We start from the raw sequence: 114,439 nt of genomic DNA, 5'->3' as shown, positions 1-114,439 counted from the left end.
CGGCGGCAGCGAAGAGGCCCTGATGGCCGAGGTCGAAGCCCTGCTCGAAGCCGCCCTGGAGGCCGGCGAGGCCAGCGACGGCGCCATCGCCCAGAGCGGCGACCAGGCCCGCCAGCTGTGGGCTCTGCGCGAGAACATCTCGGAGGCCCAGAAGATCGACGGGATCAGCATCAAGCACGACATCTCGCTGCCGGTGTCGGCCATCCCGGGTTTTCTCGACGCCGCCGGCGAGGAACTGACCCGGACCTTTCCCGGGGTGCGCATCGTCGCCTTCGGCCACCTGGGCGACGGCAACCTGCACTACAACCTGTCCAAGCCCGAGGCCCAGGCCAATGCCGTGTTCATCGACAGCCAGCCCGAGGCCAACCGGCTGGTGCACGACCGGGTGGTGGCCCTGGAAGGCTCCATCTCCGCCGAGCACGGCCTGGGACAGTTGAAGCGGGAGGAAATTCGCCGCTACAAGTCCGCGGTGGAACTGGACCTGATGCGGGCAGTGAAGGCGGCCATCGACCCGACTGGGCTGATGAACCCGGGCAAGGTGCTGTAAGGCTGGCCGAGGCGGGGCGGAAGGCCCCTCAGTGCTCCCGCCCGTCGATGCGCGGGCGGAACAGCAGGGGCACGAAGCGCCAGGCCAGCACCGCGAAGGCCACTGCCCAGCACAGGGCGGCCAGGTGAATCCAGTGGCCGTAGGCGGCTGGGTAGAACTGGGGCGCCGCCACGCGTAGCACGAAGCCGGCGATCATCACCCACAGCACCGCCTTGTCGGCCCGGGTGAACACCACCTTGCGCCCGGTGTGGCCCTGGCAGATGCGCACCAGCATGGCCGGGATGATCAGCCCCATGGCGCCGAAGGTGAAGGTGTGCACCGACACCGTGCCCACCCAGGCCACCGGGTGGATCACCGCCAGGGCTTCGAGCAGCAACTGGGCGACGATGGCCAGATAGCCCAGATACATCACCCCCACGTCGATCCGGCTCAACCCCAACCGCGGCTGCCAGAGGACGAAGCGCGCCAGCAGCAGGGCCGCCAGGGCCAGGGCGACGGCCGCCACCAGTGGCGGCGGCAGCCAGCCGGCGGCCACCAGGACGAGGCCCAGGCCCTTGATCGGCATGTCCAGGGCGGCATGGCGGGGCAGGGTGACCTGGAAGGCACCCTTCATGAAGGCGGTCACGGTCCGCTCCAGCATCACCAGGAAGGCCATCCGGAACAGGCCCAGGGTCATGGTCACTCCCAGGGCGAAGGTGCCGGCGTCGAGCAGCAAGTTTTTGGCGATGAGGAAGAGGGGCAGCACCACCAGGAAGATGGCGTTGTCCTTGTAGGAGTCGGTTTTGCGGTGTACCACCAGGGTCGCCGCCAGCATGGCGACGATGGCCAGCAGGAACAGGTTGCCGGCCAGCAGGAAAAGGGGCCGGGGCCAATCCGCCCCCGCCCACAGGGCGTAGCGCTCCACCAGCCAGGCCGCCACCAGGGCGATCAGGGGGGCGCCGTGGTAGCCGCGCACATTGACCCAGTTCTTGGTCGAGGTGAGCAGAAAGCCCCCCATCACCGCCCAGCCGAAGCCGAAGAACATCTCGTGGGCGTGCCATTGCACCGGGGCCAGGGCCGGGGCGTGGTGCCACTCGCCGGTGAACAGAACGGCCCAGACCAGGGGCAGGACCACCCCGGCCAGGCAGGCGAGAGTGAAGAAGGGGCGAAAGCCGACGAGCCAGAGGGGGTGGTCAGCAAGCTTCATGGCGGTAGCGGTGCAAAAGTGACGTTGCGCACAGATGTATCACGCCCGGGGGCGGTGCTGCTTTGATCTGCCCGGGGTTTTTGCCGGGGCGGCGCTACGGCTGGCCGGGCTGCTTTGCCCTGTCCGGCGGAGCCGCTGGGTTCTCTCCCGGGGGGCGCAGATCTGCTTCATTGGCATATATCGGAAAACGCATTTTTATAAAGGTTTAATTTCGTTCGGCCATAAAGCGTCCCTCTCTACACTCGGTCGGGTCTTCATTCGGCCGGCACCGGCCAGGGCTGGGAGGCCCGAAACCGTCATGCGAGCGCTCATCGTTGGTGGTGACCACATCGAACCGACCCGTCGTGCCCTGGAGGCTCGGGGCTACGACGACATCGTGCACTGGACCGGACGCAAGACTTCGGACCTGACACGGCCGTTTCCCTCCCGGATCGACCACATGGTGATCGTGCTCGACTACATCAACCACAACCTGGCCAAGCGCATGAAGAAGCTGGCCCGGGAACACGCCATCCAGATCGACTACGTGCGGCGCAAGGGTGTGCTGACCAGTCATTGAGGTGGTGCCGCGTGGGGTGTGAGCGTCCATGGCCGAGCGGCCAGTAAAAGGGGGCGGCGCTCCGGCTCGCTCTGCGAGCGGTCGCCGGGTTGTCATGCCTGTGTAGCACGGGCGGGCCAGAGTAGGCGCGTATCGGTGGCCAGGGGGCTGCCGGCGGTTTCGGGGAGAGGGAACCATGACGGCGACCACCACATGCGCGGATCAGGGCTCGCGGGGGGAAGGCTGCGAGGAATGCGTCGAGAACTTCCTGACCCGGGTGGGGGCATCGCGCCTCGGCCTGGAAACGGGGCGGGCCTTCGACTGCATGTTCCGAGAGCTGGAAGAGATCGAGCGGGAAGCGGCCCGCTTCTACCGCCGCACCGGCTGGATGGCCGGTGGGATGCTGGTCATCCTGGTGGTGGGCCTGCTGGCGATCGGCGCCTAGGGGCAACGGCCGTGGGCCGCGTGAGCGGTCCCGCAAGAGCCATTGACGAAAGCGGTAAACGGCGGCGGGGCGGGGTGTTCGATGCCCCGCCCCGCTGCCGTTTGCATCAATGCCGGGTCTTGCCGGCGGTGTCGAACAAGGCCGCCACGTCCTCGGCGGTGAAGCGGTAGGTGTGGTTGCAGATGTCGTCGTGGATTTCCACCACGCCCTGGCTTTCCAGCACCGATTCCACCTCGCTGCGGCCCAGGCCGAGCAGCATGTCGGCCACTTTGCCCCGATTGTAGGGGCAGTAATAGGTGACCCCCCGGGATGGGTAGAGGCGCACCGTCTCCTCGGCGAACAGGCGGCCGAGCAGCACTTCCGGCGCCAGGCCGAGCAGCTCGTCGTCGCGCACCGTGGAGGCCAGGTGGGTCACCCGGTCCCAGCCATCTTCATCCACGCTTTCCCGGGCCACGCCGCCCTCGCTGGGCATGCGTTGCAGGAAGAGCAGGGCGCAGGACTCCTCGCTCACCGCCAGCCACAGCCGGGTGGGCTGCTGGTCGGACTGGGCGATGAAGTGCTCGAACACGGCGCCCATGGTGTCGCCTTCCAGGGGCACGTAGCTCTGGTAGGGCTGGCGGGCCGATTCCAGCTCCAGAGTGAGCAAAATCTGGCCATCGCCCAACTGGGCCGGCACCGGGCCGGCGGGAACGTTTTCCCCGGCCCGGGCCATGCCTTTCAGGCGCAGCTGGTCGTCGCAATCGACGATGAGCAGGGATACCGGCCCGTCGCCGCGCATCTGCAAGGTGAGCCGTCCCAGCTGCTTCAGCTGGGAACCGACCAGGGTGGTGGCCAGGGTGATCTCGCCGAGCAGGCGCGCCACCGGGGCGCTGTAGCCGCGCCCGGCCTGGAGGGCCTGCCACACCGGGCCGAGGCGCACCACGGCGCCGCGAATGTCCAGGTCGTCGAAGATGAAACGGGCGACGTAGTCGCTGTCCGGCTGGCCGACGCTGCCTTGGGGCGCGCTGGCGGAGGGGGAGGCGTGGGTCATGGGAGCGTCCTCGTCAAAAAGTCAGCGGGCGGCGAAGGTGCGGGCGAACGCCTCGGGGTCGAAGCCCACCACCAGCCGGTCGCCGACCTCGATCACCGGGCGCTTGATCATGCTCGGCTGTTCGGCCATAAGAGCCAGGGCGGCGGCCTCGTCCACGTCGGCGCGGCGCTCTTCCGGCAGCTTCTTCCAGGTCAGGCCCTTGCGGTTGAGCAGGGTTTCCCAACCGACCTGGGCCGCCCACTCGGGCAAGCGGCCCGCGGCCACGCCGGCTTTCTTGTAATCGACGAATTCGTAATCGACCCCATGGTCAGTCAGCCAGGTCATGGCCTTCTTCATGGTGTCGCAGTTCTTGATGCCGTAAACCTTGATCATGGTGGTGCTCGCAGTGCGGTGCCGGCGGGGCCGGGGAAGGAGGGCGATGATAGCAGGGCGGCCGTTCGCCGGCATGGGGCGAAGGCGCGGTGGGGGAGGGGTTACCCCTGGCTGTGCCCCAGGGGGAAGGGCGAGGCGTTTGGCGACCCTTGGTTGAGCAATGTATTAAAAATATTCATGTATTTTGCTGGCTGAAAATACAAGGTCGGCGCCAGTACTTGAGTTTGACGATTCGCTGATTTCAAAACATTAAAAAAATTCAAGTATTGGTGCTGGGTGGGCTTGGGCGTTACCTATCGGCCTTGCCGCGTGCCCGGTAAAAGCCAGGCGAACTACCCAGGCACCAAGGGGGCTCCGATGCTCTCCAAGGAAAAGCGATTTTGCCGAGTCGTTACGTGGCGCCCCTTGGGGGGCTTGGTGTCGGGGGGGGGCTTTGCCGCGTTTGTAGTGCCCATGAAAAAGCCCACGGGCTGGCGGGGCCAGGCCGTGGGCTGTGGGAGCGTCGCCGGGTCAGCGCTTGAGCTTGGCGAAGGCGGCGGCCATGGCGGAGCCGCCGAGGTCGCCTGAGCTGGAACTCCGCGCCCCTTGGGCGTTTCCGCGATGGCTGCCCTGAGAGCCGCGCGGATTCTGGCTTCCACGGGGGGCATCGCTGCGGGCCCCGTCCCGCTTGCCTTCCCGGGGCAGCTCGTCGTCCATGCGCATGGTCAGGGCGATGCGTTGGCGCTGGATGTCGACTTCGAGCACCTTCACCTTGACGATGTCGCCGGCCTTGACTACGTCCCGCGGGTCCTTGACGAACTTGTTGGAGAGGGCCGAGACGTGCACCAGGCCGTCCTGGTGCACGCCGATGTCCACGAAGGCGCCGAAGGCGGCCACGTTGGTCACCACGCCTTCCAGGATCATGCCCGGGCGAAGGTCCTTCAGGTCTTCCACGCCGTCGGCGAAGCTGGCGGTCTTGAACTCGGGGCGCGGGTCGCGGCCGGGTTTTTCCAGTTCCTTGAGGATGTCCTGGACCGTGGGCAGGCCGAATTTCTCATCGGTGTATTTGGTTGGGGAGAGGCCCTTCACCACCTGGGAATTGCCCACCACGTCCTTGATGCCGCGCTTGATGTCGGCCAGGATCTTTTCCACCACCGGGTAGGCTTCCGGGTGCACCGCCGAGGCATCCAGGGGGTTGGCGCCGTTCATGATGCGCAGGAAGCCAGCGGCCTGCTCGAAGGTCTTGTCGCCCAGGCGCGGTACCTCCAGTAGTGCCTTGCGGTCGCTGAAGGCGCCGTGGCTGTCCCGGTAGGAGACGATGTTGGCGGCCAGGGATGCGTTGAGGCCGGAGATGCGGGTGAGCAGGGGTACCGAGGCGGTGTTCACGTCCACGCCCACGGCGTTCACGCAGTCTTCCACCACCGCGTCCAGGCTCTTGGCCAGCTTGCTTTGCGACACGTCGTGCTGGTACTGGCCGACGCCGATGGACTTGGGCTCGATCTTGACCAGTTCGGCCAGGGGGTCTTGCAGGCGGCGGGCGATGGACACGGCGCCGCGCAGGGAGACGTCCAGATCGGGGAATTCCCGGGCGGCGAATTCGGAGGCGGAATACACCGAGGCGCCGGCTTCGGACACCACGATCTTGGTCAGCTTGAGTTCCGGGGCCAGCTTCATCAGATCGGCCACCAGCTTGTCGGTTTCGCGGCTGGCGGTGCCGTTGCCGATGGCCACCACCTCGATCTTGCAGCGCTGGCAGATGGCGCCCAGGGTGGCCAGGCTGCCGTTCCAGTCGCGGCGCGGCTCGTGGGGGTAGATGGTGGCGGTTTCGAGCAGCTTGCCGGTGGCGTCCACCGCGGCGACCTTGACCCCGGTGCGGATGCCCGGGTCCAGGCCCAGGGTGGCGCGGGGGCCGGCCGGGGCGGCGAGCAGCAGGTCCTTGAGGTTCTGGGCGAAGACGCGGATGGCTTCTTCCTCGGCCCGTTCGCGCAGCTCGTTCATCAGCTCCAGTTCCAGGTGCAGGAAGATCTTGATCTTCCAGGCCCAGCGCACCGTGTCGAGCAGCCACTTGTCGGCGGCGCGGCCCTGGTCCTTGACGTTGAAGCGCAGGGCGATGCGGCCCTCGCAGGGGTTGCCGGCGGCGGGCTTCTCGTCGTCCAGCTCGGTGTCGAGCTTGAGCACTACTTGCAGCACGCCCTCGTTGCGACCGCGGAACAGGGCCAGGGCCCGGTGCGAGGGCACGGCGGCGATGGGCTCGGAGTAGTCGAAGTAGTCGCGGAACTTGGCGCCCTCGTTCTCCTTGCCCTCCACTACGGTGGAGACGACCACGCCGTGGTCGTTCAGGTATTCGCGCAGCTGGCCGAGCAGGGCGGCGTCCTCGGCGAACTGCTCCATGAGGATCTGCCGGGCGCCATCGAGCGCCGCCTTGGTGTCGGCAACGCCGGCCTCGGCGTTGAGGTACTTGGCGGCTTCCTCGTCCGGGGTCAGGGTCGGGTCGGCCAGCAGGGCGTCGGCCAGGGGCTGGAGGCCCGCTTCCCGGGCGATCTGGGCCTTGGTGCGGCGCTTCGGCTTGTAGGGCAGGTAGAGGTCTTCGAGGCGCTGCTTGGTCTCGGCGGCGAGCACCTCGGCCTTCAGTTCCGGAGTCAGTTTCCCCTGCTCGTCGATGGAGGCGATGATCGCGGTGCGACGCTCTTCCAGCTCGCGCAGGTAGCCCAGGCGCTCTTCCAGCGTGCGCAGCTGGGTGTCGTCGAGCCCGCCGGTGACTTCCTTACGGTAGCGAGCTATGAAGGGCACGGTGGCGCCTTCGTCGAGCAGGTTGACGGCGGAGATGACCTGGGCGGCCTTGACGCCGAGTTCCTCGGCAATGCGGTGTTCGATGGCAGGCAGCATGTATGACGGAAACGAGTGGGGGACAAATGCAAAACGGAGGCGGCACTATGGCCAAAACTCGCCGCCGGGGCAAGTCGGCGACATAGGGGCGGGGTGTGGCGCGGTCCCGGAAACGGGGGGGCGGCGTGTAAAACGGCGGGAGGCCGACGGTGGAGATTCCTGCTGGCCCGGCCCCGGCTTCCAGGGAGCGCGCGGGCGGGCGGTGGGGTTCTGGATGCCGCCCTTGCCCCTGCTCCTATGCCGCCGCGATGGGCGGCATAGGAGCAGCGCGGGATCAGCGCCGGGCGGCGACCCAGGCGACGAACTCGTTCTCGGGCATGGGGCGACCGTAGAGGTAGCCCTGGGCCTCGTCGCAGCCCAGGTTTTGCAGGCAGGTCTGCTGTTCCGGGGTTTCCACCCCCTCGGCGATGACCGCCAGGGAAAGGGTATGGCCCAGGCGCACGATCATCTCGGCGATCGAGCTGCCGGCGCTTTCCTGCTGCTGCGGGGCGGCCAGGTCGCCCACGAAGGAACGGTCGATCTTGAGCCGGTCCAGGGGCAGGCGGTGCAGGTGGGCCAGGGACGAGAAGCCGGTGCCGAAATCGTCCAGGGCGATGCACAGGCCCCGGTTCTTGCAGCGGGCCAGGGCTTCCCGGGCCAGGTCCACTTCCTGCATGGCCACGCTCTCGGTGATTTCCAGCTCGATGCGCTGGGGGTCGATGCGGTAGTGGTCCAGGCAGTCCCGCAGGAAGGGCAGGAAATCCGGGTGGCGCAACTGGGGCAGGGAGATATTGATGGCCATGCGCGGCAGCAGGATGCCTTGCTCCTCCCAGCGGCGCAGCTGGGCCAGGGCCTGGTCCACCACCCAGTTGCCCAGGGGGATGATCAGGCCGGAGCGCTCGGCCAGGGAAATGAAGCGGTCCGGCGGGATGCGGCTGCCGTCGGTGCGCTGCCAGCGGATCAGGGCTTCGGCGCCGGTGAGGTGGCTGTCCACCATCGACAACTGGGGCTGGAAGTGCAGGGACAGCCCAAGACCCTGCTGGTCCAGGGCGGCCCGCAGGTCGGAGTGCAGCAGCAGCCGTTCCCGGGCGGCGTTGGACATGTCGCTGCAATAGAGGTGGTAGCCGCCGCGCCGTTCGACCTTGGCCCGGTTGAGGGCGATGTTGGTGTTCTTGATCGCTTCCAGGCCGCTACCGCCGGCTTCGGCCAGGTCGGCCACCCCCAGGGTGCACGACACCAGGAAGGGCGTCTCGCCGAGCTGGAAGGGCTGGGCGAACAGTTCAAGGGTCCGACCCGGTTCGAGCAGGGCGCTGGGGCCGAGCAGGGCGAATACGTCGCCGGAAACCCGGGCCACCGTCACCTGCTCGGGCAGGCTGGCCAGGCGCTGGGCCACCGCCAGCAGCAGCTGGTCGCCCTGCTGATGGCCCAGGGCGTCGTTGATCTCGGAAAAACCGTCGATGTCGAGCAGTACCACCGAACGGGACTGGCGGTCGTCGTGCTGCTCGCGCAGGGCGTCGTCGATGGCCTGGACGAAGGCCACCCGGTTGGGCAGCCGGGTCAGGGGGTCGGCGTAGGCGTAGAAGTTGAGGTCGTTGAACAGGCCGACATTTTCCAGGCCCACGGCGATGTTCACGCAGAACACTTCGAGCAGGGTGCGGTCGGTTTCCGACAGGGCCACGCCGGTTTCCAGGAACACCGCCGCGTCCCGGCCGTGGGGGCAGGGGAAGAACAGGGCGGTGTAGTCCTCGCCGAACTGGTGGCAGCGCTCGTTCAGGGCACGGCGGATCAGGGCGACGATGTGGCCGTCGTGGAGGCTGTCCAGAGGGGCGTCGATGCACGGCGCGTAGCGGCCGGCGGCGGCGACGATGATCAGTTCGTCGTCCGGCACGGCGGGGGCGGCGTTGCTTGCGCAGGGTTCGTGCTGGGCGCACAGCAGGCCCTCGGGGCGTAGGCCGAGGAGGGCGGCGATCTGGGTCAGCACGCCTTCGGCGAAGCCCTTGAGCACCCGCCGGGCGAACAGGTCGGCGGCGGAGCGGACGATCAGGTCCAGGCCGCGGCGGCTGGCGCTGATGGTGCGGATCTGCTCGTAGGAGCGCAGCGCCGTGGTCAGGGTGGTGACCAGCCGGGTGCGGGTGAGCTCGGACTTGGTCTTGTAGTCGTTGATGTCGTAGTCGCGGATCACCGACAGTTCCGGGGCGTAGCCCGGCTGGCCGGTGCGCAGCACGATGCGCACGTCGTGGAGCCCCAGGTCCTGGCGGATCAGGCGAACCAGGTTGAGGCCGGCCTGTTCATTTTCCATCACCACGTCGAGCAGGATCACCGCCACGTCGGGTTCGGTGCGCAGCAGAGCTTCGGTTTCTTCCGCCGAGTAGGCGTGGCGGAAGGCCAGGGGGCGGCCGAGCAGCTGGGTGTCTTCCAGGGCGAAGAGGGTGGCGTGGTGGACTTCCGGGTCGTCGTCCACCACCAGGATCTTCCAGGCCTCCTGCCGGCCGGTTTCCTGTCCCGCTACGGGTGTTTCGTCTTCGATGATGTCCAGCGTATCGTCCTGTGCATCCATGGCGTGGTGCACCTCTCCCTGTCGGTTTTCTTGTCGTTCCGTCGGAGCTGCCGGCTGCTTCTCGTATGGCATGGTCATTGGCCTGCGGTCATGTCGGCAGCGCCAACGGGCGCGTGGTTATTGGTTGATATTCGCATCGGCATTTTAATCACGAAGGTCGTGCCGCTGCCAAGCGGATCGCCAATAAGGGCGCCTTTCTCGGCGTGGCGGCTCTCCACCGCGATGCGCCCGCCAAGGACCTGGGTGACGATGTTGTGCACGATGTGCAGCCCCAGGCCGCTGCCCCCCTTGCCCAGCTTAGTGGTGAAGAAGGGGTCGAAGATGCGCGCGCATTCGTGGGCCGGAATGCCGATGCCGTCGTCGGCGACCCGGATTTCCACCTCGTTCGCCCCGGTCTGGCTGGCGCCGACCCGCAGGGTGCCCCGTTCCCGGCCGTCGAAGGCGTGGGTCAGGGCGTTGGTGGTGAAGTTGGTCAGCACCTGGCCGAGGGGGCCGGGGAAGCTGTCGAGCTGGAGATCGGCCGGGACGTCGATCACCACTTGGCAGCTGGTGTTCTTGAGCATGGGGTGGAGGGTGGCGAAGACCTCGTCCACCACGTGGCGCAGGTTGAACTGGCGGCGCTGGCTGCTGGTCTGGTCCACCGCCACCTGCTTGAAGCTGGACACCAGCTCCCGGGCCTGGACCAGGTTCTTCATCAGCAGGTTGCAGGCGGTGCGCGAGGTGTCCAGGTAGGCGTTGAGGGAAGAGCGCTTGAGGGCGCCTGCCTCCACCTGGCCGAAGAATTCCCGGGTGCGTTCGTCCAGGGTGCTGGCCACGGTGACGCTGTTGCCGATGGGGGTGTTGAGTTCATGGGCGACCCCGGCCACCAGGGAACCCAGGGCGGCGAGCTTTTCCGAGCGCACCAGTTCGGTCTGGGCCTGTTGCAGGGTAACCAGGGCTTCGCCCAGTTCGTGGTTGGCCTGCTCCAGCTCGGCGGTGCGCACCCGCACCCGGGCTTCCAGGCTTTCGTTGAGTTCCTCGATGCGGCGCTGGAAGGCGCGCTGCTCGGTCACGTCCACCGTGCTCCAGACAATGCACGGGGTGTCACCGACCCGGATCAGGTGGCCCGAGAGCAGGGTGTCGAGGTCGTCGCCCCGGGCGTTGTGCAGCGGTACCGGGTGGTTTTCCGCCTGGCCGTGGCGGGCCAGGGCCTCCAGGACCGGGCGCAGGGTTTCCGGCCCGGGCACCAGGCCCATCTCCTGGGGCGTGCGCCCCATCACCTGGTCCAGGGTAAAGCCGTGGAGCCGTTCCCAGGCGGTGTTCACGTCCAGGTAGGCGCCGTTGTCGGCCCGGGTCAGGGCCAAGGACAGGGGGGAGACGCGGAACAGGTTGGCGAACTTGGCTTCGCTGTCGGCCAGGGCCTGGCGCTGCTGTTCCTGCTCGGTCACGTCCCGGGCCACCATCAGCAGGTAGCGTTCGCCGTGCAGTTCGATCCGGCTCGACGACAGTTCGGCGAGGAAGGGGGTGCCGTCCTTGCGGCGCAGGTGGACCCGCTGGTTGCGCACCGAGATGTTTTTGGCCAGTTTGTCGAGCAGCTCGCGGCGCTCCTCGGTGTGGATCCAGATGCCCAGGTCGTAGGTGCTCTTGCCCAGGGCTTCTTCCCGGGTGTAGCCGAACAGGGCTTCCCAACTGCCGTTCATGTCGAGGAAGCGGCCGTCCTCGACGCTGCTGATGGTCACCACGTCGGGCAGCAGGTAGAACATGCGGTAGAAGCGCTCTTCGCTTTCCTGCAACGCCAGTTGGACCTGCTTGCGGGCGGTGACGTCTTCCACGGTGCCGACGAAGCCGGCCAGGGCGCCGTCTTCCCGGATCGGCACCGAGTGGATCTGGACCCAGCGGCTCGATCCGTCGGGCATCTGGAGTTCGCGTTCGCCGGCGAATTCCTCGCCCTTGGCGAGGGCTGCCTGCCACTGGGCCTCCACCGCCACCCGCTCCAGGGGAGCGATGCGGTGGCGCCAGCCGCCCTTGAGGGCTTCGGCCTGGCTGAGCTGCATGATTTCCAGGTAACGCTCGTTGAAGAAAACGGGGCGCATTTCCCGGTTGGTGACGAACACCCCCAGGGTCGAGCCCTGGGCCAGGGCGTTGAAGCGGCTGTGGGAGGCGGCCAGTTCGGCCTCCAGCCGGCGCAGGGACGAAAGGTCCAGGTCGATGCAGTAGATTTCGGGCTCACCGCCGGGGCCGGCGATGAGCACCTGGGTCGAGTAGATGGCGCGGATGCTGCCATCCTTGCAGCGGGCTTCGAACTCGCCCGGGGGCGGCGGGTGGCCGCTCGCCAGGGCGGTTTCGCAGGTGGCGGCGAAGGCGGCGTGTTCGCCGGGCTGGAGGATCAGTTCTTCGATGCGCTGGCCCAAGGCTTCATCCGCCCCGTAGCCGTAGAAGGCCGTGCTGGCCCGGTTCCAGTAGACCACCTGCCGGTTCCGGTCGAAACCCTGCACGGCGATGTTGTCCACCGCTTCGAAGATGCGCCGGAAGCGGCTCTCGCTCTCGTGCAGGGCCGATTCCGCTTCGCTGCGGCGCAGGGACTCGGCGTGGAGCCGGGCGGCGTTGTGGGCAGCCTGCTGGCGTTGTTCCTGCTCGGCGAGCAGGATCAGGACGATGCCGATGCAGAACGTCAGGGCCGCAGTGAGCAGGTAGCCGTAGGGCGCCAGGTCCGGCTGGAGGCGCGCGTAAGGGGCGTCCATGACATGCAGGCCGTAGAGGACGAACAGCCCGCCGGCCAGTCGGGCCAGCCGGTCATCGTGCCGCCGGGCGCTGCGCCAGAACAGGCGGCCGATTTCGATCAGGATGCCGCCGGCGAGGAGGACGAGGGGCAGGGTTCGGGCGACGAAGCCCAGGTCGAGCTGTTCGCCCAGCACGGCCCAGACCACCGTCAGGCAGGGTAGGGCCGCCATGGGGAGAGGGCGGAGCGGGCGGTTGGCGTACTGGCGGGAGCCGATCCAGAAAAAGGTGGTGGCCAGGGCGAAGGCCAGGGAAACCAGCCCGTTGCTCAGGCCGTCATGGCGCTGCGCGGTGTCCTGCACGAACTGGATGGCCAGGCGCAGCATGTTGACCAGGAAGGCCGTTCCCCACCAGGCCAGGTAGCGCCGCTGCCGGTTCCGGGACCAGAGGTAGAAGAAGCAGCTGGCCAGGATGGACGTGTTGATGATTGTTGCGGCGATGGCCGTGGGCAGGGAGAACGCCATGGGCGGAGGTCCGGTGGAATGCGGTGAGGGGCATGGAGTCGTGGGCATTTTCGGCAGCTTTGATGCAAAATGAAAGCATTGCCGCGCCGCCCGCGGGCGCGCCGTCCCCTCTTTCACCTTCGCTTCAGGAGAGTTTCATGCAGGTAGCCACCCATCTGTTCGGCACCGTGGAGATCAATCCCAACACCGTCCTCGACTTTCCCCAGGGCATGTTGGGGTTCGAGGGCAGTCGCCGCTACCAGCTGATCCACGAAGAGTCGGCCGGCACGCCGCCGGTCACCTACACCCTGCAATCCCTGGACGATCCGGGCGTGGCCTTCCAGATCATCGATCCCACCGCCCTGGGCTTCGAATACGAAGTCGAGTTGAGCGACGACGAGGCGTCGGCCCTGCAACTGGCCTCGCCGGACGACGTGGCGGTGATGGTGGTGCTGTTCAAGGAAGAGGGCAAACTGGGGGTCAGCGCCCGCTCGCCCCTCCTGATCAACGTGCGCGAGCGCGTGGGCCTGCAAAAGGTGCTGCCGCGCATCGAACCCAAGGTGACCCTGAGCAACCTCAGCACCCGGGTTTAAATAGCTGGGCTGGGGGCATGGCGCCCCCGGCAAACGAAACGGGCACCCTCGGGTGCCCGTTTCGTTTTTTACGACCGGCTGCGTCAGTTGGCCGCGGTCAGGCCGGTGGCATAGCGTTTGGCGTTGTCCACATAGTGGGCGGCGCTCTGGGCCAGGCGGGCGATTTCCTCCGGTTCGAGTTGGCGCACCACCTTGCCCGGGCTGCCCAGGATGAGCACGCCGTCCGGGTAGGTCTTGCCTTCCGGGATCAGGGTGTTGGCGCCGACGATGCTGTTGCGGCCGATCACCGCCCGGTTGAGGATCACCGTGCCGATGCCGATCAGGGAATTGTCGCCCACGGTGCAGCCGTGGAGCATCACCATGTGGCCGACGGTGACGTTCTCGCCCAGGGTCAGGGGCACGCCCTCGTCGGTGTGCAGCACCGAGCCGTCCTGGATGTTGGTGTTGGCGCCGATGCTGATCGGGTCGTTGTCGCCGCGCAATACGGCGTTCCACCACACGCTGGCCCCGGCGGCCAGGCGCACGTCGCCGATCACCGTGGCGTTGGGGGCGACCCAGGCTGCTGGGTCGAGGCGGGGCGTCTTGCCGGGCAGGGTATAGATCGGCATGGCGGGTTCTCCGGCGGCGGTTGCAGGCTACAGGTTGAGGTTACAGGCTGGCCCGGTAGGTGGCGGCGTCCATCAGGGTGGCGAATTCCGCCGGGTCGTTGGGGCGCAGCTTGAACAGCCAGGTGCCGTACGGGTCGCTGTTGACCGATTCGGGGGCGTCGGCGGCCGCCGCGTTGACCTCGATCACCGTGCCGGCGACCGGTGCGTGGGCGTCGGCGGCGGACTTGACCGATTCCACCACGGCCACCGGATCGCCGGCGGCCACGGCCTTGCCTACTTCGGGAAGGCCAACGAAGACCATGTCGCCAAGCAGGTCCTGGCCATGGTCGGACACCCCTACCGTCAGGGTGCCATCGGTTTCGAGACGGGCCCATTCGTGGCCGGGGGCGTAGCGCAGATCGTCGGGGACGTGGGGCATGGAATTCTCCTTGGCGGGCCGTAGTCGGGCCGGTGGTCGTGGATCATGGATTGGGCTGGGACTATACCGGAGCGCTCCCGTTCCCGGAACGGCCGCCGGGCTCGGTGGAGTGGGGCGATGGCCGATCCGGGCGGGTGCGGACACCCGGACAGCGCTTACGACAGCACTTACAATTCTTGGATAAGAATTACTTGCATTTACGGATTGGTTTGATAATAATTCTCAAAACGGATCTGCCCCCGGTCCGCCAATTCTTGAAAGCAGTGCCGCCATGTACGTTTGCGTTTGCCATGCCGTGACCAGCCGTGACATCTCCCGGGAAATCGCCCAGGGGGCCACGACCTATCGCGAACTGCGCGAGAACCTGTGCGTGGGCACCTGCTGCGGCAAGTGCTGCAAGGACGTGAAGGCCCAACTGCGCGAGGAAACCGGCGGCAGTGCCGGCTTCGCCCTCGCCGGCCTGCTGCAACCCGCCTGAGGGCATCGCTCCTTTATTCTTCATTGTGCCCACATCGTTCCCGCACGATGGGCGGGGGCTGACAACCGCGGCTTTTTCCGCGGGTGCCCTGTGCTACCCTTGAGGAAATCCGATCACTCAGGAGCACCGGGCCATGAAGGGCGACAAGAAGGTCATCCAGCACCTCAATAAAATCCTCACCAGCGAACTGACCGCCATCAACCAGTATTTCCTGCACGCCCGCATGTTCAAGAACTGGGGGCTGAAGCGTCTCAACGACCGGGAATACCACTCGTCCATCGACGAGATGAAGTTCGCCGACAAGATCATCGAACGGGTCCTGTTCCTCGAAGGGCTGCCCAACCTGCAGCAACTCGGCAAGCTCTACATCGGCGAGGCGCCCCAGGAAATGCTGGAGTGCGACCTCAAGCTCCAGCACCAGATGCTGCCGCTGCTGCGCGACGCCATCGCCTACTGCGAAAGCGTGGGCGACTACGTGACCCGGGAGATGCTCGAAGACATCCTGGAAGAAGAGGAAGAGCGGGTGGACTGGCTGGAAACCCAATTCACCCTGATCGAGCAGGTTGGGCTGGAAAATTATCTCCAGGCCCAGATGCACGACGAATAAGGCGTGGCTGGGCGTCCCAGTGCGCCCGGCGCGGCGGGCCGTAAGGCCCGCTGTGGTATGATCGCAGTCTGATTTCCCTTGCCCGCCGGGCTCCGGCGGGCAGTGCCGTGTAGGTGGAGCGTGAGTAGGCCGCTTCACCCCGATCCGCGTCCTGTCGTTCCTGCCGCTTGCCCCCGGATTTTTTATTCCGGCCATGCCGGCATTTCGCACGGACGTTTTTCGCTTTCCGCACTCTAATTCTCGACTGCGCCCGCGGCGGGCTCCATAGTGGCGGCCCGTTGTCCGTTGCCATTGCGCCTGGCTTGCGTCCATCACCTGCGCCATGAACTGTGATTTCCACTGCCATTCCACCTGTTCCGACGGATTGCTTTCGCCCGCGGAAGTGGTGCGTCGTGCCCATGGCAACGGCGTCACCTGGCTGGCTCTGACCGACCACGACGAGTTGGCCGGCATCGCCGAGGCTACGGCGACGGCGGACGAGGTGGGGCTGCGCTTTTCCCCCGGGGTGGAAATTTCCATCGAATGGGCCGAAACGCCGATCCACATGGTGGGCCTGGGCGTCGATCCGGCCAATCCTGCCCTGGTGGCGGGTTTGGGCGGCATCCGCAACGGCCGCGAGGAACGGGCGCGGCGCATGGCCGCCGAGCTGGAGCGCATCGGCATCCGTGGCACCTTCGCCGGGGCGATGACCTACTGCGAGAACCCGACCCTGATTTCCCGGGCTCACTTCGCCCGCTACCTGGTGGAGATTGGTATCGCCAAGGACGTAAAGAGCGTTTTCGACGATTACCTGGTGCCGGGCAAGCCGGGCTACGTGCCGCACCGCTGGGTTTCCCTGGAGGAAGCGGTGGGCTGGGTCCATGGCGCCGGCGGCTTGGCCGTGGTGGCCCATCCGGGCCGCTACCGGCTGTCCAACAAGGACCTGGGGCTGCTGTTCGAAGCCTTCAAGGACTGCGGCGGCGATGCCATCGAGGTGGTGTCCGGCAGTCACGGCCCGGACCAGACGGACAAATTCGCCCACGTGGCGCGCAAATTCGGCTTTCTCGCCTCCCGCGGCTCGGACTTCCACGGCCCCGGCGAGAGCTATTCCGACCTGGGGCGCATCGCCCCCCTGCCGAACAATCTGACTCCGGTATGGGAGCGGATGTGATCCGCCCCCGCGCTTGAACCGGCAACCTGCTCTCCACTCTTTATCTCCATGGCCCAGTACTTCGCCATCCACCCCCAGAACCCCCAGCCGCGCCTGCTCGCCAAGGCCGCCGAGATCGTGCGCGAAGGCGGCATAGTCGTCTTTCCCACCGATTCCTGCTACGCCATCGGCTGCCACCTGGGGGACAAGACGCCGATCGAGCGCATTCGCGCCATCCGCGGCGTGGACGACCGCCACCACTTCACCCTGATGTGTCGCGACCTGTCCGAGATCGCCCACTACGCCCGGGTGGACAACGCCCAGTACCGGCTGCTCAAGAACACCACGCCGGGCAGCTACACCTTCATCCTCGAAGGCACCAAGGAGTTGCCGCGCCGGGTGCTGCACCCCAAGCGCAAGACCATCGGCCTGCGGGTGCCGGACAACGTGATCGCCCAGTCGCTGCTGGTGGAACTGGGGGAGCCCCTGCTCACGTCGACCCTGCTTCTGCCCGGCGAGGAATTGCCTCTCAACGACGGCGAGGAGATCCTGGAACGCCTCGATGCCCAGGTGGATCTGGTACTCGACGGCGGCGCCTGCGGTATCGAGCCGACCACGGTGGTGGACCTGACCGGCGGCGCGCCGGCCCTGGTGCGCGCCGGCCGTGGCGATCCGGCCCCTTTCGGGCTCGAGCGCCCTTGAGGGCGATGCCTGGGGGTTTGTTAGAATCCCGGGCCGTACCCACACATCTGACATGGATATCAACAGCCTGATCCAGACCATCGCCATCGTCGCCCTGCCGGTGATCTTCGCCATCACCCTGCACGAGGCGGCCCATGGCTACGTGGCGCGCTACTTCGGCGATCCCACCGCCTGGCAGGCCGGGCGGATCAGCCTCAACCCGCTGCGTCACATCGACCCGGTGGGCACCCTGCTGGTGCCGGGGCTGATCCTGGTGAGCAGCTACATGCTCGGCGGCGATGCCATCCTGTTCGGCTGGGCCAAGCCGGTGCCGGTGGATTTTGGCCGTCTGCGCCATCCCAAGAAGGACATGCTGTGGGTGGCGGCGGCCGGCCCGGCGGCCAACGTGGTGATGGCCTGCATCTGGGCCCTGCTGCTCAAGCTGGCCTGGGAAATGCCCATGAACGCCTACAGCCTGCCCCTGGCCGAAATGAGCAAGGCCGGCATCAACATCAACCTGGTGCTGATGGCCCTCAACCTGCTGCCCCTGCCGCCCCTGGACGGCGGGCGCATCGCCGTCAGCCTGCTGCCCACCCGGGCCGCCTGGAAGTTCGCCCAGCTCGAACGCTGGGGCTTCCCCATCCTGCTGCTGCTGTTGTTCACCGGGGTGTTGAGCGCGGTGCTGGTGCCCATCGTCGGCCTGGCCCTGCGCCTGCTGGCGGCGGTGTTCCAGCTGCCCGTGTAGCCTTCAGCCTACATCCACCGCTTTCCTTTTACCGGAACCACCATGTACGTCGAACGCATCCTTTCCGGCATGCGCCCCACCGGGGCGCTCCACCTTGGCCACTACCATGGTGTGCTCAAGAACTGGGTCAAGCTCCAGCACGAGTACCCCTGCCTGTTCTTCGTGGCCGACTGGCATGCGCTCACCACCAATTACGACAATCCCCAGGTGATCGAGGATTCGGTGTGGGACATGGTGATCGACTGGCTGGCCGCCGGGGTGGACCCGTCCCAGGCCTCGATCTTCATCCAGTCCAAGGTGCCCGAGCACGCGGAACTCAACCTGCTGCTGTCGATGATGACACCCCTGGGCTGGCTGGAGCGGGTGCCGACCTACAAGGACCAGCAGGAAAAGCTCTCCCACAAGGACCTGTCCACCTACGGCTTCCTCGGCTACCCGCTGCTGATGAGTGCCGACATCCTCATCTACCGCGCCAAGTACGTGCCGGTGGGCGAGGACCAGATTCCCCACATCGAGTTTTCCCGGGAGCTGGTGCGCCGCTTCAACCACCTCTACGGCCGCGAGCCGGGGTTTGCCGAAAAGGCCCAGGAGGCGGTGAAGAAGTTGGGCAGCAAGAAGGCCAAGCTCTACGAGGAGCTGCGCACCCGCTACCAGCAGGAAGGCGACGCCGAGGCCATCGGCCAGGCCCAGGCCCTGCTCGACGAGGTGCAGCACCTGTCCAACGTGGACCGGGAGCGCCTGTTCGGCTACCTGGAAGGCACCGGCAAGATGATCTTGCAGGAGCCCGAGGCCATGCTCACCGAGGCTTCCAAAATGCCCGGCCTGGACGGGGCCAAAATGTCCAAGTCCTACGGCAACACCATCACCCTGCGCGAGGACGAAGAGTCCGTGCGCACCAAGATCAAGCGCATGCCCACCGACCCGCAGCGGGTGCGCCGCACCGATCCGGGCGATCCCGAGAAGTGCCCGGTGTGGCAGTTGCACCAGGTCTATTCCGGCGGCGAGGTCAAGGAATGGGTGCAGAAGGGCTGCAAGAGCGCCGGCATCGGCTGCCTGGAGTGCAAGCAACCGGTGATCGACGGCATCCTCAAGGAGCAGGCCCCGATGCGCGAGCGCGCCCAGATGTACCTGGACGACCCGCAACTGGTGCGCAACATCGTTGCCGACGGCAACGAGAAGGCGCGCAAGCTCGCCCAGGAAACCATGCGAGACGTGCGCGAGGCCATGGGCCTCGGCTACAACTGATTTCCGGTTCCACACGTTGACTGCCCAGGCCCCCGCCACGCCGCCCCGTCCGGACGCCCCCGAGGAACCGGACATCCTCGACACCGCCCCGGAGGGGCTGGTGGAGGCGGCTGCCGAGCAGGCGGCCCAGGCCATCGAGACCATCGACGCGGTGGCGCGCATCTACGGCGCGCCCCTCACCGAGGTGCCTCAGGATTTGTACATCCCCCCGGATGCCCTGGAGGTCTTCCTCGATGCTTTCGAAGGCCCCCTCGACCTGCTGCTCTACCTGATCCGCAAGGCCAACATCAACATCCTCGACATCCCCATGGCGCCGCTCACGGTCCAGTACCTGGAGTACGTGGAGGCGATGCGCACCACCAACCTGGAACTGGCGGCGGATTACCTGGTGATGGCGGCGATGCTGATCGAGATCAAGAGCCGCATGCTGCTGCCTCGGCCCAAGACCGAGGACAGCGACGAGGCGGAGGACCCCCGGGCCGAGCTGGTGCGCCGCCTGATCGAGTACGAGCAGATGAAGCGCGCCGCCTTCGCCCTGGACGAACTGCCCCAGGCCAACCGGGACTTTCTCTGGGCCGAGGTCTGGGTGGACAAGAGCGACGCCCTGCGCTATCCGGACGTGAGTCCGGCGGACCTGAAGCGCGCCTGGCAGGTCATCCTGCGCCAGGCCAAACTGACCAAGGCCCACACCATCCGCCGCGAAGAGCTGTCGGTGCGCGAGCACATGGGCATCATCCTGCGCGAACTGCGCGACCGGGGCGGTTTTGTCGAATTCACCCGGTTGTTCGACACGGCCCTTGGCGTGCCGGTCCTGGTGGTGCATTTCCTCGCCATGCTCGAACTGGCGCGGGAAAAGCTCATCGCCCTGACCCAGACCGAGGCGTTCCAGCCCATCTACGTGAGGTTGTCCGATGGCCAATCCAACGACGAAGTCGTCGAGCAAGCGGACGAGTAAGAACGGGCCGAGCAACACGGCCGAGCTCAAGCGCATCCTGGAGGCAGCATTGCTCAGCACCCAGGAGCCCTTGACGCTGAATGAACTCAAGCGCATGTTTGACGAGGACTACGGCAACGACCTGTTGCGCAAACTCCTTGACGACCTGCGCGTCGAATGGGAAGGCCGCTCCGTGGAGCTGGTCCAGCTTGCCTCCGGCTGGCGCTTCCGCACCAAGGCCGAATACCTGCCCTACGTGGAGCGCATCCACCCGGAAAAACCGCCGCGCTACTCGCGGGCGGTGATGGAAACCCTGGCGATCATCGCCTACCGCCAGCCGGTGACCCGGGGCGACATCGAAGAAATCCGCGGAGTGGCGGTGGCCACCCAGGTGATCAAAGCCCTGGAAGAACGGGGCTGGGTCGACGTGGTGGGCTACCGAGAAACCCCGGGGCGTCCCGGCCTTTACGCCACCACCAAGAAATTCCTCGACGACCTGGGGCTGCGCAGCCTGACCGAGCTGCCGCCCCTCGAAGACATCAACCCGAATCTGGATTTAGCCGATGCCTTACAACAAATCTAAAGGCCCGAAGAACGGCGCACCCCGCGAAGGCCAGGATGGCACCGCTGGTGGCCGTCCCGAAGGGCGCAAGGGTCCCCGCCGGCCCTTCCGCAACCGTCCGCCCAAGCCGGGCGCAGTGGCCGAAGGGCAATCCAGCCCCGGCTTCGAAGGCCGTCCGGCCGGCGCCGGCACCGGCGGCCCGGACAACCGTCCGCCCCGCCCCGAAGGCAAGGGGCGGCCATTTGGCCGCAACGGCCGCCGGCACAAGGATGGTGAGGGGCGTGAAGGTCGCGAGGGTCGTGAAGTTAACGGCAACGTGGCCGAGTCCCGGGAGGGGCGAAGCCCCGGTTCCGGCGGGCGCAAGGATGGCCGTCCCGAGTGGCGCACCGAGGGTGACGGCCCCCAGGCCAAGCGCGGTCCGGTGCGCCGGGCCAAGCGTATCAGCGCCCCGGGCGAGGAAAAGCGCGGCTCTCCCCAGGCCAACGCCGCCCGCAACAAGGCCAAGATGGCCATGGAGCCGGCCAAGCCCGAGCGGCTGCACAAGGTGCTGGCCCAGGCCGGTGTCGGTTCGCGCCGCGAGATGGAAGAGTGGATTCTGTCCGGCCGGGTCAGCGTGAACGGCCTGCCCGCCGAGGTCGGCCAGCTGGTGGGGCCCACCGACCGGGTCAAGGTGAACGGCAAGCTGCTCAACCTCAAGTTCGCCAACCGGGTGCCGCGAGTCATCATGTATCACAAGCCCGAGGGCCAGATCGTCTCCCGGGACGACCCGGACGGCCGTGAAACCGTTTTCGAGGCCCTGCCGGTGCTGCGCGGCGGCCGCTGGATCGCCGTCGGCCGCCTGGACTTCAACACCAGCGGCCTGCTGCTGTTCACCACCTCGGGCGAGCTGGCCAACCGGCTGATGCACCCGCGCTACAACATCATCCGCGAGTACGCAGTACGCGTTCTCGGCGACCTGTCGGACGAAGCCCAGGATCAACTGGTGGACGGCATCGAGCTCGAAGATGGCCCGGCCCGCTTCTCCACTCTGGTGGATGCGGGTGGGGAGGGGGCCAACCGCTGGTATCACGTAACCTTGTCCGAAGGGCGCAATCGGGAGGTGCGGCGCATGTTCGAGGCGGTCGGCGTCACCGTCAGCCGCCTGATGCGGGTGCGCTATGGCCCCTTGATCATGCCCAGCCGGCTCAAGCGCGGCCAGTGGATGGAGCTGACCGAGCACGACGTGGCGGCGCTCTTCCAGTCCGTGGGCATGTCGGTGCCGGGCGCCAACAACAATGCTTTCCGGCGCGGCATGACCGGTGTCTATACCGGCCATGACCAGCCCGACCGTGGGCGTCCGTCCCGCCGGCCGCGCTGACCGCGTTTTGCCCCGTTCGATGGGTTGCAACGTCCTGCGGTGCCGTTTTGCGGCACCGCAGCGATTGATGGTCAGGGGCTTTCCGGATATAATTCAAAGGCTTTGTACGTAGGCTGGAATATGCAGTGGGCGCGGCGTTGCCGAATGACGCTGCCCCGGCCGGCTAAATCATCTTTTTTTGGATGGGCGTTTCGCCCATTTTTTATTTGTAGCGCATGGATCTGCGACAACTGCTGGATACCACCGTCACGGGCCTTGGATACGAGCTCGTGCTACTCGAGCTGTCCCCCAAGGGGCGACTGCTGCGAGTGTTCATCGACAAGCCGGAAAAGGATGGCGGCGTCAATGTGGACGACTGCGTCACCGTCAGCAACCAGCTGACCCGGGTGCTGATGGTCGAAAACATCGACTACGACCGCCTCGAGGTGTCGTCCCCTGGTCTTGACCGTCCCCTGGTCAAGGAGGGCGACTACACCCGTTTCGCCGGCCAGGAAGTTCAGATCCGTTTGCGCGTGGCGAAGGAAAATCGTCGAAATTTCAACGGCATCCTGCTCGGCCTGCAGGATGGCAAGGTAAGCCTGCGAACGGAAACCGGCGATGTGGAGCTGGAGTATGCCCACATCGAAAAAGCCCGGCTGGTTCCCAAGTTCGACTGACCGGCGAATAGAGGAGGTGAAAGAATGAGCCGCGAAATGTTGCTGCTGGTGGATGCGCTGGCACGCGAGAAGAACGTCACCAAGGAAATCGTGTTCGGAGCCCTGGAGCTGGCGCTGGCTTCCGCCACGAAGAAGAAGATCGCCGAAGAGTCGGACGTGCGGGTGACCATCGACCGTGCCACCGGTAATTTCGACTCCTTCCGTCGCTGGGAAGTGGTGGACGAAGAGGCCCTGGAAAATCCGGATCTGCAGATTTCCCTGGAAGATGCCAAGGAGATCGATCCTGCCATCGAGCTGGGCGGCTTCATCGAAGAGCCCCTGGAGCCGGTGGACTTCGGCCGCATCGGCGCTCAGGCCGCTAAGCAGGTGATCCTGCAGAAGATCCGCGACGCCGAGCGCGAGCAGGTGCTGACCGATTTCCTGGCCCGCAAGGAACACCTGGTTACCGGCACCATCAAGCGCATCGAGCGCGGCAACGCCATCATCGAATCCGGCAAGATCGAGGCCCTGCTGCCCCGCGACCAGATGATCCCCAAGGAAAACCTGCGGGTCGGCGACCGGGTCAAGGCTTATTTGCTGCGCATCGACCGCAACGCCCGCGGTCCCCAGATCATCCTGTCGCGCACCGCCCCTGAATTCATCATCAAACTGTTCGAGATCGAGGTGCCCGAGATCGACGACGGCCTCATGGAAATCAAGGCCGCCGCCCGGGATTCCGGCGTGCGCGCCAAGATCGCCGTCAAGTCCAACGACCAGCGCATCGACCCGATCGGCACCTGCATCGGCATGCGCGGTGCCCGCGTCAATGCCGTGACCAACGAACTCGGTGGCGAGCGGGTGGACATCATCAACTGGTCCGCCGACCCGGCCCAGTTCGTCGTCGGCGCCCTGGCACCGGCGGAAGTCCTGTCCATCGTGGTCGACGAGGACCGGCACACCATGGATGTGGTGGTCAATGAGGAAAACCTGGCGATCGCCATCGGCCGCGGCGGGCAGAACGTCCGCCTGGCCTCCGAGCTCACCGGGTGGAACATCAACCTCATGACCGAGGAAGAATCCGAGAAGAAAGCCGAGGCCGAACAGGCCGCCACCCGGCTGCTCTTCATGGAAAAGCTGGATGTGGACGAGGACGTGGCCAACGTGCTGATCGAGGAAGGGTTCTCCTCCCTCGAAGAGGTGGCCTATGTTCCCCTGGCCGAAATGCTCGAGATCGAAGCCTTTGACGAGGCGTCGGTGCACGAGCTGCGTGAGCGTGCCCGCAACATCCTGCTCACCGAGGCCATCGTCACCGAAGAACAGCTCGAGCAGGTCTCCGACGACCTCCTGTCCCTCGATGGCATGGACAAGCAACTGGCGGCCAAACTCGCCCAGAACGGTGTTAAGTCCCGCGATGACCTGGCAGACCTGGCCATCGACGAACTCACCGACATGACCGGCATCGACCCGGAACGGGCCAAGGCCCTCATCACTACGGCCCGGGCCCACTGGTTCGAGTAAGCACGGAGGACAGTAAAGAATGGCGCAAACGAGCGTAGACCAGTTTGCCAGCGAGCTAAAAATGCCCGCGGCGGCGCTGCTCGAACAGTTGAAGAAGGCCGGTGTGGACAAGCACGCGGCGAGTGACCTGCTTTCCGAGCAGGACAAGACCCGCCTGCTCGATTACCTGCGCCGCTCCCACGGGGACGGCGACAAGACCAAGATCACCCTGACTCGCAAGCAGACTTCGGAAATCAAGGCCCAGGACTCCCACGGCAAGACCCGTACGGTCCAGGTGGAAGTGCGCAAGAAGCGCGTGCTGATCAAGCGCGACGCCGGCGATGTCGCCACCGAGCTGCCGGCTGCTGGCGAAGCCGCTGCGCCCGCCGCTGAAGCGCCTGTGGCCATGGAGGCCCCGGTGGCCGCGGTTCAGGAAGCTCCCGCTCCGGCGCCGCAGGCTATCGAGCCTGCTCCCGCCCCCGAGGCGGTCGAAATTCCCGTGGCGGTTGAACCTGCTCCCGCCCAGGCTGCTCCCGCCCAGGCCGTCGAGCCTGAGCCCGGGCCGGTGGCTGCCGTGGCGGAAGCCGAACCCACGGCCCCCGTTGCCGAAGCCAAGCCCGAGGTTGCACCCGAGCCTGTGCCCCAGGCTCCGGCGGCTCCGGTCGAGTCCAAGGACGCCAAGGCTGCCGAGGCTCCGGCCGCACAGCCCGCTAAAGCTACCAAACCCACGGTGATGGTGCGCAAGAAGCCGATCCTCGATGCAGCGGAAGTGCGCCTGCGCGAGGAAGAGGCCCGCCGTGCCGCTACCCTGGCCGAGATCCAGGCCCGCGAATTCCGCGAAAAGCAGGAGCGCGAAGTCGAGCTGGCGCGCATGCGCAAGCAGGCCGAGGAAAAGGCTGCCGCCCTGAAGGTGGCCGAGGCCGCCAAGCAGGCTGCCGCCGCCGCCCAGGCCAAGACCGCTCCGGAAGAAGCCAAGGGCCGCGACGATAAGCCCGCCGCCAAGGGCGCGCCGCGTCCCGGCGACAACCGCGACCGTCGCGGCGAAGCGCCCGGCAAGGGCCGTCCCGGGGTCAAGACCCGCGGCACCGGCGGCGCCAACTCCGGCTGGAAGGACCCCCGTGGGGGCCGCCAGGGTCGGGGCGGTCGGCATTCCTCCGAGGATTCCCATTCGTTCCAGGCGCCCACCGAGCCGGTGGTGCGCGAGGTCCATGTGCCCGAGACCATCAGCGTGGCCGATCTGGCCCACAAGATGTCGGTGAAGGCCACCGAAGTGATCAAGGTCCTGATGAAGATGGGCTCCATGGTCACCATCAACCAGGTGCTGGACCAGGAAACGGCGATGATCATCGTCGAGGAAATGGGTCACAAGGCTCTTGCTGCCAAGCTCGATGATCCGGAAGCCTTCCTCGAAGGCACCGAGGCCCCCGAGGCTCCCGAAATGCCCCGTCCTCCGGTGGTGACCGTGATGGGCCACGTGGACCACGGCAAGACCTCGCTGCTCGACTACATCCGTCGCGCCAAGGTGGCGGCAGGCGAAGCCGGCGGCATCACCCAGCACATCGGCGCCTACCACGTGGAAACCGAGCGCGGCGTGATCACCTTCCTCGACACCCCGGGTCACGAGGCCTTCACGGCCATGCGTGCCCGCGGCGCCAAGGCCACCGACATCGTCATCCTGGTGGTGGCCGCCGACGACGGCGTGATGCCCCAGACCAAGGAAGCGATCCACCACGCCAAGGCCGCCAACGTGCCCATCGTGGTGGCGATCAACAAGATCGACAAACCCGATGCCAACCCGGAGCGGGTGACCCAGGAACTGATCGCCGAGGGCGTGGTGCCCGAAAGTTACGGTGGCGATTCGCCCTTCATCCCGGTTTCGGCCAAGAAGGGCACCGGCATCGACGAACTGCTGGAGCAGGTGCTGCTGCAGGCCGAAGTGCTGGAACTGACCGCCCAGAAGGACACCCACGCTAAGGGCCTGATCATCGAAGCCCGCCTGGACAAGGGCAAGGGCCCGGTGGCCACCATGCTGGTGATGTCCGGCACCTTGAAGCGTGGTGACGTGCTGCTGGCCGGCCAGACCTTCGGCCGCATCCGCGCCATGCTCGACGAGAACGGCAAGCCGATCCAGGAAGCCGGCCCGTCAATCCCGGTGGAAATCCAAGGTCTGTCCGACGTGCCGTCGGCCGGCGACGAGGCCATGGTCATCAGCGACGAGAAGAAGGCCCGCGAAATCGCCCTGTTCCGCCAGGGCAAGTTCCGCGAGGTCAAGCTGGCCAAGCAGCAGGCCGCCAAGCTGGAGTCCATGTTCGAGCAGATGGCCGAGGGCGAGGTCAAGACCCTGCCGCTGATCATCAAGGCCGACGTTCAAGGTTCCCAGGAAGCTCTGGTGCAGTCGCTCAACAAGCTGTCCACCGACGAGGTGAAGGTGCAGGTGATCCACGCCGCCGTGGGCGCCATCTCCGAAACCGACGTCAACCTGGCTTCCGCCTCCAAGGCGGTGATCATCGGCTTTAACACCCGCGCCGATGCCAACGCCCGCAAGGCCGCCGAGAACTTCGGCGTGGATATCCGCTACTACACCATCATCTACGAGGCTGTGGATGAGGTGAAGGCCGCCCTTTCCGGCATGTTGTCGCCGGAGAAGAAGGAGCAGATCATCGGCCAGGTGGAAGTCCGCCAGGTGTTCGTGGCCTCCAAGATCGGCACCATCGCCGGCTGCTATGTGCTCGAAGGTGTGGTGCGGCGCAATTCCCGCGTCCGCGTGCTGCGCAACAACGTGGTGGTCCACGATGGCGAGCTGGAGTCCCTGAAGCGCTTCAAGGACGACGTCAAGGAAGTGAAGTCGAACTACGAGTGCGGTATCCAGTTCAAGAGCTTCAACGACGTCAAGGAAGGCGACCAGCTGGAAGTCTACGAAATCCTCGAGGTCGCCCGGACGCTGTAACCGGACCACGACCGCGAGGCGCGGGGAGGGGGGGGCAACCCTCCGCCCCGCGCCTTTTTCATTGGCGTAGGCCGAAAAGCCGCGCCGGAACGGAAGGAAACGCCATGAAAAGTTTTAGCCGGGCGGACCGTGTCGTCGAACAGATCCGCCGCGAACTCGCCGAGCTGCTGCACAGCGAGGTCAAGGACCCGCGCATCGGCATGATCACCCTCACCGCCGTGGAGATTTCCCCGGACTACGCCCACGCCAAGGTGTTCTTCACCACCTTGCTGGGGGTCGAGCGGGTGCCGGAAATCCAGGCCGGCCTGAAGAAAGCCTCGGGCTTCCTGCGCCGTGAGATCGGCCGCCGAGTGCGCATCCACACCACGCCGGAACTGCATTTCGTCTACGACGATTCCATCGACCGGGGCGCCAACCTTTCCAAGCTGATCGACGAAGCCGTGGCGGTGACCCGGGAGTCGGAAGCCCGGGACGGCAAATCCGGCGACGAAGGGCAGGGCTAAGTGCAGAAGAAGCGCTGGCAGCGGGTCGACGGTGTCCTGCTGCTCGACAAGCCCCAGGGGCTGTCGTCGAACACCACCCTACAGCAGGCCCGCCGTCTTTTTTCCGCGGCCAAGGCCGGCCATACCGGCACTCTGGACCCGATGGCCACCGGGCTCTTGCCCCTATGTTTCGGCGAGGCCACCAAGTTTTCCGCCGACCTGTTGGATGCAGATAAAACCTATGAGGCCGAGGTGTGCTTCGGCGTCACCACCGACACCGGCGATGCCGAGGGCGAGGTGCGTGAGCGCCGGCCGGTGATGGCCACGCCGGCGGATCTACTCGCCCTGGTGCCCCGCTTCACCGGCCCCATCACCCAGGTGCCACCCATGTACTCGGCCCTGAAGCGCGACGGCAAGCCTCTCTACGAGTTGGCCCGCCAGGGGGTGGAGGTCGAGCGTCAGCCCCGCCAGATCACCATCCATGCCCTGGACGTGCTCGACACGGCCTGCGATGAAGCGGGGCACCTTGTTCGGGCCCGCCTGGCGGTCAGCTGCAGCAAGGGAACCTACATCCGGGTGCTGGCCGAGGACATCGGTGCCGCCCTGGGTTGCGGTGCCCACCTGACGGCTTTGCGCCGCACCCGGGTTGGAACCTTGACCCTGGATGGGGCGGCGACCCTGGCGCAGCTGGACGGCCTGGATGAGGCGGCCCGCGCCGCCTGTCTGGCCCCGGTGGATGCCTTGCTTTCCACCCTGCCACGAGTGGATGTGACGCCGGCCCAGCACGGTCCCCTGTCCCACGGTAACCCGGTACCCCGGGAAGCAGCCGGCGATATCGGCAAGGTGCGCATCTACGCCAATGGCGTGCTGCTGGGCATGGGCGAGCAGGGGAGCGACGGCTGGCTGCGCCCCAAGCGCATGGTCCAGGCTGCCGAGGGCAATGCCTGAGGGCGCGCGTTCTCGTTGCCAGTGGCGACGAACCCTCGTATAATCGCGCGCTCTTCTGCCCTGGGCGGAAGATCGATCGGGGCGCCGGCTCTCTCAAACCGGGGTGGCGCCAGCATCCGAAATAAAATGGTTTGACGTTTGAAAGGTAACAAGATGGCTATCACCACCGAACAAAAGGCCAAGATCGTTGGCGACTTCCAGCGCGTCTCCGGCGACACCGGTTCTTCCGAAGTGCAGATCGCTCTGCTGACCGCCCGGATCAACGACCTGACCGGCCACTTCAAGGCGAACGCCAAGGATCACCACTCCCGCCGCGGCCTGCTGCGCATGGTGTCCCGCCGCCGCAAGCTGCTGGACTACCTGAAGCGCACCGACGTGGAAAAGTATCGTTCCGTGATCGAACGCCTGGGTCTGCGCAAGTAATCCGGTCTGGACGACTTGTGCACCAACGAAAAAAGCGGTCGGCCCGTGGGCCGGGCCGCTTTTTTCGCTTTTAGCCCGTTGTTTTCATGAGCTTTGGCCGCCGGCGGCCGAATGCTTCGCGGTAGAATTTGACCCGCACCACGACGAATAACTGCTGAAAAAACTGTAAAAGCGAGAAAGGAAAGTTTCGTGTTCAACGTTGCCAAGCAAACTTTTGCCTACGGTACCCACCAGGTCACCATCGAGACCGGCGAAGTCGCCCGTCAGGCCACCGGTGCCGTCATGGTGTCCATGGACGACACCGTCGTCCTCGTTTCCGTCGTCGCCGCCAAGGATGCCAAGCCCGGCCAGGATTTCTTCCCCCTGACCGTCGATTATCAAGAGAAGACCTACGCCGCCGGCAAGATTCCCGGTGGCTTCTTCAAGCGCGAGGGCCGTCCTTCCGAGAAGGAAATCCTCACCTCCCGCCTGATCGACCGCCCGATCCGCCCGCTCTTCCCCGAAGGCTTCTACAACGAAGTCCAGGTGGTGGCCACGGTCATGTCCCTGAACCCGGAAGTGGACGCCGACATTCCTGCCATGATCGGTGCCTCCGCTGCCCTGGCGATCGCCGGCATTCCTTTCCAAGGCCCGATCGGCGCCGCCCGCGTGGGTTACATCAACGGCCAGTACGTGCTGTGCCCCGATGCTTCCACCATGAAGGATTCCAAGCTGGATCTGGTGGTGGCCGGTACCGAAACCGCCGTGCTGATGGTGGAATCCGAAGCCCAGGAACTGTCCGAGGACGTGATGCTGGGCGCCGTGGTGTTCGGCCATGAGCAGATGCAAGCCGCCATCAACGCCATCAACGCCCTGGTGGAAGAAGCCGGCAAGCCCGAGTGGAACTGGCAGGCCCCCGCCCGTGACGAAGCCCTGGTGGCCAAGCTCGAAGGCGTGATCAAGGCCAAGCTGGAAGAGGCCTACAGCATCACCAGCAAGCAGACTCGCAGCCAGCGCGTCAAGGAACTGAAGGCCGAAGCCATCGCCGCCCTGTGCGAAGGCGAGGGTGCTGCTGACGAGGGCATCGTCGCCGACCTGTTCTTCGCCCTGGAAGCCTCTATCGTGCGTGGCCGCATCCTGGCCGGCCAGCCCCGTATCGACGGCCGCGACACCCGCACCGTGCGTCCGATCTCCGTGCGCAACAGCGTGCTGCCCCGCACCCACGGTTCCGCCCTGTTCACCCGTGGCGAAACCCAGGCCCTGGTGGTGGCGACCCTGGGTACCGGCCGCGACGAGCAGATCATCGACGCCCTGGCCGGCGAGTACCGCGACCGCTTCATGATGCACTACAACATGCCCCCGTACGCCACCGGCGAATGCGGCCGGGTGGGTTCGCCCAAGCGCCGCGAGATCGGCCACGGCCGTCTGGCCAAGCGCGCCCTGCTGGCGGTCCTGCCGGCGGCCGACGAGTTCGGCTACTCCATGCGCGTGGTGTCCGAGATCACCGAGTCCAACGGCTCCTCCTCCATGGCCTCCGTCTGTGGCGGCTGCCTGGCGCTGATGGATGCCGGCGTGCCCCTCAAGGCTCACGTGGCCGGCATCGCCATGGGCCTGATCAAGGAAGGCAACCGCTTCGCCGTGCTGTCCGACATCCTGGGTGACGAAGACCACCTGGGCGACATGGACTTCAAGGTGGCCGGTACCGACAACGGTGTGACCGCCCTGCAGATGGACATCAAGATCACCGGCATCACCAAGGAGATCATGCAGGTCGCCCTGGCCCAGGCCAAGGAAGGCCGGATGCACATCCTCGGCATCATGAAGGACGCCGTGGGCGGCCACCGCACCGAGATGTCCGAGTTCGCCCCGCGCCTCTACACCATGAAGATCAATCCGGAGAAGATCCGCGACGTGATCGGCAAGGGCGGCGCCGTGATCCGCGCCATCACCGAGGAAACCGGCACCACCATCGACATCCAGGACGACGGCACTATCACCATCGCTTCCGTCAATGGCGAGGCTGCCCAGGCTGCCAAGAAGCGCATCGAAGACATCACCGCTGAAGTGGAAGTGGGCGCTATCTACGAAGGCACCGTGCTGAAGATTCTCGACTTCGGCGCCATCGTCAGCGTGCTGCCCGGCAAGGATGGTCTGCTGCACATCTCCCAGATCGCCAACGAGCGCGTCAACGCCGTGACCGACTACCTCAAGGAAGGCCAGGTCGTGCGCGTCAAGGTGCTCGAGACCGACGAGAAGGGGCGCATCCGCCTGTCCATGAAGGCCGTGGCTGCGGACGAGGCTTCTGCTCAGCAACAACAGCAGTAAGGCGGTCTCGCCCAAGAAAAAAGGCACCTTCGGGTGCCTTTTTTCATTGGTTGGTGCGTTTCGTGGGTCGGTCGGAGCGATTTGCAACCGGGTTCCTCGGCGGTTCCCATCCCTGGGCCACCAAAACAAACGGGCAGCCCGCAGGCCGCCCGTTGTCGGGAAAGAAAGAGGGGACGCCTTATTTGGCGACCTGCTTCTCCTTGATTTCCTCAAGGGTCTTGCAGTCGATGCACAAGGTGGCCGTCGGGCGGGCCTCTAGGCGCTTCAGGCCGATTTCCACGCCACAGTTGTCGCAATAGCCGTAATCGCCATTGTTGATGCGGTTCAGCGTCTCGTCGATCTTCTTGATCAGCTTGCGCTCCCGGTCCCGGTTGCGCAACTCCAGAGCCATGTCGGTTTCCTGGCTGGCGCGGTCGTTGGGATCGGCGAAGACCGTGGCTTCATCCTGCATGGTATGCACGGTGCGCTCGATGTCTTCCACCAGTTCCTGCTTGAGCGTCTCGAGCATCGTACGGAAATGCTCAAGCTGCTTGGCGTTCATGTACTCCTCACCCTTCTTCGGCACGTAGGGCGGGAATTGCTTGTGGAGCAGATCTTGGGCCATGTCGGAGACCGTAGTTCGTAAAAAGTACGCTTTAATAGCATATTGCTGAGTATGTCGCAAGTTCGTCGGGGGAATGCAACTTTTCGTTTCCGCCAGTTGGCTCCTTCGGCTAACAAATATTGCAAAAATCTATTGACCGACCCAGGGTGCCTCTCTATAATTCGCGGCTCTCGGGGTGTAGCGCAGCCTGGTAGCGCATCTGCTTTGGGAGCAGAGGGTCGCGAGTTCGAATCCCGCCGCCCCGACCAGGTATACCCCGTGCCCTGCAAGGCGCCTGTAGCTCAACTGGATAGAGCAACGGCCTTCTAAGCCGTAGGTTGTGAGTTCGAGCCTCGCCGGGCGCGCCAAGTTTCAATGGCGGCATTAGCTCAGTTGGTAGAGCACTGGATTGTGATTCCAGGTGTCACCGGTTCGATCCCGGTATGTCGCCCCAAGACAAAACCCCGCATAATCGTTCGATTATGCGGGGTTTTTGCTTTTCTACTGCCTGTGCCCGAAATGCGACGGTTTTCTAGTGTTTGGCGATGGAGGACGTGAAGGGGGCGACCATTCCTTCCGCAGGACGGTAGGGCTTCATAGGGGGCTGATAGTTCGATGATGCATCACTGGAGCCTGGAGTTCGGGTCGTTGGCGTGTCTCTTGGGCAGGGTTTGAGGCCATGATCTCCTGTGAGCGCCTCACTTTGGATACGGGTTTGTAATCATGGTGTTTTGCTGGATTAAACGGGAATTTTCCGATTCGACAGAAAAACTCGTAGTTTCGATGTCCGCCAACGCCGCATTTACCTCCCCGGGGCTTTTCCCTGACTTACACGTTCTCAGCGTGTCACCGGTACCCCGAAAAAGGCGTGCAGGCTGATCTCCAGAGCCACGAAGCTGAGGATCAGACCGCAGATGACGCCGATGATCCAAATGGAGAACGGATCGTGGAGCAGTTCTTGTACCGTGCTTCGCACTGTGTAAATGGGCGGGAGAGGCGCCATGTCCGCGGTCGTCGCTGTACCTTGCTCTTCCTGGAGATGGGGATGGGGCTCCAAGAGGATGCAGTCGGTAGCCGTGTCGGCTGCGGGGCCTTGACCGGGCCTCTCCCATAGACGGGGTATGTCGGAAGGCTGGATCCACATCAGGTCGTCCTTCAACAGCAGGGCTTCCATCGGCCGTCCGGCCAAGGACGAGTGGGGAGGACGTGTGGCGGTGCCTGTAGTCGCGTGGTGCGGGGAATCGTTCCGTGGTGGCATGCCCATTAATTCCCTCCTTTTTCCAGGCATAGCTGGGTGAGCTTGACCAGGTTGATAAAGCGGTGCTTTCCCAGAACGATCGACGGGATGTAGTCCTTTTCGCACATGCCGCGCAGGACACCTTCGTCCAGCCCCACCACTTCGGCGAACTTGCGCCAGTGCATGATGGGGATAGGCGGCAGCTGAATGATCTGGATGTCTGTCATAATCTCGCCGTTGGACCACTTTGGACCACAATGCGCCACAGAGTCTATATTTGCGAATAAGCAAAATATTTACTTGTGACTCTAGGACAATGGCTTAGATCAGTCAAGCAATATAGTTGCTAATGAGAGAAAGAATCCTGGCCGTCGTTGCGGCGAAAACCGAGCCGCATCGTAAGTTCAAGCAGCTGGAAGAGCTGACGGGCGTCAAGGCTGCATCCTGGAAGGCCGTGTGCGAAGGCCGGCAGCGCGCCAACGAAGAGCACCTTACCGCCATCGCGTCGCGCTGGCCGGAGTATTCCCTTTGGCTGTTGACCGGGCGCGTTGCTCCCGAGGATGGCCAGATCAGCCCGGAAGTGGAACAGTTTCAGGTGTTGGAAAAGCGCCTGCGCTCCTAGGAGGACATGCCACTGCACCCTGTCGCTTTTCCCCGGCTGGAAGAGTTCTTCCGTTGTGCCCGCCGCTCTTTCTCCGGCGCTGGCGGCACTCCGCGCCATATCGAATCCACTCGCCATTGACATCACCCCACGGGCTGTCAGTACGTCTGCATATAAACATGTGGGTAATTTAATGTCAACGCATGGGGATGGTTCGGCCGTCAACGCGCGTAGGCACAGCTCCTTGGGGAAAAGGGACGCAGCGTGCGTGCCGCGATCATCGGCACGATGAGGGAGCGTGGACTGGCGTACGTCGGCCAACCACAAGATGTGCGGCGGCTAGGAGGGGCCTACTTGTTGCCGGCTTGTTTTGCCGCCGTCTTACGCGGTGCGCCGCAGGACTTGGCCGCGACGCTGGCATTGCCGGATTTGCGTGACGAATGCGGGGTGCCGTCTTGCGCCTCGGCCAGATCGAGCAGGGCGTCGATGGCGCTGATCAGCTTGGCGCCTTGAGGCGTCCGGCCGTCGATCTTTTGCAGCCGTGCTACCAGACGCTCCGTGTCTGCGGAGCCGGTGACATAGGTCGCCCGGGGCTGGGCGGCGCTATGGGCGGATGAGGTGCCGTCGCCATCCTTGCCATAGACCAGCCACAGCACGGAAACCCCAAGGGCAGCGGCAATCGCTTCGTCCCATTCCGACCGTTTGCTGTCGCGCTTGATCAGGTTGGAAAGGGCCTGGGGCGTCAGGTCCGGAACCCGCTCCAACAGGTTGCGGCGTTCCCGGTGCAATTCCCGAAGGCGGTGTTGGATGCGGCTGCCAATGTTCATCCCGACAGCCTACAACACTTGTTGATAGGGTTTGACACCATGTGTTGATGTTCTGTCAACACCTGTTTCTGTCGCCTGTCTGGGTGCCGTGCCAGGAGGGCTGTGGGTATGTATGTGCCCGCAGGTTGGTACGCTAGGCGGGGAGAAGGGGGCTGCCAGAAGCGGTGGCAGCCCGTTTCCCATCGGCACATGCCAAGCCCGGCAGTGCCCAGGGGCACCGCCGCCGGGTCAGCGGTTCTCCAGTCGGTTGTAGTCGAGCAGGCCGGCCTCGATCGGCTCGCGGCGGGCCAACTCGGCGTGCAGGGCGTCGCTCACCGGCCAGAACTTCGGGTTGCTGCGGCGCACGCCGAAACGATCGACCAGGGCCCGGTAGTCCTCTTCCGAGCCAAGGGCCGCTACGGCCAAGGCAAAGGCCGGCAGGTCGGCCCGGCGCACCCGGTAGATGGCGTTGGGGTAGGCGCCCACCAGGCCGGGCAGCACGTCCAGGCTGTGTTCCCCAGGGACGATGGTCTTGCTTTCCATGAGCAGCTGGGAGACGTTGAGGTGGCCGGTGTTGCGCACCAGACTGACGTATTCGACGCTGTTCCCCGGGCCGTCGATGCGCAGGAAGGCCAGCTCCGGCATCCAGGCCAGGGGCACGCCGCTAACCCGCTTGAGGGCGGCCAGATCGGGGGCCAGCCGGGAGTCCAGCGGGGCGGCCGGGCCGTTGCTGTCGGTGCGGCTCAAGGCTTGGCCCAGGCGGTCGCGCAGCAGGCCGAATAGTTCGGCCTTGGCGTCCTTAGGGTCGGCGCTGGCGTAGGGGATGCCGGTTTCGCCGTCGAAGAAGGCGTAGCGGCCGTAGACATAGTCCTTGGTGTCTTCCGAAGCGCCCCGGTACCAGTAGTCGCGCAGGGCCATGCGGCTCTCCTTGGGTAGGAGGATGAGGAAATTGAATTCCCCCTCCATGCGCAGGAAATCCATGTACAGGCGGGTGTTGAGCTGGTGGCCGATGTTGCCATACACGTCGTAGCCCGCCACCAGCAGGTAGTGGATGCGCTCGATCAGGGGGTAGGTGAGCACCCAGGCGGTCTTGGGCGGCTCGCCCACCATGCCCTTGAGCACCGTGGCGCTGTCGAAGTGGCGATAGACGGTGAGGGCGGCGTTGGGATTGCGGTCGTCGCCGTTCCAGACCAGGGCCTGGGTCAGCTTGTCCGGTCGGTCGAGGCGCTGGGCCAGGTAGCGGGACTTGGCATCCAGGTAGTTGGCTTCGAGGCGCGAATACTTGAGCCAGGGGCCGAGCACCGGCGCATTGCTCTGCCACTCGGCGGGCATGCTCAGGTTGCGGCTTTCCCGCTCCAGGAAATCGGCGTCGCTTTCCTGGTAGGCGGCCGGGTCGTTGAAGAACACCCAGAAGTGGTCCTCGATCACGTTCAGCGCCGTCTGGCCCCGACACACCGGCCCCTTGATGAAGCCCATGATGGTGAATTCGGCCTCGTCGAGCATGAAGCGGTAGCGGGCTTCCACCGGCAGGTCGCGGAAGGTGAGGAAGGGGTTGGTGGCTGCCTCGGGGGAGTAGGAGGGCAGCTCATCGACCGGGTAGTCCGGGGCCAGGAACAGCTGGCGCCAGCGGGCCATGCGCGCGTCGCTGAGGGCATAGGGCATGTGGGTCTTCACCGAGATGCTCTCGCGCTCGGGCACCAGGCGGTAATAGACCCGCTCCACCCCGGGGGCGTCGAAGGGGCGTCGGGTGGCGATCAGCTGTACCGGTTCCCCGGGCGGGGTGGCCGAACGCACCAGGCGGAAGAAGTGCCGCTGCTCGGCCTTGGGGCCGTCAGCGAAGTAGAGATGGCCGAGGAACAGGTGCTCGTACAGGTAGCGCGCCGTCAGCCGTTCCTTGAGGGAATCGCCGTTGAAGAAGGCTTCCCAGGCGGCCACCTGGCGGGTGAGGCCGGCGGGCAGGGGCGGGGCCCCCTCGTAGGGGGCGCCCAGTTGCAGCCAGCGCTCGATCTTGGCGGTTTCACCGGCGCTCAGGCCGGGTAGGCCGAAGGGCATGCCCCACAGGGGGTGGTCGGCCTCGAAGCCGTCGAATTCCTCGATGCGCGGGCACTGTTGCTCTCGGTCCATGGCGAAATCGAAGGAATCCGGTAGCACCGTGTTTTCCGGCAGGGGGTGGCGGGCCTTGAGGCGCAGCATGCGCGCCAGGGGGCTGGCGTCCAGCTCGGCGGCCGGGTTGCCGGAACGCTCGTTGAGCACCGGGTGGAAATCCTTCTGTCGCCATTCCGAGGGACGCTCGGCGTCGATGAAGAGGCGGGTCAGAGGCGCTTCGAGCAGCCGGGTGCCGTCATAGACCTGGGCCTTGGAGGCGCCCCGGGCGACGCCGTCCCAGGCGCTCAATTTGAGCTGGCAGGGACCGTCGTAGCAGGCGTGGCAGACCACGCAGCGGTTGTCGAGAATCGGCTGGATGTCGCGCCGGTACGAGATCGGCCCCTGGCCGGGCAGGGCGTGGTCGAAGCGGTCCGGCTGTTCCGGGCCGTAGGCCTGGTCCAAGTTGTGGCGGGCCAGGGTCATGCAGCCGGCGAGCAGGGCGGCGACGAGCAGCAGGGCGGAGGATTTTTTCATCGGCCGGGGCGGTCGGGAAAATGACGAATGGTACGTCAGGCCGCCGGAATTACCGCAGGTTCCGGCGCAGAAAATGAAGCGGCCGGCCCATGGGGCCGGCCGAAGGTGCGAGCGTGTGGAGCAGCGGTGCTGGGGATCAGTTGCCCGGCAGATCGGCGGCGTTGAGCAGGAATACGAATTGGTTGCCGCCTTCGGTCTCCAGCCAGGTGAACGGAGTGTTCGGGTAGGCGGCTTCCAGGTCATCCCGGTTGTGGCCGATCTCCACCACCAGGAGGCCGTTTTCCGTGAGGAAGCGGGGCGCCTCGCGCAGGATGGTGTGCACCAGGTCCAGCCCGTCCTCGCCGCCGGCCAGGGCCATTTCCGGCTCGCGCCGGTATTCCTCCGGCAGGGTGGCCATGGAGGGGGCGTTCACGTAGGGCGGATTGGACAGGATCAGGTCGTAGCGCTTTTGCGGCAGGGCCTGGTAGAGGTCCGAGTGGTACAGGGTGACCGTGTCTTCCAGGCCGTAGTCGGCCACGTTGAGGCGGGCCACCTCAAGGGCGTCGGTGGACAGGTCCACCGCATCGACCTTGGCGTTGGGGAAGGTGTGGGCGGCAACGATGGCTAGGCAGCCGGAACCGGTGCACAGCTCCAGCACGTTCTCGACGGTCTCGGGATCGTCGATCCAGGGGGCCAGGTCGCCGTCGATCATCAGCTCGCCGATGAAAGAGCGGGGCACGATCACCCGCTCGTCCACCCGGAAGCGGTAGGGGCCGAGAAAGGCCTCGCCGGTCAGGTAGGCGGCCGGCACCCGTTCTTCCACCCGGCGGCGCAGCATGTTGAGCACGGTGCCCCGCTCGGCGGCGGTGAGGCGGGCGTCGAGAAAAGCCTCGATGCGCTCCAGGGGCAGGTGCAGGGCGTGGTGCACCAGGTAGGCAGCCTCGTCCCAGGCGTTGTCGCTGCCGTGGCCGTAGAACAGGTCGGCGGCTTCGAAGCGGGTCACGGCAAAGCGCAGCAGGTCGCGCACGGTGCGCAGCTGGGCGCGGGCGTCGTCGTAGTGGTCAATCATGGGCAAGGAGCTTTTCCAGCATGGAGCGGTAGATGGCGGCCAGTTGGGGCAGGGCGGCCAGGTCGATGTGTTCGTCGATCTTGTGGCTGGTGGCGTTCACCGGGCCCACCTCCACCACCTGGGGGCAGATCGGGGCGATGAAGCGGCCGTCGGAGGTGCCGCCGGTGGTGGACACCTCGGTGTCGATGCCGGTGACTTCGCGGATGGCGCTCACCGCTGCATCCACCAGGGGGCCGCGGCCGGTGAGGAAGGGCTTGGCGCCCAGGGTCCAGTCCAGGTCGTAGTCGGCGGGGGCCAGGCCGTGCTTGGCGAGCACGGCCACCAGGCGCTCTTGCAGCCCTTCCGGGGTGCTGGCGGTGGAGAAGCGGAAGTTGAATTTCACCTCCACGGTGCCCGGGATGACGTTGGTGGCGCCGGTACCGCCGTGGATGTTGGAAATCTGCCAAGTGGTAGGGGGGAAGTATTCGTTGCCCGCGTCCCACTCCACGCCGGCCAGTTCGGCCAGGGCTGGGGCCACCATGTGCACCGGGTTCTTGGCCAGGTGGGGGTAGGCGATGTGGCCCTGGATGCCCTTGACGGTGAGCTTGCCGGAGAGGGAGCCGCGCCGGCCGTTCTTGATCATGTCGCCCAGGGTGCCGACCGAGGTGGGCTCGCCGATGATGCAGCAGTCGAGCTGTTCGCCGCGCCGGGTGAGGGCCTCGACCACGGCCACGGTGCCGTCGGTGGCGTCCCCTTCTTCATCGGAGGTGAGCAGGAAGGCGATGGAGCCGGGATGGTCGGGGTAGGCGGCGACAAACTGCTCCACGGCCACGACGAAGGCGGCCAGGGACGATTTCATGTCGGCGGTGCCCCGGGCGTAGAGCTTGCCGTCGCGGCGGCTGGGGGAGAAGGGCGGGGTGGTCCAGCGCTCCACCGGGCCGGTGGGCACCACGTCGGTGTGGCCGGCCAGCACCACCAGGGGCCGTGCGGTGCCGCGCCGGGCCCACAGGTTTCGGGTGTTACCGCGGTCGATGAATTCGATGGCAAAGCCCAGGGGCGCCAGGCGCGCGGCGATCAGGTCCATGCAGCCGGCGTCGTCCGGGGTGACCGAGGGCCGGGCGAATAGAGCTTCGGCCAGCAGGGTGGTCGGATCGTTGGGATCGAGGTCGGCGGGGAAGGTGCTGGAAGTGCTCATGGATAAAGGGTCTTGAAGCAGCGTCCCCGGAATGCGGCCAGGGGCGCGGAGTTTCGCGGGGCGCGGACGAAGGTCCGCGCCAGTCCTCATTCTTCGGCCAGGGTGATCTTGAATTCCTGGAACGAGGGGATGGATTGGGTGAACTCGGTGGCCGTCGGCGTGAGGTCGGTGGCGTCCGCCGCGGCGGGCACGCCCAGGTCCGAGTTGTTGATCAGCCACGACAGGTTGGTGGGCGAATCGGCGTTGGCCAGGGCTTCGTCCAGGGTGATGGTGTTCTCGCGGTAGAGGCGGAACAGGTCCTGCTCGAAGGTCTGGGAGCCGGGGGCCAGGCTCTGTTCCATGGCCTCCTTGATGGCGGTGACTTCGCCGCGCTCGATCAGTTCCTGGATGTGGCGGGTGTTGAGCAGGATCTCCACCGCCGGGAAGCGCTTGCCGTCGGGCTTCTTCACCAGGCGCTGGGAGACGATGGCCTTGAGGGTCACCGACAGGTCCAGGTACAGGGCCGGCCGGTTTTCCAGGGGGAAGAAGTTGATGATGCGGTTGAGCGCGTGGTAGCTGTTGTTGGCGTGCAGGGTAGCCAGGCACAGGTGGCCGGTTTGGGCGTAGGCCAGGGCCGCCTGCATGGTGGCCTTGTCGCGGATCTCGCCGATCAGGATGCAGTCCGGCGCCTGGCGCATGGCGTTCTTCAGGGCCGATTCCCAGTCGGCGGTGTCCATGCCGATCTCGCGCTGGTTGACGATCGACTTCTTGTGCTTGAAGAGAAACTCGATCGGGTCTTCCACCGTCAGGATGTGACCGGAACGGTGGGTGTTGCGGTAGTCCAGCATCGAGGCGATGGTGGTGGACTTGCCCGAGCCGGTGGCGCCGACGAGGAGGATCAGGCCGCGCTTGGCCATGATCAGTTCCGAGAGCACCGGCGGTAGGCCCAACTGGTCCAGGGGCGGGATGTTGCCCTGGATGTAGCGGATGACGATGGAGACCGAGCCGCGCTGGCGGAACAGATTGATGCGGAAGTTGCCCACGTGGGGAATGCCGAAAGAGAGGTTCATCTCCTTGGTTTCGGCGAAGGCGTGGGCCTGCTCGGCGTTCATCAGCTCGGCGGCGATGCGCTCGATGGTGGCCGGGTCCATGATCTGCTGGTTGACCGGGACCGTGTTGCCTTGAATCTTGATGTGGATCGGCGTGCCGGCGGAAATGAACACGTCCGAGGCCTGTTTCTCGGCCATCAGCTGGAACAGCTTGTCGAGGATCATGCGGGGCTCCGCCAGGGGGTGGGGGCTGGGGTTGAGACGATGCGGGCCGCCCGCAGGCGGCCCGGCAAGGGCGGGATTAGTCGCCGCGCAGCAGGTCGTTGATGCTGGTCTTGGCCCGGGTCTGGGCGTCCACCTTCTTCACGATCACGGCGCAGTAGAGACTGTAGGAACCGTCCTTGGAAGGCAGGTTGCCGGACACCACCACCGAGCCCGGGGGCACGCGGCCGTACATGATTTCGCCGGTTTCCCGGTCGTAAATCTTGGTGGACTGGCCGATGTAGACGCCCATGGAGATCACCGAGCCTTCGCCGACGATCACACCTTCGACCACTTCGGAACGGGCGCCGATGAAGCAGTTGTCCTCGATGATGGTCGGGTTGGCTTGCAGGGGCTCCAGCACGCCGCCGATGCCGACGCCACCGGAGAGGTGCACGTTCTTGCCGATCTGGGCGCAGGAGCCGACGGTGGCCCAGGTGTCCACCATGGTGCCTTCATCGACGTAGGCGCCGATGTTCACGTAGGAGGGCATCAACACCACGTTCTTGGCCAGGAAGGAGCCGCGCCGGGCGGTGGCCGGCGGCACCACGCGGAAGCCGCCTTGCTGGAAGCGGTGGGTGTCGTAGCTGGCGAACTTGGTCTGCACCTTGTCGAAGAAGCGCAGGTCGCCGGCTTCCTGCACCTTGTTGTCTTCCAGGCGGAAGGACAGCAGCACGGCCTTCTTGATCCACTGGTGGGTGACCCAGTCGCCGTCGATCTTCTCGGCGACGCGCAGCTTGCCGGAGTCGAGCTGCTCGATCACGGCGGAGACGGCTTCGCCGATCTTGGCCGGAGCGGTGCCGGGTTGCAGGCTGGCACGGTTTTCCCAGGCGTCTTCGATGATGTTTTGGTAATCCTGCATGGTGTGCTCTCTGAAAAGGGGAGATGGAAAAAATGGAAATCCGGCGCGCGAAATCGGGGCGACTGCCGGTCAAAAATACCCAGGCCCGCCGCACGGGGCAGGCCTGGGCCGGGATCGGTCGTGCCGGGCCGTGGCGGTCTTGCAGGTCGCCGTTTACAGGCTGCGGGCGAACTGGCGCAGGCGTTCGGCCGCTTCCAGGCACTGCTCCTCGGGAGCCACCAGGGCGATGCGGACGAAATTGGCGCCGGGATTGACCCCGTTCGCCTCCCGGGCCAGGTAGCTGCCGGGCAGCACCACCACATTATATTCAGCATAAAGACGCCGGGCGAAGTCCGTATCGGCGATAGGCGTGCGGGCCCACAGATAGAAGCCGGCGTCCGGCAGGGCGGTGTCGAGCACGTCGGCCACCAGGGGCGTCACCGCATCGAACTTGGCCCGGTACAGGCTGCGGTTCTCGGCCACGTGGGCCTCGTCCTCCCAGGCCACCACCGAGGCGGCCTGGACGGCGGGCCCCATGGCGCTGCCGTGGTAGGTGCGGTAGAGCAGGTAGTTCTTCATCACCTGGGCGTCGCCGGCGACGAAGCCCGAGCGCATGCCCGGCACGTTGGAGCGCTTGGACAGACTGGAGAACACCACCAGCCGCTCGAAATTGGCGCGGCCCAGCTTCTGGGCGGCGGTCAGGGCGCCCAGGGGCGGGGCGCCCTCGTCGAAGTAGATTTCCGAATAGCACTCATCGGCGGCGATGACGAAATCGTAGCGGTCGGCGTAGTCGAACAGGCGCTTCCAGTCGTCCAGGGACAGCACCTTGCCGGTGGGGTTGCCCGGGGAGCAGATGTAAAGCAGCTGCACCCGCTGCCACTCGTCGTCGGACAGGGCATCCAGGTCGAAGGTGAAGCCGTTTTCCGGCAGGGTGTTGAGAAAGCGCGGCTCGGCGCCGGCCAGGTAGGCCGCCCCTTCGTAGATTTGATAGAAGGGGTTGGGGCTCACTACCAGGGGAACGTAGCCCCGGCTCGGGTCCACCACCGTCTGGGCGAAGGAGAAGAGGGCCTCCCGGGAGCCGTTGACCGGCAGGATCTGGGTGTCCGGGTTGAGGTCCACGCCGAAACGGCGCTCGATCCAGGCGGCGATGGCGCGGCGCAGGGGGGGGGTGCCCTGGGTCGAGGGATAGTTGGCCAGGCCCCCCAGGTTGGCCGCCAGCGCTTCCTTGATGAACGCCGGGGTCGGGTGCTGGGGTTCGCCGATGGAGAGCTTGATTTCCCGCAGGCTTTGGTTGGGAGTCACCCCGGCGAACAGCTGACGCAGCTTTTCGAAAGGGTAGGGGTGCAGCTTGGCGAGATGGGGATTCACGTTGGGGCGCCTCGATGGTTTCCTGGGGCTGGCCGGGGCCGCTGTGCGCCGGTCCGCATGGGGACCGGCCGACGGCGTCCGACGAAACATTCCATTATACGAGAGCCGCCGTTCGGTGGCGGTCCCGCGCTGCGCCCCGGCCCGGCAAGGGCCGGTCGGAAGGGCGGAGGGGCCTCGCCGGGCCGCTCCCGGCGCGGGAAAGTACGGGAAAATTGAGGGGAAGGGGCCTTTTCGGCTATCATTCCTTTTTCCCGCAGCACGTTCTCCCATGACCAAGTACGTCTTCGTTACCGGCGGTGTCGTGTCCTCCCTGGGCAAAGGCATCGCTGCCGCCTCGCTGGGGGCGATCCTCGAATCCCGAGGCATCACCGTCACCCATCTCAAGCTCGATCCCTACATCAACGTCGATCCCGGCACCATGAGCCCCTTCCAGCACGGAGAGGTGTTCGTGACCGAGGATGGCGCCGAAACCGACCTGGATCTTGGCCATTACGAGCGCTTCACCAGCGCCAAGATGGGCAAGCGCAACAACTTCACCACCGGCCAGATTTACGAGTCCGTGCTCAAGAAAGAGCGCCGCGGCGAGTACCTGGGCAAGACGGTGCAGGTCATTCCCCACATCACCGACGAGATCAAGGCCCACATCAAGCGTGGCGCCGAGGGGGCCGAAGTGGCCATCGTCGAAGTGGGCGGCACCGTGGGCGACATCGAATCCCTGCCGTTCCTCGAAGCCATCCGCCAGATGGGCATCGAGGAAGGCCGCACCAACACCTGTTTCCTGCACCTCACCTTGCTGCCGTACATTCCCACGGCGGGCGAGCTGAAGACCAAGCCGACCCAGCACTCGGTCAAGGAGCTGCGCGAGATCGGCATCCAGCCCGACGTGCTGCTGTGCCGCGCCGATCGCAAGATTCCCGAGGACGAAAAGCGCAAGATCGCCCTGTTCTGCAACGTGCAGCAGGAAGGCGTGATCGAGGTGCTCGACGCCGATTCGATCTACAAGATTCCGGCCATGCTGCACGACCAGATGCTGGACGAAATCGTCTGCCACAAGCTGGGCATCCTGGCCAAGGCCGCCGATCTGTCCGTGTGGGACCGCCTGGTGGAAGCCATGGAGCATCCCGACCACGAGGTGGACATCGCCTTTGTCGGCAAGTACGTGGATCTGACCGAGTCCTACAAGTCCCTCATCGAGGCCTTGAAGCACGCCGGCATTCACAACCGGGCCAAGGTCAACATCCACTACCTGGATTCCGAGGACATCGAGAAGAGCGGCTGTGGCGCGCTCAAAGGCATGGATGCGATCCTGGTCCCCGGCGGCTTCGGCAAGCGCGGCACCGAGGGCAAGATCGCGGCGATCCGCTACGCCCGCGAGAACAAGATTCCCTACCTGGGCATCTGCCTGGGCATGCAGCTCGCCGTGGTCGAATTCGCCCGCGACGTGGCCGGCATGGCCGGCGCCCACTCCACCGAGTTCGACAAGTCTTCCCCCTTCCCGGTGATCGGCCTGATCACCGAATGGCAGGACCGCTCGGGCAAGATGGAAAAGCGCAGCGAGGACTCCGACCTGGGCGGCACCATGCGCCTGGGCGGTCAGGCCTGCCACCTCAAGGACGGCTCCCTGGCGCGCAAGATCTACGGCAAGGCCGACATCACTGAGCGCCACCGCCACCGCTACGAGGTGAACAACACCCTCCTGGCCGAACTCGAAGCCAAGGGCCTGGTGGTTTCCGGCCGGGCGCCGGGCACCGACCTGTGCGAGATGGTGGAACTCCCCGACGATCAGCACCCCTGGTTCGTCGGCTGCCAGTTCCACCCCGAGTTCACCTCCAACCCCCGCCAGGGCCATCCGCTCTTCTCCGCTTACGTGCAGGCCGCCATGGCCCAGCGCAAGGCGGGCAAGTAAAGCCCGGCCCGCCGTTTCCGGAGGCAGCCCATGAAGCTCTGCGGCGTCGAAGTCGGCCTGGACAAGCCCCTGTTCGTCATCGCCGGACCGTGCACGGCCGAATCCCTCGACCTCTGCGTCGAGGTGGCCGGCACCATGAAGGCAGTGTGCGATCGTCTCGGCATCCCCTACATCTTCAAGGCCTCCTACGACAAGGCCAACCGCAGCTCCGGCAAGTCCCCCCGGGGGCCCGGGCTGCAGGCCGGCCTGAAGATGCTCGACGAGGTGCGCCGCCAGGTCGGCGTGCCCATCCTCACCGACGTGCACACCGAGGACGAGGTGTCCGAGGTGGCCGCCGTGGTGGATGTGCTCCAGACCCCGGCCTTCCTCTGCCGCCAGACCGACTTCATCCACGCCGTGGCCGCTTCCGGCAAGCCGGTGAACATCAAGAAGGGCCAGTTCCTGGCCCCGGCGGACATGAAGCAGGTAGTGCTCAAGGCCAAGGAAGCCAACGGCGGCGCGGACACCATCATGGTCTGCGAGCGCGGCGCTTCCTTCGGCTACAACAATCTGGTGTCGGACATGCGCAGCCTGGCGATCATGCGCGACACCGGTTGTCCGGTGGTGTTCGACGCCACCCACAGCGTGCAGCTTCCCGGCGGTCAGGGCACCAGCTCCGGCGGCCAGCGCGAGTTCGTGCCGGTGCTGGCCCGGGCGGCGGTGGCCACCGGCGTGGCCGGGGTGTTCATGGAAACCCACCCGTGCCCGGAAAAGGCCTTCTCCGACGGCCCCAACGCCTGGCCCCTGGACCGGGCCGAGTCCCTGCTCACCACCCTGGCGGCCATCGACCGCCTGGTGAAGTCCGGCCCCTTCGACGAAACCGCCCTGCTGCAAGGAGCCTGAGATGGCCGCTTACCTGATGGCCGAAGCCAAGGTTACCGACCCGGGGGCCTACGAGACCTACAAGCGCCTGGCCCAGGTGGCCATCGCCCAGTACGGCGGCCGCTACCTGGTGCGCGGCGGCGCGGTGGACGTGCTCGAAGGTCAGTGGACGCCGCCCCAGCGCCTGGTGCTGGTGGAGTTCCCCTCCGTGGAGCAGGCCAAGAAGTTCTACGATTCCCCCGAATACCGGGCGGCACGCGACGCCCGCGCCACGGCCGCCGACATGAACATGCTGGTGGTGGCCGGGGTCTGACGCCCGGTGCCGCCGCTGCCGTTTTTATCTTAAGAAAGGGAGTGCAATGAGCGCTGTTGTTGATGTCGTCGCCCGCGAGATTCTCGATTCCCGCGGCAACCCCACCGTTGAAGCCGATGTGCTGCTCGAATCCGGCGTGATGGGCCGTGCCGCTGTGCCGTCCGGCGCTTCCACCGGCTCCCGCGAGGCCATCGAGCTGCGCGACGGCGAAGCCGGCCGCTACCTCGGCAAGGGCGTGCTGCGCGCCGTCGAGAACGTGAACACCGAGATCTCCGAGGCCATCATCGGCCTGGACGCTCAGGAACAGGCTTTCATCGACAAGACCCTGATCGACCTGGACGGCACCGAGAACAAGTCCCGCCTGGGCGCCAACGCCATGCTCGCCGTGTCCATGGCCGTGGCCAAGGCCGCCGCCGAGGAATCCGGCCTGCCCCTGTACCGCTACTTCGGCGGCATGGGCCCGATGCAGATGCCGGTGCCGATGATGAACATCATCAACGGCGGCGCCCACGCCAACAACAGCCTGGACATCCAGGAATTCATGATCATGCCCGTGGGCGCTTCCAGCTTCCGCGAGGCCCTGCGTTGCGGCGCCGAAATCTTCCACGCCCTGAAGAAGCTGCTCGACAAGAAGGGCTTCCCCACCGCTGTGGGCGACGAGGGCGGTTTCGCCCCCAACCTGGGCAGCCACGCCGAGGCCATCCAGCTGTGCATGCAGGCCATCGAGAACGCCGGCTACACTCCGGGCCAGGACGTGCTGATCGCCCTGGACTGCGCCGCCTCCGAGTTCTACAAGGACGGCAAGTACCACCTCTCCGGTGAGGGCTTGCAACTGACCTCCGCCCAGTTCGTGGACTACCTGGCCAACCTGGCCGACCAGTTCCCCATCGTTTCCATCGAGGACGGCATGGCCGAAGGCGACTGGGAAGGCTGGAAGCTGCTGACCGACCGCCTGGGCCAGAAGGTGCAGATCGTCGGCGACGACCTGTTCGTCACCAACACCAAGATCCTCAAGGAAGGCATCGAGAAGGGCGTCGCCAACTCGATCCTGATCAAGATCAACCAGATCGGCACCCTGACCGAGACCTTCGCCGCCATCGAGATGGCCAAGCGCGCCGGCTACACCGCCGTCATCTCCCACCGTTCCGGTGAGACCGAAGACAGCACCATCGCCGACATCGCCGTGGGTCTCAACGCCGGCCAGATCAAGACCGGTTCCCTGTCCCGCTCCGACCGCATCGCCAAGTACAACCAGCTGCTGCGGATTGAGGAAGACCTGGGCGACACCGCGACCTACCCGGGCCGCGAGACCTTCTACAACCTCAAGTAAGCGGTTGCCGGCATGACGAAGGGAGCGCGAGGACATTAAGCCCTCGCGCTCTTTTTTGATCCGCCGCCTCCCACCACAGCCTCCCACGCTCCACACCCCATGCGCTGGCTATCCGTCGCCCTCCTGGCCGTCCTGGCCTTGCTCCAGTACCCCTTGTGGCTGGGCAAGGGCGGCTGGCTGCGGGTATGGGAGGTGGACCGGCAGCTGGAACAGCAGCGCGAGGCCAATACGCTGTTGCAATCCCGCAACGCCGGCCTGGATGCAGAAGTGCGCGACCTCAAGCAGGGCTTCGACGCCATAGAGGAGCGGGCCCGCTTCGAGCTGGGCATGATCCGCAACGACGAAACCTTCGTCCAGGTGCCGGAGCAGGCCGACGACGACTCCCCGGCAGCGGCCAAACCCGCTGAGGCTCCGCCGGCCAAGCCCTTGCCGCCGGCATCCCCCGCCAAGGCCGCCATAAAAAAAGCCGGACGCTAGTCCGGCTTTTTTTATGGGCGGTGCCCGTCTGGCAGGCTACTTGTCCAGTTCGATCTGGCCCGACACGGTCACCGTCACCTGGCTCTGGCCGGCTTCCACCGGCATCGGCGCCGAGGCCACGTCGGCCGCCATCGGCGCAGCCATGCGGAACATGGGGCCGGGCATGCGGTTGTGGCTGCTCACCGACAACTGCTTGATCTTGTAGGGCTGGCCCAGGGTGGCCGAGATGCGCTTGGCCCGTTCCTTGAAGGCGGCGATGGCCTCCTCGGTGGCCGCATCTTCGGCCTTGGCCCGGGTGGACGGGGAGGGCACGAAGGACAGGGCGCCCAGGCCCAGGTTGGCGCCTTGCAGCTTGCCGAGCAATTCGGACATGGCGGCGGGGTCGGCGGATTCCAGCTGTAGCTCGGAACGCACGCGCCAGCCTTCGACCTTGCCGTTCTTGCCATAGGTCGGGTAGGTCTGGGTGCCGCCGCTCTGCACCTGCACGGCGCCGTAGCTCTTGGCCAGGCGCAGCGCCTCGGCCAGCTTGGCATTGACCTGCTTGCCCGGCTCGCCCGGGGTGGCGCCGCTGGCTTCGGTGAACACGCTGGCCCGGGCCAGGTCATTGGGGGCGGTGCGGCTGGCTTCGGCGGAGAGCTCCACGGTGGTGTCCGCCTGGGCCGCCGTGGCGCCGAGGAGGGCGGTGCCGGCGACGATCAGGGGCAGCAGGACGCGGGCGCCGTGGCGGCGAGGAGTGGCGGGAACGAGGGGGAACGTGCGGTCAGGACTCATGGCATCTCCTGTGACAAATGAATGGCTATTCTAGGCACGGGCGCCGTTTTCGTCTGTGGCCGGAATGTGCGCCGGGTGTGACGGACGGTAAATGGATCGGGCGTGGCGGGTAACCAGATTGCAACGGGAGCGGTGGCGGCGCTTGGGGGGCTCCGCTAGAATCCCTCCATTGCCCCTTTCACATTGCCAAAGCGGGGCGGGACGGGATGTACCCGCCCCAGCCCGCCGCCCGGCAGCCTTCCGGAGTTTTGCATGACCCAGACCATTCTCAAGAACACCGTCGTCACCCTGGACTACAGCGTGACCGACCCGGACGGCAACGTGGTGGACCCGGGCGAAAAGCCCATGGTGTACCTGCACGGCGGCTACGGCGACATCTTCGACAAGATCGAGGAAGTCCTCCAGGGCAAGAACGTGGGCGAAACCATCAAGGTCAAGCTCCAGCCCGAGGAAGCATTCGGCGAGTACGACCCGGAGCTGGTCCAGATCGAGCCGCGCAACCGCTTCCCCAAGGAACTGGAAATCGGCATGCAGTTCGAGGGCGCGCCCGAAGAGTCCGACGAGGACGATTTCATCCTCTACCGGGTCACCGACATCGCCGACGACAAGGTGGTGCTCGACGGCAACCACCCCCTGGCCGGCACCGCCCTGGTGTTCACCGGCACGGTCATGGAAGTGCGCCCCGCAAGCGAGGAAGAGATCGCCCACGGCCACGTCCATGAAGACGATGACGACGAGGACGATCTGACCCTGAGCATTGGCACCAGCCACTGACTTGCGGCCCGCCAGCGCCCCGCCCAGCGGCGGGGTGCCGTCCGAACGCCACCGCGCTGCGGTGGCGTTTGCGTTTATGCAGGGCCTGGGTGCGCTGGGGAATCGATATGAAAAAGGCCGCCCGGAGCGGGGCGGCCTGGATAGCGGCGGGGGCGGGCGTGGCGATCAGCGCAGTAGCCGGCCGTCCTGGTTGAGAATGGTGATGTCCACGTAGCGGGAACCGGCGTGGTTGTTGGGGGAGAAGCTCAGGACCAGCCCCCCCAGGTCGAAGTCGCGGATGGTTTCCAGGGCGTCGCGCACCTTCTTGGGCGTCGGGTTCGGGCCGGCCCGCTTGAGGGCTTCCACCAGCACCTTGGCGCCGACGTAGCCCTCGGCCACGGTGTGGTTGAGTTCGATGTCCTTGGGCGGGAAACGATGGAAGGCCTCCGCCAGTTCCCGGGCCAGGGGCGTGGTGCGGGCCAGGGGGTCGGGCACTACCTGGACCACCGACAGGCCCCGGGCGGTGCCGTTGCCGATCAGCTTGGCCACCTGGGGGCCGTCGGTGACCGACAGGGCCACCAGCTGGGCCATGTTGCCGGCGGCGCGCAGCTGCTTCATGAACTCGGCCGAGGCGGCGGTGTTGGACACCATGATCACCGCCTGGGGATCGGCGGCGGCGATGGCCTTGACCGCCGTTTCCACCTTGGTGGTGTTCTTCTCGTAGCCGCCCTTGGCCACCAGGGTGGCACCGGCCGCCTTCAGGTAGGACTCGGCAGCGGCCAGGCCGTCCTGGCCGAAGGGGTCGTCCTGGTAGAACACGGCGATGCGCTTGAAGCCGATGGGCACGAACTGGTCCACCACCTTCTTCACCTCGTCGGCGTAGGTGGCCCGGGTGACGAACAGCCAGGGGTAGGGCGGCTTGACCAGGGCCTGGCCGCCGGAGCGTACCGTGACCAGGGGTATGCCCAGCTCGGCCAGCACCTTCTCCTTGATCAGGGCTTCGCCGTTGCCGGTGCCGACCACGCCGAAGAAGGCCACGGGCTGGGCCTCCTTGGCCAGTTCGCGCACCATCCGCACGGTTTCCGGAGCCTTGTAGCCGTCGTCCCGGGACACCAGGCGCAGCTTGGCGCCGTGGACGCCGCCGGCGGCGTTGACCGCGTCGAAGTAGATCTGGGCACCGGCGCGCAGGCCCTTGCCGGTGGGGGCCAGGGGGCCGGAGAAGGGGGCAGACTGGGCGATCACCAGTTCCCCGCCGCCCGATGGGGCGGCAGGCGGCGCGGCCTGGGCGGCAAAACCGAGGCCCAGGGCCAGCAGGGGAAGGCGGCGCAGGAGGCGCAGGGAGCGTTTGGCAGGTTCGCCGAGCGGGCGGAGGAAGATGCGGTGCATGGTATCCCCTGAAAAATTATATTTATTCCGAATTCTATTGCAGAACCGTTACCGCCGGCAGCCCAGGATGCCTCAGCGGGGCGGCCAGGGGCGGCTCTCGAAGCGGAACAGCTCCGGGCTGGCCGGATCGATGATGCCCTTGACCCAGCCCATGATCGGATAGCCGTAGGTTTCCACCCGGGTGAAGCGCAGCAGGGGCTGGCGGGTCACCGGGTCCCGCAGCGGGTGGTCGATGCGGTGCCAGTGGGTGTCGCCGTGCACCACCACTACCGGGCCGTCGAAGGCCAGCACCTGGGTCTTGAGCAGGTCGAGGAATTCCCGGTAGCCCTGGTGAGCGAGGCCGCCTTCGTAATGCTTCCAGCCCGGGTTGGCCTGCATCACCACCACCACGCCCCGGGATTTTTCGTTGCTGGCCAGGGCGAAGGATTCCTCCAGCCAGGCCAGGTTGGCGGCGTTGCGCCGGACGAACTCGGGGTTGGGCAGGGGGCCGGGGCCGTAGTTGTTCTCGCTGCCGGTGACGTTGACCGTGACGAAGCGCACCGGCCCCAGGGTCCAGCGGGCGTTTTCGCGCAGCTCGGCCTGCTGCTCGTAGGGCAGGCGCTTTTTGCCCAGGGACTGGCCGTCGGCGAAGAACAGCCGGCGCAGGAAGCCGAGCCGTTCCTCGGGCCGGAAATGGCCGGCGGCCAGGCGGTCGCAATCGGTCCACTCGTTGTCGCCGGGGGTGTAGAAAAGGGGTGCCGGCGAGGCGTCGAGCAGGGCGTGGCGCTCGCGCAGCAGGGTGTCGGCGCAGGATTCCCGGCCGCCCTTGATGTCGCCGTCGTGGACCGCAAAGGCCACGTTTTCGGCGCCGATGGCGGCGAGCATCCGGGGCAGCTCGGCCCGCTCGTGGGCCGAATAGGGCACGTCGCCGATCAGGGCAAAGGTGTAGCGCTCCTGGGCGGCGGCGGAGGTGCACGCCAGCGCCACTGCCAGGGCGGCGAGGAGTCTTGCGCCCATGGGGGCGGTCCGTGTGCGGAGCGCCCGGACGGTCATTGGGCCAGGGCTTTCAGTTCGTAAAGGGCAGCCAGGGCTTCCCGGGGGGTCAGGGCGTCCGGGTCGATGCCGGCCAGGCGATTGGCCACGGCCTTGGCCTGGACATCTTCCGGGGATATGGCAAACCCCGCGTCCCTATTAGCTTCCCAAGGTACATCGTCGAACTCCGCGTCTGGCGCGGAGTTCGGGGCGGGGGCGGCGAACAGGTCCGGCTGGAGCGGGTCCAGAGTGGTGCGGGCTTCCAGCTCCCGCAGCTCGCGCCGGGCCGACTTGAGCACCCCCGTGGGCATGCCGGCCAGGGCAGCGACGTGGATGCCGTAGCTCTGGCTGGCCGGGCCGTCCTCCACTGCGTGGAGGAAGACGATCTTCTCGCCGTGCTCCACCGCCGAGACGTGCACGTTGGCCAGCATCGGGTATTCGTGGGAGAGCCGGGTCAGTTCGAAATAGTGGGTGGCGAACAGGGTCAGGCTGCGGTTCTTTTCCACCAGGTGGCGCAGGATGGCGATGGCGATGGCCATGCCGTCGAAGGTGGAGGTGCCACGCCCCACCTCGTCCATCAGCACCAGGCTGTGCTCGCCGGCCTGGTGCAGGATGGCGGCGGCCTCGGTCATTTCCACCATGAAGGTGGAGCGGCCCGAGGCCAGGTCGTCGGCGGCGCCGATGCGGGTGAAGATGGCATCGAGCGGCCCGAGCACGGCGCGCTTGGCCGGCACAAAGCTGCCCACGTGGGCGAGCAGGGCGATCAGAGCCGTCTGGCGCATGTAGGTCGATTTACCGCCCATGTTCGGGCCGGTGACCAGCAGCAGGCGGCGTTCCGGCGACAGGTCCACGTCGTTGGCGATGAAGGCCTCGCCCTTGGCCGAAAGCTCGCCTTCCACCACCGGGTGGCGGCCGGAATCGATCAGCAGCCCCGGGGTGTCGGCAAATTCCGGGGCACACCAGTTGCGGTTGGCGGCGGTGTCGGCCAGGGCCGCCAGCAGGTCCAGCTCGGCCAGGGAGCGGGCCAGGGCTTGCAGGCCGGGCACCGCCGGTTGCAGGGCGTCGAGCACCTGCTCGTAGAGCCATTTTTCCCGGGCCAGGGCCCGATCCTGGGCGGACAGGGCCTTGTCCTCGAAGGCCTTAAGCTCCGGGGTGATGTAGCGCTCGGCGTTCTTCAGGGTCTGGCGGCGCCGGTAGTCGTCGGGGATCTTGGCGGTGTGGGCGTGGGTGACCTCGATGTAGAAGCCATGCACCCGGTTGTACTCGACCTTGAGGCTAGGGATGCCGGTGCGTTCCCGCTCCCGGGCCTCCAGCTCGATGAGGAAGGCGCCGCAGTTGTCGTGGATAGCCTTCAGCTCGTCCAGTTCCGGGTCGAAGCCCGGGGCGATCACCCCGCCGTCGCGGATCAGGGCCGCCGGCTCGGGCAGGATCGCCCGGGCGAGCAGGTCGGTCACGCCTTGCGGGGCGTCCAGGCCGGCGAGCAATTCGCCCAGATGGGGGGCCACCGGGCCGGCGGCGCCGAGCACGGCCTGCAATTCCGGCAGCCGGTGCAGAGTGTCGCGCAGGCTGGAGAGATCCCGGGGCCGGGCGTTGCGCAGGGCCACCCGGCCGGTGATGCGCTCCACGTCGGCGACGCCCTTCAGGCGCTCGCGCACCTGGCGGGCCAGTCGCAGGTTCTCGTCCAGCAGCTCGGCGATGGCCTGGTGGCGGGCCACCGGCAGGGCGCGGTCGCGCAGCGGGTGGTGCAGGGCGTGGCGCAGCCGGCGCGAGCCCATGGCGCTGACACAGGTGTCGAGCAGGGAGAACAGGGTGGGGGAGGGCTCGCCGCGCAGGGTCTCGGTCAGTTCCAGGTTGCGCCGGGTGGCCGGGTCCAGGCCCAGGTAGGCGGATTCCCGCTCCACGGTGAGGCCGCGCACGTGGGGCAGGGCCCGGGCCTGGGTGGCCTGGGCGTATTGCAGCAGGGCGCCGGCGGCTGCCAGGGCGGGCTTCACCCCCTCGGCGCCGAAACCGCTCAGGTCCTGGGTGGCGAAGTGGGCGGTGAGCAGGCGCTTGGCCGCGTCCAGGTCGAAGTGCCAGTCGGGGCGGCGGGTCAGGGGCACGTCCACCGCCAGGGCCAGGGTGCCGAGCTGGGCGCTGTCCGGCACCAGCACCTCGGCCGGGCGGATGCGCTCCAGCACGGTGGCGATGCGTTCCGGCGCCACGTCGGAGACGCGCAACTCGCCGCTCGCCAGGTTGAGCCAGGCCAGGCCGTGGGCGCCCTTGGCGCCGGCACCGGGCAGCCAGGCGAGCAGCAGCAGGTCGCGCTTCTCGTCGAGCAGAGCCGCGTCGGTGATGGTGCCCGGGGTGACGATGCGCGACACGGCCCGTTCCACCGGCCCCTTGCTGGTGGCCGGGTCGCCGACCTGCTCGCAGATCACCACCGATTCGCCCAGCTTGACCAGCTTGGCCAGGTATTGCTCGACGGCGTGGTGTGGCACCCCGGCCATCTTGATCGGCATCCCCGCCGACTGGCCCCGGGTGGTGAGGGTGATGTCGAGCAGTCGGGCGGCCTTCTCGGCATCCTCGAAGAACAGCTCGTAGAAGTCGCCCATGCGGTAGAACAGCAGGGTGCCCGGGTGCTGGGCCTTCAAGCCCAGGTATTGCACCATCATTGGGGTATGGGCTGGCGTCGTGGCCACGGCGGGTTGCTCGGCTTTTTTATTCAATTTCAAAACGTCGGTGCCATCAGGGCAAAAAGAGGAATCTGGAAGGAGAGGCGGGCGGAGCCATTTTAAGTGGTGGCAAGCTTAGCGCGCCTCGCACCCGTCGCCCATCGGCCAAAAGCACGAACAAAGCCGTCCGTAGAGCGATTGGGGTGACGCCAACCGGGGCGCCAAGCAGCCCGCCGGCTGGAAGACGGATAGCACCCAAGGCCCGGGCAATATCGCCGCCGGCCAGGCTGTCGCTATGCGACGAGCCAACGACTGGCATGCGGAGGGTACCTGGCCCAGTTACCGGAAAGCCCCCCATGTCGGCTACGCCGGCGACGAAAGTCAGGAAACGTTCCAGGCACCGGTGGGTATTGTCCGTACGCTGGCGTCCCTTGGGACGATGAAGGTGATTGATCGGCACGCGACTGGTCCTGTGCGGGGCTGTCGGGGCGGAGGGCACCCCAAGGGCAAGCACGGGAGTTTACCCGAGGCGCGCGCCACTGGCGCCTAGATGCAAATCGCTGCGCTGCTAGTAGGGGAGATCTGGTTGCGTGGGTGTTGTCCCCGCATGGCCCTGTGGGGATGCTACCGACGGGTGTGGTAACGAAGGGAGCGGAAGTGTCGGGGCACGGAATGTGTATAGGAAGGCTTTACTAAAAGCAATTCAGATAATGCTGATTTTTTCAGAAGGATTGCCTTCATGCATCCGCATCAATTGGATGCGACTCTTGCGTATAAAGATATTTTTTGGTTGGATTGTAAGATGCGAAATAATAAATAACAGTGCTGACAAATCTTGATGCCAATGCTTGATCTTTCCATGCGGTGTTGGAAAAATCATCGATTTTATTTTCCTTGGTTTGATCGGCGATCGTGTTCGTCAGTGTACGGTTTTGTGTCCGCTCGTGTTGAATGTTGTCGTTGATATGGCTCGGTGCTCCACTATATTCAACCTTGACCGAGTAGCTAATCCAAAGATGCTGCTTGTATGTAGGTTTGCTGCGTAGAACCCATCCATCCTTTTGGTCACGTTTCTTTCTCTTTGCTTTTGAATCATCGGCAGGTGGTGGTTGTAGTTTTTGAATACCATCACTTGCTGCGTCGCCATTTTCTTTCGCTATGAAAACTTCGTCGAGCGAACTATCGGGAACGGCGTCGGCATGAGGTTTGTTGCCTTGCCAGTATGTTATTAGATTGTTGCTGTTGTCTTTGTCAGGGGCGAGAATTGATTTTTCTATTTCGGTTTCGTAAATAGTGTTTTTTTGCGATGCAAGGCCAAGCGCCCTAAGTACCACATTCTCTACTTGATGAAGATGCTTTGGATTGTTTGCTTTTTGGGTTCCAAGAAATATATTAGACGCCACTCCTTGTGTATTACTGGAGTCTTCGAAACGATGATTTATCAAGTGAAGCCGTGTGGAAGCTTGAGTGAGGGACTTGTCTTTAACGAGGCCGCCTGTCCTACTAAAATTGTCTCGATACCTATCCATATCTTTTGGCGATCCAGGATTTGAATCGCCATCGTTTTTATGCTCACCGGCGGTAATGATCTCGTTTTCCGTCCCGCAGCCAGTGCTTGCTTTCGGGCTTTCAGCATTGGAGAAGTTATGGCCAGGATATTCAATGTCGACGGTGTTGGTACTATCGAGTAGCCGCGGGCCCTGGAATTTCCCTTGAACAATAGCTGTAGTACGGTTCATGCGCTGCCTGATCTCGGTGCGAGGAGATGGCACCGTACAGGACAGCGCTTGTGCACCCATCACATCCGCTTCTTGCTCCAATCCCAGGTTGTCATTGACCGGCACTCCCCCTTTCATTTGCTTCGTCGGCTTGACCCGTCCTTGGGCTTGCTGCACCACGTGCCAGGCTTCATGGGGCAAATGCCGCTCCTGGCCCGGGGCCACGTGGATGTCGGTGCCTTGGGCGTAGGCCAGGGCATTGAGTTGGGCGGGCTGGGAGGAGTTGTAGTGCACCCGTACCGAATCCATGGAAAGCCCTGAGAGGGATTCGATTCCGGCCTTCAGGCTATCCGGCAGGCCCGTTTCATTCTTGGTTGCCGCAGCACCGGAGTACCGTTGAGCAGGAGCCTGGGAGGAAATGGCGGCTTGCATCTGCAGTTCATCTTCGTTCCCCTGCTGACGCTGTGTGGTGTGGGCGGCAGCGAGAGATGCCAATTGGATCGCTTTTGCTACACCTGGGCTAGCATCAGCCTTGGCCTGAAGGGCTTGCTGCCTGTCCACCTGGTCCTTGTTTTGGGTTGGTAATTGGAGCTTCGCTTGGTTTTGTGTTTGTGGGCAGTACTGAACAAACTGTTTTGGGTTGCCATGAAAACACGGGGCTTCTATAGGTTTTTTTTCTGTGTTTGGTTTTTTTGTATAGATATTCATTATTGATTTTAAATGATTGTTTTATGGCTAGAGCTTTGTGGCTTGGATTTCGGTCAATATTCGAGTTCCCCCCCAAGCTTAAGCTTGGGGAGCTCTGTTGCCCATCTTGAGCAATTTCCGCATGCACATTTTCGTGTGTGTGCCCCACCTCTTTCCCCGGCTAGGAATTTTTTCCCGGATAATCCCTGCCCATTGGATAAGGCATTGTGCGCTGCGGCTGCTTCTCCACAATGCCAGGGCATCCATTCCTCCGCGGTTGGCATTGCATTGGTTAGTTTTGTTGCTAGTTCAGGATGCCCGCTGCCAACAGAAACAACTTTGTTGTTGCTGCTTTTGTAGCCGCTTGCCAATTCGCCGCTGTGGCCTTTGCTATGTATTTCTAAAGAATCAGGGTCGACCATTACTGCTGCTATGCGGTCCGTATTTTTTCTCGCGTATTTTTTTAGGTCGTTGACTAGGCTTCTTTCCTTACTTCTGCTTTCCCATTCGATGATTGCCGTTTCTGTGGCTAGCTTTTTTCTTTCTTCTTTTAATCTCTCCTTGTATTCTGTGTCTGCGATTTGCTCTAGCTCGTCCCCGCGCTCTTGGGATAGTTTTTCTATTTTTTCAGTATTTCCTTTTGCTGCTTTAATTTTTCCACGAGCCGCTTCGTCAAAAGCGTACGCCCATGATGGGAAAACATATTTTTTATTCTTTGATGCCCATCGAATTAAAGTGTCGGTTATGCGTTTTTCAGAGACGTTGTATCTGCTTGCAGCTTGAGGGAGGGCTGGGTTTTCCCTTCCTGGGATTGTTTTCTTTTCGAAATTCTCTATGTATATTTTTCTTTGGGTTGTACCTTGCTTGCTATTTTGGAGTGGTTGTTCTTTTACCGTTGAGTTTGGTGGGTTATAAACCGTATCCGGACTGCACTTCATTTGGGCTGCTTTTGCTCCCATCGCATCCGCTTCCCGTTCCAACCCCTGATCGTCGTTGACCGGCACTCCCCCCTTCATTCGCGTTGTTGGTTTGACCCGCCCCTGGGCCTGCTGCACCACGTGCCAGGCTTCATGGGGGAGATGCCGTTCCTGGCCTGGGGCCACGTGGATATCGGTGCCTTGGGCGTAGGCCAGGGCATTGAGCTGGGCGGGTTGGGATGAGTTGTAGTGCACCCGTACCGAATCCATGGAAAAGCCTGAGAGGGATTCGATTCCGGCCTTCAAGTTGTCGGGCAGGCCGGTTTCGTTCTTGGTAGCCGTAGCGTCGGAGTGCCGTTGGATTGATGATGCGGAGGAATCGGCCGCCTTCATCTGCACTTCATCCTCATCTGCCTGCTGCCGTTGAACGGGAGCGAAGCGCCCCTGGAGCGGTTCCTCCTCCTCGTCGCTGCTCCGCTGAATCGTGGCGAACTTGCCTTGCAGCGGCTCTTCTTCTTCGTTGGATTGCCGTTGCAGGGCAGAAAAACGGCCCTGAACGGGTTCTTCTTGATCTTCTGCCTGGCGCAGGGCGGCTGTGGAAGAGGCGAGGGCGGCCAACTGGATCGCCTTGGTCACGCCTGGGCTGGCATCAGCCTTGGCCTGGAGCGTCCGCAGACTATCCGCCTGGGGACCGTTTAGCGCCTGGCCCTGGAGCAGGTCTGGTCCCTCCGCTGCCAGGCGACGGCCAGCAAACTGCCAGGAGGTGTTGGCGGGGTGCGAAGCGGTGGATCGGGCCTGGGCAATCCGGCCTTTTTCGGCTTGGCTGTACATGGTGCACTCTTCCTGAAAATGGGAAGGGCTCCGCTTGCGGACGCCCTTGGCGCATCGGATGGTGTGGGCACGGGTTGTCGCCGACGAGCGATCCGACGGGCCGCTGCTTTTCTACCAGTGCTCTCATATGGCATAGGCGATGATGCCGAGTAGCGCCAGGAGGTGCAAGCCGGTGCCTGTAGCCAAGCACTTATGTCAGGAAGAACAGCGTCCCACCCCGTGAGTTTTCACCCACTCAAGCCACCTAAAGCCGCTTCGGTGCGCTGCGGCCAGGGACGGGGTGCCGCCAGCGTGTCTGACGGCCAGCCGGTGCTAAGGCGGTTGCCTCCGCCGATCAAGACAGCGCGAGGTGCGGGGTGGCTCAGTCGGCCGCCTGCCAGCCGCCGCCCAGGGCCTTGAGCAGGCTGACGGTGGAGACGAACTGGCCGCCGCGGATCTGGGACTGGGTGCGCTGGGCCGCCAGCTGGTTCTGTTGCACCGTGGCCAGGGTCAGGGCGTTGTCCAGGCCTTCCTTGTAGCGCACCAGGGTGATCTCGTAGGCCTTGTTCTGCTGGCGCACCGCCTCGTCCTGGCGTTGGCGGGCGTTCTCCAGGCCGGTGAGGGTGCCCAGGGCGTCTTGGGCTTCCTGGACGGCCACTAGCACCGCCTGACGGTAGTTGGCGACCGTGGCGGCGTAGCCGGCCTGGGCGAAATCGACGCCGGCGCGGATGCGTCCACCGTCGAAGAGGGGCTGGACGGCCTGTACGCCGAGGGACCAGACCAGGGACGGGGTGGTCAGCAGGGTGGGCAGGCTGTTCGATTCGAAGCCGGCCAGGGCCGGCGCCAGGGTGAGGGAGGGGAAGAAGGCGGCCTTGGCCACGCCGATCTGGGCGTTGGCGGCGGCCATGGCCCGTTCCGCCGAGGCGATGTCGGGGCGGCGTTCGAGCAGGCTGGCGGGCAGGCCGGCGGGCACCGCCGGGGCCAGGGCGGGCAGGTTGCCCGGGGCCAGGGCGAAGGCGGGGGCCGGGGTGCCGGTGAGGGTGGCGAGCTGGTCCTCGGCCAGCTTGCGCTGGTTCTTCAACAGCTCCAGCTGGGCCTTGCTCGATTCGGCCAGGGCGGTCTGCACCGCCACGTCGCCTTCGCCGGCGGCGCCCAACTGGCGGCGGATGCGGATCAGCTCCAGCACCTTGTCCTGAAGGTCCGCCGACGTGGCGACGGCGCGGATTTCCTCATCCAGTTGGCGCAACTGGAAGTAGGCCGAGGCGACCTGGGCGGTGAGCACCAGGCGCACGTTCTCCCGGTCGGAGGCGGCCTGCTCGGCGCTGGCCCGGGCGCTTTCCACGTCGCGCCGCACCCGGCCCAGCCAGTCCAGCTCGTAGCTGACCGTGAGGTTGGGCTTGAGATCGTTCTGGATCGTGGAGCTGTTGGGGCTGTTGTAGTTGGTCAGGGGCCGGTTGGCCGAGATGCGACTGCGCGAGGCACCGGCGTTGAGCGCCACGGCGGGGTACAGGGCGGCGGCGTGGGCCCGGCTCTGGGCCTGGGCCTGGTCGAGGCGGGCGAGGGCCGCCTGGAGGCTGGGGTTGCCCTCCAGGCAGCGGGCTTCCAGTTCGTCGAGCTGGGGATCGCCGAACACCTGCCACCAGGCCGCCTTGGGCGCGGCGTCGGCGGGGCGGGCGGGCTGCCAGCCGGGATCGGCTTTCCAGGCGGCGGGCAGGTCCACCGCCGGACGGGCGTAGTCCGGGCCGATGGAGGCGCAGGCGGCGCAGACCAGCGCCAGGCAGGCGGTGGAGGCGAGGCGGAAGGGAACGGCGGGGCGGCCCATGGCGGTCAGCTGTCCTTCTTGTCGGTAGCCAGGGCCACCTTCTGGCCCTCGGCGATCGAATCCGGTGGGTTCACGATCACCTTGTCGTCGGGGCCGACACCGGACTTGATCTCCACTTCCTTGCCGTAGTCGGTGCCCAGGGCCACCGCTTGCAGATGCACTGTGCCGTCGGGGCGGACCACCGCCACCCGGGTGCCGGCGGCGCCGAACAGCAAGGTGGTGGTGGGCAGGGTCAGGCCGCCGTCGGCTTGCAGGGCCAGGGCCACGTCCACGTAGGCCCCGGGCAGCAGGCGGCGGTCGGCGTTGGGCACCTGGACTTCGATCTGCAAGGTGCGGCTGGCGGGGTCGATGGCGCCGGCGCTGCGCGCGATGCGCCCCTTGATCGGTTCACCCGGGGCCTCGGGGCGCAGGATGTCCACGCTGTCGCCGACCTTGATCCGGCTCGCCCGGTCCTGGGGCACATAAACGTAGAGGCGCAGGGTGTCGATCTGGGCGGTGGCGAACAGGGCCTGGCCGGCGCCGCCGTTGCCGGCGTTGACCAGGGCGCCGTTGTCCACGTTGCGGCGGGTGACGATGCCGTCGAAGGGCGCCACCACCCTGCCGAAGCCCTGTTGCTCTTCCAGGCGCTTCAACACGGCCAGGGTCTGCTGGTAAGCGGCGGCCTTCTCGTCGTATTCCTGCTGGGAGACGGCATCCCGTTCGCGCAGCTTGCTCCAACGCTCGAAGGCGGTGCGGGCCAGGTTGAAGTTGGCCCGGGCCTCGTCCACCTGCTTGTTCACCTCGGGGATTTCCAGGAGCGCCAGCAGCTCGCCCTTCTTCACCGGCTGGCCGATGTCCTTGAACCACTGCTGCACGTAGCCGTTGGCCCGGGCATAGACCTGGGCCTCGTAAATGCCCTGGAGGGTGCCGGGTAGCCGCAGGCGGGCGGCGTGGCCGCCGCTCTTGGGCTGCACCGTCCGTACTTGCAGTACGGCGCTTTCCGCCGCCCGGGCGGCGAGGGCCTGGGCGTTGGCCCAGCGCACGAACAGGGTCCGGCCCAGGCCAAGCAGGAGCAGGACGACGATGGCCACGGCGGCCAGCCGGGCGAAGCGGACCACGCGGCCACGGCCGCGGCTGCCGGGGGCTTTGTGCAGGTGAAAGTCGGGAAGGCCCTGGTGGGAATGGCGCTGGCTCGTCATGGCAGGTCCTAGGCGGAGGCCGGGGCGGCGTCGCCGCCGGCGTCCGGTGCGTTGCGGGCGGCAAGCCGCCGGTGGAAGGTGGCGAAGACGACGGGCACGAACAGCAGGGTGGACACCGTCGCGAAGAGCAGGCCGCCGATCACGGCGCGGCCCAGGGGGGCGTTCTGTTCGGAGCCGTCGCCGATGCCGATGGCCATCGGGATCATGCCGATGATCATGGCCAGGGCCGTCATCAGCACCGGACGCAGTCGGGTGGCGCCGGCCTCCAGGGCCGCGGACAGGGGCGGCAGGCCCTCGCCCAGGCGTTGTCGGGCGAAGGAGACCACCAGGATGCTGTTGGCGGTGGCCACCCCCATGGTCATGATCGCCCCGGTGAGGGCCGGCACGCTCAGGTCGGTGCCGGTGACCACCAGCATCCAGGCGATGCCGGCCAGGGCGGCGGGCAGGGCGGAAATGATGATGAAGGGGTCGAGCCAGGACTGGAAGTTGACCACGATCAGCAGGTAGACCAGCACGATGGCGCCGAGGATGCCGACGCCCAGGCCGATGTAGGAGGACTGCATGGTCTGCACTTGGCCGCGCAGAACGACCTTGCTGCCCCGGGGCAGGTCGGCGCTGGCGTCGTCGATGACCTTCTGGATTTCCTTGGCTACCGAGCCCAGGTCGCGGCCGCGCACGTTGGCGTAGATGTCGATGGAAGGCAGCAGGTTGTAGCGGGTGACGATGGCCGGCTCCCGGGCCGGCGACACCTTGACCAGGTTGGCAAGGGTCTGGGGCGGCTTGTCCTTGGCGCCCGGCGGGTTCACCGGCAGGTGCAGCAGGTCGTCCAGATCGTCGATCCGGTACTGGGGCGCCTGGGACTGCATGGTGTAGACGATGTGGTTCTTCGGGTTGAGCCAGAAGGCCGGCTGGGTCTGCTGGCTGCCCGACAGGGGCAGCAGGATGTTCTGGGCCACGTCGATGGGGTTGATGCCCATGGACTGGAGGCGTGGCCGGTCCATCTCCAACGCGATGGTGGGTGCGTCGAGGCGCTGGTGGATGTGCACGTCGGCGGTGCCGCCGATGGCCTTGATGCGTTCCGTCAGCTTGCCGGCGAAGGCGTTGTTGCCGGCGTAGTCGTTGCCGAAGACCTGCACGTCGATGGCCGCCGGGGTACCGAAGTTGAGGATCTGGGTGATGATGTCCGCCGGCTGGAAGAAGAACTCGACGCCGGGGAAGCGCTTGGCGAAGTCGGCAGAGATTTTCTCGATGTACTCCTGGCTCGGCCGGTGGCCCGGGTTGAGCGAGATCAGGATGTCCGCGTCCAGGGTGCCGATGGTGCCCGAGTTGCTGTAGGAGAGGTTGATGCCGCTGTAGGGCAGGCCGATGTTGTCGATGATCGAGGCCAGGTCCCCGGCCGGGATGATCTCGCGGAGGGCGTTGTCCACCTGCTCGGCGAGCAGGGCGGTGTTCTCGATGCGGGTGCCGGTGGGCGCGCGCATGTGCAGCTTGATCTGGCCCGTGTCCACCGTGGGGAAGAGGTCGCGTCCGAGCATCGTGAACAGCCCGCAGGAGAGCAGGCAGAAACCGAGGAAGCCGGCGATGAAGCGGCGGCGGTGGGTGAGCAGGTGCGACAGCAGCAGGATGTAGCCGTTGCGCAGGCGCTCGAAGTGCCGGTTGAAGCCCGCGTGCAGCCGATGGACCCACAGGGTGACGAGGCCGGCGCGGCTCTGGTGACCCATCAGCAGCAGGGCCAGGGTCGGCACCAGGGTGCGCGATAGCACGTAGGAGGCGAGCATGGCGAACACCACCGCCTCGGCCATGGGCACGAACAGGTAGCGGGCCACCCCTTCGAGGAAGAACATCGGCACGAACACGATGCAGATGCACAGGGTCGAGACGAAGGCCGGAATGGCAATCTCGCCCGCCCCTTCGAGAATCGCCGTGTGCAGGTCCGAGCCCATGTGCAGGTGGCGCTCGATGTTCTCGATGGTCACCGTGGCGTCGTCCACCAGGATGCCCACCGCCAGGGCCAGGCCTCCCAAGGTCATGACGTTGATGGTCTCGCCGATCATGTGCAGCAGCACGAGGGAGGAAAAGATCGACAGGGGGATCGAGATGGCGATGATCGAGGTGGTGCGCAGGTTGCCGAGGAAGAGCAGCAGCATCACCGCCGTCAGGGCCGCGGCGATCAGGGCCTCGTGGGTGACCCCGGCCACCGCCGTCTTGACGAACACCGACTGGTCGGCGAGCAGCGCCACGTCCACGCTCTTGGGCAGGAGCGGCAGCACCGACGGCAGCTTGTCCTTGAGGTTGTTCACCACGTCCAGGGTCGAGGCGCCACCGTTCTTGTAGGCCGACAGCAGCAAGCCGCGCTGGCCGTTCTGGCGAACGATGTTGGTCTGGGGTGAGAAGCCGTCGCGCACGTGGGCTACCTCGCGCAGGAAGGTGGTGGCGCCGTTCACGGTGCGCACCGGGATGTCGTTCAGCCCGGCGATGGTGTCGGGAGAGGCGTTCAGCCCCACGTTGTATTCGGTGTCGCCGATCTTGGCGGTGCCCGCCGGCAGCGCCAGGTTCTGGCTGTTGATGGCGTTGACCACGTCCGCCGAGGTCAGCCCCTTGGCGTGGATCGCCTGCATGTCCAGGTCCACCGACACCAGGCGGATCTTGCCTCCGTAGGGATAGGTGATGGCGATGCCCGGGATGGTCACCAGCTGGGGACGCAGGGTGTTGACCGCCACGTCGAAGACGTCCTGCTCCGACAGTTCCTTGCTCGACAGCCCCACCTGGATCACCGGCACGCTGGAGGCGGTGTACTTGATGACCAGGGGCGGGGTGGTGCCCGGCGGCATCTGCCGCACCACCGACTGGGAGACCGACACCGTCTGGGCGATGGCGGTCTGGATGTTCACGTTGGGCTGGAAGTAGATCTTGATGATGGCGATGCCGTTGAGCGACTGGGACTCGATGTGCTCGATGTCGTTGACCGTGGTGGTCAGGGTCCGCTCGTGGATCTGGGTGAGCCGGTCGGCCATCTGCTGGGGCGACAGGCCGTTGTAGTTCCAGATGACGCTGATGACCGGGATGTCGATTTCCGGCAGCACGTCTACCGGGGTGCGGAAGATGGCGAGGGGCGTGGCGAGCAGGATGATGATCGCCATCACGATGAAGGTATAGGGTCGGCGCAGGGCCGTTTCAACAATCCACATTGGGAAAGGTCACTTTCCTGCGCGGGCCGGACAGTGGACGCCGGGCCTGCGGGGGCGGGGCACAGGCGATCTGCTGGGGGCCATCGACACGGATACGGTTCAAGAGGGGGCGCGAAAGAGGGCGATTCTAGCCCGCTTCCCCACGAGCCTCCATCGCCGTCAAGAGAGGGCTGGTGGCAGGGGGCGGCGGCTATGTCCTGCCGGAAAAGCAGCTGCGCAGGGTACGCCGTGGAACCATGCCGCCATATCCTGCCGCGCCAAGGCATCGGCCATTGTTTTGCGCCGCCAAGGATAAGCCAGGCGAGCCTTGCCGGTTATTCCTGTTTCTTATGTTTATTGCGCGATTTTCGTCGTTGCCGGGGCTGTGGCCGATTTTTTTACGTTTGGTAACAGATCGCTTCCGGGTTTTAGCGGCGTTTCATTTTCGATACGTGGGGGGAAACCAAGTGTTACATCTTGGATATGGTTGGGAAAAACTTGATTTCTACAATGCAATCAAGAAAACCAGAACCACCACCACAAGGAGTGTCGAAATGAAAATGTTCCACCCCGCCCGCACCGCCATCGTCGCCATCGCCCTGACCGCTCTTCTGGCCGCTCCCGGGCTTTCGTTCGCCGACGAGCATAGCCCCGCTCCGGGACATGCTTACGCCGGCGGCGGGTTCCCCGGCCACTATCGCCAGATCACGCCGGAAGAACGGACCCAGTGGGTCAAGAAGCATCTGGATCGGGAGGCATCCATGCTTGAAATCAAGGCTTCCCAGGAAAGCGCTTGGGAAGCCTACGCCGCCGCCACCCTGGATCTGGTGAGTGCCGGCGGCGAGCAAAAGCCTTTGCCGGCTAACCTGGACGCCGCTGCCATGATGCGCCTCCATGCGGAGCACGCCAGCGCATTCGCCCAGCGCCTGTCCGCCCTGGCCGATGCCACGTCCAGGCTCCAGGCAACGCTCAACGACGACCAGCGCAAGGTGCTCGACCGACTGGTGCGCCTCCATTCCCAGTTCCACGGCTGGCATCACCACTGGCGGGGGCATTGGCAAGGCAACGAGCGCCGCGACGGCGACATGGCTCCGTCCGCGCCGGCCAAGGGAGCGCCGAAGGCCGCACCGGCCAAGCCGAAGAACTGAGGACGCGAATCGTTGACCGCCCCATCTTCCACCGCACGGTGCGGCGGAATTCCGGCGGGAACATCTCTCAGGATGACGATCATGAAACAACTGGCAATCAAATCACTGGCCGTCCTGCTCGCCCTGGGCCTGCTCGGGACGGTCGGCATCGGCGATGCCCAGGCGGCCCACGGCCGCGTACGCATCGGCATCGGTGTGGGGATCGGCCCGGGTTGGGGCCCCTGGGGGCCCTGGTACTACCCGCCGGCCTATTACTACCCGCCCTATTACCCGCCGGTGGTGGTGACCCCCGCTGCGCCCCCGGTATATGTGGAGCAGCCCGCGGCCGCGCCGGCGGACCCGGGGGCCGCTGGCAACTACTGGTACTACTGCGCCGCAGCCAAGGGTTACTACCCCTACGTCAAGGATTGCCCGGGCGGCTGGCAACGCGTGACGCCCCAGCCTCCCGCGCAATAGCGGGTTGCGGCTCGTGATCCACTTTTTTCCAGGGAGTTAGCGACATGAAACTACGTGCATCCCTACTGGCCGTCGCGGTGCCCTCCGTGCTGCTCCTGGCCGGTTGCGCCTCGGCGCCGACCGGGCCCAGCGTGATGGCCCTGCCCGGCGGCGGCAAGAGCTTCGACCAGTTCCGCGCCGACGACATGGACTGCCGCCAGTACGCCCAGTACCAGATCGGCGGCAGCAGCGCCAACCAGTCCAGCATCGAGTCCGGGGTCGGCAGCGCCGCCATCGGCACTGCCGTCGGCGCGGCTGCCGGCGCCCTGATCGGTGGGCACAGCGGTGCCGGTGTCGGTGCCGGTGCCGGCCTGCTGGTGGGGAGCGCCGCCGGCACCGGTGCCGCCCAGACCTCCGCCAATGCGACCCAGCGCAACTACGACAACGCCTACGTCCAGTGCATGTACGCCAAGGGCAACCAGATCCCCGTGGCCACTTCCCAGGTGCGCAGCCGGCATATGGCGCCGCCGCCCAGCTCCGGCGGTTACTACCCGCCTCCGCCGCCGGGATCGCCGCCCCCGCCTCCTCCGAGCGCACCGGGCTATTGATCCAGGCGACCTGACCGGGCCGAGTGCCCGGTTATGACGCCTCCATTGGGAGCCGCTTGCAGTGGCGAGCGGCCCCACAGCATCCCGCCGCCTCCGGTGGCGCATCCATCAGCTTGCGCGGCGCGAGTGGCGTGCTACGGGCTTATCCGGAGGCTGAACCGTGCATATCGACCTTTCCGCCAAAACCGCCCTGGTCACCGCATCCACCGCCGGGATCGGCCTGTCCATCGCCGAAGGGTTGGCCCGGGCCGGGGCCACGGTGATCGTCAACAGCCGCTACCAGGACCGGGTGGAACGGGCCTTGGCGGTCATCGCCGCCCGGGTGCCGGGGGCGCACCTGCGCGGCGTGGCCGCCGACGTATCCAGTGCCGCCGGCTGTGCCGCCCTGGTGGCAGCCGAAGGCCGGGCGGACATCCTGGTGAACAATGCCGGTATCTACGGGATGCAGGATTTCTTCGTCACCAACGATGCAGAGTGGCAGCGCTACTTCGATACCAACGTGATGTCCGGGGTACGGTTGTCCCGGGCCTACCTGCCGGCCATGCAGGCCCGGGGTTGGGGGCGGGTGGTGTTCATCTCGTCGGAGTCGGCCTTCAGCATTCCCGCCGACATGATCCACTACGGCTTTTCCAAGACCGCCCAACTGGCCGTGGCCCGGGGGCTGGCCAAACGGGTCGGGGGGAGCGGGGTCACCGTCAATGCGGTCCTGCCTGGGCCGACCTTGTCCGAGGGATTGCGCGCCATGCTCGAACCCCGTGCCGCCGAGCAGGGAAGGAGTGTCGAGGAGGTGGCCCGGGATTTCGTCCGTGCGCACCGTCCCAGTTCGATCATTGGCCGTGCGGCGACCACCGACGAGGTGGCCAACATGGTGGTCTATGTCTGTTCGCCCCAGGCCTCGGCCACCACCGGCGCGGTCCTGCGGGTGGATGGTGGCGTGGTGGATTCCCTCTGACGTCCCGCCGGCCGGGCCGCTTTCCGCTACCATGGCCGGCCCGCTTCCGGCGGCGCTGCCATCTCCGGTGGCACGCGGAAGCGGTCAAAAGGAGAGGATGGAAGGCGGATGGCCCCCGTAGTGGACCCCCATGAGCCCCGGCGCTTGGCAGCAGCTCGGCGCTTTTTCTCGCCCGGGCCCCGCACCTTGGCCTTCGAGCCCCGGGACTATCCGGAATGGCACCGGGGCCGTGACCGCTACGCGGTGTGGCTGATCGATGCCGACCTCGCCCCCCTGCGCGATCGGGTGGCCCAGGCCCGGGCGCACCTGGGCGGGCTGCTCGCCGATGCCCAACGCCAGCCCCACGTCACCGTGTTCGTCTGCGGCTTTCTCGCCGAGGCGGCGACCTGGAACGACGATTTCACCCCGGCCATGCTGGCGCGGCAGCGCCAGGCCCTGGCCCGGGCTGGCGTCGGGCCCTTCGAACTGGAGGTGGGCGGCCTGGCCAGTTTCGACTCGGCGGCCTTTCTCGACGTGCGGGACCCGGACGGTTGCCTGGCGCCCTTGCGTGCCGCCCTGGCTGCCGGGCGCGACGAGGTGTGCCGGGAAGAGGCCTATGTTCCCCACCTGACCGTGGGCCTGTACCGGGACGCCTTCGTCAAGGACGAAGTGGCCCGGCGCCTGGCGGGCTTTGCCGACGATGCCCCCGTGCGCTTGCCGGTACGGCGCATCGACCTGGCGGTTTATCCGGCCCGGGACCATGGCGGACTGCTGGAACGGCGCGAATCCTTCGTTCTGGGGGCCGGCGGCTGATCGTTCGCGTCTGGCCCCTCGTGTCTTTCCACGGTATGCAACGAAAAAACCCCGCCTTCGAGGCGGGGTTTTTCATGGCTGGTGCCTGGCGGCGCCGGCGGGCAGGAGGCGTGGCCCTTACTGCTTGATCGCTTCGAGGGCGATGCTGATGGTCACGTCGTCGCCCACGTGGGGAGCGTACTTGCCGGCGTTGAATTCGGAACGCTTGACCACGGTGGTGGCGTTGGCGCCGATGGCGTCCTTCTTGAGCATCGGGTGCGGCATGGCCTGGAAGGAGGTGATGGTCAGGGTCACCGGCTTGGTCACGCCCTTGATGGTCAGGTTGCCGTCCACGGACACCGGCTTGTCGCCGTCAAACTTCACCGCGGTGGATTTGAAGGTGGCGGTGGGGTACTTGGCGGTGTCGAGGAAGTCCGGGCCCTGGATGTGCTCGTTGAACAGGGGCATGCCGGTGCTCACCGACTTCATGTCGATGGTCACGTCCACCGCGCCGGTACGGGCCTGCTTGTCGAACACCACGGTGCCGCTGGTCTTGTCGAAGCGGGACAGCTGGGTGGAGTAGCCGAAGTGGCTGTAGGAGAAGCGGGAGAAGGTGTGGCTGGTGTCGAGGACGTAGGTCTCGGGGGCGGCGAAGGCGGAAGCGCTCAGGGTGGCACCGAGGGCCAGGGCGATCAGGCTGCGTTTCATCGTGGTCTATCTCCGTTGTGTTGTAAGGCAGGGGAGGGGGATTACGGCTTTTTAGGGGACTGCGGCTTACTTCTTGGCGCCACCGGCGGTGGCGTAGAACTTGAATTTGACCTGCACGTCGTCGGCCACCACCGAGGTGTCGGACCAGGAGCCCTCGCCGATCTTGTAGGGCAGGCGTTGCAGGGTGAAGCCACCGTCGAACCAGGCGCCGGCGCCCTCGTTGCGTACGGCGAACACGGCCACCACGTCGCGGCTGATGCCCTTGATGGACAGGGGGCCCCGGGCTTCGAAGCGGCCGTCGGCGAGTTTCTTGACGCTGCTGGCGGTGAACACGGCCTTGGGGAAGGCGGAGGTGTTGAACCAGGACTTGCCCTTCACCTCGCCGTCGGCTTCGCTGTTGCCGGTGTCGATGCTGGCCAGATCCACCTCGATGCGGGCCTGGCCGGCTTCGGGCTTGGCCGGGTCGAACTTGACCTGGGCGGCGAAGTGCTTGAAGCGGCCGTCCACCGGCACGTTCATCTGCTTGCTGACGAAGGTGATCTGGCTCTTGTCGCTGGCCACCTGGGTGAATTCGGCGGCCTGGGCGCTGCCCAGGGCTGCCAAGGCGATGAGGCCAGTAAAGGCGAGGCGGGCGGGGATGCGGCGTTGTTTCATGAGGTTCTCCTGGGGTAGGGGAGGGGGGGCGTGGCGGGACGAGGGGGCGTGGTGGCAGGTTACGCCCGCTTGAAGCTCATGCGGCTGAGCAGGCCATCCTTGTCGATGAAGTGGTGCTTGAGGGCGGCGCCGATGTGGACGGCCACCAGGGCCAGCAGGGTGAAGTTGAGCAGCTTGTGCACGGTTTGCAGCAGGTCGCCCAGGGCCTTGTCCTTGGCCACCAAGTCAGGCAGGGGCAGCACGCCGAACCAGACGGTCTGGAAGCCCTTGGCCGAGCTCATCAGCCAGCCGGTCAGGGGCACGGCCACCATCAGCACATAGAGCAGATGGTGCGTGGCGGCGGCCGCCGCCTGCTGCCAGCGGGGGGCGGGAGCGGCCGCCGGGGCGGCGTGGGTGGCCCGCCAGGCCAGGCGCACGGCCACCAGCAGCAACACGGTGATGCCGATCCACTTGTGGTACGAGTAAAGCTGTAGCTTGGTCGGCGAGAAGGGCAGATCGGCCATGTACACGCCCAGGGGGAAGGCGGCGAAGATCAGCAGGGCGACGAGCCAGTGGAGCAGGACGGCGGTGCGGGTGTAGCGGTCTGGGGTCATTGTTGTTACTCGGTGGGGGCGGGGTCGGTTGCGGCCTGGTTGGCCGTCTGGTGGTCGGTGAAGGCACGGCGCAGGGCGTCCAGGCCCGCGTCGAGTTGGGCACGTTCGGCCGGAGAAAGACGCTCGAAGGCCGGACGGCAATAGTCCATGTGGGCGGGGAAGATGCGCTGGAACAGGGCATGGCCTTCCGGCGTCAGTTCGACCCGGGTGCACCGGCGGTCCGATTCCAAGCCTACTCGGCGCACCAGGCAGCGCTCTTCGAGGCGGTCCACCACCCCGGTCAGGGTGCCCTTGGTGATCAGGGTCCGTTCCCCCAGCTCGCGGAAGGTCATGCCCTGGGTGTTGCCCAGGGTGGCGATGATGTCGAACTGGGGCGGGGTCAGCCCCAGGGCGCGTACGTGGCTGCCGGAAAAGGCCTCGAAGGCCTGGTAGCAGCGCACCAGGGCGGCAAGGGTGGTCAGATAGGCTTCGCGGGGCATAAAGATGAGGCAGTGGATCGGCTAATTAGTTCTAACTAGAACCAATATTGTTCGAGTTAGAACTAATTGTCAACCGCCGCCGTAGAACATGCGAGCGTCGGGCGGATGGGGGGGCACCCACGAAAAAGCGGCCTCCGCAGGGGAGGCCGTCAAGGCGCCGGATGGGATTCCGGCGCGGGGGTAGGGGGGCGCCGGCGTTGCTCAGGCCGTGACGCTGAGGCTGCTCGCCAGGGTGTCGGCCAGGCTGCCGCTGTTGCTGCGGTATTGCTGCAGCAGGGCGGTGAGGAAGGCGTTGAGCTGATCCGAGCTGGAGGCACTGGACGACGACGTGCTGCTGTCGCTGGAGGACGCTGACGCGGCCGAGGTGCCGGACGAGCCGCCGCCCGCGCCACCGGGAGGCGGAGGCGGCGGGTTGCCGGCGCCGGCCGGACCGCCCTGGCTGCCTTGGCCTTTTTCCAGGGCCGAGGTGAACTCGTTCAGGCTGATCGAGCCGCTGTTGTCGCTGTCGTCCCGGCTGAGGATGTCGTCCACCAGGGACGAGACGTCGCTGCCATCGCCGGACTGGCTCTGGAGCAGGCTGGTCAGCTCGCTCTTGCTGATCGAGCCATCGCCGTCGCTGTCGGCGTTCGAGAACATCTGGGACGGATCGCCGCCGCCCGGGCCTCCGGGACCGCCAGGCCCTCCGGGGCCGCCGCCCATGCCAGCGGCGAACTGGCTCTGCAACTGCTCCAGGACCTTGCTGATGGCGGTCGAGGTTTCGTCTTTGGAAACGCTGCCGCTGCCGTCGCTGTCCAGGGCTGAAAACAGGGAATCGATGTCGCTGCTCGGGCTGCCGGACGACGAATCGCTCTGCAACAGGGACGACAGCTCGGTCTTGTCGATGCTGCCGTCGCCGTTGGTGTCGGCCTTGGCGAACAGCTTTTCTTGCAGCTTCGCCGCCTCCTGAGCGCTCCGCCCGCTGCTGCCGGAGAGCGCGTAGGAAGCGTAACTGCCGCTACTGACTCCGCTAATCATGGCTTCACTCCTTGCAAATGGGATGATGTCCGCCATGCGGACGCACGGCGGGCGTTGCCAGTCTTCCAGCCCCCTGTATCGCCCCCGTGTGCGCTTGGTACTAAAACCGATACATGGGGTCGGGCGTAGCGGCGCAATTCATCGCGGGGCATGGCGGGCTTGCCGCGGCCCCCTGCCGCCGCTGCCGGTCAGCTTTTGCGGTTAGGCTATGCTGATTGGGACGGCCTGCCGGTCGGCGCAGCGGAGCGGAGTGGGGCGGTTGCGGACGGGGAGGAAATCCCCCGGGGCAGAGGAATTTCCGCACAGGCGCCGGTCCGGGGCGGCCGCATAATTAGAACATCGTGCCAAGGGAGTGCGCCGTGACGCTCAATGTGGTGATCGTCGATGATTCGGAAATCAATCTGACCCTGTTCCGGGCGCTGGTAGGACGCATCGAAGGGGCCGTGCCGCGGCCTTTCCTCGCCTCCGCCGAGGCCCTGGAGTGGTGCAGCCGGGAGCCGGTCGACGTGGTGGTGGTCGATTACATGATGCCGGCCCCCGACGGGCTGGAATTCATCCGCCAGTTCCGCGCCATTCCGGACATGGCCGAGGTGCCGGTAATCATGGTCACCGCCAACGAGCAGAAGGACGTGCGCTACCGGGCCCTGGATGAGGGGGCCACCGACTTCCTCACCAAGCCCATCGACAAGCACGAATTCCTCGCCCGGGTGCGCAACATGTGCACCCTGCGGCGCGGCCAGCGCTACATGGCCGACCGGGCCGCCTGGCTGGCCGACGAGGTGGCCAAGGCTACCGCCGTCCTGGTGGAGCGGGAGCGGGAAACCATCCTCTGCCTGGCCCAGGCGGCGGAATACCGGGACCCGGAAACCGGCGCCCACATCCTGCGCATGGCCCACTACTCGCAACTGATCGCCCGCAACCTGGGGCTGCCCGAAGAGGAGCAGCACCTGATCCTGGAGGCGGCGCCGATGCACGACATGGGCAAGGTGGGCACTCCCGACTACATCCTGCTCAAGCCCGGGCGCCTGGATGCGGCCGAGTTCGACGTGATGAAGCAGCATGCCCTGAAGGGCTACGAAATCCTCTCCCGCAGCAACTCGCCGATCCTCAAGGCGGCGGCCAGCATCGCCCTGACCCACCACGAGAAATTCGACGGCAGTGGCTATCCGCGCGGGCTGGCCGGAGCGGACATTCCCCTCTACGGGCGCATCGTCGCCGTGGCCGACGTATTCGACGCCCTGACCTCGGCGCGGCCCTACAAGACGGCCTGGTCCCTGGAGCGGGCCAGCGACTACCTGAAGGAATCGGCCGGCCGGCATTTCGATCCGGACTGCGTTGCCGCCTTTTTTGCCGACTGGCCCGCGGTGCTGGCCATTCATGCGCGCTTCCAGGACGAGGACGCGAACCCGGCCGCCTGAATGGGGTCACTGCTTTTTTTCGGGACTATCAGCCATGGACATTCGCCAGTGGGTTTTTCAGGACGGTGATTCGCTCGATGCCGGACTCGCCGCGTTGCAGGCCATCCAGCCCGATCTGGTGCTGGCCTTCGGCGCGCCAGGATTCATCGCCCAGCCCGGGCTCCGCGACCGGCTCGCCCAGGCCTTTCCCAAGGCCAGCCTGGCCGGTTGCAGTACCGCCGGCGAGATCGTCGGTGATCGGCTGGTGGTGGAAAACAGCGGCGTCCTGACCGCCCTGCATTTCGGCAAAGGCCGGGTGCGCCAGTCCGCCACCCACCTGGCCGACATGGCCGATTCGTTCGCCGCCGGTCAGCGGGTGGGCCAATCGTTGGCCGACCCTGAACTGCGCGGCGTCCTCTTGTTCGGCCCCGGCGTGGCGGTCAACGGCAGCTCCCTGGTGGCGGGCCTGGCTTCGGCGGTCGGCGACCAGGTGCCGATCAGCGGCGGCCTGGCCGGCGATGGCGGCGCCTTCCGCCAGACCTGGGTCCTGTCCTCGGCGGGCTGCGATTCCAGCGGCGTGGTCGCCATCGGCCTGTATGGCGAGGCCGTCCGGCTCTGCCACGGTTCGGCGGGGGGCTGGGAGTCTTTCGGCCCGGCCCGCCGGGTGACCCGCTGCGAGGGCAACATCCTCTATGAACTGGACGGCGAGCCGGCCTTGGCCATCTACAAACGCTACCTGGGCGAGTACGCCCGGGACCTGCCGGCCTCGGGCCTGCTCTTTCCGTTCTCCATGGCCCGCAACGACCAGACCGACCTGGGGCTGATCCGGACCATCCTGGGGGTGGACGAGGCCGCCGGCAGCCTGATCCTGGCTGGCGAGATCGACTCCCAGGGCTATCTCAAACTCATGCATGCCAAGACCGACGCCCTGGTGGACGGGGCCGAGCAGGCGGCCGGCCAGGCCCGGGAACAACTGCCCGACGGCACCGCTCCCCGCTTCGCCCTGCTGGTCAGCTGCGTCGGGCGCAAGCTGGTGATGGGAGGGCGGGTGGACGAAGAGGTGGAGGCGGTGGCCGACGTCCTCGGCCCCGGCACGGTCCTCGGCGGTTTCTATTCCTACGGCGAGATCAGCCCGAGCGAGCCCGGGGGCTGCTGCCAACTGCACAACCAGACCATGACCGTTACCCTGATCGGCGAAGCATGACCCACCGCCTGCTGTCCCGCCAGCTCAAGCGCTTTCTCGGCATCGACAGCCCGGAGCAGCTTGCCGCCATCCAGGAAGAATTGCTCAAGGTGGCGGCCCGGCCCGATGTGGAGGCCGGCAGCGCGGTGGCACTGGCGGGCCTTTCCAGCCTGTTCGAGGCGGTGGAGCAGGCCTACGAACAAAGCGACCGGGACTTGGCGCTGCGCACCCGCAGCCTGGAGATCAGCTCGGCCGAGCTGACCGCGGCCAACGCCCGCCTGGCTCAAGATCTGGCGGCGCGTCAGGAGACCATCGATTCCCTGCGCGAAATCGCCAACCACATGCTGCGCCAGACCGGGCTGCCCGCTATCAGCGCCCTGGACGGCAGCCTGGAGGCGCTGACCCAGCTGCTTTCCGACTTGGTGATGGAGCGGGAGGCCAACCAGAAGCAATTGCGCGACGCGCTTTCCAGTCTGGAGCAGCAGAAGTCGGCCCTGGACCAGCACGCCATCGTCAGCATCACCGACGTGGATGGCACCATCCTCTATGCCAACGACAGGTTCGTGGAAATCAGCGGCTACAGCCGGGCCGAAATGCTCGGCCAGAATCACCGCATCCTCAATTCCGGCCGCCATCCCAGAAAGTTCTTCACCGAATTGTGGAAGACGATTTCGTCCGGCCGGGTGTGGCGCGGCGACATCTGCAACCGGGCCAAGGATGGTAGCCGCTATTGGGTGACCGCCACCATCGTGCCCTTTCTCGACGGCATGGGCCGGCCTTACCAGTACGTGGCGATTCGCAACGACATCACTTCCCGCATCGCGGTTGAGGAAAAGCTCGATGCCCAGCTCCACTTCACTCAGGAGCTGGTCGAAAATATCCCGGTGCCGATCTACTTCAAGGACACGGAAGGGCGCTATCTCGGCTTCAACAAGGCGTTCGAGGAATTCTTCGGCCTCGAACGCAGCGAATGGATCGGCCGCCACGTGTACGACCTGTTGCCCCCCGAACTGGCCGAGTTCCACGCCAGCCGCGATCTGGAGCTGATGCGCACCCGCCAGCACCAGAGCTACGAAACCGAGGTGGTCACCCGCCAGGGTACGAAGCGCCACGCCTTTTACAGCAAGGCGCCCCTGACCAACCCGGACGGCAGTTCCCGGGGCATGGTCGGGACCATCATCGACATTTCCGAGCGCAAGCGCTGGGAGAGCGAAATCCTCCAGGCCAAGGAGGCGGCGGAGGCCGCCAACCGGATCAAGAGCGACTTCCTGGCTAACATGAGCCACGAAATCCGCACGCCGATGAATGGCATCATCGGCATGACCGAACTGACCCTGGATACGGAGCTGGATGCCGAGCAGCGCGAATACCTGGAGGCGGTGAAGCGTTCCGCCGATTCCCTGCTCACGGTGATCAACGACATCCTCGATTTTTCCAAGATCGAGGCCGGCAAGCTGGACGTGGAGTCCATTCCCTTCGACCTGGACCCGGTGGTGGCCGACGCCCTGCGCACCGTGGCCCTGCGCGCCGAGCAGAAGGGGCTGGAGCTGCTGGTGGACGTGGCTCCCGACGTGCCCGCCCGCCTGCTCGGGGACCCGGGGCGGCTGCGCCAGATCCTGCTCAATCTGCTCAGCAACGCCGTCAAGTTCACCGAGCGGGGTGAGGTGGTCCTGACGGTGACGACGGAGTGCCGTGAAGGCGATGCCGTACGGCTGCATTTCGCCGTGCGCGATTCGGGGGTCGGCATTGCCGCAGAGAAATGCCAGCTGATTTTCGAACCCTTCGCCCAGGAAGATTCCTCCACCACCCGCAACTATGGTGGCACCGGCCTGGGGCTGACGATCTGTAGCCGCCTCGTGGAGCTGATGGGGGGCCGCATCTGGGTGGAGAGCCAGGTGGGCAACGGCAGCACCTTCCGGTTCACCGTCCAGGCCCATTGCCTGCCTGGCACCCTCGAAACGCCGGATCTGCCGGATGGGTTGCGCGCCCTGGTAGCGGTGCACCACCCCGATCAGGCCCGCATTCTCCAGGGGCATCTCGCCCGCTGGGGAGCGGAGAGCCTGTGGGCCGGCAGCGATGCCGATCTCCTGCGCCTGGCCACCCGCGGGGAGGGGGGCGGCGGCGCCCTGCCTTTCGATCTATGCGTGCTGGACGTGGACCTGCCCCTGGCCCTGGGCCAGCCCCTGGCCGCCACCCTCACGGCGGCGGGCGTGGCGCCCGAGGCGGTGATCCTGCTCAGTCGGCCTTCCGCGCCGTCGGGGGGCGAACTGCGCGAGTGGGGCGCGCCCCTGGCCCTGGCCCGTCCGGCTACCGCGGGTGAACTCGGCCGGGCGCTGGTCCGCTGGATCGGCGGCGAGGAGTCCGGAACCCGGCCCGTCCGGGCATTGCACGTCCTGGTGGCTGAGGACCATCCCGTCAACCAACGCCTCATCACCAATTTGCTCGAACGGCTGGGGCATCGGGTGACCCTGGCCGAGAACGGCGAAGAGGCGGTGAACAAGACCCTGGCCGCCTGGGCTGCGGACGAGGCGCCGGACCTGGTGCTGATGGACGTGCAGATGCCCTGCCTGGGCGGGCTTGAGGCCACGGCCCGCATCCGGGCGGCCGAAGCCGAGGCTGGCAGGGGGCGGGTGCCCGTCTATGCCCTGTCTGCGGCGGCGGAGGATATTGATCGGGAGGCCGGCAATGCGGCCGGGCTGGATGGCTACCTGGGCAAGCCCCTCACCCGGGACGACCTGCTGGCCGTGCTGGCGGGCATTGCGGGTGAGGAGGTCGGGAGGGGGGGCATACCCATTCAGGGTGCGCGGCCCGAGAATTACGCCCGCCTGCTCGGCCAGATGGATGCGGACATCCTTTCCATCATCGGCGACGTGTTCCTCGACCAGGCACCCAGGGATACGGCGGCCTTGAAGGCGGCCCTGGCCGCCAGCGATTGGAAGACCCTGTCCCGGGTGGCCCACACCATCAAGGGTAGTGTGGCCAATTTCGGCAACGGGGCGGTGGTGCGCCAAGCGGCAGCCCTGGAGGAGGCGGCGGCGGCAGGGATGGCCGATCCGGCCCGGGTCGAGGAACTGGCGGCCGAACTGGAACGCTTCTGCTCGGCCCTGAGGGAATTTCTGGCGGTTTCGTCCGCCTGAGGCGGATCAGTCGATGCCCAGGGCGCGAATCAGGGCGTCCCGGGTGATTGGCTTGATCAGGAGTTCGCTGAAGCCGGCTTCCATGATCTGGACCTTTTCGCCGGGGAAGGCGTGGGCGGTGTAAGCGACGATGTGCAGGCCCTCGCCGTCCCGTTCCTTGCGCAGGGTCTGGCAGACCTCGGTGCCGCTCATGTCCGGCATGCTCACGTCGAGCAGCACGTGCCGGATGTCCGGGTTCTGGCGCATCTTGTCCAAGGCCTCCTGGCCGCAGGAGGCCTCTTCCACGTCCACGCCCAGCTTGCGCAGGATGGCGCTGGGCAGCATGCGGTTGACGTCTTGGTCGTCGACTACCAGTACTTTCATGATGAAGAATCCTTCCCGGCGGGCAGGTCGCCGAGGGTGAAATAGAACTCGCTGCCCTGGCCCAGGGCCGAGTGCAGTTCGAGGCGGCCGCCCATCAGTTCGACCAGCTGGCGCGACAGGGACAGGCCGAGGCCGGTCCCGCCGTGCTTGCGGGTGATGAAGGTTTCGGCCTGGCGGAATTTCTCGAAGATGATGCCGTGATGCTCCGGCGCGATCCCCGGCCCGGTGTCGATGACCGAGAAGCGGATGCCTCCGGGGGCGCGCCGTGCGCGCAGTTCGACCCGACCCTGGTCGGTGAACTTGAGGGCGTTGTGCACCAGGTTGTTGAGTACCTGCATCAGGCGGGAATTGTCGCAGCGCAGGGTGGGCGGCGCGTCGTCGTCCACCGCCAACTCGAACTCCAGCCCCTTCTGCTGGGCAGTGGGCAGGTGGGCCAGGTAGATCTGTTGCAGCAGGGCCCGGCAGTCCACGTCGCTGGGAAAGAGTTCGAGCCGTCCGGCTTCGATCTTGGATTGATCGAGGATCGAATTGACCAGCCCGAGCAGGTGGTTGCCGCTGTCCAGGATGGTGCCGGCAAAACCTTGCAGCGATTGGTCGTCCACCGAATCCTGCAGCAGTTCGGCATAGCCGATGATGCCGTTGAGCGGCGTGCGCAGCTCGTGGGACATGGAGGCGAGGAACTCGGACTTGAGCCGGTTGGCCTCTTCGGCCTCTTCCCGGCTTCGGTTGAGCTGGTTGAGCAGGCGAGAGGAAGAGATGGCGAAGGCCAGGATGAGCAGAGTCATCACGATGGCGAAGGCGATATAGGACTGACGACGGGCGTAAAAATCGCCCAGGGCTTCGTCGGCGCTGACGCCGACGATCACCACCAGCGGATAGTCGGGCAGGCGGCGAAAGGCGAGAAAGCGGTTGATGTGGTCGATCTTGCTGGCACGCTCGTAGATACCCTGGTTGGCATCGGCCAGTAGCTTGAATACGGCGGAATCGCCGATGTTCTGGCCCACGTCGGCGTTTTCGCCGGACTTGCGGGCGCGCACCACGCCGTCCAGGCCCACCAGGGCGATCACGCCGTCCTTGCCCAGATTCACGTCGCCGTAGAGGCCGGTGAAGTAGTAGGGGTCCACCGATACCACCACCACACCACCGAAGCTGCCGTCGGGCTTGTTGATGCGCCGGGTCATCTGGATCGACCACTTGCCCGAGGCACGGCCCAGGACGGGCTTGCTGATGAACAGCTGGTTGGTGTCCGCTTTCTTGTGCACCAGGAAGTGCTCCCGGTCCGACAGGTCCATGACCTTGTGGTTGGGGATGTTGGACAGGATGTACATGCCGTGCTCGTCGATCACCCCCAGCTGGTTGAACAGGGTGGTGATGATCATCCCTTCATGGGCATAGTCCTGAATGTCCACCTTGCCGTGATTGCGCTCGTACTGAAACTTGAGGAACAGCACCGCCTGGTCCACGCTCTTCAGGGTGCGCAGGGTGTGCTCTTCGAGGGAACGGGCCAGGTTGATGTTGGTCTGGTTGATGTCCGCGATTTCCAGCTGCTTCTCGCTGGTGACTTTGTAGAGGATGGCCGTCCACAGCAGCACCAGCAGCAGGATGGCGAAGCCCCAGATCAGGCGCGGGATGCGCGTCCGGTTCTGGCGGGCGGTCGGGGCGGCGAGGTGGGTGGTGGACATGCGCCGGTGGGGGCGGAATCAGCGGGCGGTCAGATAGAGGGCGATAGGATGCGGGCACTAGAAGCAAGGCATGCCATGTTGCGCTATGGTAATGAAAAATGCCGCCAAAATGCCGTGAGGAATTCGGCATTTTCCTGCCGGGCGCACCGATTGCTGTGCTGCCTGTCCGCCCCCTGACTTTTTGATCGTCATGTCCGCTTTGCCCCGTCTTGCCATCGACCGGCTCCAGCCCGGTGTCTTCATTTCCCTGGGGGATCTGGGCTGGATTCACCATCCCTTCCTGCTCAACGCCTTTCGCATCGTCAGCGACAAGCAAATCCAGGTATTGCACGGCCTGGGCCTGACCGAGGTCACCTGGGACCCGGCCCGCAGCACCGCCGAACCCCTGCCGGTCACGGCCAGGGGGGAAAACGGCGCGGGTGAGGGGGCGGGCGAGGAGGACATGGATTTTGCTGCCGCCGCCCTGGCCGGCATGCTCGACGAGAAACAACGCCGCATCGAGCGGGTGCGCGCCCAGCGGGACGTGTTCGCCCGGCGGGAGCGGGAATACGAGAGCGAGGCGGCGTCCATCGCCGACATCCTGCGCACCTTCGCCGCCCGGCCGGCGGATGCCCACGGCGACGCCTCGGCCCTGGTGGGGCGAGTGGTGGATGGGCTGATGGATGCCCCCAGCGTGGCCATCCACCTGGTCAACCAGAAAAGCCGGGACAGTGGCCTGGCCTTCCATTCCCTCAACGTCATGGTGCTGACCCTGCTGCTTGGCAAGGCCGTGGGGCTGACCGCCGAGGAAATGCGCCAGGCCGGCCTGGGGGCGCTGCTCCACGACGCGGGCAAGGGCGAGATTCCGCCGCGCATCCTGCGCACTCCCCAGCGCACGCCGCCGGAGGAGGAGTTCTACCGGGCCCACATCGGCTACGGCATCAAGGCCGTGGCCGGGGCGCGCAACCTGTCGGTAGCGGCCAAGAACGTGATTGCCTGCCACCACGAGCGCTGGGACGGCACGGGTTTTCCCAACAAGCTGGCCGGCGAGCGCATCCCCCGCCTGGCCCGGGTGGTGGCCATCGCCAACCGCTACGACAACCTGTGCAACCCCTACGACGTCAAGCGCGCCCTGACCCCGGCGGAGGCCCTGGCCCAGCTGTTCAAGAAAGAGGCGGCCCACTTCGACCCGGACCTGTTGCAGCGCTTCATCAAGACCATGGGAGTCTATCCGCCGGGCAGCTTCGTGGCCCTGTCCAACGGCGCCACCGGTCTGGTGATCGAGACCGATCCGGCCCGGCTGCTGTCGCCCACGGTGATGCTCCACGACGCCGAAATTCCGCGCAGCGAGGCCCTGGTGATGGACCTGAAGGAGGCCGAACTGGCGATCGAAGCGGTGGTCAGCCCGGCCAGCCTGCCCCTGGCGGTGGTGGAATACTTGGCGCCCCGGGGACGGGTCGATTACTACGTGGAAGGTTCGGCCTGATCCGAGTCGGGGCGGCGTCGCCACGCCGTTAGTACCGCAGCCCGGAACGCCGCGCCAGTCGCGGCGTTCGAGCATGGTGGCCTGGAGATCCGCGCCTGGCTTGGCGTTTGAAGGGGGCTGCCCGGAGATGCCCTACTGGCGCGGGGTTTGCATCAGGTGGCCGTCGCAGCCTTCCCGACATCCTTGCGGTTGCCCCATGAAAAAAGCCCCGCCGGGTTGGCGGGGCTTTTTCGTTGCGCTTGCGCTCAGTTGGCTGGCTTGCCCGGCGCGGTGGCGTTGGCCGCCACCGGTGCCGGGGGCTGGGCCTCCGGATTGCGCGGGGTGCCGTCCTGCCAGCCGCCGCCGAGAGCCTTGAACAGGTCCACCGTGGCGCTCAGGCGCGCCTGGCGGGCCGAGATCAGGTCCACCTGGGCGTCATTGGAAGTGCGCTGGGCGTCGAGCACTTCCAGGAAGGGCGAGTAGCCCGACTTGTAGCGCAGCTGGGCCAGGTCCAGGGACTTCTTCGCGGCGTCGTAGCGGGTCTGCTGGGCGGACTCGTTCTCGCCGGCTTCGCGCAGGTTGATCAGGGCGTCGTTGACCTCCTTGAAGGCGCTCTGCACCGCCTTCTGGTAAGTCGCCACCGCCTGCTTCTGCCGCGCCGTGGCCTGGTCGAGCCGGGCCATGTACTTGCCGGCGGCGAAGATCGGCATGTTCACCCCGGCGCCGTAGGACCAGATGCGGCCCGGCGAGGTGAACAGGTTGGACAGGGTCTCGCTTTCGCTGCCGAAGAGGCCGGTGAGCGAAATGGTGGGGAACAGGGCGGCCTTGGCCACGCCGATCTGGGCGTTGGCCGACACCAGCAGTTCCTCCGCCTGGCGCAGGTCGGGGCGCGCCTCCAGCAGGGTGGAGGGCAACCCGGCGGGGGGCACCGGCGGCTGGGGCAGGACGCGCAGGTCACCCTCGCCAATCGCCAGGTCGCCCACGCCGGTGAGCAGGGCGAGCAGGTGCAGGGACAGGGCGCGCTGGCGGCGCAGGGTGGACATCTGGGCCTGGATGGCGGCCCGGTTGGTTTCCGCCTGCTGCACGTCCAGAGCCGAGGCCAGGCCGCCGCGCTGGCGGCTGCGGGCGATGTCCAGGGCCTCTTCGCGGCTCTTCAGGGTTTCCCGGGCGGCGACCAGCTGGGCGTCGTAGGTGCGCAGGCTGAGGTAGGCCTGGGCCACCTGGCCGGCCAGGGTGAGTTGCACCGTGTCGCGGTTGTAGCGGTTGGCCAGGGCCTGGGCCCGGGCCGCCTCGCTGGCGCGGCGCAGCTTGCCCCACACGTCGAGCTCGAAGGAGGTGTTGAGCACCGCCTTGTGGTCGGTGTAGACCGGGTCCATGCCCGCGGGGATGGGGGAGTAGGTGACCCCGCTGGCCCGGGTGCGGACGCTGTTGGCCTGGGCACCGATTTCCGGGAAGAAGGCGGCGCGGGCCTCGCGCACCAGGCCCTCGCTCTCTTCCAGCCGCGCCACCGCCAGCAGCAGGTCGGTGTTGTACTGGAAGGCCTTGTCCATCAGGCCGTCGAGGGTCGGGTCCTGGAACAGCTTCCACCATTCCTGCTGCACGGCGGCGGAGCGCGCCAGCGGCACCGCGTCGGATTCGCTGAAGCGGTCCGGCAGGGTGCTGTCGGGACGCCGGTAGTCGGGGCCCACCGCGCACCCCGCCAGCAGCAGGGCGGCGGAGAGGGTGGCGGCCAGGGTTTTCAGTTCAGGGCGTTGCATTACTGGCCCTCCTTGTCGGAGGCCTCGGTCGGCTTGGCCTCGTCGGCTTCCAGTTGATGATGGGGGTGGTGGCCGGCGGGGCGGCGCATCTTGCCTCGGGACAGCCAGCTGAAGAACATGGGGATGAAGATGGTGGCGATGAAGGTCGCCGCCAGCATCCCGCCGAACACGCCGGTACCCATGGACTTGCGGGCTGCGGCGCCGGCGCCGGTAGCCTTGACCAGGGGGAACACGCCCAGGATGAAGGCCATGGAGGTCATGACGATGGGGCGGAAGCGCAGGCGGGCGCCTTCTTCGGCGGCCTCCAGCACGCCCATGCCCTCGGCCCGTTTCTGGGCGGCGAATTCGACGATCAGGATCGCGTTCTTCGCCGCCAGGCCGATCAGCACCACCAGGCCGATCTGGAAGTAGATGTCGTTGGGCATGCCGCGGATCATCACCGCCGCCAGAGCGCCGAACAGAGCGAAGGGCACGGCCATGATCACCGCCAGGGGCAGGGTCCACTTTTCGTACTGGGCCGCCAGGATCAGGAACACCATGATGATGCCGAAGCCGAAAGCCACGGCGGAGGTGGTGCCGGTGCGCTTTTCCTGGAAGGCCTGGCCGGTCCAGGCCAGTTCGTAGCCCGCGGGCAGGGTTTCCTTGGCCACTTCCTCGACGATGCGGATGGCGTCGCCGGTACTGATGTTGGGCTGGGAGTTGCCCATCACCTTGGCGGCGAGGAAGCCGTTGAAGCGTTCCAGCTGCTCCGGACCCACTACCGACTTGACCTTGATCAGGGCCGAGATGGGCACCGCGGCGCCGCTGTTGGCGCGCACATAGACCTTGCCCAGATCCTCCGGCTTGGCGCGGTAGGCGGCGTCGGACTGGAGCTGGACCCGGTAGGTGCGGCCGTTCAGGTTGAAGTCGTTCACGTACAGGGTGCCGATGGCGGCTTGCAGCGTCTGGTAGACGTCGCTCACCGAAATACCCATCGAGATGGCCTTGGACTCGTTGACCTCAACGTAGATCTGCGGCGAGGTGGGGCGGAAGAAGGTGTTGATGCCGGTCAGCTCGGGGCGCTTCTTCAGGGCGTCCATGAACTGCTGGATCACGCCGGCCAGCTTTTGCGGGCTGGAATCGCCCCGGGCCTGGATATAGGCCTCGAAGCCGCCGGCGGAACCCAGGCCGCGGATGGCGGGCGGGTTGAACACGATGCCCAGGCCGTCCGGCAGCATCATGCCCATGCCGGTGAACTTCTTGGCCAGGTCGTCGGCCACCTCGGTCCGTTCCTTCCAATCCTTGAGCGGGATGAACACGGTACCGGCGTTGGACTTCATGCCGCCGCCGATGATGTCGTTACCGGCGATGACGAAGACCTTATCGACCGAGTCGTCCTGCTTGATCATGGTCTGGAACTGCTCGCCGGTGGTGCGGGTGCGCTGCAGGCTGGCGCCGTCGGGCAGCATCAGGGCGCTGATCAGGTAGCCCTGGTCTTCCGCCGGCACGAAGCCGCCGGGAACGGCGCGGAACATGAAGACGCTGCCGCCGACGATGATCACGCAGGCCACGGTGCCGATGATGCGGTGGTGCAGGGTTTTGTTGACCGTGGTGGTGTAGCTCTTGGTGAGCCGCTCGAAAGCCCGGTTGAAGGGCTTGAAGAAGGGCACTTCCTCGTGCTTTTCCTTGAGCAGCAGGGCGCACAGGGCCGGGGTCAGGGTCAGGGCCACGACGCCGGAGATGGTCACCGAGATGGCCACGGTCACGGCGAACTGCTGGTACAGCTTGCCGGCGATGCCGCCGAGGAAGGCCACCGGGATGAACACCGCGCACAGCACCAGGACGATGGCCACCACGGCGCTGGAGACCTCGCGCATGGCTTCGATGGCCGCCTCCTTGGGCTTCATCTTCTCTTCCCAGATGAGGCGCTCGACGTTTTCCAGCACCACGATGGCGTCGTCCACCACGATACCGATGGCCAGCACCATGGCGAACAGGGTCAGGGTGTTGATGGAGAAGCCGAACAGCCACAGGCCGGCGAAGGTACCGATCAGGGAGACGGGCACGGCCACCAGGGGAATCAGGGTGGCGCGCCAGTTCTGCAGGAAGACGAACACCACCACGGCCACCAGGACCAGGGCTTCGATCAGGGTGTGGACCACCTCATTGATCGAGGCCTGGACGAACTTGGTGGTGTCGAAGGGGATCACGTAGTCCATGCCGCTGGGGAACTTTTCCTTCAGTTCCTCCATGCGCTTCTTCACCTTCTCGGCCACGTCCAGGGCGTTGGCGCCGGATTGCAGGAAGATGCTGACGCCGATCACCGGCTTGCCGAGCAGGGTGGTGGAGGCGTCGTAGTTCTGGGCGCCCAGTTCCACGCGCGCCACGTCCTTCAGGTACAGGGCGCCCTTGGGGCCGTCGGCGCGGACAACGATGTTGCCGAACTCTTCCGGGGTGGTCAGGCGTCCCTTGGCGGTCACCGTATAGACCAGCTGCTGGCCGGTGGGGGCGGGTTCCTGGCCGATCTTGCCGGCGGCGTTCTGCTTGTTCTGCGCGGCGATGGCATTGGCGATCTCGGTGGTGGTCACCCCCAGTTGGGCCATCCGGTCGGGCAGCAGCCAGATCCGCATCGAGTAGTCCAGGGCGCCGAAGATTTGCGCGTCGCCCACGCCGGGGATGCGCTTCAGGTCATCGAGAATGTTGACCAGGGCGTAGTTGGACAGAAAGAGCAGGGTGCGGCTGTTGTCCGGCGAGGTGACGGTGGCCACCAGCAGGATGTCGTTGGAGCGCTTGGCCACGGTCACGCCGAACTGGCGCACCACGTCCGGCAGGCGCGGCTCGGCGATCTTGACCCGGTTGTTGACGTTCACCGTGGCCATGTCGATGTCGGTGCCGACCTCGAAGTTGGCGGTGATGGTCAGGGTGCCGTTGGCCGAGGCGGTGGAATTGAAGTACATCAGGTTTTCAATCCCCGACAGCTGCTCCTCGATGGGGCCGGCCACGGTCTTGGTCAGGGTCTCGGCGGAAGCGCCGGGATAGGAGGCGGAAATGATCACCGTCGGCGGCGCGATTTCCGGGTACTGGGCAATCGGCAACCCGCGGGCGGCCATGATGCCCGCGATGACGATGATGATCGAGATGACCGAGGCGAAGATCGGCCTATTGATGAAAAAGCGTGACATGAGGGTCGATTCCCTTTCTCGCGCTGCTTACTGCTTGCCTTGGGCGGCAGGCTGGGCAGGCGTCTTGGCCTCGTCGGCGGCGGGAGCCTTGGCGGCTGGCGCCGCGGCGCCCTTGCCCGCGGCGGGGCCTTGCTCGGCCTGGGGACCGTGGGGGGCCACCGGGGTGCCTGGGCGGGCCTTCATCAGGTTATCCACGATCACCTTGTCGCCGGCCTTCAGGCCGCCGGTGATGACCCAGTCCTTGCCGCGCCATTCGGCGGTCTGTACCGGACGCGGGGCGACCTTGCTCTCGGCGTCCACCACCATCACCAGGCGGGCTTGCTCGGTTTGCAGGACGGCGGCCTGGGGCACCAGGAAGACGCCTTCCCGGTTGCCGGTGAGCAGGCGCACTCGGACGAACTGGCCGGGCAGCAGCTTGCCGTCGGCGTTGTCGAATTCGGCGCGTAGCTGTTGGGTGCCCAGGGTGGTGTCGATATTGGAGGCGAGGAAGTTGATCTTGCCCTGCTTCTCGTAGACGGTGCCGTCGGGCAGGATCAGCTGGACGCCGGTGACCGTGCCGGGCTTGACCTGGCCGCCGGGCAGGGCGGCGACGTCGGACTCGGAGAGGCCGAAGCGCACCCACATCGGGTTGGTCTGGAAGATGGAGGTGAGCAGGCTGGCGTCGCTGGTGTTGATCAGGTTGCCGTCCGACTTCACCGCCCGGCCGGAAACGCCGGCGACAGGGGCGGTGACGGTGGTCCACGACAGGTTCAGCTGGGCCTGGCGCAGGTTGGCCTGGGCGATGGCGTGGTTGGACGCGGCATCGTCGTATTCCTTCTGGCTCACTGCCTGCTGGCCGATCAGGCCCTTGAGGCGGGCTTCTTCCCGGGCGGCCTGGTCGGCCTTGGCCTTGGCGTCGGCCAGGGCGATTTCATAGGGGGCCGGGTCGATCTGGAAGAGGGGCTGGCCGGCCTTGACCGGGGCACCTTCCTGGTAGAGCCGCTTGAGCAGGATGCCGCCCACCCGGGCGCGCACTTCGGTTTCCTTGGCGCCTTCGGTCTGGGCGGTGACTTCGACGGACACCGGGAGGTTCTGGGGTTGGACTTCGAGCACTGTCACCGGCAGTCCGCCCGGGGGCATGCCGCCCCCGGCGCCGGCCTCGGTTCCTGATTTGGAACAGGCGACGGCCAAGGCCGCGGTAACGGCCAGTACCCCAACCCGCAGGGTTTGGCGGGCGATCCACGAGTTCTTATGGTCTTGCATGGAATTCTCCGTTGGAGGCGTAACGGTGCTATTATATACAGCCATGGTTGTATGTAAATTGCACCCAGCATCCGTTTTGTAAATTTTTACAGGTAGCCATGGCCCGCAAAACCAAAGCCGAAGCCGAACGGACGCGCCAGCAGATCATCGATGCTGCACGGCAGGTGTTCCACGCCCACGGCGTGATCCGGTCTTCCCTCGAAAAAGTCGCCCAAGCCGCTGGCGTGACGCGTGGGGCAGTATATTGGCATTTTGCCAACAAGGCCGAGCTGTTCACGGCCATGCGCGAGCATTCCCACACCCTGATCGAACCGGCCGACCGGCTCGTTCTATCCGAGGATTTCGCCGATCCCCTCGACGCCGTGGAACAGTCCATGCTGGCCTTCTTCCGCGTTCTCGAAGAGTCGGAGGAACTGCGCCAGATCTTCGAGATCATGTCCCTGCGCTGCGAGTACGTGGACGAATTCGCCCCCGTACTGCATGAAGTGAACGGCCCCTGCCTGGAGTTCCTTGGCAAGCTCGAGATCGCTTATGCCCGTGCCCGGGAAAAGGGCACCCTGCGCGAAGGCATGAGCCCCGAGGCCCTGGCGCTCGATACCATTTCCTTCACCTCCGGCGTGTTCAACAACTGGCTCTCCAGCCAGCCCGGCGACCGGCTGCGCACCGAAGTGCCGGCCATGATCCGCACCCACATCGCGTTGCGCCGCCGGTAAAGCGGCCAGACTCGACAAAAGGCTTTGACTAATCCGGGAAGTTTGCTACTATGCGCGCCTTCCACACGGAGAGGTGGATGAGTGGTTTAAGTCGCACGCCTGGAAAGCGTGTTTAGGGTAATACCCTAACGCGGGTTCGAATCCCGCCCTCTCCGCCAAGATTAAAAGGCCCGTAAGTTGCAAAACAACTTACGGGCCTTTTGCTTTTCGGGCGTTTGACTCACCCGGGCCCGGTTACTGGATTGGTTGTCCCGGTGATGCCGGTGACCCAGAATGGATTGGGTATTTCTGGATCGGCGTGTCCTCCCAGCCGATTCTTGGCGATGACCGCCGGCTTGCCGTAGTGGCTCTGACGCCGACGATGGCCCAATGGTCCGGCTAAGGGCATAGCCCATCAATCTGCATCGGCCGATAGGCCCGGTACCTGCCACGGCCCCCCTCAGGTCACGCAAGTCCATGGCGATCTTGCGTCAGCCATCAAACCCATCGCTTTCCCACCACGACTGTCTGATCAGTCCCAAGAGCCATTGGTTGCCTTTGCCCCGGGTGGAAACGGCTCGGCGTGCCAAGCGCAGTAACCGCCCGGACGCGCTGCCGTCATCATCTGGCACCGCCGCCGCACGGGATGCCGCTCTTCCCCGGCTTGATGAAGGTCTGCCTTACCGGGGCTCCTTGGCAGAGTAGGTGGTGCCTTTTGCAGGATGTTCATATGGTGGTGCAGGCCACCCCACCATCGCCTGCGGCTCTCGACGGTGCGCGGGTTATGTTTCGGCAATCCACACTGATTAATTACGCCGATGTCGTTTAATATGCCGCCCGTATTGCCGCTTCCAGGCCGATTGCCGGCATTCGATGGCCCCCGCAGGGCAGTGCCCGCCCATCGCCTCGGAAACCCTTTGCCAACCCATTCTTATTGCCATGATGACGCACGCCCTCCTGCGCCAGACCGCCCATGCCGTATGCACCACCGCCATTCTGTTGTGCACGCTGAACACCTCGAATGCCCGGGCCGCAGCTTGCCCCACCTCTTGGAACACCCGCGACTACATTGACGCCTCCTGCACCGCCGACACTTCCATCGACTGGACCGGCGGCACCATGTGGGTCGGCTACAACGGGCCTGGCGTCAACGTCGGCGGTAGTGCCGATCCCACCCTTGTCGTCCGGGAGGGGCAGACTGTCAGTTCCATAATCCTGGCCAATCGCGTCACCTGGAACTCACTGACTAATTACGGCGAAATGAGCAGCGTCAACGTTGCCGGATCGAGCCGGATGGAAACCTTCATCAACCTGGGCCACATGCGTACCGGGGTGCAGGTATCCGGCTTCGCCAGCATCGGCACCGTCGTCAATCTGGGGACCATGGCTTCCTCTGTCCTACACCCGGACCTCAATATCATTACGGGCGGCAACGGTGGCGGCACCATTGAAAACCTCATCAATGCCCAATCCGGCCTGACCCTTGGCGGCTACTACGATGGCATCTATCTGGAAGCCGGCACCATTCCCACCCGGTACTTCACCTACTTCAGCACCCCCGGCAGTTTCGGCACCATCCAGTTCAAATACCTCGGTGCCTATAACCTGAATACCTACGGCTTGCGTATCGCCCCCAACACCAGCTACGTCACCGGCACCTACGCGGGAGTGATCACCGCCGATCAGCGGCTGAACATCACCAACCTGGAAGCCATCAGCGGCATCAAGTACAAGTTGGTGGACCGCAATGGGGATGGCCGCACCTGGGACCTGGTATTGCAGACCATCTCACCCACGCGCTACTCCGATCCGGCCCGGGCTCAGGGCAACAGCACAGCAGTCTCTGTCGGGCGGTTGATCGAAAACAACGCAACACTCGGTGCCATCTTCGACGGTGCCAATCTCATCACCGACCGGCACATCAACACTGCCATTTCCCAGAGCCTCCCGCTGTTCAACGGTGCCGGCGCCCGGGTAGCACACAGCGTCATGGGGGACATCAGCCGGGTCGTGCAATCCCGTCTCGACGCCCAGCGCGGCCTGGCTTCCGGCGACGATGCCGTGGGGAGGCAGGTATGGATGAAGTTCTTCGGTTCCTGGGCCCATCAGAATGACCGGGAAAGTATTTCCGGCTTCAGTGCCGAGACCAGCGGCATGACCATCGGCACTGACCGCATGGTCAGCGACTCCCTACGCCTGGGGGCGCATTCTCGTACGCACAGGCCAACGTGAACAGCAACGCCAGCATGGCGCCCCAAAGCGCCAAGATTTCCTTATTCCAGTTGGCCGCTTACGGGAATCTGGCCCTGGATGAAAGCACCGACCTCCGCTTCCAACTGGGAGCGGGCAGAAACAACAACAAAAGCACGCGCAACGTCGCTTTCGTCGGCGACATCGCCAGCGCTCGCTACGACAGCACGACCCTGTACCTGGGAACGGCCCTGTCACGCACCATTGCCCTTGGGGCGCGGACCACGCTGACCCCCTCGCTACGCGCCGACTACGCCCGCGTCCGGGACGAGGGCTATCAGGAATCCGGCGCCGGCCCGCTCAACCTGTCCGTTCAGGGGCGTACCGCCGAGCAACTGTTGCTCGGCGTGGATACCAAGCTGGGCTACCGGCTGGACAAGCGCAGCAGCCTCAGCGCCAATGCCGGCATTGCCTACGATGCGCTGGCCAAACGGGACAATCTGGTTGCGGCCTTTGCCTCCGTCCCCGATACGACCTTCATCGCCACCGGTGCGAAGCCTCAGCCCTGGTCCCTGCGGGGGGGCGTGGGGTACGCCTATACCACCGACGGCGGCACGGAAATCAATCTTCGCTACGATGCCGACGTGCGCCAGGGGTTCCTCAACCAGACCGCATCCCTCAAGGCACTCTGGATGTTCTAGCCGCGCATTTGCTCGGCACCGCCGTTTCCTGGCGGCGCCCTGTTTCATTCCCGCAGAAAAAAGCCCTTGGCAATCCCAAGGGCTTTTTTCATGGGGTTATCCCACTTGCCTCGTGCTTAGGCGCTCATGGCCACGGGCGGGTGGTTTTTTGCCAGGTAGGCGTTTATGGCCTCCGCCGGCATGGGGCGGGCGAAGTGGTAGCCCTGGGCCTCGTCGCAGCCGAAGTGGCGCAGCAGTTCCAGGGTGTCTTCGGTTTCGACGCCTTCGGCGATGGTGCGCAGGCCCAGGCTATGGGCCATCTGGACGATGGCGCGGATGATGGCGGCGTCGTCGGAATCCGGGGTCAGGTCGCGGACGAAGGATTGGTCGATCTTCAGCTTGTCCACCGCGAAACGCTTCAGGTAGGACAGGCTGGAGTAGCCGGTGCCGAAGTCGTCGATGGAGAACTTGACGCCGTGGCGCTTGAGTTCGCGCACGATGGCGAACACGCTGTCGGTGCCCTGGAGCAGGATCGACTCGGTCAGTTCCAACTCCAGCCATTCCGGGGGTAGGCCCGAGGCCTCCAGGGCGCGCATCACCGTCTGCTCCACGTTGCCGCGGCGGAACTGGATGGCCGAGAGGTTGACCGCCACGACCAGGGGCGGCAGCCCGGCGCGCCGCCAGCGGGCGCCCTGGCGGCAGGCTTCTTCGATGACCCATTCGCCCATGGGTACGATCAGGCCGCTGTCCTCGGCCACGGCGATGAAGCGGCCTGGGGCGAGCAGGCCCAGGTCCGGGTGCTGCCAGCGGATCAGGGCTTCGACGCCGATCACCGCGCCGCTGGCCAAGTCGATCTGGGGCTGGTAATGCAGCACGAACTGCTTTTGTTCCAAGGCCCGGCGCAGGCCGTTGCGCAGGGCCAGGTTGGCGACCGCCTCGGTGCTCATGGATTCGTCGAAGAACCGGTAGGCGTTGCGTCCCGCCTCCTTGGCGGTGTACATGGCGGTTTCGGCCTTTTGCAGCAGGGCGTCGAAAGTCTGGCCGTCGTCCGGGTAGAGGGCGATGCCGATGGAGGCCGACAGGGCGATTTCGGTATCGCCCAAGAGGATCGGGGCCTGGATGCCCTCCATGATCTGGGCCAGGGGGGGCGTGCAGTCCTCGCGGTTGTCGAGGCCGGACAGAACCATCACGAACTCGTCGCCGCTCTGGCGGCTGATGGTGTCGGTGTTGTGCAGGCTGGCCTTCAGTTTGGCTGCCAGGGTCTTGAGCAGGTCGTCGCTGGCCGAGTGGCCGAGGGAATCGTTGATCGCCTTGAAGTTGTCCAGGTCCAGGAACAGCAGGGCCACCTTGGTGCCGCTCCGGCCGGCCCAGACCATGGCCTGTTCGAGCCGGTCCTGGAGCAGCATGCGGTTGGGCAGGCCGGTCAGGGCGTCGTGGTAGGCCAGGTACTCGACCCGGTTTTCCGCCGCCTGGCGCTCGGCGATGGCGACTTCGAGGCGCCGGTAGGGCTCGCGCACGCTGGCGACGAAGATCGCCCGGTAGATGAACAGGTAGGCGACGATCTTGTACAGGTGGCCGACCAGGCTGAACAGGTCGTACACATTGGTGTACAGGGTGAAGCACAGTTCGCTCAGGATGCCGATCAGGCAGGCAGCGAACAGGTTGGCTGCATCGCAGGGAGCCTTGGCCCGGTGCAGGCGGTGGAAGCGCCAGGCCGCCAGGGCCAGGATGGCGATGATGCCGAACTCGGCGCCGACCTTGAACGGGGTCAGGCCCTGGCCGGGGACGAAGGTGAGGGGCCAGACCTCGGGCCAGTACAGTTGCAGGACGAACACGGCACCGGTGGCCGCAAGCACGCCGGCCAACAGGCGGTAGCGGGATTCGCTGCGGCGCAGCGGCGTCCACGGCCGCAGGGCGGCGGTCAGCAGGGCCAGGGCCGCCAGCAGGCGGGCGGTGAGCCAAAAGTCGATGGCCTTGCCCGGGGAGGCGGGAGTGACCAGGTCTGGCATGCCCTGGTAGGAGAGGGCATGGCCGAAATCGAGCAGACCCACGCCGAGAAAGGCGCAGGCCAGAATCAGGATGTTGCCGGCCCGCTCCCGGGCGTAGGCGTTCCAGGCCACGGCGAACACCAGCATGGCCACGATCACCGCGAAGATTTCGGAGACGGTATGCAGCGCCAGAGGAAAGAGGCCGTGGCTGCGCTTGACCCCTTCCAGGGGCAGCAGCCAGAGCGCCAGCAGCACCAGGGCCAGGCCGGTGAGCAGGGGCCAGGGCAGGCGGGAAGAGGGGCGGCCGGCCGCGCAGGTGGCAGCGGTGAGGGAATCGGGTGGGCTGGTGGTCATGGGTGGCGCCGCATGTTCTTCGTTCTGAGAACGCTCCCGTCATGGGAGCGGACCGGCCGGTTCGGCCCGATGGGGCCAGTTTGGCACAGTCCGTCACCAAATGCCGGGCGAATTTCGGCTAGCATTCCCGGGCAGGTCCAGCCTCGATTGGCGTCGCATCCATTGCCTTCACCATGGACGGCGCTGCCGGCATTTTTCGGCATGGGCCTGAGGAGGGCGGGTCCGCCGCGCCTCCGGCCTCCGGGACGGCCCGGAGCGTGCTGATCGTCTGGGGACGGCCCCGTGTGAGGATTGTCCCCATGTCGTTTCTCCCCCTGCTTTCCATTCCCATGGCCTGGACCGTGCTGGTGGCGGCCGCCCTGTGCGAGGTGGCCTGGGCCATCGGCCTCAAGTACACCGACGGGTTCACCCGCCTGGCGCCTTCCGTCCTGACCCTGGCGGCCATGGCCGTCAGCGTGATTCTACTGGGCTGGGCTGCCCGTACCCTGCCGATCGGCACCGCCTATGCGGTGTGGACCGGTCTGGGGGCGGCGGGCACGGTGCTGCTCGGCATCCTGCTGTTCGGCGAACCCCTGACCGTCCTGCGCATGCTCTGCGTGGCCCTCATCCTCGGCGGGGTGCTCGGCCTCAAGTTCGGCTGAGACCTGGCGTCTGAAAGGGCGTCGCCCCGGCGTCGGGGCGGCTTGAAATCCGCCGCTTCGGCCGCATATATGAGCATATTCTGATTGACCGGAGACGCTCATGTCCGCCACCGCTTCCGCCCTGCACGCCGTCTGCCCGTCCTGCGGCGCCATCAACCGCATCGCCGCCGAACGGATTGGCGAAGGGCCCGCCTGCGGCCAGTGCAAGGCACCGTTGCTGCCGGGGGAACCCGTCGCCCTGGGGGCCGGCGCCGTCGATTTCGAGCGTTACGTTGGCCGTTCCGACCAGCCGGTGCTGGTGGATTTCTGGGCGGCTTGGTGCGGCCCCTGCCGGGCCATGGCTCCGGCCTTCGCGGCGGCGGCCCGGCGGACCCCGGGCGTGCGGTTCGCCAAGGTGGATACCGAGGCCAACCAGGCCCTGGCGGCGCGCTTCGCCATCCGCAGCATTCCCACCCTGATCCTGTTCAAGGGCGGACGGGAGGTGGCGCGCCAGTCCGGCGCCCTGTCCGTCGAGCAGATCGAGACCTGGCTGCGCCAAGCGGGGAGCGCCTGAAAGCCCGTGGCACGGCGGTGCTGCCCGCCGGGGCCGTGTTTGCAATTGCTTGCAGTTGATTACGCGAATGGCGGGAAAGCGGGTCAACGTTTCCCCATGGCCGTGCGTCAAATAGGAACCACTGACAGAGGAGGTTCCGGCCATGAAACGAATTCTTTCCGCCCTGATCCTGAGCGCTGCGGCCGCAGCGACGCCGGCCCTGGCCGACGTGGGCGTTTCGGTGAGCGTGGGCGATCCCGGGTTCTACGGCCGCATCGACATCGGCAACTACCCGGCCCCGGCGCTCGTCTATCCCCAGCCGATGATCATCCAGCGCGGTCCGTCCCTGCCGCCCCCCGTCTACCTGTATGTGCCGCCCTGGCAGGCCCGCGACTGGCGGCGTTACTGCTACCAGTACAACGCCTGCGGCCGGCCGGTCTATTTCGTCCAGGAGCGCTGGTACAACAACGTCTATGTGCCGCGTTACCGGGAAATGCACCGGGATCGCCATTGGGACGACCGCCGTGGCCCGGGACCGGGCCGTGGCTGGGACGGGGATCGGGGCCACGACCATGATCGCGGCTATGACCGCGACCGGGGCCGGCGCGACTGATCGTTAGCCTGCCGCGTCCGGCAAGGGTTGGCCGGGCGCTACCCCACGCGTCCATCACCGGGGGAGCCGCGAGGCTCCCCTTCGGTTTGCCTCGGCCTTCCTTGCGGCCGCTTGCCGCCCTGGCGCCCTACGTCCGCCGGTAGGCCGCCTCGCCCAGGATGTGGGTGGCCCGCACCGCCCGGTCGTCGCCGAGCAGCATCAGGGCGAAGAGGATTTCCCCGGCGGCAGCCGCCAGGTCGCCCCCGGCCCGTTCCAGGGCCCGGGCGCAGCGCCGGGCCAGCACCGGCGTGGCCTCGGGGTCGAGCACCACGAAATCCGCCTCCTTGCCGGTCTCGAAGTTGCCGATCAGGCCGTCCAGCCCCAGGGCCCGGGCGCCGGCCAGGGTGGCTAGGTAGAAGCCGCGCCAGGGGCTGAGGCTCTGCCCCTGCAACTGCAACACCCCGTAGGCCGAGGCCAGGGTGCGCAGCAGCGAGTAGGAGGTGCCGGCCCCCACGTCGCTGCCCAGGCCCACCGTGACGCCAGCCTCTTGCGCCCGGGCCAGGTCGAACAGGCCGCTACCGAGAAATTCGTTGGACGTCGGGCAAAAGGCGATGGCGGTGCCGGTGGCCGCCAGCCGGGCCCGGTCGGCGTCGTCCAGGTGGATGCCGTGGGCGTAGACGCAGCCCGGGCCGAGCAGGCCGTGGCGCTCATAGACGTCCAGATAGCTGCGCGCTTCCGGGTACAGCTCCCGCACCCAGGCCACTTCGGCCCGGTTTTCCGCCACGTGGGACTGTACCGCCAGGCCGGGCACCTCCCGACGCAATCCGCCCAGCCAGGCCAGTTGTGCCGGCGTCGAGGCCGGGGCGAAGCGGGGGGTGAGGATGTAGCGCAGTCGGCCGTGGCAGTGCCAGCGGGCGATCAGCCGCTCGGTGGCGGCCCGGCCCAGGTCGGGGCCGTCGCGTAGGGCCTCGGGGCAGAAGCGGTTCATCGCCACCTTGCCGCAGGCGATGCGCAGCCGGCGCCGGGCCGCCTCGGCGAACACCGCCTCGGTGGCGCCCTCGTGCACCGTGGGAAAGATGCAGGCGCTGGTGGTGCCGTGGGCGGCCAGTTGGTCGAAGAAGAAGGCGGAGGCCGCCGCCGCGTGGTCCGGGTCGGCGAAGCAGGTTTCCTCGGGGAAGGTGTAGCGCTCCAGCCAGTCGAGCAGCTGGCTGCCGTGGGAGGCGATCACGTCCACCTGGGCGGCGTGGATGTGGGTATCCACGAAGCCCGGCACGATCAGGCCGGTGCCCCAGTCGTGACGGCGGGCGTCGGGGTAGCGGGCGGCGAGCACTGCCGCCGGGCCCCGGTCCGCCACGCGTCCGCCTTCCACGGCCAGGGCGCCCTGGGGGATGAATTCCCAGGCGGCCGGGTCTGGGGCTTCATTCTCTTTGGAGTCCGGGTCGTCGAGGCAGTGGAAGAGGGTGCCGAGGTGCAGGTCCATGGTGTGGCGCCGCGCGGGCGGCTGGCGAGGAGTTGGCGGGAGGTATGGGGGCCATTGTCGCCGCCGCCGTCAAAAAGCGCAGCCCCGCCAGGGGCGGGGCTGCGGATGAAGGGAAAAAACAGGGCGTATCGTCGACAGCGGTGGTGCTACCTCTCAGGACAGCACCTGCTGAACGCGCTGGTTCTGTCCTTCGTTTTCCAGCTGCTGGTTGTAGTAGGCGATGTAGCGCGCCCGGGACGTGGCGGAAACCGGCGCAGGGCTGTCCGACGCCGTGGGGGCGCGGGTCGTCGCCTGGGCGGGCTGGACGAAGTCGCCCAGGTGGCTGCTGGCGATCAGGGCCGCGTAAAGGGGCGTGTCCAGGATGCTTTGGGTCTGGGCCACGGGGTCGGAAAGCAGGTTCTGTAGCGCCTGGGTCGCCTGGGAGGCGAGCAGGTCGGCGGTGGCGGAGTCGCTGGGCGTCGCGGTGGTGGCCGCCAACTCCTGGGCGGTGGTCTGGTTGTCGGCGAGGCTGGTAGCCAGTTGCGCCGTGGTGGTGGCCTGGGTCGAAGGCGCTCCGGCGGCGGAGTTTTGCTGGGAGGCGGCGTTGGCGGCCGCCGCCGCGGCCGGCACCGTCGTCGTCGGGAGTTGAACCGCCGGCTGGCTTGCAGCCAGCAGGTCTTCGAGGGGGCTGGTCGTGTCGAGCAGGGGGCTGGCGCTGGCCAGTCCGGCTTGCAGCAGGAGCACGTCCGAGGTCAGGGATGAGCTTTCCCCTACCGGCAGGACCGCGGCGGCGGTGAGCAGGGCGGCGTTGTCCTGGGATTGGGTGCTGGTGGCGAGTTGGTTTTCGAAGGCGGTTGCCTGGGCGGCCAGGGCGCTCGTTGCCTGGGACACCAGGGCGGCGGCGTTGTCAGGATTGGCGGCGATGGCCGTTTCCAGCGTCGTATCGGCCAGGCTGGCGGCGGTGAGGGCGTCTGGCGAGACGGTGGGGCTCGCGCCCAGCACGCCGTTGATCAGCAGCGAGGCATAAGGGGTGGTGCCGCTACCCTGATCCGTGGCGGCGATGTCGCTCAGGCTTTGCTGCAACAGGCTGCCGTCGTTGCCACTCTGGCTGTCGCCGGCGGCGGCGAGCAGCCCCGCCGCCGATAAGTCCACGATCGCGCTCGGGCTGTAGTCGAGCGTGGCTTGCGGCAAGGAGGCGTCCGCACTGGTTCCTACCGTGGCCGGTATGAGCGCCGTGAGGCGAGGCGTCGCGGCAAAGCCGGCAACTCCGGTGGTGAGCGAAACATCCATGGCACTGCCCTGCATGATGTGGAAACGATCCGTACCCGCCCCTCCATTCCTGCCTCACCGTCCATCGATCCGAACCCGGAGGCACGAGCGGGATGCCCGTTGCTTTCACTGTAGTCGACGTTCTCGGGTTTGGATAATTCCCTGATAATGCAAGGGTATTTGTAAGCCTGTGTTTCAAACCGTTGCTGTCCGGCGGCACAATGCGGCGGCACAAAACGTCACGTGAAATCCTGGCGCCGGAGGAGGACAATGGCGGGCTATACCTCTCAGGGCGCCGGATTGGCCGCGTCCTTTTTTGCAACGCTCGTTGCCTCCCCGCCTGACGACCCGCGATGAATCTGGCCCCAGACCAGCTCAAGTCCCGCCTTGCTCCCTTCCTGCGCCTGCTGTCCCGACTGCCCCGGCCCACCCGCCGGACCGTGGCCATCGTCCTGGCCGCGCCGCCGGCCCTGTTCCTGCTCTACGTCCTCGTCCTGATCCCGTTCACCCCGGGCATCAGCGACATCCGCAAGGCCAAGCAGGAGCAGCCGGCCCAGGTGCTCTCCGCCGACGGTAAGGAGTTGGCGGTGTTCAAGCGCGCCAACCGGGAATGGGTGCCCCTGGCCGACATCTCGCCCCGGGTGGTGGAAGCCCTGGTGGCCACCGAGGACCACCGCTTCTACCAGCACCACGGCATCGACTGGCGGCGCACCGCCGGGGCGGCTCTGCGCACCTTCTCCGGCGACCGCCAGGGCGGTTCCACCATCACCCAGCAGCTGGCGCGCAACCTCTACCCGGATGAGATCGGCCGGGCGCCGACCCTGACGCGCAAGCTCAAGGAGGCCATCACCGCCTTCAAGATCGAGGCCCTGTACACCAAGGACGAGATCCTCGAGACCTACCTGAACACGGTGCCCTTCCTCTACAACGCCTACGGCATCGAGATGGCGGCGCGTACCTACTTCGACAGCAGCGCCGGCAAGCTCGACGTGCTGCAAAGCGCCACCCTGGTGGGCATGCTCAAGGGCAACAGCTACTACAACCCGGTGCTCAACCCGGAACGGGCCCTGCAACGGCGCAATACGGTGCTGGCCCAGATGGTCAAGCGTGAGCGTCTGACGCCCGCCCAGTTCGAGGTCCTGAAGAAGAAGCCCCTCAAACTGGATTTCGAGCGCCAGACCGAGCCCCCAGGGCCGGCGCCCCATTTCGCCCAGCAGCTGCGCAAGTGGCTGATCGCCTGGGCCGACGACAACGACTACAACATCTACGCCGACGGCCTGGTGGTGCGCACCACCGTCGATTCGCGCCTGCAAGCCTGGGCAACCCAGGCGGTGGCGCGCCAGGGCGCCCAGCTCCAGGGCCTGGCCGACGGCATGTGGGCCGGCCGCTTCCGCCGCGGCGCCAAGGGTGCGACCGATCCGCTGCTGGCGGCCTTCATCGCCGAGACGCCGGACTACAAGGCCGCCCGGGACGCCGGCCTGGATCAGGCCCAGGCGATGAAGAAGCTGCTCGCCGACCGGGCCTTCATGGAAACCCTGCGCAAGCAGAAGGCCACCATCCAGGCCGGCTTCCTCGCCCTGGACCCGCGTACCGGCCAGGTGCGGGCCTGGGTGGGTAGCCGGGATTACCTGCAAGACGGCTTTGACCACGTGCAGCAGGCCCGCCGCCAGCCCGGCTCCACCTTCAAACCCTTTGTCTATGGCGCCGCTTTTGCCCAGGGCGCCAAGCCCGACGACACCCTGGTAGACCAGGCGGTGGAAATCCCCCTCAAAGGTGGCGAGGTGTGGCGCCCCGGCGACCACTCCCCGCCCAGCGGCCAGCCCATGACCCTGGGCGATGCCCTGGCCTATTCCAAGAACACCATCACCGCCCAGCTGATGCAGACCGTGGGCCCGGCCAAGGTGGCCAAGCTGGCCCAGGCCATGGGGGTGCGCCAGAGCCCGCTGGAGCAGGTGCCGTCCCTGGCGCTGGGCACCAGCCCGGTGACCCTCAAGGAGATGGTCAGCGCCTACGGCACCATCGCCAACGGCGGTGCCTACATTCCCCCCACCATGGTCACCCGCATCGAGGACCGCAACGGCAAGGTACTGGCCGAGTTCGCCCCGGCGGACGCGGAGCCGGCCCTATCAAACGAGGCCGCCTATACTCTGCTCGACGCCATGCGCGGGGTGGTGGACAAGGGCACCGGCGTGGCCATCCGCAGCCGCTACGGCATCCGCGCCGACGTGGCCGGCAAGACAGGCACCACCCAGGGCAACACCGACGGCTGGTTCATTCTGATGCACCCGGAACTGGTGGCCGGGGCCTGGGTCGGCTTCAACGACAACCGCATCACCCTGCGCAGCGACTACTGGGGCCAGGGCGCCCACAGCGCCCTGCCCATGGTGGGCGACTTCTTCCAGCGCGCCCTGCGTGGCAAGGCTATCGACGCCAAGGCCCGCTTCGAGGAACCGGAGAAGAGCTTCGTCGTGCGCTGGTGGAACCGCTTCACCGACTGGGTGGCGGAGTGGGCCCAGGGCCTGTACGAGACCCTGCACGACCGACTGTTCGGCCCGGCGCCGAAGCCGCAAACACCCAAGGCGCCTCCCGCGGCGCCGCCGGAGCCCCTGCCCGAACCCCAGGAGGCGGCGCCGGTGGAGGACATGGGAGCCTCCCAGCCGAACCCGGATCTGCCGCCGGACTTGGTGCCCCCCGAGGCCCGGGGGCTGCCTGGACCGGCGGGGGCGCCGGCGGGATCAGGTGGCAGTGGTGGCAGTGGTGGCAGTGGCGGCAACAACGGTGGAAGCAGCAGCGCGCCGCCCGGAGGCGCCGCCAATCCCCCGGGCAACGCCCCGGGGGGCGCCGTGCCCGGCCCGGCCGGTGGCACCCCCCAGCCGTAATCCCCCGCCGCCGCCCTGGCGCTGGCCGGAACGCCGCGCCCTGCCTTGATCTCCAGAGGGTGGCTCTGGAAACCCGCGCCAATCCTTTAGTTTAAGGCGGCCTATCTGAAAGTCCGCGTCCCTATTGGGTTTCCGGCCGGTTGGTTTTTGGGCGGCCCGGGGCATCCGGAATTTTTCAGCGTGCCGGCAGGGCCGCCAGCAGGGCGGTGAGCAGCTGCCAGCACTTGGCCACGCTGGCCACCTCGACCCGTTCCCCCGGGGCGTGGGCGCCGCGGATGGTGGGGCCGAAGGAGAGCATGTCCAGTTCCGGGTAGGCGGCGCCGATGATGCCGCACTCCAGGCCGGCGTGGATCACCTCCACCTTGGCCGTGCCGCCGTTGTCGTTCGGGAATTCCCGTGCAAAGACCTGCTGCGCCAGGGCCAGCAGGGGCGAATCCGGGTTGGGCCGCCAGCCCGGGTAGTTGTCGCCGGTGGTGACGCGGCAGTCCGGGCCGAGCAAGGCAAACAGGTCGGCAATCGCCCGGGCGTGGGCCAGGGCGGCCGAATCCACCAGGGAGCGGACCATGAAGTTGGCCCGGGCGCGGCCCGCGGCCAGGGTCAGCACCCCCAGGTTGTTGGACGTTTCCACCACGCCAGCGACGCTCTGGCTCATGCGCGCCACCCCGTGGGGCGCGGCGTTGAAGGCCGCCAGCAGGGCGGCCTGGGCGGCGGCGGTGAGGATGGGGGAGGGGGCCTCGCCGGGCGCCCCCGTGGAAAGCCGCGCCGATAAACGATCTTCAACGCCCGCGTATTCCCGGCCAATAACGGCGGCCCTCTCCGCGAGGGTGGCCTGAAGATCGGCCAGGGAAGCGGGGTTCAGGGCGATGGTGGCCGAGGCTTCCCGTGCCAGGGCGTTGCGCGCCGTGCCGCCGTCCAGACCAGTCAGACGGAAGGCGCCCGGGTGGGCATCCGCCAGGTCGCGCAGCAGGCGCACCAGCAGCTTGATGGCGTTGCCCCGGCCCTTGTCGATGTCGATGCCCGAGTGGCCGCCGCGCAGCCCGGCCACCTCGATGCGCCCAGCGGTCCAGCCCGCCGGCGCGGGTTCGTTGGGCAGGGTCCAGTCCACATTCACGTCCAGCCCGCCGGCACAGCCCAGGTAGAAGTGGCCCCATTCCTCGGTGTCGATGTTGATCAGCCGGGTGCCCCGCAGCCAGCCCGGTTGCAGCCCCAGGGCGCCGCCCATGCCGGCTTCCTCATCGACGGTGAGCAGCACCTCCAGGGGCGGGTGGGAGAGGCCGTCCGCCTCCAGCACCGCCAGGGCCAGGGCCACCCCCAGGCCGTTGTCGGCCCCCAGGGTGGTGTCCGGCGCCACCAGCCAATCGCCGTCCCGCACCGGGCGGATCGGGTCGCGGTGGAAGTCGTGCTCGGTGCCGCCGTTCTTCTGGCAGACCATATCCAGATGGCCTTGCAGGATCACCCCGGCCTCGTTCTCACGCCCCGGGCTGCCGGCCTTGCGGATCAGCAGGTTGCCCGCGTCGTCCTGCTCAGTCGCCAGCCCGCGCCCCGCCGCCCAGGCCGCCAGGTGCCCACGCAAAGCCGCCTCATGCTTGGACGCCCGGGGAATGGCGCACAAGGTGGCGAAGTGGCGCCAGACGGGGGCGGGGGTGAGGTCGGCGAAGGGGAGAGGGGCAACGGCGTTCATGACGGTAGGGGCCCAGGCCGGCGGTGCCGATGCCTGCGGGAAATAAAAGCCCCTATTGTCGCCGAGCTCGCCGGGCATGGCGACCCGGAAGGCGCCGCGCGGCCCTACCAGGAGCGGGCGCCGAACTTGTAGTTGCGGGTCTCCTGGGGGGCAGCGGGCTCCGGGGCTGCGGGCGGCGGAGCGGCTGCTACGGGAGGCGGCAGCAACAGGGCGCGCAGACGCAGGACCATGACCAGCAGGTCTTCGTCCTCGGCCGCGTCCTCGATCTCGGCGAGCCTCGTTTTGGCGTAGGCCGGGTCGTTGGCCAACTGCTCCAGGTTCACGGACTGGTCGAGGGCGCGGCGTACTTGCAGTTTGAAGCGGGCCAGCAGGCGGGCGGTTTCGAGGGGATCGGGCGGGGTGGCGTCCATGGGGGTGTCTTGGTTCTGGGCGGAAGGGACGCGGGCCTTGTGGACCCGGCCGCGCATCGGTAAGTGATGCTCGGCGTGCAGCGATTTTCATGCCAATAAGATAGTTGCCCGGTGTATCGGAGGGCTCCGGGACCGCGCTGCCTTGGCTGCATCGTTCCCGCCGGAGGATGGCGCCGGAATTTTGGGGGCGTACCGCGCCAGGAAGGGCGGCCGAGGACCGGCGCACCTGTGCCGGCCTGGTGCATGGCGCGGGCCGGGATGCCAGGCGATGCACCAAAAGGGTTGGCGGGGGTTGGCGGGCGGGGTGGCAAAGGTGGGCTACAGGCTACAATGCCGACCCGGCCACGGTTCGGCATCGCCGCCCTGGCTCGGTACCGCCCACCGCCATCTTCGGAGCCCGTCCATGAAGTTCGAGATCGTCCCGGTCACCCCCTTCGCCCAGAACTGCACCGTGCTGTGGTGCGAGGAAACCCGCCGTGCCGCGGTGGTGGACCCGGGGGGCGACGTGGAGCGCATCGCCGCCGCCCTGGAGCGCCACGGCCTGACCCTGGAGCGCATCCTGCTCACCCACGGCCACCTGGACCATGTGGGCGGCACGGTGGAAATGCGGGAGCGCTACGGCGTGCCGGTGGAAGGCCCCCAGGAGGAGGATCGCTTCTGGCTCGACGGCCTGCCGCGCCAGGCCCAGATGTTCGGCTTTCCCCACACCGACGCCTTTTTGCCCGATCGCTGGCTCAACGACGGCGACACGGTGGCCGTGGGCAACGCGACCCTGGCGGTGATCCACACCCCGGGCCACACCCCGGGCCACGTGGTGTTCTTCCACGCCCCGTCCCGGCTGGCCCTGGTGGGGGACGTACTGTTTGCCGGCTCCATCGGCCGCACCGATTTTCCCAAGGGCGACTACCAGACCCTGATCGCCTCGATCAAACAGCGCCTGTTCCCCCTGGGCGACGACGTGGCCTTCATCCCCGGCCACGGCCCCATGTCCACCTTCGGCGACGAGCGGGCCGACAATCCCTTCGTCAGCGGCCGGGCCGGCTGAAGATTCCATCTTGCTTAACTGAACAACGTCCCCGGATTCACCTGCCGACATGAAGCTCAGACACGCCGCCGCCATCGTTTTTCTCGCCCACGCCATTCCGGCCATCACCTGGGCAGCGGTGAAGCCCCTGCGCTTGGTTGCGCCGGAGTTGAACGGGGTGGTCTGCATCCAGGAGCGCCTCTGCACCGACGATCCCGCCCGGCTGCCCGAAGCGCGGGCGCTGCTGGCAGAGGCCGAGGACTTCGTCGGGCGCGAACTGGGGGCGATTCAGCGCCGGCCGACAGTGGTGTTTTGCAGCACGGACGAGTGCTCCCGCGCCTTCGGCCTCACGGGCGCCGCCGGTATCACGGTGGGCCCCCTGGGCGTGGTCATGGCCAAGCGTGGCTGGCAGCCCTTCTATGTCCGCCACGAACTGATCCACGTGTTGCAGTACGAGCGGCTGGGTACCCTGCAAATGTGGTTGTTCACGCCCTCCTGGTTCATCGAGGGCATGGCCTACGGACGCAGCGAAGACCCGCGCCAGTCCCTGTCGCAACCCTTCCAGGGCTGGCGCGAGCGCTACGGGCGGTGGTAGGCCTCCCTGGCGGGGCAGGATTTGTGGACGGCGGCGCAGCGCCTCCGCTAAGGCCGTCTGCTATGGCGGGCAACGTGGCGGGCAACGTGGCGGACGGCGGGCCGGCGGCCCCCACCACCTACCGCCTGCACATCCGGTTGGCCGCTCCGTTATCCGTGACCGTGGGGCGGCTCGGCACCTTTCTCTTTCCGGCCGGGGACTACGTCTATACCGGCTCGGCCCTGCGCAATTTCGAGGCCCGGGTGGCGCGGCATTTCTGGCGCGGTACGGCGGAGCGGCCCAAGCCCCTGCGCTGGCACATCGATTACCTGCTGGCCCGGGACGAGGCGGCGGTGCTGGCGGTGGAGCGGCTGACCATGGCCGAGTGCGCCGCCAACCGGGCCGTGGGCGGCACGGTGGTGGCGCCCGGCTTCGGCGCCAGCGACTGCAAGGCAGGCTGTGTCAGCCACCTGCGCTATCTGGGGGAAAAAAAGCCGGACTGAGGGCGCGGACAATGGCGAGCCACACTCCGGCGGACATGCCGGAACGGGCCAGGCGTCGGAACCGGATTTACTGGCCGGCCGGGCCGTTCACCCGCAGCAGCAGGGCGGCGAATTGGTCGGCGGGGAGCGGGGGAGAAAAGTGGTAGCCCTGGATCTCGTCGCAGCCGGCTTCGGCCAGGAAGCGAAGCTGGGCCTCGGTTTCCACCCCCTCGGCGATGACGCACAGCTTGAGGGCCTTGGCCATGCCGATGATGGCCCGGGCGATGGCCGAGTCGTTGGCGTCCTCGGGCAGGCCGCGGACGAAGGACTGGTCGATCTTCAGGTTGTCGATGGGGAAGCGCTTCAGGTACGACAGGCTCGAATAGCCGGTGCCGAAGTCGTCCAGGGAGAGGGATAGGCCGGCCTGCTGGAATTCTTCCATCATCGCCACCACCCGCTCCGTGTTGTGCATCAGCATCGACTCGGTGATCTCCAGTTCCAGCACGTCGCCGGACAGCTGATGGCGGGCCAGGATTTCGCTGATCTGCTGGGGCAGCCCGGGCAGGAACTGGCGCGACGACAGGTTCACCGCCAGCCGCACCTGGGGCAGCCCCTGTTTTTGCCAGGCGTGGGCCTGGGCACAGGCGGCGTTGATGACCCAGGTGCCGATAGGGATGATCAGGCCGGTTTCCTCGGCCAGGGGGATGAATTCCGCCGGCGGGATCGGCCCCAGCTCGGGGTGGCGCCAGCGCAGCAGGGCCTCGGCGCCCACGATGCGCTGGGTGGACAGGCACAGCTGGGGCTGGAAGTGCAGGCTCAGCTCGCCCTGTTCCAGGGCCCGGCGCAGGGCGCCTTCGAGCTTGAGGCGTTCCCGGGAGCGGCGGTTCATCTCCTGGGAATAGAACAGGAAGCCGTCGGCGGTGGATTGCTTGGCCCGGTACATGGCCACGTCGGCGTGGCGCAGCAGGGTTTCCGCGTCGCGGCCGTCGTCGGGGAAGAGGGCGATGCCGATGGCCGCCGAGATGCGCACTTCCTCCCGGCTGCCGTCCCCGGCGACGAAGGGCAGGGCCAGGGCGTCGTGGATCTTGTAGGCCACCCGGGCGGCGTCGTCCCGGTGGGCGATGTCCATCAGGGCGATGACGAACTCGTCGCCCCCCAGGCGGGCCACCACGTCCTCGGCGCGCACCGTCCGGATCAGGCGTTCGGCCACGTCGCGCAGCAGGGAGTCGGCGGCGGCATGGCCGTAGGAATCGTTCACCGTCTTGAAACGATTCAGGTCGACAAACAGCAGGGCGCCGTGGCTCTGGCGGCGCTGGGATTCGAGCAGGGCCTGGGCGAGCAGGGAGAACAGCAGGGAGCGGTTGGGCAGCCCGGTCAGGCTGTCGTAGTAGGCCAGCCGGTAGATCTGCTGCTCGTGGGCCTTGCGCTCGGTCAGGTCGGAAAACACGAAGAAGCGGTGGGTTTCCTCGCCGCTGGCGTTGCGCACCAAGGCCAGGGACACCCCGGCCGGGTAGCGCTCGCCGTTGCTGCGCTCGTCCTCCAGCTCGCCCTGCCAGGTGCCGGTGGCGGCCAGGGCGGCTTCGACCACGGCGGCGGCTTCCGGGTCGTCGCGCAGGGCCAGGAGCATGCGCGGAGGGTAGCCGAGTACCTGGTCCTCGCGGAAGCCGGTGATCTCGGTGAACGCCCGGTTCACCGAAACCACGTTGCCGCCGCGCTCCACCACCACGACCGCCTCGCTGCTCTGTTCGAAGATGCGGGCGTGCAGGCGCAGTTTTTCCTGGGCGGAAAGCTGGTCGGTGATGTCGATCAGGTAGCCGATGATCGACTGGGGCCGGTCCTGGCCGTCCCGGGCCAGGGAAAGGGTGATGCTGGCCCAGAATTCTTCCCCGTTCTTGCGCCGGCCGCGCACCTCGAACTCGCGCTGGTTGCCTTCGAGGAAGGCGTTGAACATCTCGTCCTCCTCCCGCTCGTCGGCGTAGAGGAAGAGGATGTGGCGGCCCAGGGCCTCGCCGGCGGTGTAGCCGAAGAGGCGCTCGGCGCCCTTGTTCCAGCCGGTGATGAAGCCGGAAAGGTCCAGGGTCAGGACCGAATCGTGGATCTGGTCGAGGATCAGGCTCTGGTGGGCCACCTTGGCTTCGCTGCGGGCCAGCTCGGCCTGGCGCTCGGCCAACTGCCGGCGCACCTCCAGCCCCTGGGCGAGCAGGCCGGCGATTGCAGCGAAGCGCTGCTGTTCCGTGGCGCTGTAGCCGCCGGGGCGGCCGGCCACGCCGACCATGCCCAGGGGTGCCGGGCCATGGCGCAGGGTCACGCCTAGGCGGGGGATGCCGTCATCGCTCAGGTGGCCGTCGGCCACCACCGGCAGGCCGCTTTCCAGGGCCTGGCGGAACAGCTGGCGCCAGGGGGCGGGCAGGGCGTCCCGGTAGGCGGCGAAGCGGGTTTCGGGTCCCAGGGCGCCGCGGGGGGCGGCCGCGTCGTCGGCGGCCAGGTCGTCGAGGCAACTGACAAAGCAGCCGTCGGGGCTTTCCAGGGCGCTGCAACACAGGGCGCGGATCAGTTCGTCCGGCAGCGCGCCGTTGCCGCCGAGCAGGGCGGCGGCCAGGCGCCCGGCCAAATCCAGGTCGCCGATGCGGGCGGCTTGGGTGGCCAGGGCGGCAGGAATCGGGTCGAGTTCGGGGGCCACGGTGATCCGGGTCGAGGGCATGGGCGCGGTGCGGCGGCCTAGTTGTCCGTGTCCAGCTGGCTGGTCCAGCCGAACGCCTGCTGCTGGATGCGCAGCCACTGGACCGGATCGACGCCGGCCTGGGCCAGGGCCTTGGTACCGATGTCGAAGTCGCCCTGTTCGGCGGCGGCGACGATGCCCAGCCCCCAGCCCAGGATGCCCTCGCCGTGGAGCAGGCCGGCGGCCACTTCCTCGGGCAGGGGCAGGTTGGCCAGGATGTCGGCCATGGGCAGGTGGAGCAGGGTGGGCAGCAGGGAGAACACGCCCACCATGTAGGCGCAGTCCGGGCATTCCTCGGCGTTGCTCTGGGCAATGGCGTTGTGGAGCAGCCCTTCGAGCAGGCTTCCCCGGTAGGCGGCCTGCTTGAGCAGGGGATTGGGCTGCTGGGGCTGGCTGAACTGGTTGGCGTAGATGAGCAGTTGCAGCCAGCGCTGCAGCTGGCGCCGGCCGAGCAGGAGCAGGGCCTGGGACAGGCTGGTGACCTTGGTGGGGCTGCCCACCGACACCGAATTGACCAGCCGCAGCAGGTTGTAGAGCAGCTTCGGTTCGCCCCGGAACACTTCTTCCAGCTCACTGGTGTGGGCGTCCTGGACCACCAGGGAGAGCAGCCGTAGCAGCTTGAGCTTGGTCGGATCGGCCGGGGAGTGGGGGTCCACCTCGGGGCGGCTGACGAATTCGGCGCCGAGCAGGGTGAAACCGCGGCTGGCGCACCAGTCGAACAGATCGGCACTGGCTACCTGGAGCCCCACCAGGGGCCGGCCTTCCTCGCGGAAATGCAGCAGCAGGTGGGGCGAGATGCTGTCCCGGGCCAGTTGGGCATCCACCACGTCCCAGCCCGTGCCGGGCAGTTGCCCGTCGATGAGGGCCTTGAAGGAGGACGGTTCCCGGTGCCAGAGGGCGGCGATCAGGCCGGCATCGGCCAGGGCGGCGATGCGGGCCGGGGCAGGGTTCGCTGGGTCGGCCGGGAGGGGGACGGCAAACGGCGTGAGGGGCTGTTCCCGACCGTAGCCGGCGGGCGCCCGGGCGGGGGCGCCGGCGTCGTCGTCCGGGTAAAGGCCCCGGATCAGCACGGGCCAACGGGTCGCCCGGGTCGGGCCGAAGGCGTCGCCAAAATCCGCGGCGACGAGATTGGGGGAAACAGGGGCGGAAGGTGAATCCTGCGGGGCGCCCAGCGCCAGGTCGATGGCCGCCCAGGCCAGATTCGGGGCGAGCAGCGGCCGCAGGAAGGCGTATCGGGTCGTCACGATGACTGGATTCCTCGCTAAATTCCGCGTTTACCCGGCTAAGCCCGGCCGGAAGGTGAAAGTCGGATACTGCCCGGTCAACGCCGCTGCCAAATCGTCGTAATCGTTGTTGTTGTGCGCCGGGGCGCGGGTGCAAACGGAATGCATGGTGCCGGAAGCGAGTGAGGATGCCGCCTGAGTTCTTTTCGCCAGAGAATAACGCGAAGGCTCGGAAACACCAATGCGGGCCAAGGCAAGGTTAGACGCGCAACAGGCCTAGCTGTTTGATTTTGGTCATGTATTTGCGTCAATGCTTTTGCGTTTTTCCCTGGGGTTTTTTGCCTTTTTCCGCCGCTTCCGCCGCCAAGAGGCTATCGGGGCTGTTTAGGTTTGCGAAGGCGTCCGGGTCGGCAAATATGACAGTGGCCGCCCCGTGGCGTTCATACCAGCCGCGGATCGAGCGTCCTCCGCCCGCCAGATAGGCCGCCAGGTCGGCGGCCAGGTCGGTGCGCAGCAGGGCGCAGGCGTAGTGGTCCCGGCCTCCCGCGGCGGCGTGGACGACGGCTTTTCCGCCGGAGGCCGCCGCCAGCAGGCGCGGCACTAGGTCGGCGGGAAAATGGGGGGTGTCGCAGGGCACCACCGCCAGGTAGGCGGGGGGCTCACCCTCCGTTGCCAGGGTGTCGAGAGCGGCCATGGCGGCCAGGATGCCGGCCAGGGGGCCGTTGAATCCGGGCAGGGTGTCCTGCACTACCGGGTAGCCGAAGCCCCGGTATTCTTCCAAATGGCGGTTGGCGCTGATTAGCACCGGGCACGCCTGGGCGGCGAGGCGCCGGGCGGCGTGGAGGGCCAGGGGAACGCCATGGTAGGGCAGCAGTCCCTTGTCCTGGCCGCCCATGCGGCGTCCTTCGCCGCCGGCCAGGACCAGGCCGGCGACCCGGTGAATAGTGGAATCGGCGGCCGGGAGATGGGAAGTGGAACGGGTGTCGATCGTCATGGGCGGATGGTAGCCGGCTTTTCCGGCAAGGATGGGCAAGGAGGCGGGAAATGAAGTCGGTGCCTGTGAAGCGGACGACGCCTGCATACTGGGACGATGCGGTCCGGGAGCTGGCTGCCGGCGATGCCGTCATGGCCGGGCTGGTGCAGCGCCACGGCGGCGGCCTGGTGTGCCGGGGCGATCCATTCACCACCCTGGCCCGGGCCATCGTCGGGCAGCAGATTTCGGTGAAGGCCGCCGACGCCGTGTGGGGGCGCTTCGTCGCCCGGCTGGCGGAGGTCGAAGGACGTGCAGCGGCGGCACCCACGCCAGCCCAGGTGCTGGCGGTGGAGGGCGACGGGCTGGCTGCCTGCGGGCTGTCGCGGCGCAAGGCCGACTACCTGCGCGACCTGGCCCGGCATTTCGACGACGGGGAGCTCGATCCCCACCGCTGGCGCGTCATGGACGACGCGGCGGTGATCGCCGAGCTGACCCGGGTGCGGGGCATTGGCCGGTGGACGGCGGAAATGTTCCTGATCTTCAACCTGCTGCGCCCGGACGTGTATCCGCTCCAGGACCTGGGGCTGGTCCGGGCCATCAGGCTGCACTACTTCGCCGGCGAGGCCGCATCCCTGGCCGAGCTGGCCGAATTCGGCGAACGCTGGCGCCCCTGGCGCACCGTGGCCACCTGGTACCTGTGGCGCAGCCTGGACCCCTTGCCGGTGGAGTACTGACGGCGCGCCCTAGCGGGCCAGGGCGCGCCAGCCTTCCTGGCCGAGCAGCAGCAGGGCCATGGCCACCAGCGACAGGTTCAAATACTTCCGGTACTGGGCCGGCGAGGTGCGGGCCTGGAGGCGCATGCCGAGCAGCAGGGCGCCCACCGCCAGCACGGTCAGCCCCAGGTTGCCGGGCAGGTCGCTCCAGCCGATCTCGCCGGCGGCGGCCAGGGAGCCGGCCTGGGTCAGCTTGCCGACGATGAAGCACAGGTTGAAGATCTGGATGGTGGCCGTGGGCGCCAGGCCCAGGGCCATGAAATAGATGGCCAGCGGCGGCACCGAGACGTTCACCGTCCCCGACAGCAGACCGCCGGTCAGGCCCGCCACCGCCTCCCAGGTGCGCGGCGAGCGGCGGATGAAGCCCCAATCGAAGCCCTTGATGCGGTTCATCGCCACCGACACCAGCATCATCACCGCCAGCAGAATCTTGAGCGGCGCTCCGGGGATGCCGATCAAAAAATGGGTGCCCACCAGGCTGCCCAGCAGCACGTAGCAGGGCAGCCGCCAGTGGGGCAGCAGGCTGGCCCCCAGGTTGCCGCCGCGCAGGATCGACATGGTGTTGAGGGCGATGTTGGGGATCACCGTCAGCACCACCGCCGTCTTCAGGTCGGTCACTGCCGCCAGGGTCGGGGTGGAAATGAGCGGGAAGCCGATGCCGATGAAGCCGTGGACCCAGGCCGCGAAGCCGACCAGGACCAGGGTGAGGGCGAGCAGAAGGTGATCGTCGAGCACGGGAGCGGGGGCCAAAGCCGGTAAAAAGTGTGGAAGGCGAAGGATGCGCGGGACTAGGGCGCAACGGCGCCCGTGACCGCAGGGCCGGAACGCCTGAGGACAGGACCTTACTCCCTTCCATGGCGCCGGCAATCCGGGGATTTACGGAGGAGGGCGGTGGCCCCGCTGGGTGGAATGGCTTGTATCCAGGATTGGCGCCTGCCGGCCCCGGCCGGAACCCGGCTCAGCGCCGCAGGCGATAGGCCCCCGGGGTGCTGCCGGTCCATTTGCGGAAGGCCCGGTGAAAGGTGTTGGGGTCCTCGAAGCCCACCTCCTGGCCGATGGCGGCGATGGGCGTGTCGCCGGTGGTCAGGCGGTGGATGGCGGTGTCCCGGCGCAACTCGTCCTTGAGAGACTGGAACGTGGTCCCTTCGTCCGCCAGGCGCCGCGTCAGGGTGCGCAGCGACAGATGCAGCTCGGCCGCCACCGCGCCGGCCGTGGGCGGCTGGGACAGCCGCGCCCGCAGCAGCTCGCGCACCCGCTGGCTGGTGGGGTGCTCCTTGAACGAGACGAACAGCCAGTCCCCCGGCGCCCGGGCCAGGAAGGTGCTGAGGGAACGGCGGTCCTGGCGGATCGGCGCGGCCAGCTGGCTGGCCTCGAAATGCAGGGCGGACACCGGCTGGTCGAAGTGCACCGGTCCCGGGTAGAGAAAGCCGTATTCGGAGGCATGGCGCGGCCGGGGATAGGCGCAATCCACCCGGGCCATGACCATGCGGTGGCCGGTCAGCCAGGAGGCCACGCCGTGGATCAGCTTGAGCATGATCTCCTGGCCGAAGGTGTTGGCCGGCGCCGCCGGCGTCTGGGGAATCAGGGCCATGCGCACCAGGCCGCCCTGGCGGGCCAGCTCGATGGCGAAGTCGTCCAGCACCAGGTGGAAGAAGCGGGTGAAGCGGAACAGGGCGGTCTGCAGGTTGGCCGATTCCATCAGGCTCAGGCACAGGAACTTGAAGGCTCCGGCCCGCACCGGCCGGGAGAACATGCCCGGCAGTTCGTCGTCCAGCTCCCGCGCCAGCAACTGGTAGAGGGCAGCGAACTGCTCCGTGGTCACCCGGGCCGTATCCGCCCCCAGCAGGGCCGGGGAGACCCCGGCCCGGGACAGGGCGTCCGCCTGGGCCGCCGGGGCCAGGGGCGTGCCCCGCAGCAGGCTGTGGACGAAGGACATGGGAACGGTGCTGGAAGCGGAGTCGTCAAACGCCATGGTGTTGTGCAGTGCCGCAGGAAGTTTGGCTGATTATGCAAGTATTTCGGCGCAACCGGTTATCGGTGCGGAGGCGGCAGATTTATAGAATCCACCGAGAAGTCCACGGTTTTTCGGGATTTTTTCGATTTCGCCCGTGCAGTCCAGGCAAGCGGCTCACAGTACCGCAAACCGCCGAGGGCGGCGCGATGCGCATGTTTTTCAGGCGCCCACGCCGGCCCGACAGGCGATAAACAGAACGAATTTGGAGACACGCCCATGTCCGTGCAGCCCATCCAGGTCACCCCTTCCGCCTACACCTACCCGCTGCTGATCAAGCAGCTGCTCCATACGCCCCTGGCCGTGGCGCCGGACCAGGAGATCGTCTACGCGGACAAGCGGCGTCTCACCTACCGGGAATTCGCCCGGCGCATCCACCGCCTCGGCCACGCCCTGACCCGCCTGGGCGTCCAGGGCGGCGACACGGTGGCGGTGATGGACTGGGACAGCCACCGCTACCTGGAATGCTTCTTCGGCGTGCCCATGCTGGGGGCGGTGCTGCAGACGGTGAACATCCGCCTGTCGCCGGACCAGATCCTCTACACCCTGAACCACGCCCAGGCTGACGTGCTGCTGGTGAACCGGGAATTCCTGCCGGTGCTGGAGCAGATCAAGGGCGAATTGGCCACGGTGAAGAAGATCGTCCTGCTCTCCGACGAAGACCCCGCTCCCCCGGGGGGCTTTGCCGGCGAGTACGAGGCCCTGCTGGCCGACTGCCCGGACCACTACGATTTCCCCGACTTCGACGAGAACGCCCGGGCCACCACCTTCTACACCACCGGCACCACCGGCCTGCCCAAGGGCGTCTATTTCAGCCACCGCCAGTTGGTGCTGCACACCCTGGCGGTGTGCAACGCCATCGCCCTGGCGCCGAAGCAAGGCCGTTTCCACCGGGACGACGTGTACATGCCGCTGACGCCCATGTTCCACGTCCACGCCTGGGGCGTGCCCTACATCGCTACCCTGGCCGGGGTGAAGCAGGTCTATCCCGGGCGCTACCAGCCCGAGGCCATCCTCAAGCTGATCGAAAAGGAAAAGGTCACCTTCTCCCACTGCGTCCCCACCATCCTGCACATGCTGCTGCTGACGCCCTACGGCAAGCAGGTGGACCTGTCCCACTGGAAGGTCATCATCGGCGGCTCGGCCCTCACCACCGGCCTGGCCAAGGCCGCCCTGGAGCGCGGCATCGACGTCTTTACCGGCTACGGCATGTCCGAGACCTGTCCCATCCTGACCCTGGCCCAGCTCGACGCCACCGACTTGGAGGCGGAGGCCGACGCCAGCGTGGCGGTGCGGGTCAAGACCGGCCGTCCCGTTCCCCTGGTGGCCCTGCGCACCGTGGATGCCCACATGGACGACTGCCCCCATGACGGCAAGAGCGCCGGTGAAGTGGTGGCCCGTACCCCCTGGCTCACCCAGGGCTACCTGCACAGCCCGGAAGCCTCTGAGCACCTGTGGGACGGCGGCTGGCTGCACACCCAGGACATCGGCCACATCGACGGACGCGGCTACCTGCAAGTCACCGACCGCATCAAGGACGTGATCAAGACCGGCGGCGAATGGGTGTCGTCCCTGGAGTTGGAGGACCTGATCGGCCGCCACCCGGCGGTGAGCGAGGTGGCGGTGATCGGCGTGCCCGACGAGAAATGGGGCGAGCGCCCCCTGGCCCTGGTGGTGCTCAAGCCCGACTTCGCCGGCAAGGTGGAAGCCGCCGACATCCAGGCCCACGTCAAGACCTTCGCCGACCAGGGGCACATCTCCAAGTACGGTGTGCCCGAGAACGTCCGCTTCGTGGACGCCCTGGCCCGCACCAGCGTGGGCAAGCTCAACAAGCGCGCCATGCGCGAACAACTCGTCAAATGAAGGAACCCTGCACCATGAGCGAGACCAGCAAACTAGTAGTACGCAAGGCGGCGGTTCTGGGGGCGG

93 protein-coding genes, 4 tRNA genes and 1 pseudogene (1 of these 98 cut by a window edge) are annotated in these 114,439 nt (G+C 66.5%); 51 read left to right on the top strand and 47 right to left on the bottom strand.

Annotated features, from left to right (window positions below):
- Positions 1 to 547, top strand: partial view of an FAD-binding oxidoreductase gene (locus V7Z98_RS15990; RefSeq protein WP_334159057.1) — the final stretch only. The gene continues 866 nt to the left of window position 1, outside the view; only the last 547 of its 1,413 coding nucleotides appear in the window; its start codon lies off the left edge, out of view; the stop codon is at positions 545 to 547.
- A 28-nt stretch (positions 548 to 575) separates the two neighbouring features.
- On the opposite strand, the gene V7Z98_RS15985 is transcribed toward V7Z98_RS15990, so the two are convergent.
- Positions 576 to 1,733 carry an NnrS family protein gene (locus V7Z98_RS15985; protein ID WP_293264726.1) on the bottom strand — a complete coding sequence of 386 codons (1,158 nt, stop codon included), beginning with the start codon at positions 1,731 to 1,733 and terminating at the stop codon, positions 576 to 578.
- 298 nt (positions 1,734 to 2,031) lie between these two features.
- Here V7Z98_RS15985 and V7Z98_RS15980 point away from each other — a divergent pair, with 298 nt between their 5' ends.
- Positions 2,032 to 2,292 (top strand): DUF2325 domain-containing protein, encoded by a 261-nt coding sequence (locus V7Z98_RS15980; RefSeq protein ID WP_293264724.1) that lies wholly within the window; start codon positions 2,032 to 2,034, stop codon positions 2,290 to 2,292.
- Positions 2,293 to 2,467: 175 nt separating this feature from the next.
- Entirely contained in the window at positions 2,468 to 2,716 is a 249-nt protein-coding gene (locus V7Z98_RS15975) for a hypothetical protein (protein ID WP_293264722.1), read from the top strand.
- Between the two features lie 106 nt (positions 2,717 to 2,822).
- Here V7Z98_RS15975 and hslO read toward each other — a convergent pair whose 3' ends face one another.
- From hslO to V7Z98_RS15950, 5 genes are all read right to left on the bottom strand, one after another.
- On the bottom strand, positions 2,823 to 3,746 hold the full coding sequence (hslO, locus tag V7Z98_RS15970) for an Hsp33 family molecular chaperone HslO (protein WP_334159054.1): 924 nt from the start codon (positions 3,744 to 3,746) through the stop codon (positions 2,823 to 2,825).
- 21 nt (positions 3,747 to 3,767) lie between these two features.
- On the bottom strand, positions 3,768 to 4,118 hold the full coding sequence (locus tag V7Z98_RS15965) for an arsenate reductase (RefSeq protein ID WP_334159053.1): 351 nt from the start codon (positions 4,116 to 4,118) through the stop codon (positions 3,768 to 3,770).
- Between the two features lie 510 nt (positions 4,119 to 4,628).
- Positions 4,629 to 6,983 carry a Tex family protein gene (locus V7Z98_RS15960; protein WP_334159051.1) on the bottom strand — a complete coding sequence of 785 codons (2,355 nt, stop codon included), beginning with the start codon at positions 6,981 to 6,983 and terminating at the stop codon, positions 4,629 to 4,631.
- A gap of 274 nt (positions 6,984 to 7,257) precedes the next feature.
- On the bottom strand, positions 7,258 to 9,519 hold the full coding sequence (locus tag V7Z98_RS15955; RefSeq protein WP_334159050.1) for a two-component system response regulator: 2,262 nt from the start codon (positions 9,517 to 9,519) through the stop codon (positions 7,258 to 7,260).
- A gap of 74 nt (positions 9,520 to 9,593) precedes the next feature.
- Entirely contained in the window at positions 9,594 to 12,740 is a 3,147-nt protein-coding gene (locus V7Z98_RS15950; protein ID WP_334159048.1) for a PAS domain-containing sensor histidine kinase, read from the bottom strand.
- 137 nt (positions 12,741 to 12,877) lie between these two features.
- On the opposite strand from V7Z98_RS15950, the gene fliW reads away from it, so the two are divergent.
- Positions 12,878 to 13,312 (top strand): flagellar assembly protein FliW, encoded by a 435-nt coding sequence (gene fliW, locus V7Z98_RS15945; RefSeq protein WP_334159046.1) that lies wholly within the window; start codon positions 12,878 to 12,880, stop codon positions 13,310 to 13,312.
- A gap of 83 nt (positions 13,313 to 13,395) precedes the next feature.
- On the opposite strand, the gene V7Z98_RS15940 is transcribed toward fliW, so the two are convergent.
- Together V7Z98_RS15940 and gcvH are read right to left on the bottom strand one after the other, a co-directional pair.
- A complete protein-coding gene (locus tag V7Z98_RS15940) occupies positions 13,396 to 13,920 on the bottom strand; it encodes a gamma carbonic anhydrase family protein (protein ID WP_334159045.1) in 525 nt (174 codons plus the stop codon).
- A 40-nt stretch (positions 13,921 to 13,960) separates the two neighbouring features.
- Positions 13,961 to 14,338: a glycine cleavage system protein GcvH gene (gcvH, locus tag V7Z98_RS15935; protein WP_293264706.1), complete on the bottom strand. Its 378-nt coding sequence runs from the start codon at positions 14,336 to 14,338 to the stop codon at positions 13,961 to 13,963.
- A 271-nt stretch (positions 14,339 to 14,609) separates the two neighbouring features.
- Here gcvH and V7Z98_RS15930 point away from each other — a divergent pair, with 271 nt between their 5' ends.
- The 16 genes from V7Z98_RS15930 to pnp all read left to right on the top strand — a co-directional run bounded on the left by V7Z98_RS15930 (position 14,610) and on the right by pnp (position 31,312).
- The gene (locus V7Z98_RS15930) at positions 14,610 to 14,816 is read left to right on the top strand and encodes a (2Fe-2S)-binding protein (RefSeq protein WP_293264704.1); all 207 of its coding nucleotides are present in this window, start codon (positions 14,610 to 14,612) and stop codon (positions 14,814 to 14,816) included.
- Between the two features lie 133 nt (positions 14,817 to 14,949).
- Entirely contained in the window at positions 14,950 to 15,423 is a 474-nt protein-coding gene (gene bfr / locus V7Z98_RS15925; RefSeq protein ID WP_293264702.1) for a bacterioferritin, read from the top strand.
- Between the two features lie 322 nt (positions 15,424 to 15,745).
- Positions 15,746 to 16,573, top strand: coding sequence for a 3',5'-nucleoside bisphosphate phosphatase (locus tag V7Z98_RS15920; protein ID WP_293264700.1), 828 nt, complete (start codon positions 15,746 to 15,748; stop codon positions 16,571 to 16,573).
- A 48-nt stretch (positions 16,574 to 16,621) separates the two neighbouring features.
- Positions 16,622 to 17,254 (top strand): L-threonylcarbamoyladenylate synthase, encoded by a 633-nt coding sequence (locus V7Z98_RS15915; protein WP_334159042.1) that lies wholly within the window; start codon positions 16,622 to 16,624, stop codon positions 17,252 to 17,254.
- A gap of 58 nt (positions 17,255 to 17,312) precedes the next feature.
- Entirely contained in the window at positions 17,313 to 17,978 is a 666-nt protein-coding gene (locus V7Z98_RS15910) for a site-2 protease family protein (protein ID WP_334159062.1), read from the top strand.
- Positions 17,979 to 18,020: 42 nt separating this feature from the next.
- Positions 18,021 to 19,223, top strand: a complete 1,203-nt coding sequence (locus V7Z98_RS15905) for a tryptophan--tRNA ligase (RefSeq protein ID WP_293264696.1) — start codon at positions 18,021 to 18,023, stop codon at positions 19,221 to 19,223.
- 97 nt (positions 19,224 to 19,320) lie between these two features.
- Entirely contained in the window at positions 19,321 to 20,178 is an 858-nt protein-coding gene (locus V7Z98_RS15900) for a segregation and condensation protein A (protein ID WP_334159060.1), read from the top strand.
- A complete protein-coding gene (gene scpB, locus V7Z98_RS15895; RefSeq protein ID WP_293264694.1) occupies positions 20,135 to 20,740 on the top strand; it encodes an SMC-Scp complex subunit ScpB in 606 nt (201 codons plus the stop codon). Before V7Z98_RS15900 ends, scpB begins: the two co-directional genes overlap by 44 nt.
- Before the next feature lie 484 nt (positions 20,741 to 21,224).
- Complete coding sequence (gene rluB / locus V7Z98_RS15890; RefSeq protein WP_293264812.1) at positions 21,225 to 22,076, top strand: 23S rRNA pseudouridine(2605) synthase RluB; 852 nt, start codon at positions 21,225 to 21,227, stop codon at positions 22,074 to 22,076.
- Positions 22,077 to 22,291: 215 nt separating this feature from the next.
- Positions 22,292 to 22,732, top strand: a complete 441-nt coding sequence (gene rimP / locus V7Z98_RS15885) for a ribosome maturation factor RimP (protein WP_293264692.1) — start codon at positions 22,292 to 22,294, stop codon at positions 22,730 to 22,732.
- 24 nt (positions 22,733 to 22,756) lie between these two features.
- Entirely contained in the window at positions 22,757 to 24,229 is a 1,473-nt protein-coding gene (gene nusA, locus V7Z98_RS15880; RefSeq protein ID WP_293264690.1) for a transcription termination factor NusA, read from the top strand.
- A gap of 19 nt (positions 24,230 to 24,248) precedes the next feature.
- The gene (infB, locus tag V7Z98_RS15875) at positions 24,249 to 27,155 is read left to right on the top strand and encodes a translation initiation factor IF-2 (RefSeq protein ID WP_334159039.1); all 2,907 of its coding nucleotides are present in this window, start codon (positions 24,249 to 24,251) and stop codon (positions 27,153 to 27,155) included.
- Positions 27,156 to 27,259: 104 nt separating this feature from the next.
- Positions 27,260 to 27,658 carry a 30S ribosome-binding factor RbfA gene (gene rbfA / locus V7Z98_RS15870; RefSeq protein WP_293264687.1) on the top strand — a complete coding sequence of 133 codons (399 nt, stop codon included), beginning with the start codon at positions 27,260 to 27,262 and terminating at the stop codon, positions 27,656 to 27,658.
- Positions 27,659 to 28,585 carry a tRNA pseudouridine(55) synthase TruB gene (gene truB, locus V7Z98_RS15865; RefSeq protein ID WP_334159037.1) on the top strand — a complete coding sequence of 309 codons (927 nt, stop codon included), beginning with the start codon at positions 27,659 to 27,661 and terminating at the stop codon, positions 28,583 to 28,585.
- A 153-nt stretch (positions 28,586 to 28,738) separates the two neighbouring features.
- Positions 28,739 to 29,008, top strand: a complete 270-nt coding sequence (rpsO, locus tag V7Z98_RS15860; RefSeq protein WP_293264685.1) for a 30S ribosomal protein S15 — start codon at positions 28,739 to 28,741, stop codon at positions 29,006 to 29,008.
- Positions 29,009 to 29,197: 189 nt separating this feature from the next.
- Positions 29,198 to 31,312 (top strand): polyribonucleotide nucleotidyltransferase, encoded by a 2,115-nt coding sequence (pnp, locus tag V7Z98_RS15855; RefSeq protein ID WP_293264683.1) that lies wholly within the window; start codon positions 29,198 to 29,200, stop codon positions 31,310 to 31,312.
- 178 nt (positions 31,313 to 31,490) lie between these two features.
- Here the strand turns inward: pnp and dksA are convergent, their stop codons facing one another.
- A complete protein-coding gene (gene dksA / locus V7Z98_RS15850) occupies positions 31,491 to 31,916 on the bottom strand; it encodes an RNA polymerase-binding protein DksA (RefSeq protein WP_293264681.1) in 426 nt (141 codons plus the stop codon).
- Between the two features lie 171 nt (positions 31,917 to 32,087).
- On the opposite strand from dksA, the gene V7Z98_RS15845 reads away from it, so the two are divergent.
- The 3 genes from V7Z98_RS15845 (at position 32,088) to V7Z98_RS15835 (ending at position 32,349) form a co-directional block, all read left to right on the top strand.
- Positions 32,088 to 32,164: transfer RNA gene (locus V7Z98_RS15845), tRNA-Pro, on the top strand.
- Between the two features lie 22 nt (positions 32,165 to 32,186).
- A tRNA-Arg gene (locus V7Z98_RS15840) sits at positions 32,187 to 32,263 on the top strand.
- Positions 32,264 to 32,273: 10 nt separating this feature from the next.
- A tRNA-His gene (locus V7Z98_RS15835) sits at positions 32,274 to 32,349 on the top strand.
- A 384-nt stretch (positions 32,350 to 32,733) separates the two neighbouring features.
- Here the strand turns inward: V7Z98_RS15835 and V7Z98_RS15830 are convergent.
- Both V7Z98_RS15830 and V7Z98_RS15825 read right to left on the bottom strand, forming a co-directional pair.
- Complete coding sequence (locus V7Z98_RS15830) at positions 32,734 to 33,069, bottom strand: hypothetical protein (protein WP_334159035.1); 336 nt, start codon at positions 33,067 to 33,069, stop codon at positions 32,734 to 32,736.
- A gap of 89 nt (positions 33,070 to 33,158) precedes the next feature.
- Entirely contained in the window at positions 33,159 to 33,359 is a 201-nt protein-coding gene (locus V7Z98_RS15825) for a hypothetical protein (RefSeq protein ID WP_293264677.1), read from the bottom strand.
- Between the two features lie 122 nt (positions 33,360 to 33,481).
- Here V7Z98_RS15825 and V7Z98_RS15820 point away from each other — a divergent pair, with 122 nt between their 5' ends.
- Positions 33,482 to 33,754: a hypothetical protein gene (locus V7Z98_RS15820; protein ID WP_334159033.1), complete on the top strand. Its 273-nt coding sequence runs from the start codon at positions 33,482 to 33,484 to the stop codon at positions 33,752 to 33,754.
- A gap of 329 nt (positions 33,755 to 34,083) precedes the next feature.
- Here the strand turns inward: V7Z98_RS15820 and V7Z98_RS15815 are convergent, their stop codons facing one another.
- The 7 genes from V7Z98_RS15815 to dapC form a co-directional block, all read right to left on the bottom strand.
- Positions 34,084 to 34,560: a hypothetical protein gene (locus tag V7Z98_RS15815; protein ID WP_334159031.1), complete on the bottom strand. Its 477-nt coding sequence runs from the start codon at positions 34,558 to 34,560 to the stop codon at positions 34,084 to 34,086.
- Positions 34,561 to 34,788: 228 nt separating this feature from the next.
- On the bottom strand, positions 34,789 to 37,158 hold the full coding sequence (locus V7Z98_RS15810; RefSeq protein WP_334159030.1) for a fatty acid cis/trans isomerase: 2,370 nt from the start codon (positions 37,156 to 37,158) through the stop codon (positions 34,789 to 34,791).
- Between the two features lie 136 nt (positions 37,159 to 37,294).
- On the bottom strand, positions 37,295 to 38,206 hold the full coding sequence (gene prmB, locus V7Z98_RS15805) for a 50S ribosomal protein L3 N(5)-glutamine methyltransferase (protein ID WP_334159029.1): 912 nt from the start codon (positions 38,204 to 38,206) through the stop codon (positions 37,295 to 37,297).
- Complete coding sequence (dapE, locus tag V7Z98_RS15800) at positions 38,199 to 39,380, bottom strand: succinyl-diaminopimelate desuccinylase (RefSeq protein ID WP_334159028.1); 1,182 nt, start codon at positions 39,378 to 39,380, stop codon at positions 38,199 to 38,201. Before dapE ends, prmB begins: the two co-directional genes overlap by 8 nt.
- Before the next feature lie 86 nt (positions 39,381 to 39,466).
- Positions 39,467 to 40,633: a PilT/PilU family type 4a pilus ATPase gene (locus V7Z98_RS15795; RefSeq protein ID WP_334159027.1), complete on the bottom strand. Its 1,167-nt coding sequence runs from the start codon at positions 40,631 to 40,633 to the stop codon at positions 39,467 to 39,469.
- 76 nt (positions 40,634 to 40,709) lie between these two features.
- Positions 40,710 to 41,531, bottom strand: a complete 822-nt coding sequence (gene dapD / locus V7Z98_RS15790) for a 2,3,4,5-tetrahydropyridine-2,6-dicarboxylate N-succinyltransferase (RefSeq protein WP_334159026.1) — start codon at positions 41,529 to 41,531, stop codon at positions 40,710 to 40,712.
- Positions 41,532 to 41,684: 153 nt separating this feature from the next.
- Complete coding sequence (dapC, locus tag V7Z98_RS15785; protein ID WP_334159025.1) at positions 41,685 to 42,878, bottom strand: succinyldiaminopimelate transaminase; 1,194 nt, start codon at positions 42,876 to 42,878, stop codon at positions 41,685 to 41,687.
- 268 nt (positions 42,879 to 43,146) lie between these two features.
- On the opposite strand from dapC, the gene V7Z98_RS15780 reads away from it, so the two are divergent.
- The 5 genes from V7Z98_RS15780 to ftsB all read left to right on the top strand — a co-directional run bounded on the left by V7Z98_RS15780 (position 43,147) and on the right by ftsB (position 47,765).
- Entirely contained in the window at positions 43,147 to 44,784 is a 1,638-nt protein-coding gene (locus V7Z98_RS15780) for a CTP synthase (RefSeq protein WP_293264659.1), read from the top strand.
- Between the two features lie 30 nt (positions 44,785 to 44,814).
- Positions 44,815 to 45,666: a 3-deoxy-8-phosphooctulonate synthase gene (kdsA, locus tag V7Z98_RS15775; protein WP_293264657.1), complete on the top strand. Its 852-nt coding sequence runs from the start codon at positions 44,815 to 44,817 to the stop codon at positions 45,664 to 45,666.
- Between the two features lies 1 nt (position 45,667).
- Entirely contained in the window at positions 45,668 to 45,958 is a 291-nt protein-coding gene (locus tag V7Z98_RS15770) for a DUF1330 domain-containing protein (protein WP_293264655.1), read from the top strand.
- A gap of 46 nt (positions 45,959 to 46,004) precedes the next feature.
- A complete protein-coding gene (eno, locus tag V7Z98_RS15765) occupies positions 46,005 to 47,288 on the top strand; it encodes a phosphopyruvate hydratase (RefSeq protein ID WP_334159024.1) in 1,284 nt (427 codons plus the stop codon).
- Positions 47,289 to 47,387: 99 nt separating this feature from the next.
- Positions 47,388 to 47,765: a cell division protein FtsB gene (ftsB, locus tag V7Z98_RS15760; protein ID WP_334159023.1), complete on the top strand. Its 378-nt coding sequence runs from the start codon at positions 47,388 to 47,390 to the stop codon at positions 47,763 to 47,765.
- Positions 47,766 to 47,801: 36 nt separating this feature from the next.
- Here ftsB and V7Z98_RS15755 read toward each other — a convergent pair whose 3' ends face one another.
- Positions 47,802 to 48,536 (bottom strand): SIMPL domain-containing protein, encoded by a 735-nt coding sequence (locus V7Z98_RS15755; RefSeq protein ID WP_334159021.1) that lies wholly within the window; start codon positions 48,534 to 48,536, stop codon positions 47,802 to 47,804.
- A 252-nt stretch (positions 48,537 to 48,788) separates the two neighbouring features.
- On the opposite strand from V7Z98_RS15755, the gene V7Z98_RS15750 reads away from it, so the two are divergent.
- Positions 48,789 to 49,310 carry an FKBP-type peptidyl-prolyl cis-trans isomerase gene (locus tag V7Z98_RS15750; RefSeq protein WP_293264647.1) on the top strand — a complete coding sequence of 174 codons (522 nt, stop codon included), beginning with the start codon at positions 48,789 to 48,791 and terminating at the stop codon, positions 49,308 to 49,310.
- A 165-nt stretch (positions 49,311 to 49,475) separates the two neighbouring features.
- Here V7Z98_RS15750 and V7Z98_RS15745 read toward each other — a convergent pair whose 3' ends face one another.
- The 8 genes from V7Z98_RS15745 to V7Z98_RS15710 form a co-directional block, all read right to left on the bottom strand.
- A complete protein-coding gene (locus V7Z98_RS15745) occupies positions 49,476 to 50,675 on the bottom strand; it encodes an ABC transporter substrate-binding protein (RefSeq protein ID WP_334159019.1) in 1,200 nt (399 codons plus the stop codon).
- 72 nt (positions 50,676 to 50,747) lie between these two features.
- Entirely contained in the window at positions 50,748 to 51,671 is a 924-nt protein-coding gene (locus V7Z98_RS15740) for a hypothetical protein (protein WP_334159018.1), read from the bottom strand.
- Positions 51,672 to 51,703: 32 nt separating this feature from the next.
- Positions 51,704 to 54,334, bottom strand: coding sequence for a DNA mismatch repair protein MutS (mutS, locus tag V7Z98_RS15735; protein WP_442951854.1), 2,631 nt, complete (start codon positions 54,332 to 54,334; stop codon positions 51,704 to 51,706).
- Positions 54,335 to 55,074: 740 nt separating this feature from the next.
- A complete protein-coding gene (locus V7Z98_RS15730; RefSeq protein ID WP_334159015.1) occupies positions 55,075 to 56,763 on the bottom strand; it encodes an eCIS core domain-containing protein in 1,689 nt (562 codons plus the stop codon).
- Between the two features lie 53 nt (positions 56,764 to 56,816).
- Complete coding sequence (locus V7Z98_RS15725) at positions 56,817 to 58,490, bottom strand: eCIS core domain-containing protein (RefSeq protein WP_334159014.1); 1,674 nt, start codon at positions 58,488 to 58,490, stop codon at positions 56,817 to 56,819.
- A 361-nt stretch (positions 58,491 to 58,851) separates the two neighbouring features.
- Positions 58,852 to 60,291 carry an efflux transporter outer membrane subunit gene (locus V7Z98_RS15720; protein ID WP_334159013.1) on the bottom strand — a complete coding sequence of 480 codons (1,440 nt, stop codon included), beginning with the start codon at positions 60,289 to 60,291 and terminating at the stop codon, positions 58,852 to 58,854.
- A 5-nt stretch (positions 60,292 to 60,296) separates the two neighbouring features.
- The gene (locus V7Z98_RS15715) at positions 60,297 to 61,469 is read right to left on the bottom strand and encodes an efflux RND transporter periplasmic adaptor subunit (protein WP_334159012.1); all 1,173 of its coding nucleotides are present in this window, start codon (positions 61,467 to 61,469) and stop codon (positions 60,297 to 60,299) included.
- 8 nt (positions 61,470 to 61,477) lie between these two features.
- Positions 61,478 to 64,657 carry an efflux RND transporter permease subunit gene (locus V7Z98_RS15710; protein ID WP_293264637.1) on the bottom strand — a complete coding sequence of 1,060 codons (3,180 nt, stop codon included), beginning with the start codon at positions 64,655 to 64,657 and terminating at the stop codon, positions 61,478 to 61,480.
- 533 nt (positions 64,658 to 65,190) lie between these two features.
- Between V7Z98_RS15710 and V7Z98_RS15705 the strand changes: the two genes are divergently transcribed.
- The 5 genes from V7Z98_RS15705 to V7Z98_RS15685 all read left to right on the top strand — a co-directional run bounded on the left by V7Z98_RS15705 (position 65,191) and on the right by V7Z98_RS15685 (position 68,571).
- On the top strand, positions 65,191 to 65,784 hold the full coding sequence (locus V7Z98_RS15705) for a Spy/CpxP family protein refolding chaperone (protein ID WP_334159011.1): 594 nt from the start codon (positions 65,191 to 65,193) through the stop codon (positions 65,782 to 65,784).
- Between the two features lie 81 nt (positions 65,785 to 65,865).
- On the top strand, positions 65,866 to 66,240 hold the full coding sequence (locus V7Z98_RS15700) for a hypothetical protein (RefSeq protein WP_293264633.1): 375 nt from the start codon (positions 65,866 to 65,868) through the stop codon (positions 66,238 to 66,240).
- Between the two features lie 44 nt (positions 66,241 to 66,284).
- Positions 66,285 to 66,827, top strand: coding sequence for a hypothetical protein (locus tag V7Z98_RS15695; protein WP_334159010.1), 543 nt, complete (start codon positions 66,285 to 66,287; stop codon positions 66,825 to 66,827).
- A 160-nt stretch (positions 66,828 to 66,987) separates the two neighbouring features.
- Positions 66,988 to 67,779 carry an SDR family NAD(P)-dependent oxidoreductase gene (locus V7Z98_RS15690; RefSeq protein WP_293264629.1) on the top strand — a complete coding sequence of 264 codons (792 nt, stop codon included), beginning with the start codon at positions 66,988 to 66,990 and terminating at the stop codon, positions 67,777 to 67,779.
- Between the two features lie 186 nt (positions 67,780 to 67,965).
- Positions 67,966 to 68,571 (top strand): 2'-5' RNA ligase family protein, encoded by a 606-nt coding sequence (locus V7Z98_RS15685; RefSeq protein ID WP_334159009.1) that lies wholly within the window; start codon positions 67,966 to 67,968, stop codon positions 68,569 to 68,571.
- 117 nt (positions 68,572 to 68,688) lie between these two features.
- On the opposite strand, the gene V7Z98_RS15680 is transcribed toward V7Z98_RS15685, so the two are convergent.
- The 5 genes from V7Z98_RS15680 to V7Z98_RS15660 form a co-directional block, all read right to left on the bottom strand.
- Positions 68,689 to 69,258, bottom strand: a complete 570-nt coding sequence (locus V7Z98_RS15680) for a YceI family protein (protein WP_293264625.1) — start codon at positions 69,256 to 69,258, stop codon at positions 68,689 to 68,691.
- A gap of 66 nt (positions 69,259 to 69,324) precedes the next feature.
- Positions 69,325 to 69,912: a YceI family protein gene (locus V7Z98_RS15675; RefSeq protein WP_334159008.1), complete on the bottom strand. Its 588-nt coding sequence runs from the start codon at positions 69,910 to 69,912 to the stop codon at positions 69,325 to 69,327.
- Between the two features lie 59 nt (positions 69,913 to 69,971).
- Positions 69,972 to 70,505: a cytochrome b gene (locus V7Z98_RS15670; protein WP_293264621.1), complete on the bottom strand. Its 534-nt coding sequence runs from the start codon at positions 70,503 to 70,505 to the stop codon at positions 69,972 to 69,974.
- A 5-nt stretch (positions 70,506 to 70,510) separates the two neighbouring features.
- Positions 70,511 to 70,984: a MarR family winged helix-turn-helix transcriptional regulator gene (locus V7Z98_RS15665; RefSeq protein ID WP_334159007.1), complete on the bottom strand. Its 474-nt coding sequence runs from the start codon at positions 70,982 to 70,984 to the stop codon at positions 70,511 to 70,513.
- A 201-nt stretch (positions 70,985 to 71,185) separates the two neighbouring features.
- Positions 71,186 to 71,998, bottom strand: coding sequence for an EF-hand domain-containing protein (locus tag V7Z98_RS15660; protein ID WP_334159006.1), 813 nt, complete (start codon positions 71,996 to 71,998; stop codon positions 71,186 to 71,188).
- 359 nt (positions 71,999 to 72,357) lie between these two features.
- On the opposite strand from V7Z98_RS15660, the gene V7Z98_RS15655 reads away from it, so the two are divergent.
- Genes V7Z98_RS15655 through V7Z98_RS15645 form a run of 3 tightly spaced genes read left to right on the top strand, consistent with a single transcriptional unit; the run spans position 72,358 to position 77,715 of the window.
- Positions 72,358 to 73,416, top strand: coding sequence for a response regulator (locus V7Z98_RS15655; protein WP_293264616.1), 1,059 nt, complete (start codon positions 72,358 to 72,360; stop codon positions 73,414 to 73,416).
- Between the two features lie 34 nt (positions 73,417 to 73,450).
- Positions 73,451 to 74,599 (top strand): FIST signal transduction protein, encoded by a 1,149-nt coding sequence (locus V7Z98_RS15650; protein ID WP_293264614.1) that lies wholly within the window; start codon positions 73,451 to 73,453, stop codon positions 74,597 to 74,599.
- Positions 74,596 to 77,715 (top strand): PAS domain S-box protein, encoded by a 3,120-nt coding sequence (locus V7Z98_RS15645; protein WP_334159005.1) that lies wholly within the window; start codon positions 74,596 to 74,598, stop codon positions 77,713 to 77,715. The genes V7Z98_RS15650 and V7Z98_RS15645 overlap by 4 nt, the downstream gene beginning before the upstream one ends.
- Before the next feature lie 6 nt (positions 77,716 to 77,721).
- Here V7Z98_RS15645 and V7Z98_RS15640 read toward each other — a convergent pair whose 3' ends face one another.
- Positions 77,722 to 78,078 (bottom strand): response regulator, encoded by a 357-nt coding sequence (locus tag V7Z98_RS15640; RefSeq protein ID WP_293264610.1) that lies wholly within the window; start codon positions 78,076 to 78,078, stop codon positions 77,722 to 77,724.
- Positions 78,075 to 79,760 carry a sensor histidine kinase gene (locus V7Z98_RS15635; RefSeq protein WP_334159004.1) on the bottom strand — a complete coding sequence of 562 codons (1,686 nt, stop codon included), beginning with the start codon at positions 79,758 to 79,760 and terminating at the stop codon, positions 78,075 to 78,077. The genes V7Z98_RS15640 and V7Z98_RS15635 overlap by 4 nt, the downstream gene beginning before the upstream one ends.
- Positions 79,761 to 79,950: 190 nt before the next feature.
- Here V7Z98_RS15635 and V7Z98_RS15630 point away from each other — a divergent pair, with 190 nt between their 5' ends.
- On the top strand, positions 79,951 to 81,225 hold the full coding sequence (locus V7Z98_RS15630; RefSeq protein WP_334159003.1) for an HD-GYP domain-containing protein: 1,275 nt from the start codon (positions 79,951 to 79,953) through the stop codon (positions 81,223 to 81,225).
- A gap of 245 nt (positions 81,226 to 81,470) precedes the next feature.
- On the opposite strand, the gene V7Z98_RS15625 is transcribed toward V7Z98_RS15630, so the two are convergent.
- From V7Z98_RS15625 to V7Z98_RS15615, 3 genes are read right to left on the bottom strand one after another with little or no spacing between them, the layout of a single operon-like run.
- Positions 81,471 to 82,961 carry an efflux transporter outer membrane subunit gene (locus tag V7Z98_RS15625; RefSeq protein ID WP_334159002.1) on the bottom strand — a complete coding sequence of 497 codons (1,491 nt, stop codon included), beginning with the start codon at positions 82,959 to 82,961 and terminating at the stop codon, positions 81,471 to 81,473.
- Complete coding sequence (locus V7Z98_RS15620) at positions 82,961 to 86,122, bottom strand: efflux RND transporter permease subunit (protein WP_334159001.1); 3,162 nt, start codon at positions 86,120 to 86,122, stop codon at positions 82,961 to 82,963. Before V7Z98_RS15620 ends, V7Z98_RS15625 begins: the two co-directional genes overlap by 1 nt.
- A gap of 27 nt (positions 86,123 to 86,149) precedes the next feature.
- Positions 86,150 to 87,364, bottom strand: coding sequence for an efflux RND transporter periplasmic adaptor subunit (locus V7Z98_RS15615; protein WP_334159000.1), 1,215 nt, complete (start codon positions 87,362 to 87,364; stop codon positions 86,150 to 86,152).
- Positions 87,365 to 87,462: 98 nt separating this feature from the next.
- Between V7Z98_RS15615 and V7Z98_RS15610 the strand changes: the two genes are divergently transcribed.
- The 3 genes and pseudogenes from V7Z98_RS15610 to V7Z98_RS17910 all read left to right on the top strand — a co-directional run bounded on the left by V7Z98_RS15610 (position 87,463) and on the right by V7Z98_RS17910 (position 90,947).
- Complete coding sequence (locus tag V7Z98_RS15610) at positions 87,463 to 88,077, top strand: TetR family transcriptional regulator (RefSeq protein ID WP_293264598.1); 615 nt, start codon at positions 87,463 to 87,465, stop codon at positions 88,075 to 88,077.
- 67 nt (positions 88,078 to 88,144) lie between these two features.
- Positions 88,145 to 88,235, top strand: a tRNA-Ser gene (locus V7Z98_RS15605).
- 694 nt (positions 88,236 to 88,929) lie between these two features.
- Positions 88,930 to 90,947, top strand: a pseudogene (locus V7Z98_RS17910) (autotransporter outer membrane beta-barrel domain-containing protein).
- Between the two features lie 116 nt (positions 90,948 to 91,063).
- On the opposite strand, the gene V7Z98_RS15590 reads toward V7Z98_RS17910, so the two are convergent.
- A complete protein-coding gene (locus V7Z98_RS15590) occupies positions 91,064 to 93,268 on the bottom strand; it encodes a putative bifunctional diguanylate cyclase/phosphodiesterase (RefSeq protein WP_334158997.1) in 2,205 nt (734 codons plus the stop codon).
- A 299-nt stretch (positions 93,269 to 93,567) separates the two neighbouring features.
- Between V7Z98_RS15590 and sugE the strand changes: the two genes are divergently transcribed.
- The 3 genes from sugE (at position 93,568) to V7Z98_RS15575 (ending at position 95,054) form a co-directional block, all read left to right on the top strand.
- Positions 93,568 to 93,909, top strand: coding sequence for a quaternary ammonium compound efflux SMR transporter SugE (sugE, locus tag V7Z98_RS15585; RefSeq protein ID WP_293264592.1), 342 nt, complete (start codon positions 93,568 to 93,570; stop codon positions 93,907 to 93,909).
- A gap of 100 nt (positions 93,910 to 94,009) precedes the next feature.
- On the top strand, positions 94,010 to 94,462 hold the full coding sequence (trxC, locus tag V7Z98_RS15580; protein WP_293264590.1) for a thioredoxin TrxC: 453 nt from the start codon (positions 94,010 to 94,012) through the stop codon (positions 94,460 to 94,462).
- 142 nt (positions 94,463 to 94,604) lie between these two features.
- Positions 94,605 to 95,054, top strand: coding sequence for a hypothetical protein (locus tag V7Z98_RS15575; RefSeq protein WP_293264588.1), 450 nt, complete (start codon positions 94,605 to 94,607; stop codon positions 95,052 to 95,054).
- A gap of 127 nt (positions 95,055 to 95,181) precedes the next feature.
- Here the strand turns inward: V7Z98_RS15575 and guaD are convergent, their stop codons facing one another.
- Positions 95,182 to 96,513, bottom strand: coding sequence for a guanine deaminase (guaD, locus tag V7Z98_RS15570; RefSeq protein WP_334158996.1), 1,332 nt, complete (start codon positions 96,511 to 96,513; stop codon positions 95,182 to 95,184).
- A gap of 153 nt (positions 96,514 to 96,666) precedes the next feature.
- Positions 96,667 to 97,683, bottom strand: a complete 1,017-nt coding sequence (locus V7Z98_RS15565; RefSeq protein WP_334158995.1) for a hypothetical protein — start codon at positions 97,681 to 97,683, stop codon at positions 96,667 to 96,669.
- Positions 97,684 to 98,114: 431 nt separating this feature from the next.
- Here V7Z98_RS15565 and V7Z98_RS15560 point away from each other — a divergent pair, with 431 nt between their 5' ends.
- On the top strand, positions 98,115 to 100,640 hold the full coding sequence (locus V7Z98_RS15560) for a penicillin-binding protein 1A (protein ID WP_334158994.1): 2,526 nt from the start codon (positions 98,115 to 98,117) through the stop codon (positions 100,638 to 100,640).
- A gap of 175 nt (positions 100,641 to 100,815) precedes the next feature.
- On the opposite strand, the gene V7Z98_RS15555 is transcribed toward V7Z98_RS15560, so the two are convergent.
- Entirely contained in the window at positions 100,816 to 102,321 is a 1,506-nt protein-coding gene (locus V7Z98_RS15555; RefSeq protein WP_334158993.1) for an aminoacyl-histidine dipeptidase, read from the bottom strand.
- Positions 102,322 to 102,425: 104 nt separating this feature from the next.
- A complete protein-coding gene (locus tag V7Z98_RS15550) occupies positions 102,426 to 102,731 on the bottom strand; it encodes a hypothetical protein (RefSeq protein ID WP_334158992.1) in 306 nt (101 codons plus the stop codon).
- 403 nt (positions 102,732 to 103,134) lie between these two features.
- Here V7Z98_RS15550 and V7Z98_RS15545 point away from each other — a divergent pair, with 403 nt between their 5' ends.
- The 3 genes from V7Z98_RS15545 (at position 103,135) to V7Z98_RS15535 (ending at position 104,832) form a co-directional block, all read left to right on the top strand.
- A complete protein-coding gene (locus tag V7Z98_RS15545; RefSeq protein WP_334158991.1) occupies positions 103,135 to 103,776 on the top strand; it encodes an MBL fold metallo-hydrolase in 642 nt (213 codons plus the stop codon).
- 49 nt (positions 103,777 to 103,825) lie between these two features.
- Complete coding sequence (locus V7Z98_RS15540) at positions 103,826 to 104,350, top strand: hypothetical protein (protein WP_334158990.1); 525 nt, start codon at positions 103,826 to 103,828, stop codon at positions 104,348 to 104,350.
- Positions 104,351 to 104,412: 62 nt separating this feature from the next.
- Positions 104,413 to 104,832 carry a GIY-YIG nuclease family protein gene (locus V7Z98_RS15535; protein ID WP_334158989.1) on the top strand — a complete coding sequence of 140 codons (420 nt, stop codon included), beginning with the start codon at positions 104,413 to 104,415 and terminating at the stop codon, positions 104,830 to 104,832.
- Between the two features lie 67 nt (positions 104,833 to 104,899).
- Here V7Z98_RS15535 and V7Z98_RS15530 read toward each other — a convergent pair whose 3' ends face one another.
- From V7Z98_RS15530 to mobA, 3 genes are all read right to left on the bottom strand, one after another.
- Positions 104,900 to 107,512 carry a putative bifunctional diguanylate cyclase/phosphodiesterase gene (locus V7Z98_RS15530; RefSeq protein WP_334158988.1) on the bottom strand — a complete coding sequence of 871 codons (2,613 nt, stop codon included), beginning with the start codon at positions 107,510 to 107,512 and terminating at the stop codon, positions 104,900 to 104,902.
- 17 nt (positions 107,513 to 107,529) lie between these two features.
- Entirely contained in the window at positions 107,530 to 108,774 is a 1,245-nt protein-coding gene (locus tag V7Z98_RS15525) for an HDOD domain-containing protein (protein WP_334158987.1), read from the bottom strand.
- Between the two features lie 286 nt (positions 108,775 to 109,060).
- The gene (mobA, locus tag V7Z98_RS15520; RefSeq protein ID WP_293264564.1) at positions 109,061 to 109,747 is read right to left on the bottom strand and encodes a molybdenum cofactor guanylyltransferase MobA; all 687 of its coding nucleotides are present in this window, start codon (positions 109,745 to 109,747) and stop codon (positions 109,061 to 109,063) included.
- Positions 109,748 to 109,797: 50 nt separating this feature from the next.
- Between mobA and V7Z98_RS15515 the strand changes: the two genes are divergently transcribed.
- On the top strand, positions 109,798 to 110,460 hold the full coding sequence (locus V7Z98_RS15515; protein WP_334158985.1) for a DNA-3-methyladenine glycosylase family protein: 663 nt from the start codon (positions 109,798 to 109,800) through the stop codon (positions 110,458 to 110,460).
- A gap of 9 nt (positions 110,461 to 110,469) precedes the next feature.
- Here V7Z98_RS15515 and V7Z98_RS15510 read toward each other — a convergent pair whose 3' ends face one another.
- A complete protein-coding gene (locus V7Z98_RS15510) occupies positions 110,470 to 111,234 on the bottom strand; it encodes a sulfite exporter TauE/SafE family protein (RefSeq protein ID WP_293264560.1) in 765 nt (254 codons plus the stop codon).
- A gap of 223 nt (positions 111,235 to 111,457) precedes the next feature.
- Positions 111,458 to 112,471, bottom strand: coding sequence for an AraC family transcriptional regulator (locus V7Z98_RS15505; RefSeq protein ID WP_293264558.1), 1,014 nt, complete (start codon positions 112,469 to 112,471; stop codon positions 111,458 to 111,460).
- A gap of 258 nt (positions 112,472 to 112,729) precedes the next feature.
- Between V7Z98_RS15505 and V7Z98_RS15500 the strand changes: the two genes are divergently transcribed.
- Positions 112,730 to 114,373, top strand: a complete 1,644-nt coding sequence (locus V7Z98_RS15500) for a fatty acid--CoA ligase (protein ID WP_334158984.1) — start codon at positions 112,730 to 112,732, stop codon at positions 114,371 to 114,373.
- The last annotated feature ends 66 nt before the right edge of the window (positions 114,374 to 114,439 follow it).

The sequence above is a fragment of the Oryzomicrobium sp. genome, assembly GCF_036820405.1.
Taxonomy (GTDB): Bacteria; Pseudomonadota; Gammaproteobacteria; order Burkholderiales; family Rhodocyclaceae; genus Oryzomicrobium.
Note: the sequence above shows the minus strand (reverse complement) of the source record. Positions and strands in the feature narration are given on the sequence as shown.

Bases quoted from the DNA above. Each gene is read 5' to 3' on its own strand.
- eno (WP_334159024.1), top strand. From the start codon at position 46,005: ATGAGCGCTGTTGTTGATGTCGTCGCCCGCGAGATTCTCGATTCCCGC.
- V7Z98_RS15630 (WP_334159003.1), top strand. From the start codon at position 79,951: ATGTCCGCTTTGCCCCGTCTTGCCATCGACCGGCTCCAGCCCGGTGTC.
- V7Z98_RS15615 (WP_334159000.1), bottom strand. From the start codon at position 87,364: ATGCAAGACCATAAGAACTCGTGGATCGCCCGCCAAACCCTGCGGGTT.
- V7Z98_RS15750 (WP_293264647.1), top strand. From the start codon at position 48,789: ATGACCCAGACCATTCTCAAGAACACCGTCGTCACCCTGGACTACAGC.
- trxC (WP_293264590.1), top strand. From the start codon at position 94,010: ATGTCCGCCACCGCTTCCGCCCTGCACGCCGTCTGCCCGTCCTGCGGC.
- V7Z98_RS15960 (WP_334159051.1), bottom strand. From the start codon at position 6,983: ATGCTGCCTGCCATCGAACACCGCATTGCCGAGGAACTCGGCGTCAAG.
- V7Z98_RS15535 (WP_334158989.1), top strand. From the start codon at position 104,413: ATGGCGGGCAACGTGGCGGGCAACGTGGCGGACGGCGGGCCGGCGGCC.
- rpsO (WP_293264685.1), top strand. From the start codon at position 28,739: ATGGCTATCACCACCGAACAAAAGGCCAAGATCGTTGGCGACTTCCAG.
- V7Z98_RS15780 (WP_293264659.1), top strand. From the start codon at position 43,147: ATGACCAAGTACGTCTTCGTTACCGGCGGTGTCGTGTCCTCCCTGGGC.
- V7Z98_RS15930 (WP_293264704.1), top strand. From the start codon at position 14,610: ATGTACGTTTGCGTTTGCCATGCCGTGACCAGCCGTGACATCTCCCGG.
- V7Z98_RS15730 (WP_334159015.1), bottom strand. From the start codon at position 56,763: ATGAATATCTATACAAAAAAACCAAACACAGAAAAAAAACCTATAGAA.
- V7Z98_RS15575 (WP_293264588.1), top strand. From the start codon at position 94,605: ATGAAACGAATTCTTTCCGCCCTGATCCTGAGCGCTGCGGCCGCAGCG.
- V7Z98_RS15725 (WP_334159014.1), bottom strand. From the start codon at position 58,490: ATGTACAGCCAAGCCGAAAAAGGCCGGATTGCCCAGGCCCGATCCACC.
- V7Z98_RS15795 (WP_334159027.1), bottom strand. From the start codon at position 40,633: ATGATCCTCGACAAGCTGTTCCAGCTGATGGCCGAGAAACAGGCCTCG.
- V7Z98_RS15560 (WP_334158994.1), top strand. From the start codon at position 98,115: ATGAATCTGGCCCCAGACCAGCTCAAGTCCCGCCTTGCTCCCTTCCTG.
- V7Z98_RS15720 (WP_334159013.1), bottom strand. From the start codon at position 60,291: ATGGGCCGCCCCGCCGTTCCCTTCCGCCTCGCCTCCACCGCCTGCCTG.
- infB (WP_334159039.1), top strand. From the start codon at position 24,249: ATGGCGCAAACGAGCGTAGACCAGTTTGCCAGCGAGCTAAAAATGCCC.
- V7Z98_RS15670 (WP_293264621.1), bottom strand. From the start codon at position 70,505: ATGACCCCAGACCGCTACACCCGCACCGCCGTCCTGCTCCACTGGCTC.
- V7Z98_RS15680 (WP_293264625.1), bottom strand. From the start codon at position 69,258: ATGAAACGCAGCCTGATCGCCCTGGCCCTCGGTGCCACCCTGAGCGCT.
- V7Z98_RS15745 (WP_334159019.1), bottom strand. From the start codon at position 50,675: ATGCACCGCATCTTCCTCCGCCCGCTCGGCGAACCTGCCAAACGCTCC.
- V7Z98_RS15590 (WP_334158997.1), bottom strand. From the start codon at position 93,268: ATGACCACCAGCCCACCCGATTCCCTCACCGCTGCCACCTGCGCGGCC.
- V7Z98_RS15965 (WP_334159053.1), bottom strand. From the start codon at position 4,118: ATGATCAAGGTTTACGGCATCAAGAACTGCGACACCATGAAGAAGGCC.
- V7Z98_RS15985 (WP_293264726.1), bottom strand. From the start codon at position 1,733: ATGAAGCTTGCTGACCACCCCCTCTGGCTCGTCGGCTTTCGCCCCTTC.
- mutS (WP_442951854.1), bottom strand. From the start codon at position 54,334: ATGGTGCAATACCTGGGCTTGAAGGCCCAGCACCCGGGCACCCTGCTG.
- V7Z98_RS15830 (WP_334159035.1), bottom strand. From the start codon at position 33,069: ATGGAAGCCCTGCTGTTGAAGGACGACCTGATGTGGATCCAGCCTTCC.
- V7Z98_RS15675 (WP_334159008.1), bottom strand. From the start codon at position 69,912: ATGAAACAACGCCGCATCCCCGCCCGCCTCGCCTTTACTGGCCTCATC.
- V7Z98_RS15715 (WP_334159012.1), bottom strand. From the start codon at position 61,469: ATGACGAGCCAGCGCCATTCCCACCAGGGCCTTCCCGACTTTCACCTG.
- V7Z98_RS15530 (WP_334158988.1), bottom strand. From the start codon at position 107,512: ATGCCCTCGACCCGGATCACCGTGGCCCCCGAACTCGACCCGATTCCT.
- dapD (WP_334159026.1), bottom strand. From the start codon at position 41,531: ATGCAGGATTACCAAAACATCATCGAAGACGCCTGGGAAAACCGTGCC.
- V7Z98_RS15620 (WP_334159001.1), bottom strand. From the start codon at position 86,122: ATGTCACGCTTTTTCATCAATAGGCCGATCTTCGCCTCGGTCATCTCG.
- V7Z98_RS15610 (WP_293264598.1), top strand. From the start codon at position 87,463: ATGGCCCGCAAAACCAAAGCCGAAGCCGAACGGACGCGCCAGCAGATC.
- prmB (WP_334159029.1), bottom strand. From the start codon at position 38,206: ATGATTGACCACTACGACGACGCCCGCGCCCAGCTGCGCACCGTGCGC.
- kdsA (WP_293264657.1), top strand. From the start codon at position 44,815: ATGAAGCTCTGCGGCGTCGAAGTCGGCCTGGACAAGCCCCTGTTCGTC.
- V7Z98_RS15815 (WP_334159031.1), bottom strand. From the start codon at position 34,560: ATGAACATTGGCAGCCGCATCCAACACCGCCTTCGGGAATTGCACCGG.
- V7Z98_RS15650 (WP_293264614.1), top strand. From the start codon at position 73,451: ATGGACATTCGCCAGTGGGTTTTTCAGGACGGTGATTCGCTCGATGCC.
- rbfA (WP_293264687.1), top strand. From the start codon at position 27,260: ATGAAAAGTTTTAGCCGGGCGGACCGTGTCGTCGAACAGATCCGCCGC.
- V7Z98_RS15645 (WP_334159005.1), top strand. From the start codon at position 74,596: ATGACCCACCGCCTGCTGTCCCGCCAGCTCAAGCGCTTTCTCGGCATC.
- gcvH (WP_293264706.1), bottom strand. From the start codon at position 14,338: ATGCCCCACGTCCCCGACGATCTGCGCTACGCCCCCGGCCACGAATGG.
- V7Z98_RS15710 (WP_293264637.1), bottom strand. From the start codon at position 64,657: ATGTGGATTGTTGAAACGGCCCTGCGCCGACCCTATACCTTCATCGTG.
- dksA (WP_293264681.1), bottom strand. From the start codon at position 31,916: ATGGCCCAAGATCTGCTCCACAAGCAATTCCCGCCCTACGTGCCGAAG.
- V7Z98_RS15740 (WP_334159018.1), bottom strand. From the start codon at position 51,671: ATGGGCGCAAGACTCCTCGCCGCCCTGGCAGTGGCGCTGGCGTGCACC.
- V7Z98_RS15770 (WP_293264655.1), top strand. From the start codon at position 45,668: ATGGCCGCTTACCTGATGGCCGAAGCCAAGGTTACCGACCCGGGGGCC.
- V7Z98_RS15505 (WP_293264558.1), bottom strand. From the start codon at position 112,471: ATGGCGTTTGACGACTCCGCTTCCAGCACCGTTCCCATGTCCTTCGTC.
- V7Z98_RS15500 (WP_334158984.1), top strand. From the start codon at position 112,730: ATGTCCGTGCAGCCCATCCAGGTCACCCCTTCCGCCTACACCTACCCG.
- guaD (WP_334158996.1), bottom strand. From the start codon at position 96,513: ATGGACCTGCACCTCGGCACCCTCTTCCACTGCCTCGACGACCCGGAC.
- fliW (WP_334159046.1), top strand. From the start codon at position 12,878: ATGCAGGTAGCCACCCATCTGTTCGGCACCGTGGAGATCAATCCCAAC.
- bfr (WP_293264702.1), top strand. From the start codon at position 14,950: ATGAAGGGCGACAAGAAGGTCATCCAGCACCTCAATAAAATCCTCACC.
- V7Z98_RS15515 (WP_334158985.1), top strand. From the start codon at position 109,798: ATGAAGTCGGTGCCTGTGAAGCGGACGACGCCTGCATACTGGGACGAT.
- V7Z98_RS15660 (WP_334159006.1), bottom strand. From the start codon at position 71,998: ATGATTAGCGGAGTCAGTAGCGGCAGTTACGCTTCCTACGCGCTCTCC.
- nusA (WP_293264690.1), top strand. From the start codon at position 22,757: ATGAGCCGCGAAATGTTGCTGCTGGTGGATGCGCTGGCACGCGAGAAG.
- V7Z98_RS15920 (WP_293264700.1), top strand. From the start codon at position 15,746: ATGAACTGTGATTTCCACTGCCATTCCACCTGTTCCGACGGATTGCTT.
- V7Z98_RS15955 (WP_334159050.1), bottom strand. From the start codon at position 9,519: ATGGATGCACAGGACGATACGCTGGACATCATCGAAGACGAAACACCC.
- V7Z98_RS15540 (WP_334158990.1), top strand. From the start codon at position 103,826: ATGAAGCTCAGACACGCCGCCGCCATCGTTTTTCTCGCCCACGCCATT.
- V7Z98_RS15640 (WP_293264610.1), bottom strand. From the start codon at position 78,078: ATGAAAGTACTGGTAGTCGACGACCAAGACGTCAACCGCATGCTGCCC.
- V7Z98_RS15975 (WP_293264722.1), top strand. From the start codon at position 2,468: ATGACGGCGACCACCACATGCGCGGATCAGGGCTCGCGGGGGGAAGGC.
- V7Z98_RS15555 (WP_334158993.1), bottom strand. From the start codon at position 102,321: ATGAACGCCGTTGCCCCTCTCCCCTTCGCCGACCTCACCCCCGCCCCC.
- V7Z98_RS15545 (WP_334158991.1), top strand. From the start codon at position 103,135: ATGAAGTTCGAGATCGTCCCGGTCACCCCCTTCGCCCAGAACTGCACC.
- V7Z98_RS15950 (WP_334159048.1), bottom strand. From the start codon at position 12,740: ATGGCGTTCTCCCTGCCCACGGCCATCGCCGCAACAATCATCAACACG.
- ftsB (WP_334159023.1), top strand. From the start codon at position 47,388: ATGCGCTGGCTATCCGTCGCCCTCCTGGCCGTCCTGGCCTTGCTCCAG.
- mobA (WP_293264564.1), bottom strand. From the start codon at position 109,747: ATGACGATCGACACCCGTTCCACTTCCCATCTCCCGGCCGCCGATTCC.
- rluB (WP_293264812.1), top strand. From the start codon at position 21,225: ATGGCCATGGAGCCGGCCAAGCCCGAGCGGCTGCACAAGGTGCTGGCC.
- scpB (WP_293264694.1), top strand. From the start codon at position 20,135: ATGGCCAATCCAACGACGAAGTCGTCGAGCAAGCGGACGAGTAAGAAC.
- V7Z98_RS15820 (WP_334159033.1), top strand. From the start codon at position 33,482: ATGAGAGAAAGAATCCTGGCCGTCGTTGCGGCGAAAACCGAGCCGCAT.
- V7Z98_RS15915 (WP_334159042.1), top strand. From the start codon at position 16,622: ATGGCCCAGTACTTCGCCATCCACCCCCAGAACCCCCAGCCGCGCCTG.
- V7Z98_RS15810 (WP_334159030.1), bottom strand. From the start codon at position 37,158: ATGAAAAAATCCTCCGCCCTGCTGCTCGTCGCCGCCCTGCTCGCCGGC.
- V7Z98_RS15665 (WP_334159007.1), bottom strand. From the start codon at position 70,984: ATGCCCCGCGAAGCCTATCTGACCACCCTTGCCGCCCTGGTGCGCTGC.
- V7Z98_RS15705 (WP_334159011.1), top strand. From the start codon at position 65,191: ATGAAAATGTTCCACCCCGCCCGCACCGCCATCGTCGCCATCGCCCTG.
- dapE (WP_334159028.1), bottom strand. From the start codon at position 39,380: ATGAGCACTTCCAGCACCTTCCCCGCCGACCTCGATCCCAACGATCCG.
- V7Z98_RS15980 (WP_293264724.1), top strand. From the start codon at position 2,032: ATGCGAGCGCTCATCGTTGGTGGTGACCACATCGAACCGACCCGTCGT.
- V7Z98_RS15550 (WP_334158992.1), bottom strand. From the start codon at position 102,731: ATGGACGCCACCCCGCCCGATCCCCTCGAAACCGCCCGCCTGCTGGCC.
- hslO (WP_334159054.1), bottom strand. From the start codon at position 3,746: ATGACCCACGCCTCCCCCTCCGCCAGCGCGCCCCAAGGCAGCGTCGGC.
- V7Z98_RS15940 (WP_334159045.1), bottom strand. From the start codon at position 13,920: ATGCCGATCTATACCCTGCCCGGCAAGACGCCCCGCCTCGACCCAGCA.
- V7Z98_RS15695 (WP_334159010.1), top strand. From the start codon at position 66,285: ATGAAACTACGTGCATCCCTACTGGCCGTCGCGGTGCCCTCCGTGCTG.
- V7Z98_RS15825 (WP_293264677.1), bottom strand. From the start codon at position 33,359: ATGACAGACATCCAGATCATTCAGCTGCCGCCTATCCCCATCATGCAC.
- V7Z98_RS15625 (WP_334159002.1), bottom strand. From the start codon at position 82,961: ATGCAACGCCCTGAACTGAAAACCCTGGCCGCCACCCTCTCCGCCGCC.
- V7Z98_RS15635 (WP_334159004.1), bottom strand. From the start codon at position 79,760: ATGTCCACCACCCACCTCGCCGCCCCGACCGCCCGCCAGAACCGGACG.
- rimP (WP_293264692.1), top strand. From the start codon at position 22,292: ATGGATCTGCGACAACTGCTGGATACCACCGTCACGGGCCTTGGATAC.
- sugE (WP_293264592.1), top strand. From the start codon at position 93,568: ATGTCGTTTCTCCCCCTGCTTTCCATTCCCATGGCCTGGACCGTGCTG.
- V7Z98_RS15755 (WP_334159021.1), bottom strand. From the start codon at position 48,536: ATGAGTCCTGACCGCACGTTCCCCCTCGTTCCCGCCACTCCTCGCCGC.
- V7Z98_RS15700 (WP_293264633.1), top strand. From the start codon at position 65,866: ATGAAACAACTGGCAATCAAATCACTGGCCGTCCTGCTCGCCCTGGGC.
- V7Z98_RS15905 (WP_293264696.1), top strand. From the start codon at position 18,021: ATGTACGTCGAACGCATCCTTTCCGGCATGCGCCCCACCGGGGCGCTC.